Annotated in this window: 99 protein-coding genes and 1 other RNA gene (2 of these 100 running past the window's edge); 62 read left to right on the forward strand and 38 right to left on the reverse strand. The window is 70.0% G+C overall.

Going from position 1 to position 112708, the window contains the following annotated elements; translation table 11 throughout:
- From VZQ01_RS29650 to trmB, 3 genes are all read right to left on the reverse strand, one after another.
- Positions 1 to 102: the start of a hypothetical protein gene (locus tag VZQ01_RS29650; RefSeq protein WP_141329371.1), read on the reverse strand. The gene continues 315 nt to the left of window position 1, outside the view; 102 of the gene's 417 nt are visible here — the first part of the coding sequence; its start codon is at positions 100 to 102; the stop codon falls past the left edge of the window.
- Between the two features lie 55 nt (positions 103 to 157).
- On the reverse strand, positions 158 to 1201 hold the full coding sequence (locus VZQ01_RS29655; RefSeq protein WP_223781740.1) for a diguanylate cyclase: 1044 nt from the start codon (positions 1199 to 1201) through the stop codon (positions 158 to 160).
- A gap of 110 nt (positions 1202 to 1311) precedes the next feature.
- On the reverse strand, positions 1312 to 1932 hold the full coding sequence (gene trmB, locus VZQ01_RS29660; RefSeq protein ID WP_426745313.1) for a tRNA (guanine(46)-N(7))-methyltransferase TrmB: 621 nt from the start codon (positions 1930 to 1932) through the stop codon (positions 1312 to 1314).
- 67 nt (positions 1933 to 1999) lie between these two features.
- Between trmB and VZQ01_RS29665 the strand changes: the two genes are divergently transcribed.
- From VZQ01_RS29665 to VZQ01_RS29690, 6 genes are all read left to right on the forward strand, one after another.
- Positions 2000 to 2929, forward strand: a complete 930-nt coding sequence (locus VZQ01_RS29665) for a bifunctional riboflavin kinase/FAD synthetase (RefSeq protein ID WP_426745314.1) — start codon at positions 2000 to 2002, stop codon at positions 2927 to 2929.
- Positions 2930 to 3142: 213 nt separating this feature from the next.
- Complete coding sequence (pilB, locus tag VZQ01_RS29670) at positions 3143 to 4843, forward strand: type IV-A pilus assembly ATPase PilB (RefSeq protein ID WP_408889439.1); 1701 nt, start codon at positions 3143 to 3145, stop codon at positions 4841 to 4843.
- Between the two features lie 39 nt (positions 4844 to 4882).
- Positions 4883 to 5995: a type IV pilus twitching motility protein PilT gene (locus VZQ01_RS29675; RefSeq protein WP_141329361.1), complete on the forward strand. Its 1113-nt coding sequence runs from the start codon at positions 4883 to 4885 to the stop codon at positions 5993 to 5995.
- 58 nt (positions 5996 to 6053) lie between these two features.
- A complete protein-coding gene (pilC, locus tag VZQ01_RS29680; RefSeq protein ID WP_408889440.1) occupies positions 6054 to 7304 on the forward strand; it encodes a type IV pilus assembly protein PilC in 1251 nt (416 codons plus the stop codon).
- Positions 7305 to 7350: 46 nt separating this feature from the next.
- Positions 7351 to 8904 (forward strand): two-component system sensor histidine kinase NtrB, encoded by a 1554-nt coding sequence (locus tag VZQ01_RS29685; protein WP_223781743.1) that lies wholly within the window; start codon positions 7351 to 7353, stop codon positions 8902 to 8904.
- A gap of 65 nt (positions 8905 to 8969) precedes the next feature.
- Positions 8970 to 10334, forward strand: a complete 1365-nt coding sequence (locus VZQ01_RS29690; RefSeq protein ID WP_426749001.1) for a sigma-54-dependent transcriptional regulator — start codon at positions 8970 to 8972, stop codon at positions 10332 to 10334.
- A gap of 9 nt (positions 10335 to 10343) precedes the next feature.
- Here VZQ01_RS29690 and VZQ01_RS29695 read toward each other — a convergent pair whose 3' ends face one another.
- Entirely contained in the window at positions 10344 to 11087 is a 744-nt protein-coding gene (locus VZQ01_RS29695; RefSeq protein ID WP_426745315.1) for a class I SAM-dependent methyltransferase, read from the reverse strand.
- Between the two features lie 44 nt (positions 11088 to 11131).
- Positions 11132 to 12103: a glycosyltransferase gene (locus VZQ01_RS29700; protein WP_426745316.1), complete on the reverse strand. Its 972-nt coding sequence runs from the start codon at positions 12101 to 12103 to the stop codon at positions 11132 to 11134.
- 172 nt (positions 12104 to 12275) lie between these two features.
- Between VZQ01_RS29700 and VZQ01_RS29705 the strand changes: the two genes are divergently transcribed.
- Positions 12276 to 14108, forward strand: coding sequence for an ArnT family glycosyltransferase (locus VZQ01_RS29705; protein ID WP_426745317.1), 1833 nt, complete (start codon positions 12276 to 12278; stop codon positions 14106 to 14108).
- A 31-nt stretch (positions 14109 to 14139) separates the two neighbouring features.
- Positions 14140 to 14799, forward strand: coding sequence for a class I SAM-dependent methyltransferase (locus VZQ01_RS29710; RefSeq protein ID WP_426745318.1), 660 nt, complete (start codon positions 14140 to 14142; stop codon positions 14797 to 14799).
- Positions 14800 to 14819: 20 nt separating this feature from the next.
- On the opposite strand, the gene VZQ01_RS29715 is transcribed toward VZQ01_RS29710, so the two are convergent.
- Positions 14820 to 15929, reverse strand: coding sequence for a glycosyltransferase family 4 protein (locus VZQ01_RS29715; RefSeq protein WP_426745319.1), 1110 nt, complete (start codon positions 15927 to 15929; stop codon positions 14820 to 14822).
- A 249-nt stretch (positions 15930 to 16178) separates the two neighbouring features.
- Here VZQ01_RS29715 and VZQ01_RS29720 point away from each other — a divergent pair, with 249 nt between their 5' ends.
- The gene (locus VZQ01_RS29720; protein ID WP_426745320.1) at positions 16179 to 17891 is read left to right on the forward strand and encodes a tetratricopeptide repeat protein; all 1713 of its coding nucleotides are present in this window, start codon (positions 16179 to 16181) and stop codon (positions 17889 to 17891) included.
- A 45-nt stretch (positions 17892 to 17936) separates the two neighbouring features.
- On the opposite strand, the gene VZQ01_RS29725 is transcribed toward VZQ01_RS29720, so the two are convergent.
- From VZQ01_RS29725 to VZQ01_RS29740, 4 genes are all read right to left on the reverse strand, one after another.
- Positions 17937 to 18704, reverse strand: a complete 768-nt coding sequence (locus tag VZQ01_RS29725; RefSeq protein ID WP_408889449.1) for an ABC transporter permease — start codon at positions 18702 to 18704, stop codon at positions 17937 to 17939.
- Positions 18701 to 19681, reverse strand: a complete 981-nt coding sequence (locus VZQ01_RS29730) for an ABC transporter ATP-binding protein (protein ID WP_426745321.1) — start codon at positions 19679 to 19681, stop codon at positions 18701 to 18703. Before VZQ01_RS29730 ends, VZQ01_RS29725 begins: the two co-directional genes overlap by 4 nt.
- Entirely contained in the window at positions 19662 to 20582 is a 921-nt protein-coding gene (locus VZQ01_RS29735; RefSeq protein WP_408889451.1) for a tetratricopeptide repeat protein, read from the reverse strand. The genes VZQ01_RS29730 and VZQ01_RS29735 overlap by 20 nt, the downstream gene beginning before the upstream one ends.
- 91 nt (positions 20583 to 20673) lie before the next feature.
- Entirely contained in the window at positions 20674 to 21243 is a 570-nt protein-coding gene (locus VZQ01_RS29740) for a prepilin-type N-terminal cleavage/methylation domain-containing protein (RefSeq protein ID WP_426749002.1), read from the reverse strand.
- A 231-nt stretch (positions 21244 to 21474) separates the two neighbouring features.
- Here VZQ01_RS29740 and VZQ01_RS29745 point away from each other — a divergent pair, with 231 nt between their 5' ends.
- The 19 genes from VZQ01_RS29745 to VZQ01_RS29835 all read left to right on the forward strand — a co-directional run bounded on the left by VZQ01_RS29745 (position 21475) and on the right by VZQ01_RS29835 (position 48395).
- Positions 21475 to 22683, forward strand: coding sequence for a prepilin peptidase (locus tag VZQ01_RS29745; protein WP_408889452.1), 1209 nt, complete (start codon positions 21475 to 21477; stop codon positions 22681 to 22683).
- A gap of 16 nt (positions 22684 to 22699) precedes the next feature.
- The gene (locus tag VZQ01_RS29750; RefSeq protein ID WP_408889453.1) at positions 22700 to 23821 is read left to right on the forward strand and encodes a sensor histidine kinase; all 1122 of its coding nucleotides are present in this window, start codon (positions 22700 to 22702) and stop codon (positions 23819 to 23821) included.
- Between the two features lie 57 nt (positions 23822 to 23878).
- A complete protein-coding gene (locus VZQ01_RS29755; protein ID WP_141323733.1) occupies positions 23879 to 25297 on the forward strand; it encodes a sigma-54-dependent transcriptional regulator in 1419 nt (472 codons plus the stop codon).
- Between the two features lie 195 nt (positions 25298 to 25492).
- Complete coding sequence (pilM, locus tag VZQ01_RS29760; RefSeq protein ID WP_046715650.1) at positions 25493 to 26575, forward strand: type IV pilus assembly protein PilM; 1083 nt, start codon at positions 25493 to 25495, stop codon at positions 26573 to 26575.
- Positions 26576 to 26602: 27 nt separating this feature from the next.
- Positions 26603 to 27286, forward strand: coding sequence for a PilN domain-containing protein (locus VZQ01_RS29765; RefSeq protein ID WP_223748134.1), 684 nt, complete (start codon positions 26603 to 26605; stop codon positions 27284 to 27286).
- A 13-nt stretch (positions 27287 to 27299) separates the two neighbouring features.
- Positions 27300 to 27884, forward strand: coding sequence for a type IV pilus inner membrane component PilO (locus VZQ01_RS29770; protein WP_046715648.1), 585 nt, complete (start codon positions 27300 to 27302; stop codon positions 27882 to 27884).
- A gap of 43 nt (positions 27885 to 27927) precedes the next feature.
- On the forward strand, positions 27928 to 28500 hold the full coding sequence (locus VZQ01_RS29775) for a pilus assembly protein PilP (protein ID WP_223781758.1): 573 nt from the start codon (positions 27928 to 27930) through the stop codon (positions 28498 to 28500).
- Positions 28501 to 28556: 56 nt separating this feature from the next.
- Entirely contained in the window at positions 28557 to 31274 is a 2718-nt protein-coding gene (locus VZQ01_RS29780; RefSeq protein ID WP_426745323.1) for a type IV pilus secretin PilQ, read from the forward strand.
- A 36-nt stretch (positions 31275 to 31310) separates the two neighbouring features.
- Positions 31311 to 31949 carry a hypothetical protein gene (locus VZQ01_RS29785; protein ID WP_426745324.1) on the forward strand — a complete coding sequence of 213 codons (639 nt, stop codon included), beginning with the start codon at positions 31311 to 31313 and terminating at the stop codon, positions 31947 to 31949.
- Positions 31950 to 31983: 34 nt separating this feature from the next.
- On the forward strand, positions 31984 to 32346 hold the full coding sequence (locus VZQ01_RS29790; protein WP_141323739.1) for a roadblock/LC7 domain-containing protein: 363 nt from the start codon (positions 31984 to 31986) through the stop codon (positions 32344 to 32346).
- 135 nt (positions 32347 to 32481) lie between these two features.
- Entirely contained in the window at positions 32482 to 33063 is a 582-nt protein-coding gene (gene efp / locus VZQ01_RS29795; protein ID WP_223748138.1) for an elongation factor P, read from the forward strand.
- A gap of 30 nt (positions 33064 to 33093) precedes the next feature.
- Positions 33094 to 33690, forward strand: a complete 597-nt coding sequence (accB, locus tag VZQ01_RS29800) for an acetyl-CoA carboxylase biotin carboxyl carrier protein (RefSeq protein WP_223748139.1) — start codon at positions 33094 to 33096, stop codon at positions 33688 to 33690.
- A 70-nt stretch (positions 33691 to 33760) separates the two neighbouring features.
- Complete coding sequence (accC, locus tag VZQ01_RS29805) at positions 33761 to 35146, forward strand: acetyl-CoA carboxylase biotin carboxylase subunit (protein WP_141323742.1); 1386 nt, start codon at positions 33761 to 33763, stop codon at positions 35144 to 35146.
- Positions 35147 to 35334: 188 nt separating this feature from the next.
- Positions 35335 to 38514, forward strand: a complete 3180-nt coding sequence (gene sgmX / locus VZQ01_RS29810) for a type IV pili formation protein SgmX (RefSeq protein WP_426745325.1) — start codon at positions 35335 to 35337, stop codon at positions 38512 to 38514.
- 24 nt (positions 38515 to 38538) lie between these two features.
- Positions 38539 to 39483 carry an ExeA family protein gene (locus tag VZQ01_RS29815; protein WP_223748141.1) on the forward strand — a complete coding sequence of 315 codons (945 nt, stop codon included), beginning with the start codon at positions 38539 to 38541 and terminating at the stop codon, positions 39481 to 39483.
- Positions 39484 to 39488: 5 nt separating this feature from the next.
- Positions 39489 to 43421 carry a translocation/assembly module TamB domain-containing protein gene (locus VZQ01_RS29820; protein WP_426745326.1) on the forward strand — a complete coding sequence of 1311 codons (3933 nt, stop codon included), beginning with the start codon at positions 39489 to 39491 and terminating at the stop codon, positions 43419 to 43421.
- Positions 43422 to 43432: 11 nt separating this feature from the next.
- On the forward strand, positions 43433 to 46519 hold the full coding sequence (locus tag VZQ01_RS29825; protein WP_223748143.1) for a POTRA domain-containing protein: 3087 nt from the start codon (positions 43433 to 43435) through the stop codon (positions 46517 to 46519).
- Positions 46519 to 47040: a hypothetical protein gene (locus VZQ01_RS29830; RefSeq protein ID WP_046715636.1), complete on the forward strand. Its 522-nt coding sequence runs from the start codon at positions 46519 to 46521 to the stop codon at positions 47038 to 47040. The genes VZQ01_RS29825 and VZQ01_RS29830 overlap by 1 nt, the downstream gene beginning before the upstream one ends.
- Positions 47041 to 47075: 35 nt before the next feature.
- Complete coding sequence (locus VZQ01_RS29835; RefSeq protein ID WP_426745327.1) at positions 47076 to 48395, forward strand: lysophospholipid acyltransferase family protein; 1320 nt, start codon at positions 47076 to 47078, stop codon at positions 48393 to 48395.
- Here the strand turns inward: VZQ01_RS29835 and VZQ01_RS29840 are convergent.
- Genes VZQ01_RS29840 through VZQ01_RS29870 form a run of 7 tightly spaced genes read right to left on the reverse strand, consistent with a single transcriptional unit; the run spans position 48385 to position 55146 of the window.
- Positions 48385 to 49686 carry a spinster family MFS transporter gene (locus VZQ01_RS29840; protein WP_426745328.1) on the reverse strand — a complete coding sequence of 434 codons (1302 nt, stop codon included), beginning with the start codon at positions 49684 to 49686 and terminating at the stop codon, positions 48385 to 48387. The two genes, VZQ01_RS29835 and VZQ01_RS29840, sit on opposite strands and share 11 nt — an antisense overlap.
- Positions 49683 to 50618: a Ppx/GppA phosphatase family protein gene (locus tag VZQ01_RS29845; protein WP_426745329.1), complete on the reverse strand. Its 936-nt coding sequence runs from the start codon at positions 50616 to 50618 to the stop codon at positions 49683 to 49685. Before VZQ01_RS29845 ends, VZQ01_RS29840 begins: the two co-directional genes overlap by 4 nt.
- A gap of 17 nt (positions 50619 to 50635) precedes the next feature.
- On the reverse strand, positions 50636 to 51820 hold the full coding sequence (locus VZQ01_RS29850) for an aminotransferase class V-fold PLP-dependent enzyme (RefSeq protein ID WP_267699826.1): 1185 nt from the start codon (positions 51818 to 51820) through the stop codon (positions 50636 to 50638).
- 50 nt (positions 51821 to 51870) lie between these two features.
- A complete protein-coding gene (locus tag VZQ01_RS29855; RefSeq protein ID WP_248541910.1) occupies positions 51871 to 53166 on the reverse strand; it encodes an LpqB family beta-propeller domain-containing protein in 1296 nt (431 codons plus the stop codon).
- Positions 53163 to 53945 carry a TonB family protein gene (locus VZQ01_RS29860; protein WP_141323752.1) on the reverse strand — a complete coding sequence of 261 codons (783 nt, stop codon included), beginning with the start codon at positions 53943 to 53945 and terminating at the stop codon, positions 53163 to 53165. Before VZQ01_RS29860 ends, VZQ01_RS29855 begins: the two co-directional genes overlap by 4 nt.
- A 3-nt stretch (positions 53946 to 53948) precedes the next feature.
- Positions 53949 to 54422, reverse strand: coding sequence for a protein TolR (gene tolR, locus VZQ01_RS29865; protein ID WP_141323753.1), 474 nt, complete (start codon positions 54420 to 54422; stop codon positions 53949 to 53951).
- A 13-nt stretch (positions 54423 to 54435) separates the two neighbouring features.
- Positions 54436 to 55146 carry a MotA/TolQ/ExbB proton channel family protein gene (locus VZQ01_RS29870; protein WP_046715628.1) on the reverse strand — a complete coding sequence of 237 codons (711 nt, stop codon included), beginning with the start codon at positions 55144 to 55146 and terminating at the stop codon, positions 54436 to 54438.
- Positions 55147 to 55309: 163 nt separating this feature from the next.
- Here VZQ01_RS29870 and VZQ01_RS29875 point away from each other — a divergent pair, with 163 nt between their 5' ends.
- Together VZQ01_RS29875 and murI are read left to right on the forward strand one after the other, a co-directional pair.
- On the forward strand, positions 55310 to 56590 hold the full coding sequence (locus VZQ01_RS29875) for a hypothetical protein (RefSeq protein ID WP_223748150.1): 1281 nt from the start codon (positions 55310 to 55312) through the stop codon (positions 56588 to 56590).
- A 114-nt stretch (positions 56591 to 56704) separates the two neighbouring features.
- Positions 56705 to 57523 carry a glutamate racemase gene (gene murI, locus VZQ01_RS29880; RefSeq protein ID WP_426745330.1) on the forward strand — a complete coding sequence of 273 codons (819 nt, stop codon included), beginning with the start codon at positions 56705 to 56707 and terminating at the stop codon, positions 57521 to 57523.
- A gap of 30 nt (positions 57524 to 57553) precedes the next feature.
- On the opposite strand, the gene carF is transcribed toward murI, so the two are convergent.
- Complete coding sequence (gene carF, locus VZQ01_RS29885; RefSeq protein WP_408889463.1) at positions 57554 to 58420, reverse strand: plasmanylethanolamine desaturase; 867 nt, start codon at positions 58418 to 58420, stop codon at positions 57554 to 57556.
- 246 nt (positions 58421 to 58666) lie between these two features.
- Here carF and VZQ01_RS29890 point away from each other — a divergent pair, with 246 nt between their 5' ends.
- Complete coding sequence (locus VZQ01_RS29890) at positions 58667 to 59224, forward strand: RomY N-terminal domain-containing regulatory protein (RefSeq protein WP_046715624.1); 558 nt, start codon at positions 58667 to 58669, stop codon at positions 59222 to 59224.
- Positions 59225 to 59305: 81 nt separating this feature from the next.
- On the opposite strand, the gene VZQ01_RS29895 is transcribed toward VZQ01_RS29890, so the two are convergent.
- Positions 59306 to 60778, reverse strand: coding sequence for an SLC13 family permease (locus VZQ01_RS29895; RefSeq protein ID WP_426745331.1), 1473 nt, complete (start codon positions 60776 to 60778; stop codon positions 59306 to 59308).
- 122 nt (positions 60779 to 60900) lie between these two features.
- On the opposite strand from VZQ01_RS29895, the gene ftsE reads away from it, so the two are divergent.
- The 9 genes from ftsE (at position 60901) to VZQ01_RS29940 (ending at position 71302) form a co-directional block, all read left to right on the forward strand.
- Positions 60901 to 61593: a cell division ATP-binding protein FtsE gene (gene ftsE, locus VZQ01_RS29900; protein WP_223748153.1), complete on the forward strand. Its 693-nt coding sequence runs from the start codon at positions 60901 to 60903 to the stop codon at positions 61591 to 61593.
- Positions 61590 to 62492: a cell division protein FtsX gene (locus VZQ01_RS29905; RefSeq protein ID WP_223748154.1), complete on the forward strand. Its 903-nt coding sequence runs from the start codon at positions 61590 to 61592 to the stop codon at positions 62490 to 62492. Before ftsE ends, VZQ01_RS29905 begins: the two co-directional genes overlap by 4 nt.
- Positions 62489 to 63613 (forward strand): murein hydrolase activator EnvC family protein, encoded by a 1125-nt coding sequence (locus VZQ01_RS29910; RefSeq protein WP_267699829.1) that lies wholly within the window; start codon positions 62489 to 62491, stop codon positions 63611 to 63613. Before VZQ01_RS29905 ends, VZQ01_RS29910 begins: the two co-directional genes overlap by 4 nt.
- A 75-nt stretch (positions 63614 to 63688) precedes the next feature.
- Complete coding sequence (locus tag VZQ01_RS29915) at positions 63689 to 64549, forward strand: alpha/beta fold hydrolase (RefSeq protein WP_426745332.1); 861 nt, start codon at positions 63689 to 63691, stop codon at positions 64547 to 64549.
- A 61-nt stretch (positions 64550 to 64610) separates the two neighbouring features.
- A complete protein-coding gene (locus VZQ01_RS29920) occupies positions 64611 to 65984 on the forward strand; it encodes a S41 family peptidase (RefSeq protein WP_255665473.1) in 1374 nt (457 codons plus the stop codon).
- A 70-nt stretch (positions 65985 to 66054) separates the two neighbouring features.
- Positions 66055 to 67941 (forward strand): PEGA domain-containing protein, encoded by a 1887-nt coding sequence (locus tag VZQ01_RS29925; RefSeq protein WP_223748158.1) that lies wholly within the window; start codon positions 66055 to 66057, stop codon positions 67939 to 67941.
- A gap of 2 nt (positions 67942 to 67943) precedes the next feature.
- Entirely contained in the window at positions 67944 to 68252 is a 309-nt protein-coding gene (locus VZQ01_RS29930) for a hypothetical protein (RefSeq protein ID WP_223748159.1), read from the forward strand.
- Positions 68253 to 68470: 218 nt separating this feature from the next.
- Complete coding sequence (locus VZQ01_RS29935; protein ID WP_223781773.1) at positions 68471 to 69451, forward strand: D-alanine--D-alanine ligase; 981 nt, start codon at positions 68471 to 68473, stop codon at positions 69449 to 69451.
- A gap of 327 nt (positions 69452 to 69778) precedes the next feature.
- Complete coding sequence (locus tag VZQ01_RS29940; protein ID WP_223748161.1) at positions 69779 to 71302, forward strand: cellulose synthase family protein; 1524 nt, start codon at positions 69779 to 69781, stop codon at positions 71300 to 71302.
- Positions 71303 to 71367: 65 nt separating this feature from the next.
- Here VZQ01_RS29940 and VZQ01_RS29945 read toward each other — a convergent pair whose 3' ends face one another.
- The gene (locus VZQ01_RS29945) at positions 71368 to 71898 is read right to left on the reverse strand and encodes a hypothetical protein (protein WP_223748162.1); all 531 of its coding nucleotides are present in this window, start codon (positions 71896 to 71898) and stop codon (positions 71368 to 71370) included.
- Positions 71899 to 71981: 83 nt separating this feature from the next.
- Between VZQ01_RS29945 and VZQ01_RS29950 the strand changes: the two genes are divergently transcribed.
- Positions 71982 to 73070 carry a PEGA domain-containing protein gene (locus tag VZQ01_RS29950; RefSeq protein WP_223781774.1) on the forward strand — a complete coding sequence of 363 codons (1089 nt, stop codon included), beginning with the start codon at positions 71982 to 71984 and terminating at the stop codon, positions 73068 to 73070.
- A 55-nt stretch (positions 73071 to 73125) separates the two neighbouring features.
- Here VZQ01_RS29950 and VZQ01_RS29955 read toward each other — a convergent pair whose 3' ends face one another.
- The gene (locus tag VZQ01_RS29955; RefSeq protein WP_141323768.1) at positions 73126 to 73716 is read right to left on the reverse strand and encodes a hypothetical protein; all 591 of its coding nucleotides are present in this window, start codon (positions 73714 to 73716) and stop codon (positions 73126 to 73128) included.
- A 53-nt stretch (positions 73717 to 73769) separates the two neighbouring features.
- On the opposite strand from VZQ01_RS29955, the gene VZQ01_RS29960 reads away from it, so the two are divergent.
- Entirely contained in the window at positions 73770 to 75551 is a 1782-nt protein-coding gene (locus tag VZQ01_RS29960) for a M1 family aminopeptidase (RefSeq protein ID WP_223748165.1), read from the forward strand.
- A 12-nt stretch (positions 75552 to 75563) separates the two neighbouring features.
- Here VZQ01_RS29960 and ftsY read toward each other — a convergent pair whose 3' ends face one another.
- Positions 75564 to 77129 (reverse strand): signal recognition particle-docking protein FtsY, encoded by a 1566-nt coding sequence (gene ftsY, locus VZQ01_RS29965; RefSeq protein WP_426745333.1) that lies wholly within the window; start codon positions 77127 to 77129, stop codon positions 75564 to 75566.
- Positions 77130 to 77198: 69 nt separating this feature from the next.
- Here ftsY and VZQ01_RS29970 point away from each other — a divergent pair, with 69 nt between their 5' ends.
- Complete coding sequence (locus VZQ01_RS29970) at positions 77199 to 77756, forward strand: hypothetical protein (RefSeq protein WP_046715611.1); 558 nt, start codon at positions 77199 to 77201, stop codon at positions 77754 to 77756.
- 8 nt (positions 77757 to 77764) lie between these two features.
- On the opposite strand, the gene rnpB is transcribed toward VZQ01_RS29970, so the two are convergent.
- The 4 genes from rnpB to VZQ01_RS29990 all read right to left on the reverse strand — a co-directional run bounded on the left by rnpB (position 77765) and on the right by VZQ01_RS29990 (position 80061).
- An RNA gene (rnpB, locus tag VZQ01_RS29975) (RNase P RNA component class A) lies at positions 77765 to 78159 on the reverse strand.
- Positions 78160 to 78171: 12 nt separating this feature from the next.
- A complete protein-coding gene (locus VZQ01_RS29980) occupies positions 78172 to 78693 on the reverse strand; it encodes a WapI family immunity protein (RefSeq protein WP_426745334.1) in 522 nt (173 codons plus the stop codon).
- A 9-nt stretch (positions 78694 to 78702) separates the two neighbouring features.
- Positions 78703 to 79320 carry a ribonuclease HI family protein gene (locus tag VZQ01_RS29985; RefSeq protein WP_223748168.1) on the reverse strand — a complete coding sequence of 206 codons (618 nt, stop codon included), beginning with the start codon at positions 79318 to 79320 and terminating at the stop codon, positions 78703 to 78705.
- 9 nt (positions 79321 to 79329) lie between these two features.
- Positions 79330 to 80061, reverse strand: coding sequence for a zinc ribbon domain-containing protein (locus VZQ01_RS29990; protein ID WP_223748169.1), 732 nt, complete (start codon positions 80059 to 80061; stop codon positions 79330 to 79332).
- 163 nt (positions 80062 to 80224) lie between these two features.
- On the opposite strand from VZQ01_RS29990, the gene VZQ01_RS29995 reads away from it, so the two are divergent.
- Complete coding sequence (locus VZQ01_RS29995; RefSeq protein WP_426745335.1) at positions 80225 to 81013, forward strand: cupredoxin domain-containing protein; 789 nt, start codon at positions 80225 to 80227, stop codon at positions 81011 to 81013.
- A 153-nt stretch (positions 81014 to 81166) separates the two neighbouring features.
- Positions 81167 to 81331, forward strand: a complete 165-nt coding sequence (locus VZQ01_RS30000) for a hypothetical protein (protein ID WP_170300416.1) — start codon at positions 81167 to 81169, stop codon at positions 81329 to 81331.
- Positions 81332 to 81469: 138 nt separating this feature from the next.
- Here the strand turns inward: VZQ01_RS30000 and VZQ01_RS30005 are convergent, their stop codons facing one another.
- Entirely contained in the window at positions 81470 to 81760 is a 291-nt protein-coding gene (locus VZQ01_RS30005; RefSeq protein WP_141333389.1) for an FYDLN acid domain-containing protein, read from the reverse strand.
- A gap of 152 nt (positions 81761 to 81912) precedes the next feature.
- Here VZQ01_RS30005 and VZQ01_RS30010 point away from each other — a divergent pair, with 152 nt between their 5' ends.
- A complete protein-coding gene (locus tag VZQ01_RS30010) occupies positions 81913 to 83640 on the forward strand; it encodes an AgmX/PglI C-terminal domain-containing protein (protein ID WP_248541925.1) in 1728 nt (575 codons plus the stop codon).
- A gap of 324 nt (positions 83641 to 83964) precedes the next feature.
- A complete protein-coding gene (locus VZQ01_RS30015) occupies positions 83965 to 84717 on the forward strand; it encodes a transglutaminase-like domain-containing protein (protein WP_426745336.1) in 753 nt (250 codons plus the stop codon).
- Positions 84718 to 84902: 185 nt separating this feature from the next.
- On the opposite strand, the gene VZQ01_RS30020 is transcribed toward VZQ01_RS30015, so the two are convergent.
- From VZQ01_RS30020 to VZQ01_RS30030, 3 genes are read right to left on the reverse strand one after another with little or no spacing between them, the layout of a single operon-like run.
- A complete protein-coding gene (locus tag VZQ01_RS30020; RefSeq protein ID WP_223748173.1) occupies positions 84903 to 85160 on the reverse strand; it encodes a DUF3006 domain-containing protein in 258 nt (85 codons plus the stop codon).
- The gene (locus VZQ01_RS30025) at positions 85157 to 86425 is read right to left on the reverse strand and encodes a ComEC/Rec2 family competence protein (RefSeq protein WP_223748174.1); all 1269 of its coding nucleotides are present in this window, start codon (positions 86423 to 86425) and stop codon (positions 85157 to 85159) included. Before VZQ01_RS30025 ends, VZQ01_RS30020 begins: the two co-directional genes overlap by 4 nt.
- Complete coding sequence (locus VZQ01_RS30030) at positions 86422 to 87633, reverse strand: ComEC/Rec2 family competence protein (protein WP_426749003.1); 1212 nt, start codon at positions 87631 to 87633, stop codon at positions 86422 to 86424. Before VZQ01_RS30030 ends, VZQ01_RS30025 begins: the two co-directional genes overlap by 4 nt.
- A gap of 114 nt (positions 87634 to 87747) precedes the next feature.
- Here VZQ01_RS30030 and deoC point away from each other — a divergent pair, with 114 nt between their 5' ends.
- The 4 genes from deoC (at position 87748) to VZQ01_RS30050 (ending at position 91493) form a co-directional block, all read left to right on the forward strand.
- Positions 87748 to 88578: a deoxyribose-phosphate aldolase gene (gene deoC, locus VZQ01_RS30035; protein ID WP_426745337.1), complete on the forward strand. Its 831-nt coding sequence runs from the start codon at positions 87748 to 87750 to the stop codon at positions 88576 to 88578.
- Between the two features lie 15 nt (positions 88579 to 88593).
- A complete protein-coding gene (locus VZQ01_RS30040) occupies positions 88594 to 88986 on the forward strand; it encodes a TraR/DksA family transcriptional regulator (RefSeq protein WP_046715601.1) in 393 nt (130 codons plus the stop codon).
- A 67-nt stretch (positions 88987 to 89053) separates the two neighbouring features.
- The gene (locus VZQ01_RS30045) at positions 89054 to 90781 is read left to right on the forward strand and encodes a phospho-sugar mutase (protein WP_426745338.1); all 1728 of its coding nucleotides are present in this window, start codon (positions 89054 to 89056) and stop codon (positions 90779 to 90781) included.
- A gap of 73 nt (positions 90782 to 90854) precedes the next feature.
- Entirely contained in the window at positions 90855 to 91493 is a 639-nt protein-coding gene (locus tag VZQ01_RS30050; protein WP_426745339.1) for a hypothetical protein, read from the forward strand.
- A gap of 6 nt (positions 91494 to 91499) precedes the next feature.
- Here VZQ01_RS30050 and VZQ01_RS30055 read toward each other — a convergent pair whose 3' ends face one another.
- The 5 genes from VZQ01_RS30055 to VZQ01_RS30075 form a co-directional block, all read right to left on the reverse strand.
- Positions 91500 to 92654, reverse strand: a complete 1155-nt coding sequence (locus tag VZQ01_RS30055) for a sensor histidine kinase (protein ID WP_267699847.1) — start codon at positions 92652 to 92654, stop codon at positions 91500 to 91502.
- A 348-nt stretch (positions 92655 to 93002) separates the two neighbouring features.
- The gene (locus VZQ01_RS30060) at positions 93003 to 93932 is read right to left on the reverse strand and encodes an ABC transporter permease (RefSeq protein WP_046715597.1); all 930 of its coding nucleotides are present in this window, start codon (positions 93930 to 93932) and stop codon (positions 93003 to 93005) included.
- Positions 93925 to 95070, reverse strand: coding sequence for an ABC transporter permease (locus VZQ01_RS30065; protein WP_426745340.1), 1146 nt, complete (start codon positions 95068 to 95070; stop codon positions 93925 to 93927). The genes VZQ01_RS30060 and VZQ01_RS30065 overlap by 8 nt, the downstream gene beginning before the upstream one ends.
- Positions 95063 to 96532: an ABC transporter ATP-binding protein gene (locus VZQ01_RS30070; protein ID WP_426745341.1), complete on the reverse strand. Its 1470-nt coding sequence runs from the start codon at positions 96530 to 96532 to the stop codon at positions 95063 to 95065. The genes VZQ01_RS30065 and VZQ01_RS30070 overlap by 8 nt, the downstream gene beginning before the upstream one ends.
- 53 nt (positions 96533 to 96585) lie before the next feature.
- The gene (locus VZQ01_RS30075; protein ID WP_223748181.1) at positions 96586 to 97773 is read right to left on the reverse strand and encodes a BMP family lipoprotein; all 1188 of its coding nucleotides are present in this window, start codon (positions 97771 to 97773) and stop codon (positions 96586 to 96588) included.
- A 78-nt stretch (positions 97774 to 97851) separates the two neighbouring features.
- Here VZQ01_RS30075 and VZQ01_RS30080 point away from each other — a divergent pair, with 78 nt between their 5' ends.
- Positions 97852 to 99156, forward strand: coding sequence for a thymidine phosphorylase (locus VZQ01_RS30080; RefSeq protein ID WP_426745342.1), 1305 nt, complete (start codon positions 97852 to 97854; stop codon positions 99154 to 99156).
- 355 nt (positions 99157 to 99511) lie between these two features.
- On the opposite strand, the gene VZQ01_RS30085 is transcribed toward VZQ01_RS30080, so the two are convergent.
- A complete protein-coding gene (locus VZQ01_RS30085; protein WP_223748183.1) occupies positions 99512 to 100261 on the reverse strand; it encodes an SDR family NAD(P)-dependent oxidoreductase in 750 nt (249 codons plus the stop codon).
- Between the two features lie 165 nt (positions 100262 to 100426).
- On the opposite strand from VZQ01_RS30085, the gene VZQ01_RS30090 reads away from it, so the two are divergent.
- From VZQ01_RS30090 to VZQ01_RS30110, 5 genes are all read left to right on the forward strand, one after another.
- A complete protein-coding gene (locus VZQ01_RS30090) occupies positions 100427 to 101035 on the forward strand; it encodes a TetR/AcrR family transcriptional regulator (RefSeq protein WP_223748184.1) in 609 nt (202 codons plus the stop codon).
- Positions 101036 to 101102: 67 nt separating this feature from the next.
- Positions 101103 to 101513: an SET domain-containing protein-lysine N-methyltransferase gene (locus VZQ01_RS30095; protein WP_267699851.1), complete on the forward strand. Its 411-nt coding sequence runs from the start codon at positions 101103 to 101105 to the stop codon at positions 101511 to 101513.
- A gap of 439 nt (positions 101514 to 101952) precedes the next feature.
- Positions 101953 to 102318 carry a PilZ domain-containing protein gene (locus tag VZQ01_RS30100; protein WP_223748186.1) on the forward strand — a complete coding sequence of 122 codons (366 nt, stop codon included), beginning with the start codon at positions 101953 to 101955 and terminating at the stop codon, positions 102316 to 102318.
- A 34-nt stretch (positions 102319 to 102352) separates the two neighbouring features.
- Positions 102353 to 102757, forward strand: a complete 405-nt coding sequence (locus tag VZQ01_RS30105; protein WP_267699852.1) for a cytidine deaminase — start codon at positions 102353 to 102355, stop codon at positions 102755 to 102757.
- 17 nt (positions 102758 to 102774) lie between these two features.
- On the forward strand, positions 102775 to 104118 hold the full coding sequence (locus VZQ01_RS30110) for a 5'-deoxyadenosine deaminase (protein WP_267699853.1): 1344 nt from the start codon (positions 102775 to 102777) through the stop codon (positions 104116 to 104118).
- Between the two features lie 9 nt (positions 104119 to 104127).
- Here VZQ01_RS30110 and VZQ01_RS30115 read toward each other — a convergent pair whose 3' ends face one another.
- Positions 104128 to 105438: a sensor histidine kinase gene (locus VZQ01_RS30115; protein WP_426745343.1), complete on the reverse strand. Its 1311-nt coding sequence runs from the start codon at positions 105436 to 105438 to the stop codon at positions 104128 to 104130.
- A gap of 307 nt (positions 105439 to 105745) precedes the next feature.
- On the opposite strand from VZQ01_RS30115, the gene VZQ01_RS30120 reads away from it, so the two are divergent.
- The 3 genes from VZQ01_RS30120 (at position 105746) to VZQ01_RS30130 (ending at position 108560) form a co-directional block, all read left to right on the forward strand.
- Positions 105746 to 106483: a PspA/IM30 family protein gene (locus VZQ01_RS30120; RefSeq protein WP_141328147.1), complete on the forward strand. Its 738-nt coding sequence runs from the start codon at positions 105746 to 105748 to the stop codon at positions 106481 to 106483.
- A 43-nt stretch (positions 106484 to 106526) separates the two neighbouring features.
- Complete coding sequence (locus tag VZQ01_RS30125; RefSeq protein WP_223748190.1) at positions 106527 to 107714, forward strand: ABC transporter substrate-binding protein; 1188 nt, start codon at positions 106527 to 106529, stop codon at positions 107712 to 107714.
- A gap of 78 nt (positions 107715 to 107792) precedes the next feature.
- Positions 107793 to 108560 carry a hypothetical protein gene (locus tag VZQ01_RS30130; RefSeq protein WP_046718377.1) on the forward strand — a complete coding sequence of 256 codons (768 nt, stop codon included), beginning with the start codon at positions 107793 to 107795 and terminating at the stop codon, positions 108558 to 108560.
- Positions 108561 to 108584: 24 nt separating this feature from the next.
- Here VZQ01_RS30130 and VZQ01_RS30135 read toward each other — a convergent pair whose 3' ends face one another.
- The gene (locus VZQ01_RS30135) at positions 108585 to 108845 is read right to left on the reverse strand and encodes a hypothetical protein (protein ID WP_426745344.1); all 261 of its coding nucleotides are present in this window, start codon (positions 108843 to 108845) and stop codon (positions 108585 to 108587) included.
- A gap of 397 nt (positions 108846 to 109242) precedes the next feature.
- Here VZQ01_RS30135 and VZQ01_RS30140 point away from each other — a divergent pair, with 397 nt between their 5' ends.
- Both VZQ01_RS30140 and VZQ01_RS30145 read left to right on the forward strand, forming a co-directional pair.
- Positions 109243 to 111021, forward strand: coding sequence for a hypothetical protein (locus tag VZQ01_RS30140; RefSeq protein WP_426745345.1), 1779 nt, complete (start codon positions 109243 to 109245; stop codon positions 111019 to 111021).
- Positions 111022 to 111172: 151 nt separating this feature from the next.
- A protein-coding gene (locus tag VZQ01_RS30145; RefSeq protein WP_408889483.1) for a hypothetical protein crosses the window boundary here: on the forward strand, positions 111173 to 112708 show its 5' portion. Its footprint extends 123 nt past the window's final position; the window shows 1536 of its 1659 coding nt (coding positions 1-1536); the start codon lies at positions 111173 to 111175; the stop codon falls past the right edge of the window.

Consider the following 112708-nt stretch of genomic DNA (forward strand, 5'->3'; position numbering starts at 1 on the left):
GGTATAGGCGTCCTGCGGTGTGCCGAAGCGGGGCTGGTTGCAGCCGCCCATGCCCACCAGGAGCAGGGCCAGCAACCAGGGCGTCGTCGCGGTCAGGCGCATGGGAGTGGGGTTTAGGTCAAACCAGCGCCGGGGGAAAGCCTCTGGTGAGGCAGTGTCACGGAACGTGTTGCTGGACACGGTTTCGCCCCGCTCCCTTGGCCGCGTAGAGCCCCGCGTCCGCCGCGCGCAAGAGCGCCTCCGCCGTCTCCAAATCCGGGGAGGGCACCGTCGCCACGCCCAGCGACGCCGTCAGTCGCACCTGCTGTGTCCTTCCGTCCGCGCCCACGTGCTCCACGCCCAGCGCCGCGATGGCCTCGCGCACGCGCTCGCACACCTTGAGAGCGTCCTGGGGCGCCGTCTCCGGCAGGAGCGCGATGAACTCCTCGCCGCCATAGCGCGCCAGCATGTCCACCTCGCGCAGCCGGGCGCGCGTCGTCTGGGCCACCGCCTTGAGCACCTGGTCCCCGAAGACGTGGCCGAAGGTGTCGTTGATGCGCTTGAAGTGGTCGATGTCCAGCATCACCAGCGACAGGGGCGACTGGTAGCGCCTGGAGCGCGCGAACTCCTCGCTCAGCCGCTCCTCGAAGCAGCGCCGGTTGTACAGCCCCGTCAGCCCGTCCGTGCGCGACAGCGCGAGCAGCTCCTCGCGCTTCTTGGCCAGCTCCTTGTTGGCCCGGTCCAGCTCCCGGTTCTTCTCCACCAGCGCGTCCTGGAGCACCTTGAGCCGCAGCATCGACTTCACCCGCGCCGACAGCTCCAGCATGTCGAAGGGCTTCACCAGGTAGTCGTCCGCGCCCAGCTCCAGCCCCTCCACCTTCCCGGCCGCCTGGCGCGCCGTCATCAGAATCACCGGGATGAAGCCGAACCCGTCCTCCCCCGCGTTCGCCTTGATGATGCGGCACACCTCCACGCCGCCCAGCCCCGGCATCTCCACGTCCATCAGGATGAGGTCCGGCCGCGACTCGCGGATGGCCGACAGGGCCTGCGTCCCGTCGTGCGCCTCCTTGAACACGTAGCCCCGCGGCGCCAGCCCCTCGCGCACGTGCGCCACATGCGCCGGGTCGTCGTCGACGATGAGCACCGTCCGCCCACTCAGCTCCCCGCCTGTCCCCGCCCGACGCGCGACCTCCTGCGTCTTCTTCCTCTCGCCGTCCGCCATGCGGTTGCGCCCCCAGTGCAATCATCCCGCGCTGCCAGAATGGCTCTGATTCTCACCCGCCGTCCCCACCGAAGCCAAGGGGGACGGCAAGTGCCCGTCACTTCACGCGCTCAGAGCGGTTTGCGCAGCCGCGCCCGGTACACCGGCTCCCCCGACGACAGGTACCGCCGCTCCCGCGTGGAGGGCACCTCCTCCGGGTCATACGGATGGAAAACGCCGGAACCCAAGGGGTTGTGGAATCCCACGGATTCCAGGATGGAGAGCATGTTGACGGCGCGGTCCTGGACGTCGGTGCGCATGTCGAAGAGGCCGCCGGGGACGAGCTTGCCGAGCAGGAGCTTCGCGAAGTCGGGTTGGACGACGGCGCGCTTGGCGTGGGAGCGCTTCCACCAGGGGTCGGGGAACTGGAGGTGGATGGCGGACAGGGAGTTGTCCGCGAAGATGCGGGGCACGACGAAGCGGGCGTCGGACTCGACGACGCGCAGGTTCTTCATCTCGGCCTTGGCGGCGCGGTCCTGGGTGTCGCGGGCGTACTTCTTGCGCCACTCGAAGGCGACGAAGCGCACCTGGGGATTTCGGCGGCAGTACTCCAGGGCGTGGCCGCCGGCGCCGGAGCCGATTTCGAGCTCCAGGGGGCCCGCGAAGCCGAACTCGGCGTCCCAGTCGGGAGGGGTGGCCATTTCGACGAGGTGGAGTCCGACGGGGTCTGGCAGCAGGCGAGGGCGGGGCATGTTCCAGGCGCTCCAACCACGGCCAAGCGGGGTCTGGCCAGGGAAAAACACTGGTATAGGGGGGGGCATGAAGGTCTTCCACTCGGTGGCGGAGGCGGGCCGGGCGCTCGAGGGCCGGGCGCTGGCTCTGGGCAACTTCGACGGCGTGCACGTGGGCCACCAGGCCCTCTTCGCGGAGGCGCGCAAGCACGCGTCCCCGGCGGCGTTCACCTTCAACCCCCACCCGGGCAAGGTGCTCCAGCCGGACCTGGCGCCCAAGCTCATCACGCTCTTGCCCCGGCGCCTGGAGCTGCTCGCCGCCTGTGGGCTGGAGGCCTCCGTGGTGCAGGCCTTCTCGCGCGACTATGCCCGCACGGGGCCCGGGGTCTTCGAGGCCACGCTCTTCGACAGGCTGGGCGTCTCGCACGTGGTGGTGGGCAGCGACTTCACCTATGGCGCCGCGCGCGCGGGCACGGTGGACACGCTGCGCGAGGCCGCGGGCCGCCGGGGCGCCCGGGTGCACGTGGTGACGCCCGTCACGGTGGACGGCGTCGTCGCCTCGTCGTCGCGGGTGCGCGAGTACATCCTGGAGGGCCGGGTGTCCGCGGCGTGCCGCCTGCTCGGCCGCCCGTTCGATCTGGACGGCACCGTGGTGGCGGGGGCGGGTCGCGGGCGCACCATCGGCTTTCCCACCGCCAACGTGGACACGCAGAACGAGCTGCGGCCGGCGCCGGGCGTCTACGCCATCCGGGTGCGCTTCCTCAAGGAGGCGGGGGAGGGCGCGTGGCACGGGGGCGCGGCGAACATCGGCATCAAGCCCACCTTCGGCGGCACCGAGGTCACCATCGAGGCGCACCTCCTGGATTTCTCCGGGGACATCTACGGCCGCGAGCTGCGGGTGCAGTTCCTGGAGCGGCTGCGCCCCGAGCAGCGCTTCGGCTCCGTGGCGGAGCTGACGGGGCAGATCAAGCGGGATGTCGAGGCCGCTCGCACGGTGATTGCCAGGACCGGCGCCTGACCCCCGCATTTTTCCCGTGAGTGTTCAACGGGTTGGCGGATCAGGGCGCCCGAGGGGGCGCCTTGACGGATGTGAGCCGCTCCCCTCTAATTCGCTGTCAGGAACCGTGCCAAAGGTGCTGTGGGGCCCCGAGGCAACGCCCGCGTCTCCCCTGGAGCGAGGTGGGCCCCCGCCCGCTTCGTCCTTCTTTGCCACAAGGAAGAGGCTTCACGAATGTCCGGTCGATTGGGTGAACTGCTGGTCCGCGAGAACCTCATCTCCGTCCAGCAGCTTCGCAAGGCCCAGGAAGAGCAGCAGAAGAGCGGCACGCGCATCGGCACCGCGCTCATCAAGACGGGCGCCATCGAGGAGTCGAAGCTCACCGACTTCCTCTCCAAGCAGTACGGCGTGCCGGCCATCAACCTGAAGGACTTCGACATCGACCCGGACATCATCAAGCTCGTGCCCAAGGAAGTGGCCGAGAAGCACCTGGTGATTCCGGTCAACCGCGCGGGCCCGTCGCTGATCGTGGCCATGTGCGACCCGTCCAACATCTTCGCCGTGGACGACCTGAAGTTCCTCACCGGCTACAACATCGAGACGGTGGTGGCCTCGGAGGTCTCCATCCGCGAGGCGATTGAACGCTACTACGCGGAGAAGGGCCCCTCGATGGAGGAGATCGTCGGCGACGTCGGCGACGACATCGAGCTGGCGAAGGAGGAGACGGAGAACATCGACGAGATGGCGAAGGCCGCGGATGACGCGCCCGTCGTCAAGCTGGTGAACCTCATCCTCATGGACGCCATCAAGAAGCGCGCGTCCGACATCCACATCGAGCCGTACGAGAAGGACTTCCGGGTCCGCTTCCGCATCGACGGCGTGATGTACGAGGTGATGCGGCCGCCCATGAAGCTGCGCAACGCGATCACCTCGCGTCTGAAGATCATGGCCTCGCTGGACATCTCCGAGCGGCGCCTGCCGCAGGACGGCCGCATCAAGATCAAGATGGGCGGCGGCAAGGAGATGGACTTCCGCGTGAGCGTGTGTCCCACGCTCTTCGGCGAGAAGGTCGTGATGCGTCTGCTCGACAAGAGCAACCTCCAGCTGGACATGACCAAGCTGGGCTTCGACGCGCAGCCGCTCGCGTGGTTCAAGGAGGCCATCGACCGGCCCTACGGCATGGTGCTGGTGACGGGCCCCACGGGCTCGGGCAAGACGACGACGCTGTACTCGGCGCTCTCCAGCCTCAACGACGTGGGCACCAACATCTCCACCGCGGAAGACCCGGTCGAGTTCAACTTCGCCGGCATCAACCAGGTGCAGATGCACGACGACATCGGCCTGAACTTCGCGGCCGCGCTGCGCTCGTTCCTCCGCCAGGACCCGGACATCATCATGATTGGTGAGATCCGCGACTTCGAGACGGCGGAGATCGGCGTGAAGGCGGCCCTCACCGGCCACCTGGTGCTCTCCACGCTGCACACCAACGACGCCCCGGGCACGGTCAGCCGCCTGCTCAACATGGGCATCGAGCCGTTCCTGGTGACCGCCTCGCTCAACCTCATCCTCGCCCAGCGTCTGGCGCGCCGGCTGTGCCCGGCCTGCAAGAAGCCCGCGGACAAGGTGGACGAGCAGGCCCTCATCGACGCCGGCATCCCTCCGGACAAGATGGGCACCTTCACCCTGTACGAGAAGGTCGGCTGCCGCGACTGCAACGACCGCGGCTACCGGGGCCGCGTGGCCATCTACGAGGTCATGCCCTTCTGGGACGGCCTCAAGGAGCTGGTCATCAACGGCGCGTCCGCCTCCGAGCTCAAGCAGGAGGCCATCCGCCTGGGCATGAGCAGCCTGCGCATGAGCGGCCTCAAGAAGGTGATGGACGGCGCGACCACCCTGGAAGAAGTCGTGGGCAACACCGCCCCGGACCGCTTCTAGTCACTCCCTCCCCCAGCCTGACCGAAGGACACCCCCACCGTGGCCAACCTGCACCAGCTCCTCAAGGCGATGGTCGAGAAGGGCGCTTCCGACCTCCACATCACCACCGGCTCCCCGCCCCAGCTGCGCGTGGACGGCGAGCTCGTCCCCTTGAAGACGGCGCCGCTGACGCCCGTGGAGACCAAGCAGCTCTGCTACTCCATCCTCACCGACGCCCAGAAGCACAAGTTCGAGGAGGACAACGAGCTGGATCTGTCCTTCGGCGTGAAGGGGCTGTCGCGCTTTCGCGCCAACATCTTCATGCAGCGTGGCGCGGTGGCCGGCGCGTTCCGCACCATTCCGTTCAAGATTTTGACCTTCCAGGAGCTGGGCCTGCCGCCCATCGTCGCGGAGCTGGTGAAGAAGCCCCGCGGCCTCATCCTGGTGACGGGCCCCACGGGCTCGGGCAAGTCCACCACGCTGGCCTCGATGATCGACAAGATCAACACCGAGCGTCATGAGCACATCATGACCATCGAGGACCCCATCGAGTACCTGCACCCGCACAAGAACTGCCTGGTCAACCAGCGCGAGGTGGGCGCGGACACCCGCAACTTCAAGACGGCCCTCAAGTACATCCTCCGCCAGGACCCGGACGTGGTGCTGGTCGGTGAGCTCCGCGACCTGGAGACCATCGAGGCGGCGCTCACCATCGCGGAGACGGGTCACATCTGCTACGCGACGCTGCACACCAACAGCGCGGTGCAGACCATCAACCGCGTGCTGGACGTGTTCCCGCCGTACCAGCAGCCGCAGGTGCGCGCCCAGCTGTCCTTCGTGCTGGAGGGCGTGATGAGCCAGGCGCTGGTGTCCAAGGCGGGGGCCCCGGGCCGCGTGCTGGCGCTGGAGGTCATGGTGCCCAACCCCGCCATCCGGAACCTCATCCGCGAGGACAAGGTCCATCAGATCTACTCGTCCATGCAGGTGGGACAGGCCAAGTACGGCATGCAGACCTTCAACCAGGCCCTGGCGGCGCTGCTGCTCCGACGGGTCATCTCGCAGGACGAGGCCTTCGGGCGCTCCAGCGACCCGGAGGAGCTGCGCAACATCCTGGCCACGGGCGGCGTGGTACCGGGGGCCCAGCGGCCGGCCGGGGGAGCGGCGGGTCGTTAGTTCCTGGTTTTGAGATTCAGCGGTTAGACTCGCGCGCGCGTCCGCGGAGGTCGAGCTCATGGCAGCACAGGCAGTCCAGAAGTCAGCTTCCAAGAAGAACACCGCCCAGTTCCTCTGGGAGGCGAAGACCAAGAGCGGTGAGACCAAGAAGGGTGAGATGGAGGCCTCGGACACCGAGGCCGTCAACGCCCGTCTGAAGTCCCTGGGTCTCAACCCCGTCAAGGTGCGCAAGAAGAGCGCGCTCGACGGCGACATCACCCTGCCGGGCATGGGCGGTGTGACGGGTAAGGACATCCTCGTCTTCACCCGTCAGTTCGCGACGATGATCGACGCGGGTCTGCCGCTGGTGCAGTGCTTGGACATCCTCGCCAGCCAGATGGACAACCCGGCCTTCAAGAAGGTGCTGCTGGCCATCAAGGGCAAGGTGGAGCAGGGCAGCACCTTCGCCGACGCGCTCAAGGAGCACCCGAAGGTCTTCGACGAGCTCTACGTCCAGCTGTGCGCGGCCGGCGAGGTCGGCGGTATCCTCGACACCATCCTCAACCGGCTCGCGGCCTACCGCGAGAAGAGCGAGAAGCTCAAGCGCAAGGTCAAGGGCGCGATGACCTACCCGGCCATCGTCATCCTGGTGGCCGTCGGCGTGACGGCGCTCCTGCTCCTCAAGGTGACGCCGGTGTTCGCCGCCATGTTCGCGGACTTCGGCTCGGCGCTGCCGGCCCCCACCCAGTTCGTGGTGGATTTGTCCGCATGGGCGGAGGCGTACTGGTTCCACGTGGTCGCCTCCATCACCGTGGTGGTGGTGTCCTTCTCCTGGAGCTACAAGCAGCCCAAGGGCCGCAAGTTCTGGGACAAGGTGTTCCTGAAGATGCCGCTGTTCGGGCCCGTGCTGCGCAAGGTGGCCGTGGCGCGCTTCACGCGCACCCTGGGCACGATGATCTCCTCCGGCGTGCCCATCCTCGACGCGCTGGACGTGACGGCGAAGACGGCCGGCAACAAGACGGTGGAAGAGGCCATCTACTACGTGCGCGGGAAGATCGCCGAGGGCAAGAACATCGCCGGTCCGCTGCTCGAGACGAAGGTGTTCCCCTCCATGGTGGTGCAGATGATTGGCGTCGGTGAAGCGACGGGCGCCATGGACACCATGCTCAACAAGATCGCCGACTTCTACGACGACGAAGTCGACACCGCCGTCAGCGCGCTGACGGCGATGATTGAACCCATCCTGATGGTGTTCCTCGGCGGCGTGGTCGGCGGCTTCCTCATCGCCATGTACCTGCCCATCTTCTCCATTGCCGGTGCCATCAAGTAGCTCCGTCGTCTCCAGCGTGCGCGCGGACGAGGCCGAGAGGCTCCGCGTGCGCCTGGTCTGGCTGGTGTTGTTCCGCACGGTGGCGGCGAGCCTGTCGCTCGTCATCACCGTGGGGCGCCTGCTGATTCAGCCCCTCGAGGAGCCGAGCCGGGCGGACTCGCTGTCCCTGGGCGTCATCATCGCGGCCTATGCGTCCACGGTAGTGGTGGGCATCCGCCTGCGGCGCGAGAGGGCGGGGCGGCTGGACGCATGGGTGCAGGTGCTGGGCGACGTGGTCATTGCCACGGGCCTCGTCTACCTGAGTGGTGGCTCCGACTCGCCGCTCACGTTCCTCTACAGCCTGGCCGTCATCGGCGCCGCGGTGGTGCTGGACTGGCGCGGCGCGCTGTGGGTGGCGGCGGCGGGCGCGGTGTCCTTCTCCTCGCTGGTGGTGGTGCTGCGGCTGACGGACGCGGCGCCGCTGGGGCCGGTGTTGTCCAGCCGCGGCCTGTTCGTGCTGGGCAGCAACCTGCTGGCGCTGGGGCTCATCGCGGTGTTGGCGGGCTACCTGTCGCGGCAGCTGTCCGCCACGGGCGGAGCGCTGTCGGCGCGCGAGGCGGACCTGCGCCGGTTGGGTGGGCTGCAGCAGCAGATCCTCTCCTCCATGCCTTCGGGGCTCATCACCTGCGACTCGCAGCGCCGCGTCACCTTCGTCAACGCCGCCGCGCGCGCCATCCTCCAGGTGGAGGGCGTCGAAGGCGTGGGCCAGCCGTTGGAGGCGCTCCTGCCGGGGGTGGCGGTGCTGGCGCCGCGCTCGTCGCGAGGCGAGCTGGTGGTGGGCGCCGAGCATGGCCGCCGGCGCATCCTCGGGCTGTCGGTGACGCCGCTGGAGGGCGAGTCGGGCGCGCTGCTCATCGTGTTCCAGGACCTGACGGAGCTGCGCAGGATGGAGGAGGACCTGGAGCGCTCGGACCGGCTGGCGAGCCTGGGGACGCTCTCCGCGCAGCTGGCGCACGAGCTGCGCAATCCGCTGGCGGCGATGCGGGGCTCGGCGCAGCTGCTCGCGCAGGAGCGCTCGAGCGACGTGGTGGTGCAGAAGCTCACCAACATCCTGGTGCGCGAGTCGGACCGGCTGGGGCGGCTGGTGGAGGACTTCCTTCGCTTCGCGCGGCCTCCGGAGCCGGTGCGGCGGGAGGTGCCGCTGGATTCACTCCTGACGGAGACGGTGGACATGCTGCGCGCGGACCCGCTGGCCCGGGACGTGCGGGTGGAGGTGTCCGCGCGCGAGCCGTTGATGGCCGCGGTGGACCCGGACCAGCTGCGTCAGGTGCTCATCAACCTGGTGCGCAACGGCTTCCAGGCCGCGGGGCCCAGGGGTGAGGTGAAGGTGGGATTGGCCCGGAGCGAGAAGGAAGCGCAGATTCGGGTGTGGGATTCTGCGGGGAGCATCACGGAGGAGATGATGGGGCACCTGTTCGAGCCCTTCTTCACCACGCGGGACGGGGGCACGGGGCTGGGGCTGTCGACCGCGCATTCCATCGTCCGCGCGCATGGGGGCTCCATCCGCGTGCGCTCGGACCCGGCCGAGGGAACGGAGTTCGTCGTGGGGTTGCCGCTGTGACGACCATTCAAGCCCAAGAAGGCGCCTTCCGAGGCCATGTCCTCATCGTGGACGACGAGCTGTCCATGCGTGAGTACCTGGAGCTGCTCCTGCACCGCGAGGGCTATGTGGTGACGAGCGTGCCCGGGGTGAAGCCCGCGTGCGAGGTGCTCGCGCGGGATGGCGTGGACCTGGTCATCTCCGACATGAAGCTGGGGACGGGCAGCGGGCTGGACGTGCTGCGCACGGCGCGCGCGCGCAAGGAGCCGCCGGAGGTCGTCCTGATTACGGCCTTCGGTTCGCCCGCCGCCGCGGTGGAGGCGATGCGCGAGGGCGCGTACGACTACATCTGCAAGCCCTTCGACAACGACGAGCTGCGGCTGTTGGTGCAGAAGGCGCTGGAGAAGCGCCTCTTGCGGCAGGAGAACACCACCCTGCGCGCGCGGCTGTTGCCCGGGCTGGGCATGGCGGTGGGGCAGAGCGCCCGGATGCAGGCGGTATGGTCGCTGGTGGAGAAGGTGGCGCCGGGGCGCAGCACGGTGTTGGTGACGGGGGAGAGCGGCACGGGCAAGGAGTTGGTGGCGCGGGCCATCCACATGCGGGGCAGCCGGGCGGCGCAGCCGTTCCTGCCGTTCAACTGCGCGGCGCTCAACGAGGGCACGCTGGAGAGCGAGCTGTTCGGCCACGTGAAGGGCGCCTTCACGGGGGCGCTGCACGAGCGCTCGGGGCTGCTGGTGTCCGCGGGCGAGGGCACCGTGATGTTGGACGAGGTAGGGGAGATGCCACTGGCCACGCAGGTGAAGCTCCTGCGCGTGTTGCAGGAGCGCAAGGTGAAGCCGGTGGGCAGCGCGGCGGAGGTGCCCTTCCAGGCGCGCGTCATCGCGGCGACCAACCGGCGGCTGGAGGCAGAGGTGAAGGCGGGCCGCTTCCGCGAGGACCTCTTCTACCGGCTCAACGTGATTACGCTCGAGCTGCCGCCGCTGCGTGAGCGCGCGGGGGACATCTCGCTGCTCGCGAGCCACTTCCTGTCGAGGATGGCGGAGGAGCTGGGGCGTCCGGCGCTGCGCTTCGCGCAGGAGACGTTGGACCTGCTGGAGCGCTACGCGTTCCCCGGCAACGTGCGCCAGTTGCAGAACATGGTGGAGCGCGCGGCGACGCTGTCGGACTCGGACCTGCTGGGCCCGTCCACGCTGCCGCCTGCTGTGCGTGGCGAGTCGGAGCCGATGTCGCGTCCGGGCGAGCCGGGCGAGCCGTCGCTGGGCACGGGCTTCAACCTGGAGCGCCACCTGGACGACAGCGAGCGGCGCTACCTGCTGGCGGCCCTGAAGCAGGCGGGCGGTGTGAAGACGCGCGCCGCGGAGCTGCTCGGGCTGTCGTTCCGCTCGTTCCGCTACCGGCTGGCGAAGCACGGTCTCACGGATGAGCTGGAGGAGCCGACGGGACGCGGATGACGCGGGGCCTCAGTCCCGCGGCTCTTCGGGCCGCGAGGCGCGGAGGACGCGGGTCGTGGAGAAGCGGTTGAGCACGGGGACGCGCGCGAGCACCCGCTCCATCAACCCGTAGGCATTCTCCAGGGCCCCGGGGAAGCTGGGGAAGAACACCGGGAGGTTCTCCAGCCGCAACTGCTCGAGCCCCGCGTGCCGCGTCCACTCGCGTGCGTTGGCGGACGTGAGCTGGAAGAGCCCCTTCTCGATGGGATCCCTCAGGTACATGAGGTTCGCGGGGTGGAGCGGGTTGGGCTCCACGCAGATGACGTGCCCCCCGGCGCGAACGACCCGTCGCATCTCGGCCAGCATGGAAGGCTGGGAGGCCGCGTGATGGAGGACATCCACACAGAAGACGGCATCGAAGGCGCGGTCCTCGAAGGGCAGCCGCTCCCCCACCGCGGCCTGGAGCGTCACGCGGGATTGGAGATGGGGTGCCAGCCGCTCCCGGGCCTCGCGCAGGGGGGCTTCCGCGATGTCCACACCCGTGTACTGACAGTCCTCGGGCATGCGGTCCATGAAGTAGGTGAGCTGCAGGCCCTTTCCCACGCCGACCTCGAGCACCTTGCGACAGCCGGCGAGCTCGTGCGCGAGGAACGCGAACTTGCACTGCATCGTCCGCGGGAAGGAGGGATGCCCGAACACGCGTGTCGCGACGCGGGCGGGGTCCACTTCGAAGAAGGACTTTTGCTGTCCGTGATGCTCGTGGAATGAGCTCACCGAGAACCTCGTGTGATGGAAGAGGAGGGCGCGAGGTCGGGCATTCAGCTCGCCTGCGCGACGGAGGCCTGTTGCGATGCATCGGCCCCGGGGGAAGGCGGGATGGAGAGATAGCTCAGCCGCTTGGTCTCGAGGGCGAGCTGACTGGTGCTCTCCAGCACCAGCCCGAGGAAGGCCAGCAGCGAGCCGAACAACACCATGCCCATGGCCAGGATGGCCGTGGGGAAGCGCGGCACTTGACCCGTCTGAAGGAACGTCATGAACACGGGAACGGCCAGCAACACCGCGAGGAGAATGGTGCTCAAACCCAGCGTCCCGAAGAACTGGCGGGGGCGGTGCAATCGCTGAAGCCGGAGGATGTGAGAGAGGATCCGGAAGCCATCCCGCCAGGTGTTCAGCTTGCTGGCGGTTCCCTCCACCCGTTTCGAATAGCGGGTGGGCACCTCGCGCACGGGCATCCGGAGCTGGAGCGCGTGGATGCTCATCTCCGCTTCGATTTCGAAGCCTTCCGACATGCAGGGGAAGGACTTCACGAACCTGCGGGACAGGATGCGATAGCCCGAGAAGATGTCGGACTGGCCCTTCTCGAAGAGCCGGGCCACCACTTGATTGAAGAGCCAGTTGCCCGCCACGTGGCCCATGCGGTACGCCTCCTTCTCGTGGTGGATGCGCGTCCCGATGACCATGTCCAGACTCTCCTCGGAGAGCAGGCTCACGAGTCGTCCCGACATCGAGGCGTCATACGTTCCATCTCCATCCGCCACCACGTAGATGTCCGCATCCACGTCAGCGAAGGCGCGCCGGATGACGTTGCCCTTGCCGCGCCTGGACTCGCCGCGCACCAGCGCACCCGCGGCGCGGGCCACCTCGCCCGTGTTGTCCGTCGACGCGTTGTCGTAGACGAAGATGGCGGCGGACGGGAGCGCCTGGCGGAACGCGAGCACGGTCTCCCGGATGGCGGGCGCCTCGTTGTGGCAGGGAAGAATGACCGCGATGCGTGGAGCTGACTGGGACATGGGACTGGAACGTCCAGCAGGGGGGATTGACTGCCGCCTTTCGGCGTCGCTGGGACTCTAACGCAGGACCCCGCTATCGCGTCGTCTCGCGTAGGGAGGGGTGGCGTGGCTCTCCTGGCTACTCTCCCATGGACAAGTCGCGAGAGGGCGGACCATCCTCGATGACCCTCCGATGATTCCTCCCCGCTATCGTGCCTCGCTCGTCCCGCTCGCCGCCGCAGCCGTCTGTGTGCTCGCCTACTGGGCCTTCTGGGAGTCGCAATTCGATGGCTTCATCCTGAATCTGGGCACCATCAACTTTCCGACCAGCCGCTGGCTGACGTTGGCAGCCATCCTCGCTTTCCTGGGCCTGCCCCTGGTTGCCTTCGTGACGCTGGCGGGCGGGCGCATGGTGAGCGGCGAGCAGGTGGAGACCTGGCGCTCCGCGTGGCGCGGTTATCCCGACCGTCGAAGCGTGCTGCTGGCGGGCGTCCTGGGAGCGTTGGTGCCGCTGGCAATCCAGGCCTCGGTCCTCGGCTACACACCGGTGACGGACGACGAGGCCTCGTACCAGTTCGCCGCGGAGTTGCTCAGCTCGTTCCGGCTCTATGTCGCGTCGCCGCCGATGAAGCTGTTCTTCGACAACGGGTTCCTCATCAACGATGGGAAGATGTACAGCCAGTACTTCCTCGGCTGGCCATTCCTGTTGGCCTTCGGCGTGAAGGTCGGGTTGCCGTGGCTGGTGAATCCGTTGCTGTCGGGGGCGACCGCGGTGGGGTTGTTCCTCATTGCCAGGGATTGGTGGGGCAGCGCATGGGGCCGGGTGGCGGTGGTGCTGTACCTGGTCTCTCCCTTGACGATGATTGGCGCGGCCACACTGATGTCCCATACCGCAGCCATCTTCGCCCTGACCTGGATGCTCCATGCCGTCCAGCGCCTGGAGGCGAGGGCGGGTCTGGCCGCCAGCGCCTGGGTCTCACTGCTGTTCTGTCTGGCATTCTGGACGCGCCCCGCCGTGGCGGTGGGGCTGGGGACGCCATTCCTGCTGATGTGGGCCCTGCGTGTCTGGCGACAAGGAGGAAGCGCGCGTTGGGGACACGTCGGTGTCTTCGCTCTCATCTCGCTCCCCCTGGCGGGGTTGTTCCTGCTGGCGAATCAGGAGATGACGGGCTCGCCGTGGATGACCGGCTACCACGCCGGGGTTCGATATGCGCAGCAGAATGCCTATCGCTTCGTGTCCTTCGGGCCATCCCAGGTGAAGAGTGACAGCTTCCTGTATTTCCTCACCGATACTTCCGCGACGCTGGCCGCGGGGCGGATGGTCCTTGCCCTGTTCCGTTTGAATCTGGATTCCTTCGGCTGGCCCCTGGGGTTCATCCTCGTCTTCCTGGCGAGGGGCGTCCCCGCGCGCTGGCTGGCCGCCGCCGTGCTCAGCTTCTGCGTCGCGCATCTGCCGGTGGCGGACCCGGGTGTGGATACCTTCGGCCCCGTTCACTACTCGGAGCTGATGTTGCCCCTCGTGTTGTTGTCCACGGTGGGGCTGCGCACGCTCTGGCGGTGGGCGGAGGAGTTTGGCTTCATCCGGTTCGTTCCCTTCGTGCTCGTGGGGTTGGTGATGGCCAGCGCGACGATGTACCTGCCTCCGCGCATCCACACCCTGCGCCGGTTGACGACGGATGTTCGCCGCCCTCGCCTCGCGGTGGAGCGGCGGGTGCCCGACAACTCGGTCGTCTTCGTTCGTCCCGGCTTCGCTCCGCCGTGTACGTCGGCTCCCGCCAATCACTTCGTGTTCTTCAGGCCGAACAACGGGCCCGACCTGGATGCGCCGGTGCTCTGGGTGAATCACATCAACGTGGAACGGGACCGGCAGTTCATGCGGACCGTGTTCCCGCAGCGCTCGGGCTTCATGTTGGTGGTCAATCGCCAGTGCCAGCCTCAAATCATCCCCCTGGAAGAGGCGACCGCCACGGCCTTCCCTCCGTCGGTGCCCGAGCGTCCCGGTGACTTCCCCGAGGACGCGCCATGACCTCCGTGTTTGTGTGGACCAGGAGCCATGAATGCTGAAACAGGAAGCTCGATGGCTGGGGCGCGCGCTGACCGCCGCGCCCTTGAGCCAGGTGTCTCCCTTGCTCAACATCGGTAGCTCCACGCGCTACTTCCGAGTGGTCCAACAGCCGTGGATAGATCAGGAACTGTTCGCGCCGCTGCGGCGGCGAGGGGGCGTGGTCATCCACCAGGACATGAAGGCGGCGGAGGGCGTGGATGTTGTCGGTGCGTTGGAGGACCCAGGCTGTCGTGCGCGGCTCGACGCGCTGGGGGTGCGCTCAGTGTGTTGCACGAACGTGCTCGAGCACGTGGAAGACCGTCGCGAGTTCGCCCACCAGCTGATGGAGCAGGTGGCCCCGGGCGGATTGTTGTTCCTCTCGGTGCCTCGCGCGTTCCCATGGCATCCGGACCCCATCGACACACTGTTCCGACCGACAGTCCCCGAGTTGGTGGCGCTTTTTCCCGGACTCCGGCTGGTTTCGTCCGCGATTGTTCCCTGCGGTCGCCTGGGCAGCTTGATTGCCAATGACGTGCCCGGGGCCGTCCGACGTTTGCTGAAGCCTGGTGCAGGCGCCGCGACGGATGCCCCCCGCGCGTCGATGGCGCACTGGCTCTGGCCCTGGATGGTGCGGCCCTTCGAGGTGACGTGCGCGGTGTTGGAGCGCGTCTGAGTCCCTGGTCGGCCGCGCGGTCAGCTGCCGGATACGAGATGGGCGAGGGTGCGCTCGTACTCCGTCACGAAGCGCTCCAGCCCCCAGCGCGCCTTGGCCCAGTCCGCGATGTCGCTCCGCGGTGGAGGATTCGACAGGACCTCTCGCAACGCCTCCGCCTGGGCGCTCAGCCCTTCCTCCAGCCTGACGCCGGGCGCATCGGAGACATTGGCGACGAAGGACGGGTCTCGTGAGACGACGGCGGGGAGCCCCGTCGACATGCCTTCCTGGAGGGTGAGCGGCAGACCTTCTCCGACGGAGGGCAGGAGCAGGGCGTCCGCGCAGCCATAGAGCAGGTGCATGCGCGCATGGTCCACCTGTCGCAAGTGCACCGTGTTCGGGAGGTCCGAGACCTCGCTCGCCAGCGGGCCGTCTCCGGCCACCACGAGCGTCACGCCCTCGGAGGCCAGCAGGCGTTGAAGCTCGGCGACCCGGTGCACGCCCTTCTTGGGAACGAGCCGCGCGGCGAAGAGGACGAGCGCGCCCTTCCCCGGGAGCCCGAACTCCCGTCGCGCCTCCATCCGCTCCTGCTCGGACAGGGGCTTGAAGCGCGGGTCGAAGCCCAGGGGGATGATGCGCAGGGGCTTCTTCACCCCGACGCGCTGGAAGTAGTCCACGACGTGGGGGCTGTAGGTCACCACCTCGCTGGCGGCGCTCAGCAGGGTCCGCCCGAGCGTGCGGTAGGCGGCCGCCTGCACCCAGTCCAGCACTCCGCCGTAGGGCACCTCACCCACGTGCTGGGTGACGAGCAGCGGCTTCTTGCGGCCCTTCGAGAGCGCGGTGGTCAGCGAGGACGAGAAGTAGAGGCAGTCGTGGACGTGGATGACGTCAGCCCAGCGCACCTGCTCGTCGAGCTCCTTCCAGCCGGAGGGGGCCCACAGCGGCATGGGGACGTGCAGGTTCTTCTCGAGCCAGTTCCACGCGGAGACCCGGACGAAGGGGCCCGTCGTTCCCGGCTCCAGGGGCGTGGAGGCGGCAATCCACCGCACGTCGTGGCCGCGGCGCTGGAGCCCCTGGAACAGCGTGTCGATCATGATTTCGATGCCGCCGGGGTGGGGCGGCATGAAGTTGGAGACCTCGAGGATTCGCATGGAACGGGGACCCTGTCGGCGCCCGGTCCATGGGCGCGCGGACGAGTATAGGCGCGGACCTCGGGCTGTCCCGGACGGACTTGGGCTCCATCCCCCAGGCCTGGCGTGGAACCGCCCGTCAGGTGCCTTGCCTCCGTCGCGAGCGGTGCTGAGGCCCTTCCGACAGGCAGAAGTCGGTAGACTGGGCCCTCCGTGACGCTGATGGATTCCGCCGACTCCCGACCGTTTCGCCTCTCCCCTCGAACCCAGGTGCTGTTCGTTGTTTCCGTGGCGGCGCTCGTCTATGCCGGAGCGTTGTTCAACGGGTTCGTCTACGACGATGTGCAATTGGTGGTGGAGAATCCCTGGCTGCGCTCCTGGAGCGGGCTTGCGAACGCGTTCAAGCATCCATTGTTCCCCAGCGACGATGGACCGACTCCTGTCACCGCGCGAGGCCCCGCGGCGAGCTACTTCCGGCCGCTCGCGCACGTGCTCTTCTTCTCACTGCAGGCCGTCTTCGGGCTCGAGGCCTGGGGCTTCCACCTGGTGCTGCTGCTCCTGCACGCGGCGGTCTGTGCGCTCGTCCTCTGGCTGTTGCGTGCGTGCTTGAAAGCGCGAGAGGCAGGCGCCTCCTCCTCGGCAGAGTGGGGCGCCCTGGTGGGTGCGCTCCTGTTCGCCGTGCATCCCGTGCACACCGAGTCGGTGGCCTGGGTGAGTGGTTGCATGGACGTGGCCGCGACGCTCCTGGTGATGCTTGCGGTGCGGCTCATGGTGAGCGGGCCTTCTTCTTGGGGGAGGGGGATGGGGGCCGGCCTCCTGTGGGGCGCCGGCTTGCTCTTCAAGGAAGTGGCGGTGGTGTTCCCCTGGGTGCTGTGGGCCACCGACAGGGCGGTGGGGGGACTCGTGTCACCACCGGGGCTCAAGGGCTGGGTACGTCGCTACGCGCCGCTCGGCGTGGGCGCCCTGGCGTACGCGGCGCTCCGATTGAATGCCGTGGGTCTCTCCGTGCCGCTCGAGGGCAGTGAAGGGCGCGCGGGCTTGTATCCGGTCCACCTGCTGGCGTTGATGGGAAAGCTGGGTGGGAAGCTCTTCTGGCCTCATCCGCTGGTGGTGACGATTCCCACGCAGGTGCCCCCCCTGGCCTCGGAGGTGGTGGTGGGGAGCGTCCTGCTCTTGCTGCTGGCGGGGGTGCTATGGCGCGCATGGCGCGTGTCTCCGGCCCTGTTCGCCGGAGGAGTCTGGCTGTTGGCGCCGCTGCTGCCCGTCTTCCTCATGCAACTGCGTGGCGTGGAAGCCTACGCGGAGCGATTCCTCTACCTGCCCTCCGTGGGCTTCTGCCTCCTGCTGGCGGTGGGGGTGAAGTGGCTGCTCGAGCGTTGGCCTGGACACCAAAGAGCGCTGGGGCTCGCCGCGGGAGGTGTGGTGGTGGTCTTCTCCGCGTTGACGATGGCCCGAGTGCCCGATTGGCGCGATGACATCTCGTTGTGGGAGGACACCCTCGCGAAGACGCCGGATGAGCCGAGCATCTACGCCTATCTGGGGGCGTCCTACCTCAAGGCACGTCGAGTGGAGGAGGCGGTTGCGCCGCTCCAGGTCGCGGCCGAGGCGCTGCCCCACCTCTACCAGCCGCAGAGTGATTTGGCCGTCGCATATGCCCTTCTAGGCCGCATGGACCTGGCCATCCCCCAACTCGAGCGGGTCCACTCACTGCGCCCCAAAGAGCCCGTCGTCCTCCACAATCTGGGGCTCGCATTGCGCAAGTCGGGGCGACTGGAGGAGGCGGTGGAGCGCTTCCGGGCAGTGTTGAAGCTGGCGCCTCGGCGCGCGGACTCGCACCTGGAACTGGGGCGTACGTTGTTGCAGTTGGGACGCCCGGCCGAGGCCGTTGCGCCATTGGAGGAGGCGTTGCGATTGCGGCCGGACTCGGCTCCCGCGCGGGATGGACTCCAGAAGGCGAGGCTCGCGGCGGGGGCCGCGCCATGAGGCGCACGGGGCCCTGGTGGACGGGCCCTCGTTTCGCGGGGGGCTTCAGCGGAAGTCGCGTCGCTCGAAGATGAAGATGGCGGCGGCGGTGAACAGCGCGGCCCAGCCCAGGCCGTACCCGATGCCGGAGAAGAACGTGGAGGCGTCCACGGGCAGGGCATAGGTGGCCTGGGGACGGAAGTTCATCTTCTCCAGGTTCGGCAGCAGGTAGTAGAGCGCGGTGGCCCCGGTCTTCACGGGACCGTCGTCCAGCCGCTGCGCGATGTCGAAGAGGTCATTGGCCAGGTGGCCCGCGAAGTAGATGCCCGTGGTGGCGATGGCCGACACGGCGGGGCCCGCGAAGCTGGAGAAGAGGATGCCCGCGCTGGTGAGCACGAGCAGCTCGAACCAGAGCCCCACCACCGCCAGCGCCTGGGTGGCGTTGACGTTGACCTGGAAGATGACCAGCTGGCTCAGGAAGATGAGCATCATCGCCGCCATCAGCACGGCGAGCGTCAGCATGTTGCCCGCCAGCCGCGCCAGCAGGAACTGCGAGCGGGACACCGGCTTGCTCACCACCAGGAAGATGGTGCGCCGCTCGATTTCCCGGCTCAGGAGGCCGCTCGACAGGAAGATGGTGAGGAAGACGAGGATGAGGCTCATCATCCCCAGGCCGAAGTCGGTGAGCACCCGGTCGAACGTGGCGACCGTCACCTCCGTCACCAGCGTCGACGACAGCAGCACCACCGCGGCGAAGGCGCCCACCACCACCGTGACGCGGTTGCGGCGCGCCTCTCGGAATCCGTTCCAGACCATCGCGCCGAACGCGCTCATGTGTTGATCTCCCCGCCGACGCTCGTCGCCCGTCCGGAGTCCTTCAGGGCATCCATGAAGAGCTGCTCCAGCGAGAACTTCGCCGCCTGGAGGCTGTTGACCCTTCCACCCGCCGCGAGCACCTGACCCAGCAGGCGCTGGCTGTCCGAGTCGGCGACCTGCAGCAGCACGCGCCCATCCAGGGCCTGGGTGGACTCCAGCGCCACGCCCAGGTTCTTCACCTGGTCCATCTTCAGGCCCTCGACCACGACTTCGACGGAGGGCACCTGCGCGGAGAGCAACTGCTGGACGCTGCCCTCACGCACGCGGCGGCCCCCCACGAGCACCGCGAGCCTGTCGCAGAGCGCTTCGACGTCCGGGATGATGTGGCTGCAGAACAAGACAGTGGTGCCCCGGTCTCGCTCGGCGAGGATGAGGTCGCGCATCTGCCGGCGGCCCACCGGGTCGAGGCCACTCGTCGGCTCGTCGAGGATGAGCATCTTCGGCTTCGACACCAGCGCCTGCGCGAGCGCCACGCGCTGGACCATGCCCTTCGAGTACCGGCGGATCTGCAGCTTCTCCGCGTGGCTCATCTCCACCGCGCCGAGCACCTCTTTCACTCGCACGTCCAGCTCGTGGCCACCCATGCCGCACAGCTGTCCAGCGAGCGTCACGAACTCGCGCCCCGTCAGGTACTCGTAGGGCGAGGGGTTCTCCGGAAGGAAGCCCACCATCCGCCGCGTCGCCGCCTGGTCCACGGGCTGTCCGTACAACAGCGCCGTTCCGCCACTGGGGCGCACCAGGTTCATGAGGATTTTGATGGTCGTGGACTTGCCGGCACCGTTGGGGCCGAGCAGGCCGTAGATCTGCCCGGCGCCCACCTCGAGATCCAACCCTTGGAGGGCTCGAACCGTCTTGTTGAACCAGAAGCCTACCTTGTAGGTCTTCGAGAGTCCTCGAACCTGGATGGGAGGCGCGTCAGTGGGGTTGGGCGTCATGGTTCTTCGAATCCAGGGGCTTGGGAACGAGGCGGTCGCCGTCCTCGGTCTTCTCGTCGTAGATGAGCTCCAGCCGGAACCGCGCGGCCGTGGAATAGCTGCGGCCGTCCTCACCCAGGAAGAGCTTTCCGCCCAGGGGGTCGGCGGGCAGCTCCCTCAGGTCACCCGAGGACACGAGCGCCTCCAATGAGGCGGGCAGTCGGCCTTCTCGCTGCTGGTGGCGCTGGATGGCGGCGTCGAGCTGCTGGAGCAGCCGTTCCTGGAGGATTTCATTCACACGGCGCTCGTAATAGGCGCGCGTCTCGTCGTCCTCCGCGCTGTCGCGCAGGGCCTGCGCCAATCCGAGGCTCGTGTCGAAGTCACCCGACTGCGCATACAACCGGGTGGCCAGGCCCGAGTACCACTCCGGCGCGCCCGGCTCCTTGGCCAGCTCCTCGATGATGGAGGCGGCCTCACGGTACTTCCGCTCGAAGAACATCAGGTTGTAGGCGAGCTGGAAGTGGATGCGCTTGTCCTCGGGTGTGTTGACCATGCCCTTGCGGAGGATGCGCGAGGACTCCTCGACGTTGGCGTACTCCTCGCGGCCCAGGTGGATGGGGATGGTGATTCCCGCGAAGGTGTAGACCTTGGCGAACCTGGGGTCGAGGTCGGTGGTGAGGTCCGCGTAGTAGTAGATGTCCCGGTACTCGGTGAGCTTCCGTGCGGTGCCGACGCGGTTGATGGTCAGGATCCAGAAGTAGTCGGCGACGAGCCCGATCTGCGCCTTGAACAGCGCCTTGAGGAACCCGGCGCGTGGCAGCACGGGGCGGTCACCCAGGTAGAGCGGGGCGAGAGGGGGGCCAGAGAGGAGGACCACCAGGAGCAGGCCGGCGGTCATGAGCACGGGAGTCAGCTTGCGCATCATTCCTTGAAACGGAGACGGGGCACCCGGTCTGCTCGGGCGCCCCGTTCGTACCGCATGAGGCCCTGGTCAAGCCAGGGCGGCCCCGTGATTAGCAGCTCACGTCGTTGTACGCGTTGCCGGGCTCGCCGCCACCGATCTTGTTGCTGTCGATGCCGCAGGTGCCCTGCAGGGTGGTGGGCGTGGAGGCCAGGGACGTGATGCCCCACGTGTCGGCGTTCTTGTCGTTATCGACGTTGCCCACCGCGATGGCGGAGAAGTCGCAGTTCGGGCAGGTGCCCGCCACGCCAGCGGTCAGCGGCGCGGTGCCCACCGTCGGAACCTCCGTGAAGCGGGCCTTGTCCTGGCCGATGCAGCCGCCGCTGTAGTTACGCCCGGTCGTCTCGACGGACTCGTTGCAGACGCCGTTGATGCCGTAGCTGAAGCGGTTGCCCGGCTCCGGGTCGAAGCCGACGACCTTGAAGTCGGAAACGTACTTGTCCTTCTCGCCGAAGTACGCCTTCTGGGCCGTGAAGATGGCCTTCAGGTTGGTCTTCGCCTCGGACTGCTTGGACTTGGCCTGGAAGCGGATGAAGTTCGGGATGGCGATGGCGGCCAGGATGCCGATGATGGCGACGACGATCATCAGCTCGATGAGGGTGAAGCCACCCTTCTTCTTCATGAGGCGATTCAGCATGTCGGGAGTGCTCCGCAGGTGCAGAGGGGGGTTGAACGACAGCCCGGATTCTTAGCACGAAGGGTGCCATGGCCAACAGTCACCCCAACCTGAGGATTTCCCACGAGGTCGGGCCGCGCACCCGGTCAGGCAGGGCGCCTGGTTGCCAAATTTTGTCACTGCTTCTGACGGAAATCGTCGATCCAGGGGGCTGACCTCTCCGGGCGCGACGCTAGGATGCCGGGCTCCGTGACGGACTTCTCCCTCGTGCCGGGCTGGGCCGGGCCTCTCTTCACCGCCTTCCTCCTGGTCCTCGGCCTGTGTATCGGCAGCTTCCTCAATGTCGTCATCGCGCGCGTCCCCGAAGGACTGAGCATCGTCCGGCCCGGCTCGCGCTGTCCCCGGTGCGGGCACGTGCTCTCCTGGTACGAGAACATCCCCGTGCTCTCGTGGCTCGCGCTGAGGGGACGGTGTCGTTCGTGTCACGCGCCCATCTCGCCGCGCTACGTGCTCGTGGAGCTGCTCACGGGGCTCCTGTTCCTCGCGTGCCTGCGCCGCTTCGGGTGGACCTACGAGCTGTTCCCCGCGCTGGTACTGGTGTCGCTGTTGATACCGCTCACCTTCATCGACCTGGCGCACTGGATACTGCCGTTCTCGCTGACGGTGCCGGGCATCGCCGCGGGGCTGTTGCTGGCGGTGCCGCGCGGCGCGGACGCGGTGGTGGACGCGACGGTGGGCGCGGTGCTCGGCTTCCTCGTCTTCCGCATGATGGAGTACATCGGTTGGAAGGTCTTCAAGAAGGAGGCGCTGGGCGGCGGCGACAAGTTCCTCGTCGCGCTGCTGGGGGCGTTCCTCTCCTGGCGAGCGCTGCTCGGCATCCTCTTCCTGTCCTCGCTCCAGGGCGCGGTGGTGGGGATTGCGCTGCTCGCCCTCACGGGACGCGCGGGGCCTGCGGCGCAACCGCCGGCTCCGGATGCGCAACCGTCTCCGACGGGGCCAGGGCCCACGCCGGCCGAGGACGTGTCTGCGGCCAGTGATGGGGCATCGGGGGTCGCGACGACGTCGACCTCGAGCGGCGTCACGCTGCCGTCGCCCGATGATGTGTCACTGCCCGGGATGGCCGCGCACCCGTCGGGTGGCGCGCCCGTGGCCGAGGCGGGACCAGAAGAGGAGCCCGAGCCCACCATGACGTGGGAGTTCACCCGGCCCGGCATTCCGCTGTGGAAGCGGCTGCTCCTGGTGCCCTGGTGCCTGCTCGTCCAGCCGATTCCCGACGCACCCGTGGACGAGGAGACGGGCGAGGAGGAGGAGTGGGTGCCGGGCCCCACCAACATCCCGTTCGGTCCGTGGCTCGCGCTCGCGGGGCTGGAGGTGATGCTGCTCGGTCCGTGGCTGGCGCGGGTGCTGCCCATGGACATCGCGCTGCTCCTGGGGGGCGCGCCGTGAGCCGCGCGGGCACTCGATGAAGTGGCGCATCGCCAGCGTGGCGTTCCTGCTGGCCTCGCTCTGCACGGGCCTGTCCTGGCTGTCGCTCCAGCCCGTGCTCATCCGGCTCCTGGAGCTGGGGCGGCGGCTGGCTCGGCCGGGCACGCCGGACGCGGAGGTGCTGTCGCAGGTGCGGGGCTTCCTGCCGCTGGCGCTCGGACTGGACTTGGTGGCGCTCACGCTGCTGGCCTATGGAATTCTGTACCTGACGGTGGGGCGTCCGCTGCGCTCGGCCGAGGAGATGGTGGAGCAGCTCGGCCGCCTGGAGCCCGACCCGCACCTGTCGCCCACGCAGGGCGGCCCGCTGCTGTCACGCATGCAGCGCGCGCTGCAGCGGCTGGCGGATGCGCTGCGCCAGGAGCAGTCCCTCACGCGCTCCCAGATGGAGTCCCTGCGCGAGGCGAACACGCGGCTGACCCGCGCGCAGACGGAGCTGGTGACCTCCGAGCGACTCGCCACCGTGGGACGACTGGCGGCGGGTGTGGCGCACGAGGTGGGCAACCCGCTCGCGGGCATCCTGGGCTACCTGTCCCTGGCGCGGATGAAGGCGCCCTCGGCGGAGCTGAATGACTACCTGGAGCGCATCGACCACGAGGTGCAGCGCATCGACCGCATCGTCCGGGGGCTGCTCGACCTGGGGCGGCCGGAGACGGCGTCGCCGGGGCCGGTGGACGTCGGCTCGGTGGTGGAGACGTGCGTGCGACTGGTGCGGGCCGCGCCGGAGCTTGAGGGCGTCTCGGTGGAGCTGGCGCTCGAGCCCGGGGTGCTGGCGCGCGCGGAGCCGGGGCCCTTGTCGCAGATCCTCATCAACCTGCTGCTCAACGCCGCGCAGGCCATGGGAGGGCAGGGGAGCGTCAGCGTCGCCACGCGGCTGGAGGCGGGCGAGGTGCGGGTGATGGTGAGGGACCATGGGCCGGGAATCCCGCCCGAGGTGATGCCCCGCCTGTTCGAGCCCTTCTTCACGACCAAGGGGCGTCAGGGCACGGGCCTGGGACTCGCGGTGTCGCTGCGACTCGCGCAGGTGATGGGCGGGCGACTGGGCGCGGAGAACCTCCCCGAGGGCGGCGCGCGCTTCACCCTGGCCCTCCCCGCCGTGTGAGCGGGCCAGAAGCTATCTCCTCCCGCGACTCTGGGGGATGATGGAGGCAAGGCCGCCATGTCCCTGTTCCGCTCCATCCTCGTCGCCGACGACGAGCCCTCCATCCGCCACATCCTCACGTTGGTGCTCACCGACCGGAAGTACGAGGTGCGCGCCGTCGCGGATGGAGAGGAGGCCCTGAGGGAGCTGGCCGCGCGCGACTACGACGTCCTGCTGTGTGACGTGCGCATGCCCCGCAAGGACGGCCTCACGCTCCTGCGCGAGGCCCAGGCCGCGCACCCGGGGCTCACCGTCGTGGTGATGAGCGCCTATGGCTCGCAGGAGCAGGCGCTGGAGGCCGTGTCCGCGGGCGCCTACGACTACGTCCAGAAGCCCTTCAAGCCCGAGGAGATCGTCTTCGTCCTGCGCAAGGCCGAGGAGCGCGAGCGGCTGCTGCGCGAGAACAAGCGCCTGAAGCAGTCGGGCCTGCCGTCACTGCCCCAGGGCCACATCCTCGGCTCGAGCGCTCCGTTGCAGGCGGTGCTCCGGCAGGTGGCGAGGCTGGCGCCCGTGGACACCACGGTGCTCATCAGTGGCGAGAGCGGCACGGGCAAGGAGCTCATCGCCCGGGAGCTGCACGCGAAGAGCCCCCGCGCGCCGCTGCCCTTCGTCGCCGTCAACTGTGGCGCCATCCCCGGCGGGCTCCTGGAGAGCGAGCTGTTCGGCCACGCGAAGGGCGCCTTCACCGACGCGCGCACCGCCAAGCGCGGCCTGTTCGCGGAGGCCGACGGCGGCACGCTCTTCCTGGACGAGGTGGGCGAGCTGCCGCTGCCCGCGCAGGTGAAGCTCTTGCGCGTGTTGCAGGAGGGGGAGATTCGCCCTGTCGGCGAGAGCCGGGTGGAGAAGGTGGACGTGCGGGTGGTGGCGGCCACGCTGCGCGACCTGGGCAAGCTGGTGGAGAAGGGGGAGTTCCGCGAGGACCTCTACTACCGGCTCAACGTGGTGAACGTGCGGATACCGCCCCTGCGCGAGCGCCGCGAGGACGTGCCGCTCCTGGCGAGCGCGTTCCTCCATCGCTTCAACCGCGAGCTCAACCGGGAGCCCCCCGTGGAGGGGCTGTCCCCGGAGGCCGAGGCGCTGATGTCCGCCTACGCGTGGCCGGGCAACGTGCGCGAGCTGGAGAACGCCATGGAGCGCGCGGTGCTCCTGGCGGATGGCCCGCACATCCTCCCGACCAACCTGCCCGAACGGCTGTGGGCCGCGCCCGCACCCGGACCGGCCACGGCGGGGGATGGCGGAGTGCAACAGGTCGGTAGTGACCTGTCGCTCAAGCGGGCCATCCGGGACCTCGAGGAGTCCTACATCCGGGCGGCGCTCCGTCGGACGAAGGGCAACCGCACCCGGGCGGCCGAGGTGCTGGACATCAGCCACCGGGCGTTGCTGTACAAGATCAAGGAGTACGGCATCGACCCGGACGCCGAGGCGGAGCGGGGATGACCGGGTGGGGTGTGCCGTCCCCATTTGACCAAATGCGTCCGAGGCCGGAAAATCGGGCCTCCGCGACCGTGGTGGGGGCCTGGCGCAGCATGAACGCAGGGGTCCCGGCCGAACGGAGAGCAGGCGGGCTCCGGGCACTTTTTAGGTGGGGTTGACGGCCAGTGCTACGCTGGCCGCCTCTCGACGGAGTCAAGAATGGCGAAGGGCAAACTGGCACTCGGTCTGGACATCGGATCGACCTCCATCAAGATGATCCTGCTCAAGGAGCAGCGCAAGCGCGGCGAGGTCGGCTTCGCGTTGCAGAGCTTCGGCATGAAGCCGCTGCCTCCGGAGGCCATCGTCGATGGAGCGCTGATGAACTCCACCGCCATCGTGCAGGCGGTGCAGGAGCTGATGTCCGAGCTGAAGGTGAAGGGCAAGGACGTCGCCATCGGCGTGTCCGGCCACTCGGTCATCATCAAGAAGATTCAGATGCCGCGCATGTCCCAGGAGGAGCTCGAGGAGAGCATCCAGTGGGAGGCCGAGCAGTACATCCCGTTCGATGTGAAGGACGTGAACATCGACACGCAGATCCTCGACGGCGGCGGCAACGACGCCACCGGGCAGATGGACGTGCTGCTGGTGGCCGCCAAGAAGGACATGATCAACGACTACACCACCGTGGTCTCCGAGGCGGGCCTCGCGCCGGTGGTGGTGGACGTGGACGCCTTCGCCGTCCAGAACATGTTCTCCGTCAACTACGACCTCCCGGAGAAGGAGACCGTGGTCCTCATCAACGCGGGCGCCTCGGTGGTGAACATCAACATCATCGCCAACGGCGTGACGGTCTTCACCCGTGACGTCACCATCGGTGGCAACCAGTTCACCGAAGAAATCCAGAAGCAGCTCAACGTCTCCTACGAGGAGGCCGAGGCGCTGAAGATCGGCGGCAATCGCGCGGACGCGGACGCCGTGGTGCCCCAGGACGTCGAGCGCGTGCTCTCCAGCGTGGCCGAGCAGGTGGCCGGTGAAATCCAGCGCTCGCTGGACTTCTACGCGGGCACGGCGGCGGACTCGAACTTCACCAAGGTCTACCTGTCGGGTGGCACGGCGAAGATTCCGGCCCTGTTCAAGACGATTGAAGCGCGCACCGGCGTGCCGGTGGAGATCCTCAACCCGTTCCGCAAGATCGAAGTGGACAACCGCAAGTTCGACCCCGCGTTCATCATGGACGTGGCGCCCATGGCCGCGGTGGCCGTGGGACTGGCGCTCCGGCGTCCGGGCGACAAGCTGGCCTGACCTGTCCACCTCCTGGAGACGACGCACATGATGATTCGCATCAACCTGCTTCCCGTCCGGAAGGTCCAGACCCAGCAGAAGGGCCGCCAAGTCCTGGTCCTCTTCGCGCTGGCGCTCCTCGGCGCCGCCGTGGGCAACTACTTCTGGTACGACGACCGTGATTCCGAATACCAGCGCAACGCCCAGGGCATCGCCCAGACGCGCGCGAAGATCGCCGAGTTGGAGAAGGTCATCGGCGAGGTGAAGAACATCAACGCTCGCAAGGCGGAGGTCGAGAAGAAGCTCGCGGTGCTCGACTCGCTGCGCAAGGGGCGCAACGGCCCGGTCCGGATGATGGACGCGCTCGCGTCCGCGACGCCCAAGAAGGTCTGGGTGAAGGGCTTCGTCGAGTCCGCCAGCGCGGTGTCCATCGACGGCTCGGCCGTCAGCCACGACGAGGTCGCCGAGTTCATGCGCGGCCTGAACGGCGTGGTGTGGACGCCCAAGGGCATGGGGCGCCTGGTGGACCAGCGCCGTGACGCGAAGACGTCCCGCGTGGAGCTGCTCACGGCGGAGGCCACCATCGAGGAGTTCCCGGCCGGGCAGATCACCCCGTTCTTCACCAATATCGACCTGACGAGCGCGGTGCAGACCAAGGCGTCCGCGGGTGTCACGGGCATGCCCCCCCTGGTCGACTTCAAGATCACCCTCAGCGCGAACTACGCCATCTGACCGAGGCCCCACCATGGACAAGTACCTGGACCAATTCGTCAAGGCGTCCCCGGGCGTCAAGTTCGGTGGCCTCGCCGCGGTCATCATCCTGATGACCGCCGCCAACTACTTCCTGCTCATCGAGCCGACCGAAACGCAAATCGAGGCTCAGCTGGGCGAGCGGCGCACGCTGGACCTGGAGCTGGCCGAGAAGAGCGAGATCGCCCAGAACCTCAACGAGCGCCGGCGCGAGATGGACGTGCTGGAGCAGAAGCTCGCCGAGGCCCTCACGGAGCTGCCGGAGAAGAAGGACGTCGAGGAGCTGCTCGCGCAGATCAACGACATCGGCAAGAAGAGCGGCCTGGAGATCTCCCTGGTGCAGCCCGACCGCGAGTACGTGGGTGGCGGCGAGTTCTTCGCCCGCATCCCCATCCGCATGACGGTGAGCGGCAACTACCACGAGATCGCCATGTTCCTGCAGGAGATGGCGAACATGCGCCGCATCGTGAACGTCAACAACATCAACCTGGGGCAGCCGACGCTGAAGAACGAGAAGGTCGTCCTTCAGAGCAGCTTCCTGGCGACGACCTTCCGGTTCGTCGAGACCCAGAAGAACTAGAAACTTGATCCGTCCCGGAAGTAGGGCGACAAGGGGATTGAGGATGAAGATGTTCAAGGCCACCATGACGACCGCCGCGCTCGCGCTGACGCTCGCCGCCTGCGAGGACGCGCCCCCGCCTCCTCCGCCGGTGGCGGCGGCTCCCGCGCCGGCCGCCCCCGCCGCGCCGGCGGAGACGGCCCCCGCCGCGGTCGAGGCCGCGGCGGCTGCGCCGTACGTCTACTCGTACAACCCGGTGGGCAAGCGCGACCCGTTCCGCAGCCCGCTGGAAGAGCTGGGGCCGGTGAACCCCAACATCGCGGCGCCCACCTGCACGGAGCCGCTGTGCGCCTTCGACCTGGACCAGCTGAAGCTGGTCGCGGTCGTCACGGGCGACGCCAATCCACTTGCCATGGTCGAAGACCCGCTGGGTCGAGGCCACATCGTGCGCCGCAACACCCGCGTGGGGCGCCAGGGCGGCAAGGTCACGCAGATCCTCCGTGATTCGCTGACGGTGACCGAGGTGTTCTCGGGCAACGGAGAGATCATCAAGAATCCGGTGACCCTGCAGCTCAAGCCCGATGATCGGCAGGACCCGAGCTACAATTTAATGACGGGCAAAAACTACGGGGAGTAGCGCCCCCGTGGCGCGCCCGCGGGCGGCAGCCCGCTTCCAACTTGGTGAGGGGACGCATGCTCGAGAGGAGCGCTGTGACGAGGGGCAAGTGGATGTTGGCGACTGCATTCGCGGTCGTCCTTGCGGGCGCCAGCAGTAGCGGCGCCGAACTGAATACGCTTCGGGACCTGGATGTGTCCCGTACCGGCTCGGGCGCCCAGGTGGTGGTGACCGGAACCCGGCCCCCCACCTTCACCGTCTTCCGGCTCAGTGGGCCGGAGCGGTTGGTGGTGGACCTCTCGTCGGCGGATGCGACGGGTATCAAGGGCCACCATGACGGCTCCGGACCGGTGTCCGGCGTCGTGGCGTCGCAGTTCTCGGACGAGCGCGCGAGCGTCGGCCGGGTGCTGCTGGCGCTCGACAAGGCGTCCCAGTACGACGTGCGCGCGGACGGCAACCGCGTGGTCATCTCCGTGGATGGAGCGGCCTCCGCCCCCGAGGCGAAGCCCGCCGCGCCCGCGACCGTCGCGACGGCCCCCGCCGCCCCGACGACGCCCGCGCCCGCCGCCGAGGTGAAGCCGGCCGTCGTCGCGGAGGCCCCCGTGAAGCAGGAGGCGGCCGCGAAGCCCGCGCTGCCCGAGAACGTCGTCGCCGCCGAGGCCGACGAGCGCGAGGTGGCGCAGCCCGCCCAGCGCATCACCCAGCTCGCCTACGCCGATGAAACCCTGCGCATCCGCGCGGACGGCGACATCGCGCGCTACGAGGTGCTGGAGCTGGCGGACCCGCCCCGGCTCGCGGTGGACCTGTATGGGGTGGGCCTGGCGGCCCGCGCGCCCCGCGTCAACGGCGCGACCCTGAAGGAAGTGCGCGTGGGCGCCCACTCGGACAAGGTCCGGCTGGTGCTCGACGTGCGCGGCAAGATGCCCGCCTACCGCGTGGACCGCGCGGACAAGGGCCTCGAGGTGGTGCTCGGTGGCGCGGTGGCCCGCAAGGCCGCGCCGTCGCCCGCGCCGCAAGAGGTCATCGCCTCGGTCGCCGAGGTGGAGCCCCTGCGTCCGGCCCCCGTGGTCGTGGAGGCTCCGGCCACCGCGTCCGTGGTCGAGGTCAAGGACCTGTCGTTCCAGGAGGGTGGGGCGGGTGGCCGCGTGGTGCTGAAGCTGTCCGGCACCGCGGGCTGGAAGGTGGACCGTCCGGACCCGCGCAGCGCGGTGCTGACGCTGGACAACGCCCGGCTGCCCAAGAAGCTCGAGCGCAGCCTGGACACCAGCGCGCTGGAGACGCCGGTGAAGATGATCAGCGCCTTCAGCGTCCCCGGTGAGGGCCGCAAGGTGCGCGTGGTGGTCGCCGCCGACGGCGCCATCGAGGAGAAGGTCAGCCAGAGCGGCAACACCCTGTCGTGGCGCCTGGACGTCAAGGGCGTGAAGACGGACGAGGTGTCGGTCGCGCAGCGCACCGCCGGCTTCACCGCCGAGGCGCCCGCCTACGCCGCCGAGGGCGCGCCGCAGCAGGCCCGCTACCGTGGCAAGCGCGTGTCCTTCGAGTTCAAGGACATCGACATCCAGAACCTCCTGCGCGTCATCGCGGAGATTTCGAAGAAGAACGTGGTCGTCGCGGACGACGTGAGCGGCCGGGTCACCATCCGCCTGCGCAACGTGCCCTGGGACCAGGCGCTGGACCTCATCCTGCGCACCAAGCAGCTGGGCAAGGAGGAGTTCGGCAACATCATCCGCATCGCCCCGCTCAAGACGCTGGAGGAGGAGGCCCGGCTGCGCCAGGAGCGCAAGAAGTCGCTCCAGCAGCAGGAGGACCTGCTGGTCAACCTCATCCCGGTGAACTACGCGGTGGCCGCTGACATGTCCGCCCGCGTGAAGGACGTCCTGAGCGAGCGCGGCACGGTGACGGTGGACACGCGCACCAACGTGCTCATCGTCAAGGACGTGCGCTCCAACACGGAGAAGGCCCGCTCGCTGGTGCGCAGCCTGGACACGCAGACGCCGCAGGTCCTCATCGAGAGCCGCATCGTCGAGGCGAGCACGACCTTCAGCCGTCAGCTCGGCGTGCAGTGGGGTGGTCAGGCTCGCGCCGCCGCCGCCACGGGCAACTCGACGGGCCTCATCTTCCCGAACAACGTCGCCGTGACGGGCGGTTCGCCGAGCATCGGCGCCGCGGGTCTGCCGGCCGTGCCGAACTTCGCGGTGAACCTGCCGGCGCCGGTGGGCGAGAACGCCGGTGGCGCGCTGGGCTTCGTCTTCGGCTCTGCCGGTGGCGCGCTGCAGCTCAACCTGCGCCTGTCCGCCGCGGAGACCGAGGGTACCATCAAGACCATCTCCGCGCCCCGCGTGACGACGCTGGACAACAACACCGCTCGCATCAGCCAGGGTGTGTCCATCCCGTTCAGCCAGACGTCCGCGGCCGGTGTGAACACGACCTTCGTGGAAGCGCGTCTGTCGCTGGAGGTGACGCCGCACATCACCCAGGACGGCAGCATCCTGATGGCCATCAACGCCTCCAACAACCAGCCGGACCCGGCCAACACGGGCGCCAACGGTCAGCCCTCCATCCAGCGCAAGGAGGCCGTCACCCAGGTGCTGGTGAAGGATGGGGACACCACGGTCATCGGCGGCATCTACGTGCGCCGTGGCTCCACGCGGACCAACTCGGTGCCGTTCCTCTCGAAGATTCCGGTCCTCGGGTTCTTCTTCCGGCAGACGAACGACACGGATGAGCGTCAGGAACTGCTCATCTTCATCACGCCCCGCATCCTCAACCGGCAGACCATTGCGCAGAGCCTGTAAGGCATCGCGCCTCTTCTCCGAGGAGAGAGTACGCTCATGAAGCCCATCTATCTCGCCGCGCTGATGGCGTTCGGCTCGGTGTCTTGCGTCGACAACACTCCGAAGTTGCAGGTCATCCATGCGGCCCTTCCAGAGCCGGATTGCTCGATTCCGGAGGACGAGGCGATTCTGCGGGGCTCCCTGAACCTGGGGCTCGCGGGAGACTTCCTCCTGGGGCTGGTCATCACCTCCAACCTCGTGGACAGCCCCATCATCGTGGGGGAGGGTGGTGAGGTCAGCGATCCCGACAGCCTGGCCATCTACGTCACGTCCGTGGACGTGTCGTATCGGACCGAGCCGGACCTGGGCATCGAGGATGCGAACATCCCTCTTTTCGGAGGGTTCCGCCCGAATCAGGACAGCAGCCTGCTGCTGGGGGTGCTCACGCGGGACGCCCAGGCGGCGCTCTTCGCGGCGACGGCGGGTGGCGGCTTCGTCGACACGCTCGTCACCATGCGCTTCCGGGGCAAGACCGCTACCGGTAGCAAGGTGGAAGCGAACGAGTTCACCTTCCCGCTCACCGTCACCAACGTGGGGTTCGTCTGCCCCAAGCCGGGCGACGTCCCCGCGCAACCCACGGAGGCCTGCGACCTGCGTGGTCTGAATGGCGTCGTGCCGGAGTGCGAGACTCCCTGACCTTCGTCAGCCCCCCAGGAACCCCCCCGAGCCCATGTCCTTTCGCACGCACCTCGAGTCAGTCGTCAACCAGGTGGACGGAGCCCTCGCCTGCAGCGTGATGGGCTTCGACGGCATCTCCGTGGACACCTACCAGCGCGAGGAGGCGGGCGAACTGGACCTGGGCGGGGCCTGGGTGGAGTACGCCAACCTCCTCACGCAGCTGCGCCACGCCGCGGAGACGCTCAAGACGGGCGCGGTGAGCGAGGTCAGCGTCAACAGCGACAAGGTCCTCACGCTGATGCGGTTGGTGTCCCCGGAGTACTTCCTCGTGCTCGCCCTGCGCGCGGATGGCAACTACGGCAAGGGCCGCTATGTGCTTCGCGTGACGGCCCCCAAGGTGAGCGCGGAGCTCTAGCCGCGCCCTCTGTAAAGCAGTCGTCCGGACGACGCGGCGCTCCGCAGCTTTCCCCTTCCCATGGGAGGGGGCATGGGCTAGACACCCCCGACTTTTCAAGCTTCCGTATTTTCGAGTCTGAAGGAGTCGGTCCCCATGGCCGGTGTCATCGATACGTCCGAGTTTCACAACGGTATGAAGATCGAAATCGACGGTGAGCCGTTCGTCATCGTCGAGTTCCAGCACGTGAAGCCCGGCAAGGGTTCCGCCTTCGTCCGCACCAAGATCCGCAGCCTCACCACGGGCCGCGTCCTGCAGCCGACGCTGAAGTCCGGTGAGAAGGTGGGCCGCCCCGACATCGAAGAGAAGGACATGCAGTACCTGTATGTCCAGGGCGAGGACTACTACTTCATGGACAAGCGCGACTTCGAGCAGACCTTCATCAGCGAGAAGGCGCTCGGCGACGCGAAGAACTTCCTGAAGGAGAACACCGACGCGACCATCCTGTTCTGGAACGGGAAGGCCATCAGCGTCACGCTGCCGAACTCGGTGGACCTGAAGGTCATCAAGTGCGACCCGGGCGTGCGCGGCGACACGGTGTCCGGCGCGCTGAAGCCCGCCACGCTGGAGACCGGCTTCGAGGTCAACGTCCCCCTGTTCATCAACGAGGGTGACGTCCTCAAGATCGACACGCGCGACGGTGGCAAGTACCTGACCCGCGTGGCCACCGCGGGCTAGCCCAGGACGCCCGAGGGAGGGGACGCGAGCATGGCAACCAAGCGCAAGTCGACCCGGGCCTCCGCGCCCGCCAGCGCGTCCGCTCCGGCGAACGCGGCCAACGCGGGCAACACGTCGCTGGACGTGGAGGCCCTGCGGGAAATCGTCAACATCCTGGAGGCCTCGGACGTGACGAGGCTGGTGTGGAAGCGCGGGGAGGAGAAGCTCTTCATCCGCCGCGGCCACGCCCCGGAGACGACCATCGTCCACCACGCGGCCCCGTCGGCCGTCCCGGTGGGCCCGGCGGTGGAGTACGCGGCGCCCGCGCCCCGCCCCGTGTCGTCCGCCCCTGCCGCCGCGCCCTCCGCGGCCCCGGCCCCCGCGGCCGAGAAGGCCCCGGAGAAGCCCGGCCACGTGGTGACCAGCCCGTTCGTCGGCACGTTCTATCGGACGCCGGCGCCGGACCAGCCGGCCTTCGTCGACGTGGGCACCGTGGTGAAGAAGGGCCAGGTGCTCTGCATCATCGAGGCGATGAAGTTGATGAACGAAATCGAGTCCGAGGTCTCCGGCCGCGTGGTGGAGATCCTCGTGGAGAACGGGCGGCCGGTGGAGTTCGGCCAGTCCCTGTTCCGCATCGAGCCGGCCTGACGCTGGCGGGCGCGCCCCTCGCCCCATGATGGGCGCGCTCCCCACGCTGCTCGTTCCAGGAGACATCCCCGTGTTCAAGAAGGTGCTGATCGCCAACCGCGGGGAGATTGCCCTGCGGGTCATCCGCGCCTGTCGGGAGCTGGGCATCGCCACCGTGGCGGTGCACTCCACGGCGGACGCCAACGCCCTCCACGTGCGCTTCGCGGACGAGGCCGTCTGCATCGGCCCTCCGTCGTCCAAGGAGAGCTACCTCAACGTCCCGCAGCTCTTGTCCGCCGCCGAAATCACCCGCGCGGACGCCATCCACCCCGGCTACGGCTTCCTGTCGGAGAACGCCGAGTTCGCGGAGGTCTGCGAGAACTGCAAGATTCGCTTCATCGGTCCGCGCCCTGAGATGCTGCGGATGATGGGCAACAAGGTGCGGGCCCGGCAGGCGGCGCGGGAGGCGGGCATGCCGCTGCTGCCCGGCAGCCCCGGCACCGTGAAGGACCCGCGCGAGGCGGAGGAGTTCGCCCGCCAGATTGGCTTCCCCGTCATCCTCAAGGCGGCCGCGGGTGGCGGTGGCAAGGGGATGAAGATCGTCCGCGAGCCGAGCGCGCTGGCGCAGGCGTTCTCCACCGCGCAGGCGGAGGCGGTGGCGTCCTTCAACAACGGCGACCTCTACATCGAGCGGTACGTGGAGAAGCCGCGCCACATCGAAATCCAGATCGTCGCGGACGAGCACGGCAACATCATCCACCTCAACGAGCGCGAGTGCTCGGTGCAGCGGCGGCACCAGAAGCTCATCGAGGAGGCCCCGTCCCCGGCGCTCACGCCGGAGCTGCGCGAGCGGATGGGCCGGGTGTCCGTCGAGGCGATGCGCAAGCTGCGCTACAACAACGTCGGCACCATCGAGTACCTGCTCGACGAGCGCGGCGAGTTCTACTTCATGGAGATGAACACGCGCATCCAGGTGGAGCACCCGGTGACGGAGCTCGTCACGGGCGTGGACCTGGTCCGTGAGCAGATCCGCATGGCCTACGGCCACCCCCTGCGCTTCAAGCAGGAGGACATCCAGATCCGCGGGCACGCCATCGAGTGCCGCGTCAACGCCGAGGACCCCATCACCTTCGCGCCGTGGCCCGGGAAGATCACCGGCTACAGCGTCCCGGGTGGCTACGGGGTGCGCGTGGACTCGGGGGCCTACGAGAACTACACGGTGCTGCCGTACTACGACAGCCTGCTGGCCAAGCTCATCGTGCACGCGGAGGACCGCGAGACGGCCATCCGCCGCATGCAGCGCGCGCTCGGCGAGTACGTGGTGGAGGGCATCCGCACCAACATCCCGTTCCACCGCGCGGCGCTCGGCGAGGAGTCCTTCCAGGAGGGCAACTACGACACGCGCTTCGTGGAGCGGCTGCTCGCGAGTGAGACGGGTTCCCGTCGACTCAAGAAAGCCGTGGAAGAGACGCCGTAGCGCACGTCCGCCTACGTGGCGCGTCCGTCTAATGGGCGGGTGTGCAAGCAGGTGAGCTGGCCCTGGGGGGAGCCGGGCTGTTTCTTGACCCGCGTCGGAGGATTCCGTTAGCCTCCGACTCTCCCCCTTTTGAAGATAGAAACCCGCGAAGTTCCAAGGGGTTTCGGCTCGCCGGAAGCCCACGCTCGATGGACAAGAACAAGATCATCGAAGCCGCCGCGAAGCTGGTCGCGAAGGGCGCGTACGACAAGGCCATCAAGGAGTATCAGAAGGTCCTGGAGGTCGACCCGAAGGACATCCGGGTGCTCCAGAAGATGGGGGAGCTGTACCAGAAGAAGAACGACAACGCCCAGGCGGCGCACTTCTTCACCAAGGTCGCGGAGAGCTACTCCTCGGACGGCTTCTTCCTCAAGGCCGTCGCCCTCTACAAGCAGGTCCTCAAGCTCAACCCGAACCTGCTCGAGGTGAACCTCAAGCTGGCGGAGTTGCACCAGCAGCTCGGGCTGATGTCGGAGGCGATGGCCTACTTCCAGATCGTGGCGAACCACTACGACAAGGCGGGCGACACCAAGTCGTCGCTCGACACCTTGAAGAAGATGGTGGACCTCGACCCGGAGAACGTGGCGTCGAAGATCAAGCTCGCGGAGCTGTACGCGCGCGAGAACATGTCGCGCGAGGCGGTGCAGGAGTTCAAGCGCGCCGCCGAGTACCTCAAGCGCAACGGCCGCGGCGACGACTGGGCCCGCGTGGCCGAGCGCCTGTCCACGCTCGAGCCGGACAACCTGCCGCTCGCCAAGGAGCTGGCGTCCTCGTACCTGCAGCGCGGTGACCAGAAGCGCGCGCTCGCGAAGCTGCAGGTGTGCTTCAAGGCGGACGGCCGCGACGTGGAGACGCTGTCGCTGCTGGCCCAGGCGTTCCAGGGGCTGGGGCAGACCTCCAAGACGGTGTCCGTCTACAAGGAGCTGGCGAAGATCCACCAGGAGCGCGGCCGCCTCACCGAGGCCGAGGCCGTCTGGACGCAGATCGAGGTGCTGGACCCGCAGGACCCGGAGCTGCTCGCGCGCCGCGCGCCCGCGCCGGCCCCCGCGCAGCCGCAGCCCGTGGCCGCGCCGCAGCCCCAGCAGCCCTCCGCGCCCCAGCCGGCCGCCCGCGCCGCGCCTCAGCCCGCGGCCCAGCCGCAGCCCGCGCCCGTCGCGGCGCCGCCCCCTTCGCAGGCGGGGATGGCGCGCGAGCAGCTGGCGAAGCTGCTCACGGAGACGGACGTCTACGTGAAGTACGGGCTCCACGACAAAGCGCTGGAGCACCTGCGCAAGGTCTTCTCCGTCGACCCGGAGAACCTGGACGCGCACGAGAAGGCGTATCAAATCTACGTCGCGTCGGGGAACACGGCGCAGGCGGGCGAGCAGCTGTTGAACGTGCTGCGGCTGTGCACGCGCGCCGCGGACTCGACGCGCGCGCAGCCGTACCTGGCGACCATCCTCCAGCAGAACCCCGCGCACCCGGAGGTGCCGGCGTTCCTGTCGGTGCTGCGCGTGGAGGGCCCGGTGACGGCCTCTCCATCCGCGACGGTGGTGGAGTCGGTGGGCGAGGACGCCATCCTGGTGGACTCCAGCGACGACGAGGTGCTCGTCGCGCCGCCGCCCGAGGACGCGCTGCTGCATCCGCCGGGGGACGAGCTCGCGCTGGCCACGCTGCCCTCGAGCGACTCCGACGAGGTCATCGACGACGAGCACGACGCCACCGTCGTCAGCGAGGAGGCGCTCGTCGGCGAGGCCATCACCTCGGGCGAGCACGACGTCTACGACTCCCCCGCGCCGGAGGACCTGGCGGCGGCGGCCGAGGACGAGCTCCTGGTGTCGGGCGACGACGGGATGGTGCTCACGGACGAGCCCGGCCTCGCGTCCACGGACGACGAGCCGCTCGTCGAGTCGGCCGACCTGGATGGCCCGCTCTCCGACGACGGGAGCTACTCGCTGGGCGACTCGGATGACGAGGCCACGTCCACGATGGCGGCCATGTCGCTGGGCGACGATGACGACGCGCCGCCGCCGACGATGGTGCGCGCGCCCACGCGTCAGCTCCTCCAGGACGCCGCGCCCGACACGCGCAAGCAGCCGACGCTCGTCGAGGAGGCCTCGCTCGACGTGGACGAGGTCCCCACGCGGGTGGGCATCGCGCCGCTGGACGCGTCGATGCTCGACGACCTCGAGGAGCCCGCGGGCTCCGACATGCCGTCGCTGGGCGACTTCGAGGAGGAGGAGCCCACCGCCTCGCACGCCATCGTGGCGATGGACGACGCGCCCTTCGCCGAGTCCGAGCCCGAGTCCCTGCCGGAGACCGACTTCGGTTCGGTGGAGGAGGAGCCCCAGGACTTCGGCTCGCCCGTGGAGGAGCCTCAGGAGGAGGCCGCCGCCGAGCTCGCCGACGACAGCGTCAGCGAGCCGGAGGAGGAGCCCGCCGCGGAGGAGTGCGACGAGGCCGCGTTCTTCCTGGACCAGGGCCTGCTGGAAGAGGCGCGTGAAATCCTCGAGACGGTGAGCATCGCCTTCCCGGGCCACGCGCGCGCCACGGAGCTGATGGAGCGCCTGGAGGCGCTCGAGGCCAGCGGCGGCGTGCCGCCGGAAGAGGAGCCGCCCGAGCCCGTGTCGGTGCCCACCGTGCTTCCGATGACGGAGCCGGCGGGGGAGCGCGACGCGTTCGACCTGGCGGCGGAGCTGGCCGGCGAAATCGACAACCTGGGCGACGACACGGCGGCGGCGCCCGCGGCGGAAGAGGACTTCCAGTACTCGGTGGAGGAGGTGTTCTCCGAGTTCAAGAAGGGCCTGGCCAAGGTGGTGAAGCCCGAGGACGTGGACACGCACTACGACCTGGGCATCGCCTACAAGGAGATGGGCCTGCTGGACGACGCGCTCCACGAGTTCGAGGTGGCGCGTCAGGGCTCCATGGGCTCCAAGCGCGAGCTCGACTGCCTCACGATGATGGGCATGCTGCACCTGCTGCGCGGTGACGGCGCGTCCGCGGTGGCCACCTTCCGCGAGGGGCTCGCCAGTCCCCACGCCACGGGCGAGGCCGCCAAGGCGCTGGGCTTCGAGCTGGCCCAGGCCTGGGAGGCGAGCGGCGAGCCGGGCAAGGCGCTGCACCACTACCAGCGCGTGGCGGCGATGGACGCGAAGTACCGCGACGTGAGCTCGCAGGTGTCCCGACTGTCCGCCAGCACGTCACCGGAAGACGACCCCCTCCCCATGCCCGCGCCCGTCGCCACCACCAACGGCACGAAGAGCCCTGGCGGCGGTGCAGCCGCGGCCGTGGCCAATCCCCCCGTGCCGGCCGCCGGCGCGCCCAAGGCGCGCAAGGTCGGTTACGTGTAGTTGCCCCCGAGGTCCGGCGAGCCCATGACGACCTACCTCGATTTCTTCGACCTCACCCAGGAGCCCTTCTCCAACGCTCCGGTGAGCCGCTTCTATTACAACTCGGCTCAGCACTCGCAGGCGCTCACCCGGCTGATGCATGCCGTCAGCTACATGAAGGGCCTGTCCATCCTCGTCGGCGACATCGGCGCGGGGAAGACGACGCTGGCGCGCCGCATGCTCGACTCGCTTCCCGAGTCCGAGTACGAGGCCGCGCTGCTCGTCATCATCCACTCGGGCATCACCGCCAACTGGCTGTTGCGCCGAATCGCGCTGCAGCTGGGCGTGGAGAACCCCGCGCAGGAGAAGCTCGCGCTCCTGTCGCAGCTCTACCAGCGGCTCCTGCAGATCTACGAGTCCGGCAAGAAGGCCGTCGTCCTCATCGACGAGGCGCAGATGCTGGAGACGCGGGAGCTGATGGAGGAGTTCCGCGGGCTGCTCAACCTGGAAGTGCCGGAGCGCAAGCTCATCTCCTTCGTGTTCTTCGGCCTGCCGGAGATCGAGAAGAACCTGAAGCTGGACCCGCCGCTCGCGCAGCGCGTGGCCATGCGCTACAAGCTCGAGCCCTTCACGGCGGAGTCCACCGAGGCGTACATCAAGCACCGCCTGCGGCTCGCCGGCTGCCCGCGCATGCCGTTCTCGCCCGAGGCGCTGCTGGCCGTGCACGAGCACTCGTCCGGCTCGCCGCGTGTCATCAACACGCTGTGCGACAACGCGCTCTTCGAGGCCTTCCTGGCCCGGGCGGACACCGTGTCCGCGGACCTGGTGAACCGCATCGGGAAGAACCTGGGCCTGCAGGGCATCAACTCGGCCGCTCCTGGAGCAGCCGAGCGGGCGAGCGTGCCCGCCACGAACCTGCCCCGAGCGGCCAACAACAAGCTCGACCTCGCGGAGATAGACCGCTACCTCGAAGGGCTGGGTAAGCTCTAGGGGCTTTGGCCACACAGAGCCGCAACGGTGCGCTTCGAGCGCTGCTGCTCGTGCTCCTCGTCATCTCGGGGAGTGTCCTCGCGTTGCGCATGCCCGCCACGTGGGAGGTGGCCTGCACGGTGGCGCGGCGACACCTGCCGGACGTGCTCGGCCTGGACGTGGGCATCGGCCGCTGTGAGTTGGACCCGCTCGGCTCGCGCGTGCTGGTGCACGGCTTCTCGCTCTTCCAGCCGGGTGCGGACACGCCGCTGTTGGCGGCGGACCTGGCGGAGGTGCAGTTCGGCTTCCTGCGTCCCCTCTCTGGAAGGCTGACGTTCGCCTCGGTGCGCGCGGTGCGTCCGCGGCTGTCGCTGGACGTGTCCCAGCCCCGCGAGCGTCCCGAGACGAAGTCGGAGGGCTGCTTCCTGGACCCGCTGGAGCGGGTGCGGGTGGCGCGGCTGGACATCGTCGGCGCCGAGGTGCGCGTGGCGCTGCCGGAGGGACGCCGCGTGGAGGTGGCCGACCTGGATGTCCGCTGGGCGGAGCGCTGGGGCGTCATCGAGCTGGACGTGGAGGCGCGTCGGGGGCTCGTGCGGCTGGGGCCCGGAGGCCAGGAGCTGGCGCTGCAGCGGCTGGCCATCGCCGGCGCGGTGGACCCGGACGAGGCGCTGCTGGAGCTGGAGCGCGCGGAGGTGTCACTGGATGACATCAGCACCACGGTATCAGGACGGGTGGACTCGCTCTGCCAGCCGCACCTGGCGCTGGACGCGCAGATCTTCCTGCCGCTGCGCACGCTGTCGCAGGCGAAGCTGTTGCCGAAGCCGGCGACGGGCCACCTGTGGAGCCGCGTGTCCATCGCCGGCAGGCCCGAGTCTCCCGCGGTGTCGCTGGAGCTGTCCGGCAACGGGCTGGGCTACGAGCGCTTCGGTCCCGCGAACATCTCCGCGCGGCTGTCCTACGCGGGCGACGAGGTGCGGTTGGAGGAGGTGGTGGTTCCGGTGGGCATGGGGCGGGTGCGCGCCACGGGCAAGCTGCTGCTGACGCCGCTGCTCCCGCTGGAGGTGAGCCTGAAGACGGAGGACGCGTCGCTGGCGCGCATCCTGGACAAGGCGGGCGTGAAGGGCTCGTGGGTGGACTTCCCCGCGTCGCTCGAGGCGCAGCTCTCCGGCAACCTGTTGCCGCGCTTCTCGCTGTCCGGGCCGCTCGACTTGCGCACCGGCCGCTTCCGGCTGGCCACGCGCGCCTATGACGCCCCCGCCAGCGAGGGCATCCACATCCTGGAGTTCGACAAGGGGCGGGCGCAGGCGCAGGTGCGGCTGCAGACGGACCGCGTGTCCTTCAACCATGTCCAGGCGGAGGTGGGCCGCTCGCGCGTGCAGGCCGAGGTGGGGCTGCTCATCGGCAATGGCCTGGGGCTGGACATCCACGGGCAGGGCGATGTGGACCTGTCGGACTTCGGCCACATCGCCGGGCTGAAGTGGGCGGGGCGCGGCAACGCGACGTACTCGATCACGGGGCCCGTGTCCGAGGTGAAGGTGGAGTCGGGCCTGTCGTTCCGCGACTTCGTCTTCTGGGGCTTCAACCTGGGCGTGCTGCAGGGGAAGCTGGGCTACTCGGATGGGGTGCTGGCCTTCCCCTCGTTCACGGGACAGAAGGGGCGCACGCAGTACTACGGCAAGGCGGCGGTGGGCTTCGGTCGGCTGCTCAACCTGAAGCTCGAGGTGAACGTCCCGCAGGGGCGCACCGAGGACCTGGTCGACGTGGTGGCGGGCCTCACGCCGTCGCTGGCGGTGATGCAGGGCACGCTGGGCGGCACGGCGTCCGGACGCGTGGAGGTGGACAGCCCCATCGAGAAGCTGGAGGGGCTGGTGGCCTTCGACGTGAAGGACACCACGTACTACGGGCGGCGCATGGGGGACGGCTCGGCGCGGCTGCGCTTCGTGGACGGCAAGGCCATGGTGCTCGAGCGCACGGAGCTGAAGGGCCCGCTGGGCCGCACCTGGGCGGAGGGCACGCTGCTGTTCGCGGGCGGGCTGGACTACCGCTTCGGCGGGGACGGGCTGTCGCTCGGGGAGACGGTGGGGCCGGAGCTGGCCGAGCGCATGGGGCTCACGGGGACGATGGTGATGGACGGCGTCGTCTCCGGCACGTCCGACGTCCCCGTGGTGGACGTCACGCTGAAGTCGCCGCACATCGCCCTGGATGGCCGCAACCTGGGCGCCATGGACCTCACCGGGCGGCTGGTGGGCAAGGACTTCGAGGTCTGGGGCCGGCCCTTCCAGGACGCCAACGGCCGCGTGAAGATGAAGGTGCAGGACACGTGGCCCTACGACGCGTCGCTCACGCTGGCGCTGCCGGAGATTCGCACGCTGCTGCCGGAGGAGCCGCTGTGGGCGGGCGTGTCCGGCCAGGTGTCCGGCTCGCTCACTGCGAAGGGGCCGCTGATGGAGCCCCAGGCCGCGCAGGTGCGCGCGACGGTGGACCGGCTGGTGCTGTCGCGTGACGACGTGCGCGCGGAGAACACGGCGCCCATCTCGCTCGCCTTCGAGAAGGGGCGGCTGGAGGTGCAGCCGTTCCGCTTCCTCGGGCCGTACGTGGACCTGAACATGGGCGGCTGGATGACCACGCGCGGCGGCATCGGCGTGACGCTGCGCGGAGGTGGGGACCTGCGCCTCCTGGAGTCCCTGCTGCCGTCGATGGTGGAGCGCTCCACGGGGCGGCTCACCGTGGACGCGGAGGCGACGGGGACGCTGGAGGCGCCCTCGGTGGTGGGGAGCGCGGAGCTGTTGGACCTGCGCGTGGCGATGCGGGACCTGCCCATCAACGTCCGCAACATGTCCGGGCGCGTGGAGCTGACGGGCCAGCGCGTGTTGGTGGAGCACCTGCGGGGCCTGGTCAACGAGGGCAAGGTGTCCGCGCGCGGCGACGTGCGGCTGTCGCGCTTCCTGCCCCAGCGGCTGGGGCTCACGGTGCAGCTGGACGAGGTGCCCTACCGGCTCACCGAGGACCTGCCGGCGACGTTCTCCGGCCTGCTCCAGGTGGTGGGGCCGCCCAAGGGCTTCACCGTCACCGGCGGCATCGACATCGTCAAGATGCGCTACCAGAAGGCGCTGGACGTGGAGGCGCTGCTGAAGTCCATGCAGAAGCGCGCGCCGGTGCAGGCGCCCTCGCCGTCCGCGGCCCTGGGCGAGGCGCTGAAGCCGTGGGTCATCTGGGATGTGAACGTCCACTTCGGGGACGTGCGCGTGGACAACAACCTGGCCAAGGCGCGAATGCTCGGGGACGTGCGGCTGACGGGGACGGACCTGCGGCCGGGCCTCTTGGGGCGGGTGGAACTGGCCGAGGGCAGCCAGGCGTTCTTCCGCAACAACCCGTTCACCATCAGCCAGGGGCAGCTGGAGTTCCAGGACGCCACCAGCCTGGAGCCCGTCTTCGAGGTCCAGGCCCAGACGCAGGTGCGTGAGTTCCTGGTGAAGCTGCACGCCTTCGGCAAGCCCACGGACCCGCAGATCCTCCTCTCGTCGGAGCCCGCGCTGGTGGAAGGGGACATCGTCTCCCTGCTCACCCTGGGGTTCACCTCGTCGGACCGGGACACCGCGGCGTCGGCCGGAGCCGGGCTGGCGGCCGAGGCCCTCTTCAACGCGTCGGGTCTGGACCGGCAGGTCCAGCGGTTTCTCCCCAGCAATCCGGTGCTGAGGGATTTGTCCCTCCAGATATCCACCACCTACAATGACGCCACCCGACAAGCGGAGCCCACCGCGCAACTGGAGTCGAAGTTCCTCAGCGAGCAGCTTAAAATCGGGATGACTCAACCGGTGAGTGGGCGCGGAACGCGGGCGCGTGCCGAGTACCGCTTCGACGACAGACTTTCCGCGCAGGCCCAGTGGGACAACGAGAACAGCGAAGCCTCGTTTGGCAACCTCGGGCTCGAGCTGAAGCTCAGCTGGGAGGTCGAGTAACCCGCGCCGCGGTGGCGCTGGGGCTCTGGCTGTGCGTCCTGGCCTCGGCCTCCGCGCGCGCCCAGGCGCCCGAGGCCCGCGCCGCCGGTCAGAACGTGGTGGCCGTGGAGCTGCACCTGCCCGGAGGCGAGGACGCCGAGGGGCTCAGCGGCCTGGTGGCGGTGCGCAAGGGCCAGGCGCTGATGCCTTCGTTGGTGCGCCGCTCGGTGGAGCGACTGTGGGCCACGGGGCGGTTCTCGGACGTGGTGGCGCGCGCGGAGGAGGTGCGCGGCGGGGTGCGACTGGTGTTCCAGCTCACGCCCGTGTCGCGGTTGGCGCGGCTTCGCTTCGACGGGAACCAGGTGCTGACGGACGGGGAGCTGCTCGACGCCAGCGGCCTGCTGGAGGGCGGCCCGCTGGACCAGGAGGAACTGGAGGGCGCCGTGTCCGGTGTGCTCCAGGCATATCAGCGCAAGGGCTACGACTCCGTGCGCGTGACGGCCACGCAGGAGCCGCTGCCCCTGGGCATCCAGGTGTCGCTGCACGTCACCGAGGGGCAGCCGACGCTGGTTCGACAGGTGAACTTCTCCGGCAGCCCGGGCCTGCCGCTGCCCCGCTTGCTGGCGGCGCTCGCGATGCGCCCCGGTGAGGTGTTCGACCGTGTGCGGCTGGACGCGGGGTTGGACCAGCTGCGCACGGTGTTGCGCGAGGCGGGGCACTGGCGCGCGCAGGTGGGCGCGCCCGCGGTGCTGGTGGAGGGGAGCGCCGCGTCGGTGTCGGTGCCGCTGTCGGCGGGGCCTCGCTACAGCGTGCGCTTCCATGGCAACCACCGCTTCACGGCCGAGGTGCTGGAGCGGGTGCTGGCGTACGACGTGGCCGAGCCGCTCGACGAGGTGGTGGCCGGACGGCTGGCGCGGCGGGTGGAGTCGTTCTACCGGCACCGGGGGTTCCACGACGCGCGCGTGCGTCCGCGCGAGGTGCTGCGGCCGGATGGTGAGGTGGCGGTGCTGGCCTTCGACGTGGACGAGGGCCAGCCCCTGCGCGTCAGCGAGGTCCGCTTCCATGGCAACGCGTCGCTGGGCTCGGGCACTCTGAGAGAGGTGCTGGCGGAGCGCATCCGCGCCGGGGAGCTCCAGCCGGAGCTGGACCTGCGGCTCCAGGACGACCCGCTGGACGTCGAGGGTCGTCACGGCCGCGGGCCTGGCGCCACGGAGCCGGTGCCGGACCCGGCCACGGTGTACGTCGAGGACGCGTGGCTGGAGGCCACGGAGTCGATGATGGAGCAGTACCGTGAGCGGGGCTTCTTGTCGGTGGTGGTGACGCTCCGGGGGCTGACGGTGGATGCTCGCACGCGCACGGCGGCGGCGGACTTCGACGTGGTGGAGGGGCCCCAGACGCGCGTGAAGCAGGTCGTCCCCGACGGGTTCCCGGACACAAAGGCCGCGCGCGCGACGGCCTCGGGCATGGGGGTGCACGAGGGCCTACCGCTGAGCTTCGAGGCGGTGGAGGCGGCGCGCGTGGCGCTGGAGCGCGGGCTGGGCACGCAGGGCTACCTCTTCGCCCGCGTCACGACGAAGTCCTCGCTGGAGGAGGGCGACCAGGTCGCGACGGTGGTGTTCAACGCGGACACGGGGCCGCAGGTGAAGGTGGGCAAGGTGCTGGTGCAGGGCCTGACGCGCACGGACCCGGACCTCATCATGGCCAACCTGAACCTGGAGGAGGGGCAGCCGCTGGCCATGGACTCGCTCACCGAGGGTCAGCGCAGGCTCGCGCGGCTGGGCTTGTTCCGTCAGGTGGACGTGACGCTCGCGGACCCCACGCGGCGCGAGGCGTCCAAGGACGTGGTGGTGACGGTGCACGAGCGCCCTCGCCTCGATGGCCAGGTGTCCGGCGGCTACTTCCTGGTCGACGGTCCTCGAATCACCCTGGATACGGCGTACCGCAACCTGGATGGACTGGGCCTGAGCCTGCTGGCGCGCGGCAAGGTGAACTACGCGGGCTGGAGCGCGGAAGCATTGTCGGCGGACCGGCGGATTGCGTGTGAGCAGTCGGGCGGCGCGGCCTCGGCGGGCTGTGACGTGGAGCTCCAGGGACTGAGCGGACTGGGTGGCCGTGGCAACCTCGCGCTCTCGCAGCCTCGGCTGTACTTCCTGCTGCCGTTCGAGGTGGGCGCGCGACTGGACCTGATCGCCGAGCGTGTGCACCGGCCCTCGTACGTGTCCTCGCGGCTCGCGGCGGCGGCGGCGTTGGACTGGGCGGTGGCGTCCTGGTTCAACGTCTCGCTGTCGTACGAAGTGGAGAACAACCGGCTGCGCTCGCGCGCCGGCGTGCTGGAGCTGCTCAACCGCGCGGACCAGGAGCGGCTGCGCTATCCGTTCGGCGACTTCGTGCTGCACTCGCTGCGGCCCGCAATCACGCTCGACTTCCGTGACGACGCGACGAACCCCCGGCGTGGGCTGGTGCTCATCAGCAGCGCGGAGCTCACGCGTGGCATCAGCGTGAGCCCCACGGATGTCGCGGGCAACGCCGTGCCTGCGTTCCCCATCAACGGTCTGAAGCTGGCGAGCAGCTTGAGTGGCTACATCCCGCTCGGGCGTCGAGCGAGCCTCGCGCTGTCGGCGCGCGCGGGCACCATCGTCCCGATGGAGATGGGCGCACAGCCCATCGGCTCGAAGCTGTTCTACCTGGGCGGCTCGTCGAGCCTGCGCGGCTTCCGCGAGGACGGCGTTCTGCCCGAGGACGTGCGTGAGGCGCTGCATCAGCGGCTGCGCGACTGTCGCTCGCTCATCAGCCCGACGGGGTGCTCGGGCGAGCTGAAGGCGGTGCTCGCGGGGCAGGTGCCGGCGAGCCAGGGCGGTGAGCTCTTCACCTTGGGCAAGGCGGAGCTGCGGCTGCCTGCGCTGACGTCGTTGGACCTGGGCCTGTTCTTCGAGGCGGGCAACCTGTGGCTGGACAGGACTCGGCTGGATTTGGAGCGGCTGCGCTACGCGGCGGGCATGGGCCTGCGGTACATGACGCCGGTGGGCCCCCTCGCGTTCGACGTGGGCTTCAACCTGGACCCGGACGAGGAAGTGAACGAGGCGCGCACGCAGTTCCACTTCAGCATCGGGACGTTCTGATGAGGCTCGGGTCCACGGGGTGGATGGCGCTGCTGCTGACGGGCCTCTGGGGCGCGGGGTGCCGCCACACGCAGGACGTCACCGACGCGCCGGAGCGCCCCAAGTGGATGCCGCCGGAGGGGACGTGTCCGAAGGGCGCGCTGGTGCAGATGGAGCGGCTGGGGCTCAAGCCTGGCGACAAGCTCCCCGTCATCGTGGATGCCATCCAGGACCACCCGGGACCGGCGCGTTACAACTACAGCTTCGTCATCGCGCTGCCCCGGGACGAAGGGGAGAAGGTGCTTCCCGGCGCTCGCATTGGCGGGCGGCTCTATGTGACGAAGCACCGCGTGTTCGGCCGCTATGACCGCGTCTTCCTGCCGGAGAGCGGCGCCATGTCCGTGCCGTTCTGCGGAATCCTGCTCGACGCGAGGTGGGACCGCGATGGCGAGGGGTTGATTGCCTACCCGAGCCCTATGAAGGGGTTCTCCGTGGTGCAGGACAACACGGGCGTCATCCTGGTGGTGGACAAGTACCCGTGAGCGCCGTCCGCGCCGCGTGAGGTACAGTCCCCGGCGTGTTCTACGCCTGTGTCCGTGCCGTGGTGGCGGTGTGTCTGCGCCTGTTCTACCGGGTGAGGGTGAATGCCTCCGGCGCCGAGCCCGAGGGGCCCGTGCTCTTCGTGGGCAACCACCCCAATGGACTCATCGACCCCGGGCTCGTCTTCATCCTCACGCGCCGCAAGGTGACGTTCCTCGCGAAGGCGCCGCTTTTCCGCATGCCCGTCATCGGCTGGCTGCTGAAGGGGCTCGATGCGCTGCCGGTGTATCGCAAGCAGGATGACCCGACGAAGATGGGCGGCAACGAGGGCACGCTCGAGGCCGCCAAGGGCGCGCTCGTGCAGGGCCGCGCCATCACCATCTTCCCCGAGGGCAAGAGCCACTCGGAGCCCGGGCTCGCGGAGCTGAAGACGGGCGCGTCGCGCATCGCCCTGAGCGCGGTGCGAGAGGGCGCGCCCGTGCGCATCGTCCCCGTGGGCCTCACCTACGCGGAGAAGCACGTGTTCCGCAGCGAGGTCCTCATCGACGTGGGGCCCGCCATCGACGCCACCGCGTTCCAGCCCGTGGACGCCGCCTCGGAGCAGGACTCGGTGCGCGCGCTGACCGAGCGCATCGCCGAGGGGCTGCGCGCGGTGACGCTCAACCTGGAGCAGTGGGCGGACCTGCCGTTGATTCAGCTCGCCGAGCAGCTCTTCGCCTTCAAGCAGGGAGGGGCGCTGGACGCGGAGCGACTGCGCTTGTGGGCTCGTGGCGTGCAGCTCTTCCGCACCCAGGAGCCGGAGCGCTTCGAGGACCTGCGCGCCCAGCTCACGTCCTTCAAGCGTCGGTTGGACCTGGTGCACGCGACGGGACCGTCGGACCTGGCGCTCGTCTACCGCCCGGGCAATGTCGCGTCGTTCATCGTGAAGAACCTGCTCGCGCTGGTGTTCGGGCTGCCGCTGTTCGTGCTGGGGCTCGTGCTGTTCTGGCTGCCGTACCAGGTGCCTCGGGCCGCCAGCCGCAAGGCGGAACTCGACGTGCAGGCGACGGTGAAGTTCCTCACGGGCTTCGTCGTGATGCTCGTCTGGTGGGCGGCGCTCACCGTGACGGCGGGTGTGCTGGGGGGCGCGCTCCTCGCGCTCTTCACCTTCATCGCGGTGCCGCCGCTGGCCCTCTTCACGCTCTACTTCTCGGAGCGCTCGGATGTGCTGCGGCGGGACGTGGACGTGTTCTTCATGCTGGGCAACCGCGCGCGCCTCAAGGCGCTGCTGCTCGCGGATGGCGAGCGGCTGGCGACCGAGGTGGAGCGACTGGCGGACGAATACCGGCCGAAGGTGGACGCCGCCGTCAGGCGGTAGCGCGCTCCCGGGGAACGGCGTCCCGGAACAACCTCGCGCCGACGAGCAGCGCCAGTCCGCCGAGCAGCACGGGCAGGGCATTCACCGCGATGGCGGTGCGCAGGTTGGACGCGTCGGCGATGTTTCCGATGAGCGTGGGCGAAATCGCATCCCCGAGCAGGTGGATGCACAGCACGTTGAGCCCCATGGCGAAGGCGCGGAACGCGGGCGGCACGCAGTTGACGATGGCCGCGTTGATGGGACCGCTGTTGAGGAAGATGAGGAACTGCGCGGCGCCGATGGCCGCGAACGTGGGCCCCACGTCCTTCAGGTGCACGGCCAGGTACATGCACGGCGCCGCGAGCAGGAGGCCGATGCCCGACATCCACAGGCCACCGCCCTCGCGCTTGCGGTCCAGCTTGTCGCCCAGCCACCCGCCGGCCACGGTGCCCAACAGGCCCGCCACCGCCGTAATCGCGCCGAAGAGGAACCCGGAGCTGTCCGCCGACATCGCGCGCTCACGCACCAGGTATGTCGGCATCCAGAATCCCAGGCCGCCGATGGAGAACGTCATCAGCGTGTAGCCCGCCGTCACCGCCCAGAAGGCCGCGTTGCGTCCCAGGCCTCGCAGGCCGACCATGAAGGGCAGCTTCACCTGCGCGTCCGGGCCGTCCATGGCGCCACGCTGGGGCTCCGGCATGAAGAACGCCATCGCGCCCAGAATCAGGCCCGGCACGCCTCCGGCGAAGAAGGCCACGTGCCACGAGTACTTCTGCGTCAGCCAGCCGCCCAGGCCGTAGCCCGCGGCCGCGCCCACGGGGATGGCGATGTAGAAGAGCGCCAGCATCCGCGTGCGCCGGTCGCGAGGGTACAGGTCCGAGATGATGCTCGGCGCCACCGCGCCATAGCCCGCCTCGCCGATGCCAATCACCGCCCGCGCGACGAGCAGCGCGATGAACGACGTCGCGAGCCCGCTGGCCCCCGTGGCGAGGCTCCACAACAACACGCCACCTGCCACCAGGAACTTGCGGGGATACCGGTCACCGAGGAAGCCGCCCAGCGGCGAGGCCAGCATGAACACCACGATGAACATGGTGCCGAGCAGGCCCGACTGGGTGTCGTTGATGCCGAACTCCTGCTGGATGCCCGGCAGCGCCACCGCGACGATGTATCGGTCGAGGTAGTTGACCAGGTTGATGAGCGTGAGGATGAGCAGCGCGTAGCCGGCGTTCGTCGCCGGAGCCACGGGCGTGCTGGTGGGCGAGGGTGACGGAGACGGAGGAGGAGAGACGCTCACGGAGGGCGCGCTCATGAACGGGAGGCCCCCGCGCCGAAGCGGTGCGCGAGCAGTCCCCACCTCAAGCCCCGGTCACTCACCCGGCAGCCATCCAGCCCCAGCGCCTTCACCGCCTCCAGCAGGATGAGCGCACCCGCGGGGATGACGTCCGCGCGCTTGGGCTGCATGCCCGGCAGCGTGCGCCGCTCCTCGAGAGGCTGCCGGCACAGCTGGTCCACCAGCGCGCTCAATTCGCCCACCGACAGCGTGCCGCCGTGCACCCGCGCCGCGTCGTATGGGTCGATGGCGTGCTTCACCGCGTACACCGTGGTCACCGTGCCCGCCACGCCCACCAGCACCGAGGCGGGAGGCGGAGGCGGCAGCGCCTTGAACGTGTCGCGCAGGTGCGCCTGGATGCGCGCGCGGTCCTCGGCGGACATCGGGTCCGAACGCACGAAGCGCTCGGTGAGCCGCACCGCGCCCACGTCGAAGCTGTGACGGAAGTCCACGTGGCCCGCGGGGTTGCCGTAGATGAACTCGGTGGAGCCTCCGCCGATGTCCAACACCAGCAAGGGCCCAGCCGCCTCGCCCGAGAAGTCCGAGCTCACCGCGGCGAACGACAGCTCCGCTTCGAGCTGCCCTGAGATGATCTCCACCGTGACGCCCGCGCGCGTCTTCGCGGCCTCGAGGAACTCCGCGCCGTTCACCGCGTCGCGCGCGGCGCTGGTGGCCGACACCGCGATGTCCTGCGCGCCCTGCTCACGCGCCTCGCGCGCGAAGGCCTCGAGCACCGACAGCGTGGCCTCCATGCCCTCGGCAGACAGGCGGCGGGTGGCGTCCACGCCGCGTCCCAGGCGGGTGATTTCAGCGCGCTCGAGGACGGCTTCGAAGCGGCCGTCCCCGGTGCGCTCCGCGACCAGCAACAGCACGGAGTTGGTACCGATGTCGATGGTGGCGAATCGCGGCATATGTGTATCCAGCCTACTCAACGGAGCAGCGCTTCCAAAGCGTCTGCCAGCGCGGCGTACTCGTCCGGGGTGTTGTAGAGCTGCGCGGACAGTCGCACGTGCCGCTCGGGCGGCCGGGGCCACGCGACGATGGGCACCTCGATGCGGTGCTCGTCGAACAGGCGCAGGTGGAGCGGGTCCAGGTAGAGCGGAGCTTCGGGCTCCAACGGGTAGCCCGGTGGCAGCGTCACCACCGCCATGCTGCCCACCATGTCCTCGGGGCAGGCGGGGGAGACCTTCAGCCGCTCGCACAGGAGGGCCCGCGCGGCCAGGGCCTTGCTCCGGTTGGCCGCCATCACCTCGGGCCAGCCGCCGGGTAGCAGGCCACCCACCACGCGCAGTGCCTCCGGGACGCAGAGCACGGCGGATGGGTCATGCGTCCCCGTCCAGTCGAACAACAGCCGGTAGCGGGAGCGGTCCGTGCGGGGCGAGTTGCGCCCATGGCTCACCGCCAGCGGCGTCAGGCCCTGCTGCAAATCCCTGCGCACGTGCAGGAACGCGGCGCCCTTGGGCGCGCACAGCCACTTGTGGCAGTTGCCCGTGTAGTAGCCGGCGCCGAGCGAGCGCAGCGACAGCGGCACCTGGCCCGGCCCATGCGCGCCGTCGACCAGCGTCTCCACGCCGCGCGCGCGCAGCTCCGAGACGAGCTTCGCCAGCGGCATCACCAGCGCCGTCTGGCTGGAGACATGGTCCACGAGGAACAGCCGCGTGCGTGGCGTCACGTGCGCGAGCACCGTGTCCACGATGGACCGAGCGGACGTCACCGGCCACGGCAGCTTCGCGACCACCACCTTGGCGCCGCCGTGCTCGGCGACGAAGTCCAGCGCGTTGCGGCTCGCGTTGTATTCGTGGTCCGTGGTGAGCAGCTCGTCGCCGGGCTGGAAGCGCAGCGAGCGCAGCACCGTGGTGACACCGCTGGTGGCGTTGGTGACGAAGGACACGTCCTCGGTGTCCGCGTCGAGGAAGTCCGCGAGCACGCCGCGGGCCTCGTCCAGCAGGGGCTCGATTTCACGGTGCAGGAAGCGGACGGGCTCCGCCTCCATCCGCGCGCGCAGCTCCGACTGCTTCTGGAGCACGGCGGTGGGGCACGCACCGTAGGAACCGTGATTGAGGAAGCGGACCTGGGGATCCAATCCCCAGTGGGAACGGAGGGAGGCGCTCATGCGCGGGGACTGCACCCGAGCACGCGCCCCCTGTCAACGCTCCGCGAGTCCTACGGCTGGCTGTCCGCGAGCGGCGCCCAGTCGGGCGTCAACAGCGTGCCCTTCTCCGCCCGCAGGGGCAGCTGGTTGTTGCCGTCCGCCGTCATCACGAACAGCTGCGTGCCGCCCGCGCGCGTGGAGGAGAACAGCACCAGCCGGCCGTTGGGGGAGAACGCGGGCTCCTCGTTGTTGCCCTGGTCCTGCGTCAGGCGCGTGACCTTGCCCGTCTCGACGTGGATGGTGAACAGGTCGAACGCGTTGCGCTCGTCGCGCGCGGTGAAGACGATGAGGTCGCCGCGAGGAGACCAGTCCGGCGTCTGGTTGTAGTTGCCCTGGAAGGTGAGCCGCCGCACGCCCGAGCCGTCCGCGCCCATGATGTAGATCTGCGGACTGCCACCGCGGTTGGACACGAAGGCGATGCGCTTGCCGTCGGGAGACCAGGTGGGGCTGGTGTTCAGGCCGTAGGGCGTGTCGGTGACGGCCTTGGCGCCGGAGCCGTCCGCGTTGGCCACGTAGATTTGAGCGCTCTCACCCTCGGCCTGCGAGTACGCCAGGCGCTTGCCGTCCGGGGAGAACGCGCCGCCGGTGATCATCTGCCCGTCGGAGACCACCATGCGCGCATCGCCACCCGGGCGCTGCACCCAGAGGTCCGGCCGGTTCTTGCGGTACGACGTATAGGCCACCTGCGCGCCGTCCTGGCTCAGCGAGGGCAGGATGTTGATGCCGCCCTTGGTGAGCGTCACGGCGTTGCCGCCGTCCCAGTCCGCCACGGCGATGTCGCGGTTGTTGCCCGCCTTCTTCACGTAGGTGATGCGCGACAGGAAGGGGCTGGGCTCGCGGGTGAAGTGCCGGTAGAGCGCGTCCGCCAGCCGGTGGGCCAAGAGCGACGGGTTCTTCACCGGCGCGTCCTTGGTCACCTTGAGGTCTTCGCGGCCGGTGCCCACGTTGTACAGGCGCAGCTCTCCGCGCAGCGTGCCGGCGTCGTCCGCCAGCGAGACCTTCACCAGCGCCTCGGCGCCCACGTCCGCCCAGCGGCTGAAGGTGATGGTGCCCGCGGCCATGCCCTCCTTGGGGTCGGCCGTGAAGCTCTTGCGGTCCAGCACCTGGAGGATGCCGGACGCGGTGAGGTCGAAGGTGAAGGCGGTGTCGAAGGCGTTCGCCGCGCCCTTGGCACCCTCGTTCTGGGTGAGGGGCGTGGCCACCGCCACCGGCAGCGGGCGGAAGTTGGCGCCGGAGATTTCGATGGTCGGCGTCTGGGCGAAGGCCGCCAGCGGGACGAGGAGGAGGGAGAGGAGCAGGGCTTTCATAGGGCGTTGAACATCAGGTTGACGCCGTTCTTCTGCAGCGCGTCTCGGAGGTGGTCGGGAGGAGGCGAGAAGGGTGAGGCCTTGCGCACGGCGGCGACGACCGCCGAGTCGAACAAATCATTGCCGCTGGGCTTGGTGAGGCTCACGTCCAGCACCTCGCCCGCGCGCCCCAGCCGCAGCGCCACGAGGGCCTTGAGGTGCAGTCGCTCGGACTCCGGAATCGTGTCCGCGACGCTGTAGTTGCGGCGCACCTGCGCCTGCAGGAGGCCGAAGTAGCGCTCGCCCTCGGCGGTGGCCGAGTCGCCGTCCGGGTCGCCGTCCTCGGCGCCCTCGGGCTCCTCCTCGGACGCCTTGGCCGTCTTGTCGAACGCGCCGAACAGCCGCTTGCGCCGGTCCTCGCCGTCCTTCTCACCCTTCACCGGCGTGGGCTTCGGCGCGGACGAGGGCTCCGGCTTGACGCCGGGGATGGGCACCGCGACGGCGGCGGAGGAGGGCGCGGGCGGCGCCTCGGGCGCGGGCTTGGGCGCGTCCACCTGCTTGGGCGGCGGTGGCAGCGCTTCCTTGCGCGGCAGCAGCTTCGAGTCGCGCGGCTTGCCCTGGCGCACCAGCGTGGCGCGGATGGGCTGCGCGGTGAGGTCCACCTTGGGCCCGGCGTTGAGGTGGGCGTACAGCATCCCCGCCAGCAGCAGGGCCACGTGCCCCACCACCGACGCGATGATGAACGGCGACACCCGTGAGCTCTTGCTGAGGAGCAGGCTGTGGCTCACCGCGGAGTGCATGGGCTAGCGCTTCGCCTCCTTGGGCTTCTTCGAGGTCGACTGCGTGTTGGACGTCTTGGAGCCCGTGGAAGGGTCCGTGATCATCCCCACGTTGTTGATGCCCGCGCGCTGGGCGGCCGCCATCACCTCCACGACGGTGCCGTAGGGCACGTCCCGGTCGGCGTGGAGGAAGACCTCCTTGTCGGCCTGCACCTTGGCGTTGGCGGCAAGCTTCGCCTCCAGCTCCTCGAGCGCCACCTCCGCGTCGCCGATGTAGACCTTCTTGCCCGCGTCGATGGAGAGCACGACCTTCTTCTCGGTCGCCTCCACCGGGGCCGCCTTGGTCTCCGGCAGGTTCACCTTCACGCCCTGCTGGATGAGGGGCGCGGTCACCATGAAGATGATGAGCAGCACCAGCATCACGTCCACCATGGGCGTGACGTTGATCTCGCTCATCGTGGTGCGGCCACCGCCGCGATTGCCTCCGCCCATGCCCATGGTCGAGGTCCGCCTACCGGAAGAAGTGACGCTTGATGATGTTGAGGAAGTCCGCGGAGAAGTTGGACATCTCCGTGTCGAACACCTTGATGCGGCTGACGAACGAGTTGTAGGCGACCACGGCCGGAATCGCCGCGAACAGGCCCGCCGCCGTGGCGAACAGCGCGTTGCCCACCGGCGCCGCCACCGTGGCCAACGTCGCATTGCCCTGCTCGGCGATCTGGTTGAACGCGCTCAGGATGCCGATGACCGTGCCGAACAGGCCGACGAAGGGCGACGCGGCGCCCACCGTGCCCAGGAACGACACGCGGGCCTCCAGCTCGGTGATTTGCGACGTGGACGCCCGCATCAGCGCGCGCTCCACGTTCTCGATTCCGCCCAGCCGCTCCGCCATGGCGCCCTCGGCGCCGCCTTCCTTGGCCTGCGCCAGCTTGGTCAGCTCCTCGTACCCCGCACAGAAGACCTTGGAGAGCGGCGAGGCGTCCAGCTTCTGGGCTGTCTGGTAGATGGCCTCCAGCCGGGAGGCCTTCCAGAAGGTGTCGAGGAAGGTGAGAGACTGTGCGCGAGCCTTGGCGAGCTGGGTGGCCTTCATCGCGATGAGGGCCCAGGAGGCCACGGAGACGCCCATCAGGAGCAGCAGCACGGCCAGCTCGATGAAGGACGCGTCGCGGATGATCTCCACGTAGTTCATGGCGCCGAGCGCCAGGGGCAGGTGGGGCGTCATGGGGTGGAGCGCGTAACACTCCGCTACAACTGGGTCAAACAAACGGGGCAAGCCCGGCTGCTTGAAGTGGATTGGCCGTGCCGGTGAATAATTCCCGGGAGGGGTCGTCCGAGGTGACTGAAACGGGCCGAACACCTCATCACCCCAAGACAGGTTGCCCCCCATGAACTCCCGACTGCTGGTTGCATTCCTCTGCCTGGCGGCGGTCTCCTCCGGCTGTATCATCCACGACGAGCCCGCCTACGAAGGTGACGTGACGTTCCGTTGGACCCTCGCGGGGCTGCGCTGCGACGAGGACCCGGACGTCCGGGGCGTGAACATCTACATCCCGGGCGAGCGCCTGGAGAACGATGGCCGCTACCCGTGCCGCGCCAATGGCTTCGACGGCATCGTCCTGCACCGCTTCCAGCCGGGCACCTACAGCTTCCAGTTGGAGGCGGTCAGCTACGTCAACGAGGTGCTGTACGAGGGCAGCGGCACCTTCCGCATCAACGGCGACCAGACGGTGGAGATCGACCTGCTGCCGCCGGGCGTCCCGCCGTCCTACGCGTACCTCGAGTGGCAGTTCCCGGGGAACGCGAGCTGCAACTCGGCCGGCGTGCGCTACGTGGACGTGCGCATCGACAACAGCGAGTGGGGCCGCTTCGACTGTGAGGCCGGCAGCAACGGCAACGCCATCAAGTCGCTGTACGTGGACCCGGGGGAGCACAACGTCATCATGGTCGCGCTCGACTCCCGGCTGCGCGCCGTCTACGAGCACAACGGCCGGCTGACCACGCACTATGGCGCGCCGACCTCGTACATCGGCTCGATGCGCTCCACCGCCACCGGCGTGACGCTGGGCTGGGAGTTCCAGGACGGGCCGAGCCGCTTCAACTGCAGCCAGGCGGGGGTGACGCACGTGGAGATCCGCATCGACGGCGGGCCGTGGGAGCGCTTCTCCTGCTCGGCGGGCAGCGCGGGGGCCACCATCACCAACACCAACCTGGGCGCGGGCAACCACGACCTGCAGCTGGTGGCGGTCGATGCCCAGAACAACCCCTGGTACTACTACACGGGGTCGTTCTCGGTGCCGTCGGGTGGCTCGGCGAACGTGCTGGCCTCGCTGTGGGTGATTGGCGGCGCGTCCATCAAGTGGGAGCTGCGCGCCGGTGGCTCCGCGCTGAGCTGCTCGCAGGCGGGCATCAACGACGTGGCCATCAACTTCCGCGACGTCTTCACCGGAGAGCTGGTGTACGGCATCGTCGGTGACGTGCACGGCTGCAACGACGCGCCGGTGGTCTTCGAGTTCCTGCGTCCGGGCCGCTACCAGGTGGAGATGTTCGCCCGGGCCAACAACGGCGTCGAGTACCGCTCGGTCGCCAACAGCGTCACCGTGGACGTCGTGGGCCACTCGTTCCCGGGCCCGAACAATGCCCTGCTGGTGTCGCTGTTCCCCAACTAGTCGGACCCACCCGTTCGTGGGGTGAACAGAAGGGCCGGGGCCAGGTGCCTCGGCCCTTCGTGCTTGCGGGGGTGGGCCCTGGCGCTGGCATCAAACGTGATAGGGACACGGGACATGCGGCAAGGCAGCCACAATCCCATCGGCGTATTCGACTCCGGCATCGGCGGGCTCACGGTCCTCAAGGCCCTGATGGCCCGCCTCCCCCACGAGAGCACGGTGTACCTGGGCGACACCGCGCGCGTGCCCTACGGCACCAAGTCCGGCGAGGTGGTGACGCGCTACTCGCTGAAGAACGCGGAGTTCCTGCTGGAGCGCGGCATCAAGCTGCTGGTGGTGGCCTGCAACACGGCCTCCGCCGCCGCGCTGCCCGCGCTGGAGGCCTCGCTGCCGGTGCCGGTGGTGGGCGTCATCCAGCCGGGCGCCTCCACGGCCCTGGCGCGCACGCGGGGCGGCGGGGTGGGCGTCATCGGCACGCCCGGCACCATCCGCTCCGGCGCCTACCAGCGGGCCCTGGAGGCCGGTGGGCCGCGGGTGCGGGTGAAGGCCCGCGCCTGTCCGCTGTTCGTGCCGCTGGCGGAGGAGGGCTGGACCACCGGGGACGTGCCGCTCCTGACGGCGCGCGAGTATCTGGGGGACTTCGCCCGCGACGGCGTGGACACGCTGGTGCTGGGCTGCACGCACTATCCGCTGCTCAAGGGCGTCATCGCGGAGGTGGTAGGCCCGGACGTCGCGCTGGTGGACTCGGCGGAGGCCACCGCGCAGGCTGTCGCTGCGCTGCTGGAGGCGAAGGGGCTGCTGGCACCCGCGACGGGGGAGAGGCCGCCTTCTCACGACTACTTCGTCACCGACGTGCCCGAGCGCTTCATGGAGGTGGGGGCGCGCTTCCTGGGCCGCCCCATCACCCACGCCGAGCAGGTGGACCTGAAGTTCTGACGGCCCGGGTCGGCCCCGGGCCCGAGTCGCTCAGGCGGAGGGCCGGGTGGTGACGGTGGCGGGCGCGGCCTCCTCCGTCGTGGTGGCCTTGGTGAGCAGCTCCTTGGCGGCCTGGACGACGGGGGGCTCGGCGGCGCCCTCGGCCTCCACGAGCGCGCGGGCGGCCTCGTCGCCGATGTCGTCCTCGCGCGGCACCAGCCCGGTGACGCGGGTGATGAGCCGCTCCATCAGCGGGAAGAAGGACACCAGGTTGAGCGGCCAGTTCAGCCAGCCCACGGTGATGCAGTAGTACTTGTTGAAGGGCGCCGTGTGGTGGATCTGGTGGTGGGCCGGCGGCAGGATGAGGTGGATGCGCTGCAGGAAGCCGATGAGGGCCGGCGGCGCGTCCATGTGCGACCACTTGTGGAACTGGTTGGTCGCCATCACCCAGAAGATCATCGCGCCCAGGAAGCTGGACACGAACACCCAGCCGGAGCTGGACAGCGGCATGCTCACCGCGGCCACGGCCACCGGCAGCGAGATGAGGCAGTTGTTGCCGTTGGTCTCCACGAAGTCGTGGCGGGTGATGGCCTTCTCGTCGACGTGGTGCTCGCGGAAGGGGCGGATGAGCGCCTTGCCGAGGATGGGCATCTCCGTGGAGCCCCACGTGTCCCCCATCCAGTGCACGAAGCCGGAGACGAAGTCCGCGGCCAGGTAGCCCAGCAGCACCGCGCCGAGCAGCAGCCACGGTCCACCGTGCGGGTTGTTGTAGAGCCGGTAGACGAGGATGAGCTCCAGCGCCACGAAGCTGACGATGGCGCCAATCTCCATGGCGCGGATGGCGGGGGAGTAGCCCTCGGCCAGGACCTGGGCGTCCTGCAGGCGGACCTTGTTCTTGATCTCGTTCGTCTTCTTCATCCGTGGCGTCCCTGGGCCGGGGGTGTCGTGGAGCACCACACCCATAGCCTGTACGTACCCCAGCCGCTTTTGGCTTTTCAACGGACCGGAGTCTCGGGCGCACTCGAAGGCCGGGTCGCAAGGCAGGCGGGCTCCCGCCGCAGCTTTTGCGTCATGCCCGGCGGGCAGGCGCGCGGGACGGACATGCGGGGGCGAGGCTTACCTTGCGACGTGGGGAAGCGGCTGGTACGGTCCGCCCACTCGGCAATGACGAAAACCTTCGAGAAGGCCGTCACCGGCTTCAACCACAACATCAAGCACAAGGGGAAGGTCTACCACGTCCAGACCGAGGACTCGGGCGTCAACAATCCCCACATCATCACCCACCTGTTCGTGGGCGGGAACATCCTCGCGTCGAAGAAGACGTCCTACTCGGACATCCTCAACGCGGAGAGCCTGGCGGAGGTCGTCCGCGAGTTGATGGAGGAGCAGCACAAGGAGATGCTGCGAAACCTCATCAACGGCGTGTACGACAACTACGAGTCCGCCGTCCGGTCGTACCAGCCCGGTCAGCTCGCCTCCGAGGCCGACCAGGCCCAGGCGAAGCTGCAGACCGGCCAGCCGATGGCCCCCAAGCCGGTGGTGGTGCCCGTCGCGCCTGTCGCACCCGTGTTGCCTCCGGAGGTCGCCGCCGCTCGGGCCCTCAAGGAGAAGCCGAAGATCAACGAGGTCGGCGTGGAGACCCTCTTCGGCGAGGACCTCATCTCCGAGAAGAGCCTCGACGAGGTCATCCTCAGCTACCTGGCGGGAGAGGGCGAGCAGTAGCCCCCCGCCGTTCGTCGCCCCGGTGGCCTCGTGGCCCCGGGCGCGTCGACTGTCCTCCAGTCGACACCTCCTCCCGCATCGCTAGGGCAACACCCACCGGACCCAGGTGGCGCCGTAGACCGTGAGCAGCAGCGCGGCGAGGACGTCCAGCAGGATGCCCGTGCGCATCATCACCGGCAGGCGCACCACGCCGCTGCCGAAGACGATGGCGTTGGGCGGCGTGCCCGCAGGCAGGGCGAAGTCGCACGAGGCCGCGAAGGTGCTCACCGCCAACAAGGGCCGCGAGGCGGGCAGCACGTTCAGCATGACGTTCGTCGTGGCGGTGTTGGAGGCGATGGCCGACAGCAGGATGGTGGCGCTGGCCACCGTGCCGTATTGGACCAGCCCCGGCAGTGACTCCAGCTCCGACAGGCGCGAGGTCATCCACGAGGCAAGCCCGCTGGCCTCGATGCCCGCCGCCAGCGCGAAGCCTCCGCCGAGCAGGAGCAGCGTGTCCCAGGGCACCCGGCGCAGCGCGGCCACCGACAGCCGGCCCAGCACCACCAGCGTCAAGGCGCCCACGATGGCCACCGCGGCCTCGTAGTGCTTGCCGCCCAGCTTGAAGCCGTCGAAGGCGCGGGCCACCCCCGGCGCGAGCAGCGCGCGCAGCGGGTCGCCGAAAATCCACAGCACCGCGGCCACGAGGAAGACGACGCCCACGGTGCGCTCCCCGCGGGACATGGGGCCCAGCTGCTCGAGCTCCCGGGCGATGACGTCTCCGCCCTGGCCCGGGCCCATCCGGTCCTGCCGGGCCCATCTCCACAAGACCGCCCACGCCACGGGCAGGAAGAGGAGGACGAAGGGGAGGGCGGCGACCATGTACTCGACGAAGCCCACGTCCGTGCCCATCCGCCGCGACACCACGCCGGCGAAGACGGAGTTGGTGGGGCTGCCAATCTTGGTGCCGATGCCGCCGAGGTTGGAGCCGTAGGCCACCGCGAGCATCAGCGCCGCGCCGAAGTGCTCCAGCGGGCGGCCCTCCGACGCGCGCAGCTGGGCGAGCAGCGCCATGCCGATGGGCACCATCATCACCGCGGTGGCGGTGTTGGAAATCCAGAGCGACACGGCGGCGGTGGCCGCGAGCATGCCGAACAAGAGCCGCTGGGGGCCGGTGCCCACCGCGCGCATGATGAGCAGGGCGATTCTGCGGTGCAGGCCCCACTGCTCCATGCCGGCGCCCAGCGCCATGCCGCCCATGAAGAGGAAGATGTACGGGTCCAGGAAGGGCAGCACGGAGCGGCCCGCGGCCACCGCGACGCTGTCCGTGTCGAACACGCCGAGCACCGGGAAGAGCACCACCGGGAGCACGGCCGTCCAGGCCATGGGGACGGCCTCGGTGAACCACCAGAGGGCCATCCACGCGGCCACGGCGGCGGCGGCGGCGGGGCGGTGGTCCAGGCCGGGCAGGGTGTGCAGACCGGAGGGAACCCCGTAGATGAGGCCAGCGGCCAGGGGGCCCGCGACACGTCCCACCCACTGTCCCGTCGTCGCGCCGCGCGCGGCCTGCTCACCCATATGGCGTGGGACCGTCGCACAGGTGGTGCCGGGGGTGGGAGGGGAAAGCCGGTCCTCCCGCCGGGCGTGCGTGGGTCGCCCGCGCCCGGCCGTGGTAGGTTGGCGTCCTCCCGCGCCGCGCCATGATTCAATTCTTCCACGTCTACAAGGCGTATCCCGGCGATCCGCCGGTGCTCTCGGACATCAACCTCAGCGTGGAGAAGGGCGAGTTCCTCTTCCTCACGGGCCCCTCGGGCGCGGGCAAGACGACGCTGCTCAAGCTCATCTTCTGCGCGGAGAAGGCCACCAAGGGGCAGATTCTGGTGGGCGGCCGCAACATCGCCCGCATCCGCGAGTCCGCCGTCCCCTACCTGCGCCGCAACATCGGCGTGGTGTTCCAGGACTTCAAGCTGCTGCCGCACCGCACCGTGGAGGACAACGTGTCCTTCACGCTGGACGTGCTGGGCGTGCCGCGCGCGCAGGCGCGCGACAAGGTGCGGCGGATGCTCAAGCTGGTGGGGCTGGAGCACAAGGCGGACTCGTTCCCCCTGCGCCTGTCGGGTGGAGAGCAGCAGCGCGTGGTCATCGCGCGCGCGCTCGTGAACGACCCGACCATCCTCCTGGCGGACGAGCCCACCGGCAACCTGGACCCGGCGCTCACCGTCGAAATCATGGACCTGCTCACGCAGGTGAACATCCGGGGCACCACGGTGGTGGTGGCCACGCACGACGCCACGCTGCTCGCGCGCTACCAGAAGCGCACCGTGCGCCTGGAGCGCGGGCAGATTGTCTCCGACGAGGACGGCGTCAAGGCGGCGCGGCGGATGGTGGTATGAGCGCGCTGGCGAAGACGCGGTACTTCTGGCGCTCGGCGGCGGTGGGGCTCAAGCACTCGCCCTTCGTGCACTTCATCGCCGTGACGACCATCGCGATTGCCCTGTTCTCCGCGGGGCTGGCGCGCGGCGGCGCCCGGGTGCTCGACAACCTCCTGGCGTCCCTGGGCGGCGAGGTGGAGGTGACGGTGTACCTGGCGCCGGAGCTGGGCCAGGACGAGGCGCACGGCGTGCGCGCCCGCGTGGAGGCGCTCAGCCAGGGGCAGGTGACGCTGGTGCCGCCGGACGCGGCGCTGGCGAGGCTGCGCACCGAGCTGGGTGATTTGGGCGAGGCCTTGTCGGAGCTGCCGGAGAACCCGCTGCCCGCGGCGCTGGAGCTGCGTGTGCCGCCCGCGCAGCGCACGCCCGAGGCGCTCCAGGCCCTGGCGAAGGAGCTGCGACAGCTGCCCGGCGTGTCCGGCGTGGACTACGGTGAGCAGGCCGTGGAGCGGCTCACGGCGATTGCTCGCGCGCTGAGCTTCGGGGCGATGGTGGCCTTCGTGGTGGTGCTGGGCGCCACCGTCGTCATCGTCGCGGCCACGCTCCAGCTCGCCATCTATTCGCGGCGCGAGGAGATTGAAATCCAGAAGCTGGTCGGCGCCACGGACCGCTTCGTCAAGGCGCCCTTCCTGCTGGAGGGGCTGCTGCAGGGGCTGCTCGGCGCGGGCGTGGCGCTGTTGGGGCTGTGGGCCTTCGGCAAGCTGGTGGGGCCCACGCTGGGCTCGCTGTTCGCCTTCCTCCTGGGGCCGGGCGTGGCGGCGCCGTGGGTGGAGCCGCGCCTGGTGCTGGAGCTGGTGGGCGCGGGCTGTGGCCTGGGGCTGGGCGGCAGCTTCGTGGCGGTGGGCCGCTTCCTGCGCGTATGAGCCGCGTCCTCGTCCTCGCGCTCGGCCTGGCGCTCCTCGGCCTCCCCGCGCGCGCACAGAAGCTGGAGGAGGCGGAGCAGTCCGCGCTGCGCGAGAGGCTGGCCGCGCAGCGCGCGACGCTGGCGCTGGTGGAGGCCAAGAAGCTCACCGTGCTCGAGGGCCTGGAGCTGATGGAGGAGATGGTCGCCTTCTCGCGGCGCCGCGTGCGCGCGCTGGAGGCGGACCTGGCCGTGTTCCGCAAGCGCGTCATCCTGGCTGAGCGTGAAGAGGTGCTGCTGCGCGAGGCCCTGCGCGTGCAACTGCGCCGGCTGTCCCCGCGGCTGCGCACCCTCTACCGCGTCATGCGCCGCCGCCCGCTGGAGGTGCTGCTGTCCGCCGAGGACTTCTCCGCGCTGGTGTGGCGCGCCCGCGCGTTGGAGGCGAGCATGGCCGGAGACCTGGACCTGCTGCGCGGCGTGCAGCGCGTGGCTCACCTGCAGCGCCAGTCCACGCTGGAGCTCAAGCGGCTGCAGACCTCGCTCGCCGCGCGCGTGGCCTTCCTCCAGGAGCAGGAGCGGCTGGCGCGCGCGCAGCACGAGGCGCTCGAGGAGGTGGTGGGCTCTCTCGCGGGTGAGGCGGAGCTGGCGCGCCGCGCGGTGAAGGAGCTGGAGCAGGCGGACGCGGAGCTCTCCCAGGTGGTGCGCGAGCTGAAGGAGGCGCCCGCCACGCACGGCTTCGGCGCGCTCAAGGGCAAGCTGCCCTCGCCCACGCGAGGCATCGTCGAGGTGGGCTTCGGCAAGGTCGTCAACCCGCGCTTCAACACCGTCACCGTGCAGAAGGGGCTCGACATCCGCGCCGCCTCCGGCACGCCCGTCATCGCCGTGGCCGATGGCACCGTCGTCTATGCCGGCTCGCTGCGCGGCTACGGCAACCTGCTCATCCTCGACCACGGGGACGGCTACCACACCCTCATGGCCCACCTGTCGTCGGTCACCCCGGAGGTGGGCGCCCCCGTCGTCGCCGGTGAGCCGGTGGGCGAGGTGGGGGACACCGGCTCGCTCAAGGGCTCGTACCTCTACTTCGAGGTCCGCAAGGCCGGGCAGGCCGTCGACCCCGCACCCTGGCTGGCCCCGACGCCCTGACGCATTGCGGCACGCTTGAGGCGGGCTTGTTATCCTGGGTGAAGGGATTTCGGCACGAGAGGAGCGAGCAGGCGCATGGACCTCATGGGCGGAATGCAGAAGGCGGTGCGACGGGTGCTGGTGGCCCGGGGTGTCCAGTCCTCGACAGTCGACGTCGGTGGACAGTCGGTGCACTTCTACTCGCTGAAGGGGCAGGGGAAGGGGCCGCCGGTGGTGCTGGTGCACGGGCTGGGCGGCTCGGCGAACGGCTTCGGGCGCACGTTCTTCGGCCTGTCGAAGCGCTTCTCGCGCGTGGTGGCGCCGGACCTGCCGGGCCATGGCTTCTCCGTGCAGTACTGCGGCGGCCAGGTGTGCGTGCGCAACCAGTTCGAGGTGCTGCGCGCCTTCGTCGAGCAGGAGGTGAAGGAGCCCTCGTACGTGGTGGGCAACTCGCTGGGCGGCGCCATGTCGGTGAACCTGGCGGCCGAGTCTCCCCAGTGGGTGCGCGCGCTGGCGCTGGTGGCCCCGGCGGGCGCGGAGCTGCCGCTGGAGGAGAGCACCGCGCTGCTCAACGCGTTCAAGGTGGGCACGCCCGCCGAGGCCCGCGCCTTCACCCGGCGCCTGTTCCATCAGGCCCCGCTGCCGGCGCTGCTCCTGGCCACCGAGCTGCGGCGCTTCTATGACACGCCCACGGTAAAGGCCCTCACCGCCGAGGCGCTCGAGTCGCGGCTGAGCCTCTCGCCGGAGGCGGTGGGCAAGCTGGCCATGCCGGTGCTGTTCCTGTGGGGCGGCAGCGAGCGGCTGTTGCCCTCCCGCTCGCTGGACTGGTTCCGCTCCCACCTGCCGGCGCACGCGCAGGTGAAGGTGGTGCAGGGCTTCGGCCACGTGCCGCAGATGGAGCGTCCGGACGAGCTGGTGTCGCACCTGGTGCGCTTCGCGGATGCGTCGGGCCTCTGAGGGCCGGGTATAGACTGGGACGCCCTTCGAGCTGTCTTCCGCGAAAGGACGTACCGTCGTGATGCGTCTCTCCCAGCCATGGCGCGCGGCGCTGGCCGCGCTCCTCCTCGTGTCCGAGCCCTCGGCCGCACAGGAGAAGAAGGACGCGGGCGGGAGCAGACCTCCGGGGAAGGCGGAGCGGGCGGAGAAGGACGACGCCACCTATCGCCAACTGGAGACCTTCGCGCGCGTGCTCTCCTACGTGGAGAACAACTACGTGGAGCCGCCCGACCGCGAGCGGCTGGTCTACGGCGCCATCCAGGGGATGCTCGACACGCTGGACCCGCACACCGTCTTCATGCCGCCCGACGTGTTCCGGGAGATGAAGATCGACACCTCGGGCGAGTGGGGCGGACTGGGCATCGAAATCGCGCGCAAGAACGACCGCATCATCGTCGTGGCGCCCATCGACGACACGCCGGCGGCGCGCGCGGGCCTCAAGGCGGGCGACGAGCTGGTGGGCATCGATGGTGAGAGCACGCGGGGCATGGACGTGGGCCGCGCGATGCAGAAGATGCGAGGGCCCGCCGGTGGCCGCGTCCTGCTCACCATCCAGCGTCAGGGTTTCACCGCGCCGCGAGAGATCGCCATCATCCGGGACCACATCCGCATCGTGTCGGTGGAGGGCGCGCTCTACGGAGGCATCGGCCACGTCAAGGTGAAGAACTTCCAGGAGCGCACGGACCAGTACCTGCGCAAGGAGCTGGACCGGCTGCGCGGCCTCAACGGCGGCAAGGAGCTGCGCGGGCTGGTGCTGGACCTGCGCAACAACCCCGGGGGCCTGTTGGACCAGGCGGTGGCGGTGAGCGACCGCTTCCTGCCGGGCAACCTGCCCATCGTCTCCACCCGGGGGCGCGACGGGCGCAACTCCACCGAGGAGCGCAGCAAGGACCGCGACACGGAGAAGAACTACCCCGTCGTCGTGCTGGTCAACGCGGGCAGCGCCTCCGCGTCGGAAATCGTCGCCGGCGCGCTCCAGGACCATGGCCGCGCCACGCTCATCGGCACGCCGACGTTCGGCAAGGGCAGCGTGCAGACGGTCATCGAGCTGGAGGACGGCTCCGGCCTGAAGCTGACGATTGCCCGCTACTACACACCCAAGGGCCGCAGCATCCAGGAGCGCGGCATCACCCCCGACTACGTCGTCCCGGACGAGGCGGGTGGAAAGCCCGGACGCGAGGCGCCGCGCGAGAAGGACCTGCAGCGTCACTTCCGCGCGGAGGGCTCGGAGGAGGCCTCGTCCCAGCCGTCCACGCTCAAGGGCCCTCCGGAGAACCTGGTGCCCTGGGACGTCGCCGCGCCGCTGAAGGACCCGCCGCTGAAGGTCGCGCTCGAGTACCTCAACGGGCTTGCGGCCCCTGGTGGACGGCCTCCGGCGCGCGCCGAGGGTCGCTGAAGACACTGCTTCCCCCTTGCTTTTCGCCGCGACCTCCGTTTGATGGCGGGCGGACAAAGGTGAACGAGTGATGCGACCTTCGAGCAATCGCGCGATGCACGCGGCCCTCAGCGGGTGGTTGGTGGGCATGCTGGCCGTGGGCCCCGCCGCCGCGCAGTCGAGCCTCCCCCTCAGGCTGACGCCCCGAGCAGTCCCCTCCGCCTCTCCGTCCTCGGTGACGGTGGTGGCCATCCCGCTCGATGCCACGGCGCGCACGGAGGCGGCGCGGCTGGCGTACTGGGCCGAGCAGTCCGTGGCGCGCTCGGGCCGGCTGGAGCTGGTGCGTCTGTCGGAGGCGCTGGACGCGCAGGGCAGGGCCGAGCGCGAGGCGAAGGCCGCCGAGGGCACCCAGGCCATGAAGGACGGCCAGGCGGCGTACGACGAGCTGGACACACAGAAGGCGCTCGAGCGCTTCGACGTGGCCGCCAAGGCGTTCGAGGCGGGAGACCTGTCGCGCGGCTTCGGCGACTTCGTCCGCGCCCGGGTGATGAAGGCTGCCTCGCAGGTGGCCAACGGCGAGAACGCCGCCGCGCAGCTGGAGATTCGCGCGGTGCTCGCGGTGGACCCGCGGGCGCAGTTCTCGTCCAACTTCTTCCCGCCCGACGAGATGGCCTTCGTGGACAAGGAGCGCAAGGCGGCGCTCGCCGGCTCCACCGTCGCGCTGACGGTGCGCACCGAGCCCGTGCCCGCGCAGGTGTACGTGGACGGCCAGTTCCGGGGCGTGTCGCCCGTGTCGCTCCAGGGCCTGACGGCGGCGGACCACTTCGTGACGGTGATGGCGCCGGGCTACGAGCTCGAGCAGCGCCGCGCCCGCGAAGGGGAGACGTCGCTCACGCTGCGGCCCTCGGCTTCGCAGCGCGCGCTGCAGGCCATCACCGAGCGCGTCGTGCGCAAGCCCGACGGTGTCGAGCGGGACATGGCCCTGCGCGAGCTGGGCGCGCTGGCCGGTGTGTCCCAGGTGCTGGCGCTGCTGGTCCAGGGCGGCACGGGCACGGCGCCCGTGCAGGTGACGGGCCTGCGGCTGGACGTCACGGACGGCCACAACCTGGGCTACGCCGTGGGCTCGGTGCCCGTGGGCGAGGCCATGGCGACGGGCTCCGACACGTTCCTGTCCTCGCTGGTGGGCGCGGACACGGCGAGGCTCGCGGGCAACAAGCCGGTGACGCACTTCTCGAGCGGCGGCAGCAGCAACCGCAAGACGATGGGCTACGTGCTGATGGCCACGGGTGTCGCGCTGCTGGCGGGCGGCATCTACTTCGGCATGGAGGCCTCCTCGAAGGAGGATGACTTCCGCCGCGCGCCCCAGACGAGCCCCCGCGCCAAGGACTTCAAGGACACGGGCAAGACGTACGCCCTGGTGGCCGACATCGGCCTGGTGACGGGTCTGGTCTCCGCGGGTCTGGGCAGCTACTTCGCCTTCGCCGGTGGTGGAAGCAGCTCTTCGTCCTCCTCCTCCTCCTCCAAGGCCGCGGCCACGCCCTCCCGTTCGCGCGCCACGCCTCCGCCGTCCAAGGCCGCGCCCTCCAAGAGCGAGTCCCTGGACATGCCGCCTCCGCCCAAGGGCACCCGGCCCGTGAGCGAGCCGCTCCCCATGCCTCCGCCCCCGTCGAAGACGACGACGCCCGCGCCGGCCAAGACGACGCCCGCGCCCCAGGCCACCGAGCCGGCTCCGGCGCCGCCCCCCGCGCGCGACACGAAGCGCTCGCGCGACGAGGACGCCGCCCAGCGCGAGGAGGAGCTCAAGAAGCGCCGCGAGGAGGTCGAGCGCCAGCGCCGTGAGCTGGAGGAACGCCGCAAGCAGGAGGAGGCCGACGCGGAGGCCAAGCGCAAGCGCGACGAAGAGGAGAAGCGCAAGCGCGAGGAAGAAGAGAAGAAGAAGCGGCCGTCCATCGACGAAGACGATCTCCGGAATTACTAGCCATGCGACGTCCCCTTCGTTTGCTCATCCCCATGGCGGCCCTCTCCCTGGGCCTGTCCGCGTGCAGCCTCCTGGTCGACTTCGACGAGGAGGGTCAGCCCTGCGATGACCGCAACCAGTGCCTGGAGAACTACGTCTGCAAGGACGGCAGTTGCACCGCGGACGACACCCCTCGGCCCTCCGATGGTGGCACCGACGCGGGCACCACGGATGCCGGCACCGACTCTGGCACCCCGGACGCGGGTGGTGACGCCGGCCCTGTCCCGGGCCCCGGCCCCGTGGACGCGGGAACCGGTGACGGCGGCTTGTAGTCGCGGGCGCGAGGGGCGGTAGTTCCTACAGCCCCTGGCGCCCCGTGGCCGGGCTGCCGCGCCGCGTCCCCGCGGACACGCCCGCCTGGCCGCCCGCTGGTCCTCGCAACCCCGCGTCTCCACTCGGGACGCGTGGCCTGGCCGCCTGTGTCCCACCCCTCGGGGTGGGGTTGGCATCCGCCGTGCTCTGTCGTGAACCCACGGAGGGTTTCATCGACATGGGCAAGCGCGTCGGAGTGCTGATGGGCGGGTGGGGTGAGGAGCGGGAGATTTCGCTCAAGAGCGGGGAGGCCGTGGTGGCGGCGCTCGAGTCCCGCGGCCACCACGTCACCCGGATATTCGCGGGGCCGGGCCTGGACCGCGCGCTGCGGGCCGCCGAGCTGGACGTGGCCTTCATCGCGCTGCACGGGCGCATGGGCGAGGACGGCCGCGTGCAGGGCCTGCTGGAGCTGCTGGAGCTGCCGTACACGGGCTCGGGCGTCCTGGCGTCCGCGCTGGCGATGAACAAGCCCTTCGCCAAGAAGCTCTTCCGGCTGCACAACCTCCCCACGCCCCAGGGGTACCGCGTGGGCCGCGACGACGCTGCGCGCGCCCCGGAGCTGCATGGGGACCTGGGCTTCCCCTGCGTGGTGAAGCCCGCCTGTGGCGGCTCCTCGGTGGGCCTGGGCGTGGTGCGCGAGCCTCAGGAGCTCGCCCAGGCGGTGGCGCAGGCGTGCCGCTTCGGGGGCGAGGCGCTGGTGGAGCGCTTCGTGTCCGGGCGCGAGGTGACGGTGGGCATCCTCGGTGACGCGGTGCTGGGCAGCTGCGAGGTGGCCACGCCGCGCGAGGGCTTCGACTTCGAGGCCAAGTACAAGGGGGGCGCCCGCTACTTCCTGCCGCCCCGGCTGTCCGCCACGCGGGTGGCCAACGTGGAGGCGCTGGCGCTCGCCGCGTACCGCGCCCTGGGCTGCCGGGGCTACGCGCGGGTGGACCTGCTGTGCTCGGACACCGACAACGACGTGGTGCTGGAGGTCAACACGCTGCCCGGCTTCACCCCCACCAGCCTCCTGTCCAAGATTGCCGGCCACGCGGGCCTGGACTTCCCGGAGCTCGTCGAGCGCATCCTGGCGCTCGCGACGCGCGACGAGGCGGGTATCCTGGATGCGCCCGAAGTCACCCCCGCTCCCGTCGTCGACGAGCCCCGCCGCGCCGTCAGCTGAAGCGACGCCCCGACAGCCCCAGGCCGCCTGCCCGGCTCCCCAGGGCGTTCCTCCAGGCCCTCGTGACCCGCTCCGACGCGGTGGGTCACGATGGACCTGAACGGAACGTTCAAATTCGGGGAATAATTTGACACGTCCTTGACGCCTCCCTATTGTCCGGCGCGATCAGTCCCGGAAGGTCAAACCCTTGTCTTTTCGGGCACATACGGGGCGGGGGCTCAGCGGACCCAGGAGGCGGCGGTCGGCGTGAGGACGGGATTCCGGAGCCGCCGCGTATGGAAGGACCGCGGGCCACGGGGGCCGTGCGGGAGGGGCTGAGCGTCACCGATGACCACCGTCGAGATCATCTTCCTGGGCGTCTATTTCAGCGTCCTGTGCGTGCTGGCGGTCTACGGCTCGCACAGGTACCGGATGGCGTTCCTGTACTACCGGCACAAGTTCAAGCTGCCGACGCCCAAGGGCTCCTTGAAGGAGCTGCCTCGCGTCACCATCCAGCTGCCCATCTTCAACGAGATGTACGTGGTGGAGCGCCTGGTGGAGTCGGTGTGCCGCATCGACTACCCGCGCGACCTCCTGGAGATCCAGGTCCTCGACGACTCGACGGACGAGACGTGTGGCATCGCCCGGGCGTGCGTGGAGCGTCACCGCCAGAAGGGCCATGACATCGTCTACATCCACCGCGTCAACCGCGAGGGCTTCAAGGCGGGCGCGCTGGAGAACGGCCTGAAGTCCGCGCGCGGCGAGTTCGTCGCCGTGTTCGACGCCGACTTCGTGCCGAGCCCCGACTTCCTGCTGCGCACGGTGCCGTTCTTCTCCGACGCGAAGGTGGGCATGGTGCAGGTGCGCTGGGGCCACCTCAACCGTGAGTTCTCCATCCTCACGCAGGCCCAGAGCATCTTCCTGGACGGCCACTTCATCATCGAGCACACGGCGCGCAACCGCTCCGGCTGCTTCTTCAACTTCAACGGCACCGCCGGCATCTGGCGCCGGGGCACCATCGCGGACGCGGGCGGCTGGCAGCACGACACGCTGACCGAGGACCTGGACCTGAGCTACCGCGCCCAGCTCAAGGGCTGGCAGTTCGTGTTCCTCCCGGAGGTCATCTCCCCGGCCGAGGTGCCGGTGGACATGAACGCCTTCAAGAGCCAGCAGCACCGCTGGGCCAAGGGCTCCATCCAGACGGCGAAGAAGCTCCTGCCCACCATCCTCAAGAGCGACCTGCCGCTGGTGGTCAAGCGCGAGGCGTTCTTCCACCTCACCAACAACATGGCTTATCTGTTGATGGTGCTGCTGTCGGTGCTGATGCCCATCAGCATGGTGGTGCGCTTCCAGCACGGCCTGTACGGCACGCTGTTCCTGGACCTGCCCTTCTTCGTGTCCGCCACGGCGAGCGTGTGCTTCTTCTACGTGGCCGCGCAGCGCGAGCGGGGCGTGAAGGGCTGGGAGCGGGTGAAGTACCTGCCGTTCCTGATGAGCCTGGGCATCGGCCTGGCCATCAACAACGCCAAGGCCGTGGCGGAGGCGCTGCTCAACCAGCAGTCGGGCTTCGCCCGCACGCCGAAGACGGGCGCCGAGGGCAAGAAGGTCGTCGCGGTGAAGAAGGCGTACCGCGGCAGCAAGACGCTGATGCCGGTGGTGGAGCTGCTCTTCGCGGCGTACTTCACCGGGGCGCTGTGGTTCGCCATCGACGCGCGCATCTACACGTCGCTGCCCTTCATCATCCTGTTCCAGGCGGGCTTCCTGTACGTGGGCGTCTCCAGCCTGATGCAGGGGTTCGCGGGCCGCGTGAAGCTCAGCGACGCCGCTCCCGCCGTCAACGCGGCCGAGGAGCAGGCGCGCCGCGCCGCCTGAGGTCAAGCCGTGCGCGCCCCGGGAGGTCTTCCGGGGCGTGACGCGAAGCCGGGCGCCGGGGACCTTCAGGGACCCGCGTCCGGCGTCTCCCGCAGCAGCACCTGCTTGAGGCGCACCGGCGGAGGTCCGGTGCGGGAGGGCTGGCAGCCCTCGTCGATGGACGTGCTGGCCACCGCGCGCAGCGTGAGGCCCGCGTCGTCGCATGCCACCAGCTCCGTGGGGAACACGACGGGGCAGGGAGCGCCCGAGCCCGTGAAGCCCGTGGCGCGCGTCTCCCCGACGAAGCCGCCCGGTGTGCGCTGCAGGACGATGGTCGCCCCGCTCGAGTCGGCGCCCGGGGTGCCCGCATCCGTGTCCGCGAGCGCGCGCACCACGGCCAGCGTCAGCGTGCCCGCGTCCTCCTCGCCCCGGTAGCGGAACGCGGGGTTCTCCTCGTGGCGGTACTCGCCCGCCTGGCTGCTCTCACAGCCGGGCGGCACACGGATGGGCGGTGGAGGTGGGGAGCGCGTCTCCAGGGTGGGAGGCGCCTTGGCGGGGCACGCCGTGAGGCAGAGGACACTGAAGCCGAGGGCCAGCGATGGCAGGGCGCGGTGCATGGGGCGCGGATATTGGCTGAATGGACGTGCGAGCGGGACTTCGTTTGATTCCCCTTGGACGACTCTCTAACCTTCGGACCGTCATGAGCATTCGACGCCTCGTCCTCTTTTCGCTGGTGGCCGTCCTGGCGGCACCGTCCTCCGCGCTCGCTCAGGCCGACGACCTGCTCGCTCCACTCACGCCGTCGAAGTCGGCGACGAAGAAGCCGGCCAAGCCGAAGGTGGTGAAGAAGAAGAAGGCGGAGAAGGCGACGGCGAAGAAGCCGCCGAAGGCCGCCAGGCCCGCCGCCACCGCGAAGGGCTCGAAGAAGAAGAACCTCCCGCCACCGGATGACAGCCTGCTGGCGCCCCTGGCGCCGGTGAAGACGGAGCTCGCCGTCGTCATCGCCGGGGGTGTCCGGGGCGCGCGGCTGACGCTGGATGGCCGCGACGCGGGCGCGCTGTCGGCCACGCCCATGACGGTGCCCGTGGCGCCCGGCGACCACCTGCTCGTGGTGCGCAAGGCCGGCTACGAGGACTACTCGCGCCGGTTCACCGTCAAGGAGGGCTCGACGCAGGACGTGAAGGTCGCGCTGGTGGCCACCATGGGCTTCGCGCGGGCCATCTCCGATGTGGCCGGCACCAAGGTCCTGGTGGACGACGTCGAGGTGGGCACGGTGCCTCTGAGCGACATCCTGCTCAAGCCCGGCTCGCGCGAAATCGAGTTCCGCGCGGAGGGCTTCCGCCCCGACATCCAGCGCATCAACGTGCTGGCCGGCACCAACTACGAGCTGGTGGGCAAGATGCGGCCCCTGGTGGACACCGCGGTGGCGAGCAACACGCCGCGCGAGGACGTGCCCGCCAACCCCGTGCTGGACCCGTCCTCCACGTCGCAGGGGGATGACTACAACCCGGCCCTGGCCTTCAACGAGAAGTCGCCGGACGCCGAGCTGGAGGGCTCCAGCAAGCCCTGGTACGGCCGTTGGTACGTCTGGGCCGGCGTGGGCGCCGTCGTGGCCGCGGGCACCGTGGGCGCGGTGATGGCGACGAAGGAGCCGGGCATCAAGCCCCCCAACCTCGGGACGGCCTGCAACAACGGCCCCTGCGACATCGTGCTGGGGGGCGGCATCCGCCCGGTGCGCGGCAACGGTGGCGCGCAGAAGCTGGCGCCCGTGGGCGGGCTGCGCTTCTAGCATCCCGAAAGGCCGCGTCCCCTCGGATGGGTGGCGCGGCCCCGGAGGTTCCGTCTCACTCCCCGCGCAGGTCGTCCTCGACGGCGCGGGGCTCGGGCGCGGAGAGGACCAGGTACACGTCCGACACGCGTCCCACGCCCCAGGTGTCCAGCACGGTGGTGCGCACCTTGAAGGGCTCGGACTCCGGCAGGAACTCCGTGAGGTCCACCTCTCCCGGCTCGAAGGTGAAGGCCCGGCGCCCCACGTTGTCCACCTGCTCGTTGCCCAGGTGGACGCTCTCGGTGAAGCCCACGACGGCGCGGCGCTTCACCTGTCCCTTGGCGTCGGTCACCTCGAACAGCAGGAAGTTGTCCACGCTGATGCCGAGCGTGCCCTTCGCGTCCCCGTAGAGCCGCGCGCGCATGCCGTCGCGCTGGAGCACGGGCGTCTCGCCGAAGGTGACGACGCGGGGCGTGCGCTCGCCCTCGTCCGTGTCCACCTCCACGTCCTCGCGCACCTTGTCCAGGGTCTCCGTCTCCTGGGGCGGCGTGTCCACGACCAGGCGGACGGAGCGGGGAGTCGTCGGGGCGGCGGTGGGCGCGGGGACGTTGCGCGCGCACGCCATCCACCCCAGGGTGGCGGCCAGCAGGAGCGTTCGAGAGTGCATGTCCCGCAAGGCTAGACGAGCCGTGGTGGCCCGGGTCAATTAGCATGCGCTTCATGCGCCCAGCCCTGCTCAGCCTGCTGTCGTGGTGCCTGCTCCTCGGACAGCCGGCCCGGGCGGACATCCCTCCGGAGGTGGCGCTGAGCCTCCAGCACCTCAAGCCCGCCGAGCGCGAGCGCGCCGCGAAGGCACTGGGCCCCCTGGAGGAACTGCCGCGCTACCGGGTGCAACTCGACGTGAACCCCGAGACGCGCGAAGCCACCGGGCGGGTGCAGGTGGAGGTGCTGGCGCGTGAGCAGCCCCTCAAGGAGCTCTACCTGCGGCTGACGCCCAACGCCCTGGGTGGCAAGCGGGTGGTGTTGTCCGACGCGCGGATGAACACCGCGCCCATCGTCCTGGAGCAGCCGGAGCCCACGTTGTATCGCCACCGCCTCGCGGAGCCCATGCCCGTGGGCATGGCGGTGGTGCTGGACGTCGCCGTGCGCGCGGTGGTGCCTCGGGGGGAGAAGGGCGGGGGCGGGCTGCTGGCCGGCGCCGGTGGCGGGAAGAAGGGCCCTGGAGACCATGGCGCCTTCTCCATCACGGAGGACTTCGTCAGCCTGGTGGGTGTGGTGCCCCAGGTGCCGCCGCTGGACGACAAGGGGCAGCCGTGGGCGGGGCCGCAGGGCATTGGAGATCTGGCGCTGTACGCGCCGGCGCATGTGCTCGCGTCCATCACCGTGCCGTCGGGCTGGGTGGTGCACGCCACCGGCGCGGCCATGGGCGAGGTGCCGGAGCGTGACGGCCGGGTGCGCTACGCCTTCGCCGCGGGCGCGGTGCGCGACTTCCCCATCCTCGTGTCGAAGGGCTACGCGGTGTCCACGGCCACGGTGAACGGCGTCACGGTGGAGAGCCACTACGCCGCGCGCAACCAGGACGTGGGCGAGCGCGTGCTCAAGTACGCCACGTCCGCGCTGGCGGAGTTCGAGAAGCGCCTGGGGCCCTTGCCGTACACGCACTTCCGGGTGGTGGAGGCGCCGTTGTCCGGAGGGGCGGGCGGGATGGAGTTCCCCGGCCTCATCACCGTGGCGACGTCGCTGTACCGCGGCGTGGTGGACCCGCTCGAGATGGTGGCGGGCCACGTGGATCTGGAGCAGCTGAAGGAAGTGATGGAGGCGCTGGGCCCGTTGGGCGCGGGGGCACCGATGGCGCAGATGGGCGAGACGCTGGAGCGCACGCTGGAGTTCACCGTCGCGCACGAGGTGGCGCACCAGTACTTCGCGGGGCTGGTGGGCTCGGACCCCATCAACGCGCCCGTGGTGGACGAGTCCCTGGCGCAGTACGCGGCGCTGCTCTACATCGAGTGGAAGCACGGCAAGAAGGCCGCCGAGTCGATGCGCAAGGAAGCGCTGGTGGCGCCGTACCACATGTACCGGATGTCGGGCGGCGAGGACGCGCGGGCGGACCGGCCCACGGGCGCGTTCGATGGGGAGATGGAGTACGGCGCGCTGGTGTACGGCAAGGCACCGCTGCTGCACCACGCGTCGCGCAAGCTGGTGGGCGACGCGGCCTTCTTCCAGGGCCTGCGCTCCTACGTGGACACGTACCGCTTCAAGTGGACGTGCAAGGAGTGCTTCACCAAGGAACTCGCCAAGGCGAGCCCCGGCAACGGCAAGGCGCTCGAGCGGCTGCGCGTGCGCTGGTGGCAGGAGGCTCGCGGTGACGATGATTTGGGTCTGCCCAACCTGGACTCGGTGATGGACACGCTGGGGGCGGGCAGCGGCCTGGACGCGGATGCGCTGGACGCCCAGGCCAAGGAGCTGCTTGAGCAACTGCTGCCCTCACTGTTGGGACAGTGAGGGCAGGACGCTTCAGTCGAAGAGCGCCTGGACGAACTCGCGCGGCTCGAAGCGGCGCAGGTCGGCGACCTTCTCGCCCACGCCCACCCAGACCACGGGCAGCTTGAGCTCGTCGCAGATGCCGATGATGACGCCGCCCTTGGCGGTGCCGTCCAGCTTCGTCAGGGCGATGGCTGTGACGCCCACGGCCTCGTGGAACTGCTTGGCCTGCTGGATGGCGTTCTGGCCGTTGGTGGAGTCGAGCACCAGCAGCACCTCGTGCGGCGTGCCGGGCATGGCCTTGTCCATCACGCGCTTGACCTTCTTGAGCTCCTCCATGAGCGGCGCCTTGGTGTGGAGCCGGCCCGCCGTGTCGGCGATGACGACGTCGGCGCCCTCGGCCTGGGCCTTCTTGATGGCGTCGAAGATGACCGAGCCCGGGTCTCCGCCCTCGGCGCCCTTCACCAGCTGCGCCTTGGCGCGCTCGGCCCACACGTCGAGCTGCTCGGTGGCCGCCGCGCGGAACGTGTCGCCCGCGGCCAGCACCACCTTCTTGCCCTCGCCGGTGAGCTTCGCGGCCAGCTTGCCGATGGTCGTCGTCTTCCCCGCGCCGTTGACGCCCACCACCATGACGACGTGAGGCGGACCGCCGCCCTCCAGCGAGCGCGGCACCGGCAGGTCGACGATGCGCGCCACCTCCGTGCGGATGAGGTCCTTGATGCGCTCGGAGTCCTTCAGCTCGCTGCGCTTGAGCTTCTCGCGCGCCACGTCCACCAGCGTGCTCGCGGTGCGCACGCCGATGTCCGCGGTGAAGAGAATCTCCTCCAGCTCCGCCAGCACGGACTCGTCCACCTGGCGCTGCGAGCCGAACAGCCCGTTGAGGCGGGCCATGAAGCCCTGGCTCTTGGTCTTGTCCAGGCCCTGGGCCAGCGTGCGGCCGGCCTCCGCGTCCACCTTGGCGCGGGCGGCGGCCTCCTCGGCGCGGCGGGCCTCCTCGACGGCGGCGGCCTCGCGGGCCCGCTCCTCCTCCAGGAGTCGCTGGGCCTCGGCCTGCTCACGCTTGCGCCGCTCGCGGGCCTCGTCGTCGGCGGCCTTCTTCGCGCGGTACTCGACGCGCTTCTCCTCCTCCTCTCGCTCCTTGAGGGCGCGGGCCTGCTCCTCCAGGCGGGCGCGCTCGCCGGCGTCCGTGGTGGTCCGGGCCGCGCGGGTGAGCTCCTCGCGCTGGCGGGCCAGCTCCTGGGCGCGGGCGTGGGCCTCGTCCACCTCGCGCAGCCGGGCGGCCTCCTTCTCCGAGGGGGGCAGCTCGACGCGCAGCTCCGGCCGCTCGGCGGGCAGCGCGGGCTTCTCCGGGACGGGGACGCCGGGCTTCTTGCCCGGCTCGGGCGCGCGCTTCTTGAAGAAGAGCTTGCGGGCCGCCAGCACCATCAGCAGGGCGAAGAGGGCCGCCCCGCTGATGCCCACCACGTCGCCCGTGGTGAGGCCGTCCGAGGGGGGCACGCCCGTCCCGGGCTGGGTGGTTTCCCCGCCCGGGGTGGGGGCGGGGGAGGGGGCGGGCGGCACCTGCGCGGTCAGGGCGTCGAGGGCATTGGGGGTCTTCATGGGCGCGGCTCCGCATACACCAACACGCCGGTGGATGCAGCGCCCCCGGCCGAGTAGAAACAGCGGGCCATGCGCCTCAAGCTCCCCACTGTCGTGCTCCCGTCGGTTCTCCTGCTGGCCAGCGCCTGCATCGTCGAGGCTCCCGGTGGCGCCAGCGCCGAGCAGCGCAAGGCCGCCACGGTGACGCAGGTTCCGGCGCTCTCCGTGCGCAACGGCGCGAACCTGGGAGGCAAGGTGGAGCTGGTGGCGGCCACCGTGCAACCCGGGCGGCTGACGCCCGGCGAGCGCGCCCAGGTCACCCTCTACTTCAAGGTGCTCCAGGCCATCGATGAGGACTACCTCATCTTCGTCCACGTCGAGGACGCGGGCGGCCGCATGGAGCGGATGAACCTGGACCACAAGCCGGCCAACGGCATGCTGCCCACGTCCCAGTGGAAGCCGGGCGAGACGGTGAAGGACGAGTTCTCCATCTACCTCCCCGCGGACGCCAACCCGAAGGCGCTCAACATCTGGCTGGGGCTGTGGGACCCCCGCACGGACACGCGCCTGACGCTGACCAACCCGGACGCGGTGCGCAACGACGGGAAGAACCGCCTGCTGGTCGCGCAGGTGCCCGTGGCGCGGTGAGGGAAAAGCGTCGGAGTGGGCCGTAAGCCGGGTTCTGTTCCCGCCCCTTTCGGGACGGGCGATGAACATTCATCTAGGGCCCTGGTTGCCCAGGGGCCTCATCAGCGAGCAACCCGAACGCATGGGGCGGGCAACCCCTGTCCCCCGGACAGCGGGGACGCGCTCCTATTGGCTCTTGCTCCAGGTGGGGTTTACCGAGCCGTCCGAGTCACCCCGGACGCGGTGCGCTCTTACCGCACCGTTTCACCCTTACCCGCCCCTCGCGGAGCGGGCGGTCTGTTTTCTGTGGCACTTTCCTGCGAGTCGCCTCGACTGGCCGTTAGCCAGCACCCTGCCCTCTGGAGCCCGGACTTTCCTCCCGCCACCCAGGATTGCAGTGGCCGGCGTTCATCTGGACCACTCCGACTCCTGCCCCTTACAACAGGCCCGGGAGGGCGGTCCACTCCGGGCCGCGAGGCTCAATCCCAGGGGGCTCCCGGGCAGGGAAGCGGGCGTGCTCCTCGTGGGCCCACCGTGCCATGGCCTTCGGGTCCACCTCCTCAAGGGGGAACTCGACCCAGGCCGAGCTGTGGGCGCCCTGGCCACGTGGGGGCGCCCAGGGCGGCCGTGACTCGGCATCGAAGTGGACGCGCAGCCGCCGCTTCCCGCCCTTCACCGGCACGAGGGAGAAGGAGAGGTTGGGCTCGAGGAAGTGATAGGCGGGCCGAGGGCCCCGCATGTCGACGGTGCCCATGTTCTCGAACCAGCGCGCCAGTGAGAGCAGTTCCCCTGTCTCCAGACTGGGGTCCACCTTGGTCCAGGGCTCCTGTCCTGGCACCTGGACGGTGAAGCGGATGAGCAGCCAGTTCAGGCTGTCGACGGTTCCATCCGGGAACTGGTAGCCGACGATGTCCAGCCGAAGCGAGTGGCAGTGGGAGGCCCGTAGCTCGAGCGCCATCCGAAGAGTCTACATCCGCTCGTCGATGGCCCGGTTGCTCATGGCGTCCGCGTCCGCGTTCTTCGCGCGCGGGATGTGGTGCAGCTTCACGCGGGTGAAGCCCGACAGGAGCTTCTTCGCCTCGTCGAACAGCGGCCGCAGCGTGGCGCTCTTCACCTGGTACTGCCCGCCCAACTGCCGGATGAGCAGCTCGCTGTCCGCGTAGACGTCCACCTCGCGCGCGCCCAGCGCCTTCGCGTGCTTCAGGCCCAGCAGCAGCCCCATGTACTCGGCGTGGTTGTTCGTCTGCGTGCCGAGGAACCGGCCCAGCCGGGCGACCACGTGTCCCTCGGCGTCCGTCACCACCGCCCCCGCGCCCGCGGGCCCCGGGTTGCCCCTGGCGGCGCCGTCCGAATAGACGCGCACGCGGGGCAAGGGCTCGGAGGGTGGGGGAGGGGACAGCGCCTCGGCGGGCGCCCGCGCCACCTCGTCCCCGAGCGGCGGGGACGGGTCCAGGCGGGTGGCGGCCTCGTCGAGGAGCTGCCCCAGGTGCTCCCGCGTGAGGCCGCGGAAGGCGCGCACCGTCGACGAGAGCGGCTCCTCGCGCGCGATGTGGCGGAGGATGTCGACCAGCGACGGCGCGGGCATCCGTGCGGCCTACTTCGCCGCCGCGGGCGTTTCCTGGAGCGCTTCCACCGCGTAGATGATGCGGTTGCAGGACGGGCAGATGTCCGTGCCGAGCGAGGTGCGCAGCTGGTTGTAGAGCTGCGGGGGCACGTTCATGTTGCAGCCCTGGCAGGTGCCGGCCACCACGCCGACCAGCGCGGGCAGCTTCTTCTTGCGCACCACCTCGTAGCGCCGCAGCAGCGTCGAGTCGACGCCCTCCGCGACACCCGCGCGGCGGCCCTCGAGCGCCTTCACCTGCGCCTCGGACTCGCCCAGCTTGCCGCGCAGCTCACCCATCCTCGCGGACAGGCCCTGCTGCTTCGTGGCGAACTCCGCCTCCTTGCCCTTGAGCGCCTCGCGAGCCTGGCCGAGCTGCTTCGTCAGCTCCACCTGCTCCTCGGCCATCGTCAGATTGGCCTTCTTGGCGATGTCGATTTCACGGGCCAGGGCGGAGTACTCGCGGGTGGAGCGCTGTTCTGCCAGGCGCGCCTCCCACTTCTTCACCTTGTCCTTCTCGTCCGTGATGTTCTGCTCGACCTGGGTCTTCTGCCGCTCCATGTCGGCGACCCGTGCGCGCTCGGCCTCGATGGCGCTGCGAGCCACCCCCAGCTCCCGCTCCAACTCGGCAATCTGACGGGGGTGGATGTCCGCGGCCTTCCGGAGCGATGCGACCTCCAGGTCCACATTCTGAAGCTCCGCCAGCGCCTTCAATTTCTCCCGCAAAGTTGCTGCCTCCCACAGAGCCGCACCGTGTACGGCCGCGCGCTCTTGTACCAACAAGGATGATGGGGGTCCAACGCCCAAATCGACCCAGAGTCATCCCCCGGGCGCTCGGGGCGCCATCCACCATTTGAAAGAGCTTCACGCACCCGTTAGACGGGAACACGTGCTCCGCGCCACCTTTCTCCGCTCTCTGCCCCTGTTCGCGCTCGCCTTCGCCTGCCGCGAGTCCTCCTCGCCGCCCCCGTCCGTGCCCGCGGCCCCTCAGGCGCAGGCCCCCGCGCCCGCGCGCCCCGAGGCCGACGTGAAGTGGGGCGTCATCGAGGGGCGCGTCCGGCTCACCGGCACCCCGCCGCCTCCCACCTCGTCGCCCACCAGCGGCACCGTGGTGTCCGTGTGCGGCGAGCAGACGGAGGACCGCTCCCTCGTCGTGGGGAGCGAGGGAGCGCTGGCCTACACGGTGGTGTCCCTGAAGTCGGCGAGCGCTTTGCCCGCACCGGCCCAGCCGCCCGCCGAGCCCGTGCTGGACCAGAAGAAGTGCATCTATGAGCCACCCGTCCTCGCCGCGCGCGCTGGCGGCCAGCTCACCCTGCGCAACTCGGATCCGCTCGTCCACAACGTGCGCGCGTCCTCCAGCACCAAGCGCTCCTTCTTCAACGTGGCCATGCCCCTGGAGGGGATGAGCACGCGCAAGCCGCTGCCCGAGGAGCCCGGCGTCGTCCCCATCCGCTGCGACATCCACCCGTGGATGCGGGCCGTGGTGCGGACGTTCGACCACCCGTACTTCGCCACCACCTCCCCGGACGGCCGCTTCCGGCTGGAGGTCCCCGAGGGCGCCCACACCCTCGTCTTCTGGCACGAGCGGCTGCCCCAGGCCGAGAAGACCGTGAATGTCCGCGCGGGCGAGCGCGTCCAGGTGGAGCAAGACTGGGCCGTCACGGACCTCCAGCAGTAGCCCGCGCCGGCCGTTTCCAACTTTCTTGGCGAAAGGGCGGAAGGTTTTCGCCCCAGCACGTACTAGGAGGTGCGGCGTGTGCGTCCGGATTTCATTTCCGCTGCGACGGGAAAATTGCTACGCTGCTGCTGGGTTTCAACACGAGAGGGGGGCATGACGATGCAGCCCAAGAAGCGGACCACACTGACGAGCCCGATGCAGACCCTGGAAGCGCCCCGCAAGGAGCCGCGGCCGGTGGGGATGCAGGAGATGGGACCCGGCCTCTACGAGCAGATCCGCCGCGCGCTCACGGAGCTGGCGCTGGCATCGGGGACCTGAGCGGAAGCACGTCGGTCGTGAAGCAGGCCCGGCACGCGCCCCGCGAAGGGCGCACCGGGTGGACACAAGCCGCCTCGTGAGGACGTCCGAGGCTCGCAGGCCTCCTGGCGCTCGCCAGGAAGCCCGCACACCCCTGAATCAGGTGTCGTCGTCGTCGGGCTCGGCGGCCGCGCTCTCGTCGTCGTCGAACGAGTCGAGATCCTCCTCCTCTTCCTCGCTCGCGGCTGCTGGCTCCTCGGGCTCGGGCTCGATGACCTTGGGAGCGGCGGCCAGGCGGCCACGGCGTCCCTCGGGCTGAGGCTTCAGTGCGGGGCTTTCCCGTTGGTCCGCGCCGCACTTCGGGCACAGCGGGTCAGGCTTCTTCATGTCGTAGAACTTCGTCTGACACTTGAAGCAAACGAACTTTGAACCGAGGTCCTTCGCCGGCATTCGCCACCTTCTGAATAAGGCGAGAGAAGACAGGGGCAGAGGCGGGCTCCATAGTTGGGCCGCACGGCGGAGTCAACCGATTGGTTTGCGCGGGAGATTTCTAGCGGTAGCATCCGGGACCTCGTTTCCCCCCCGCGAGCCGGACGCTCCCCTTGAACTTCACCTGCGACAATTGCCAGAAGCGGTACTCCATTGCGGACGAAAAAGTCCGCGGCAAGACGGTCAAGGTCCGTTGCAAGAACTGCCAGAACGTCATCACCGTCGAAGGACCCGCCGAAGAAGAGAGCACCCGCGTGGTGTCGCTCGCGGACGTGGAGCGGCTCAGGGCGCAAGAGCGCTCCCTGGCCGACCCGTCCGTCAGCGTCCCCGCGCCGGTGGCCTCCGCGCCACCGGTGGCCAAGGCGCCGCCCGCGGCGCTCCAGACGCCCTGGGACGATGAGCCCACCAGGGCCGCGCCCTTGCGCGCCACGGGCTCGCCCTGGTTCGTGATGGTGAAGAACAAGCAGGAGGGCCCGCTGGACGAGGGTGCCCTGCGCGAGCTCATCGCCACGGGCACCATCAGCGGCCGGAGCTTCTTCTGGCAGCAGGGCATGGCGGACTGGAAGCGCGGCGCGGACGTGCCGGAGCTCGCCGGTCTGTTCGTTCCCCCGCCCGCGCCGGAGCCTCCTCCGCCGCCCCCGCCGCCTCCCGTGGCGGAGCCGCCCGCGCGCGCCGCCGCGAAGCCCGCGCCCGCTCGCCGCGAGCCGGAGCCGCAGCATCCGGTCTTCTCCGAGCCGGAGCCCCAGTTCCCTCAGGAGCCGGAGCCGCAGGCCTTCCAGCAGCCCGAGCCGGAGGAGCCTCAGTCGGCGCGCCAGTGGGTGCCGGAGGAGGATCCGGACACGACGTACTTCGGCGAGCCGGACCCCCGGAACCAGCCGCAGCCCGCGGGTCGCAAGGGCGCCGCGCCGGCCGCGACCGCCGCGCCGCTCAACGAGCTGTTCTCCGACCTGGATCTGCCCGAGAAGGGTGGAGAGCAGGACGAGGCGCAGGGCGGCAATCCGTACGACGACTCGCAGGGCGAGGAAGGCGGCGAGGAGACCCAGGCGCCCGCGAAGCGTGATCCTCGCGAGAACACGCGCCAGGTGGCCAAGAAGGCAGGGGTGACGCGGCGCAACTCGCCGATGAAGTACGTCGCCGTCGTGCTGCTGGTGCTCCTGCTGCCGCTGGTCGTCGCCTACGTGTTGTCGGAGGCGCTCGGGGTGATGCCGCTGAAGGTCACCACGGTGGATGCGCAGGGGCAGGCGGTGGAGCAGTCCGTCTTCACCGGCGCGGGTGTGGGCGCGCTGCGCGACAAGCTCCTGGGCAACACGCCGCCTCCGGTCGCTCCGATTCCGAAGGCGCCGCCTCAGGCCGCGCCGGTCCCCACCGAGCCCAAGGCGGTGGAGCCGAAGGCCGCCGAGCCCACGCCGGGCGCGGAAGGAGCGGCTGCGGCTCCGACGCAGGAGCAGGTGCAGGCCGTCTACAACGACGCGGAGAAGAAGGACGTCGCCCCGGAGGTTCGCGAGGGCGCGGAGGTCGCTGCGGCGGACTCGGAGGACGTCGGTGGGCCGTCGGACGAGGAGGTGGAGCGCGTGGTGGAGCAGGCGCAGACCTCGTTCCGCGACTGCGTGGAGCAGGAGCTCAAGCGCAACCCGTCCTACAAGGGCGGCAAGGCGACGCTCACGGCGACGGTGGGCACGTCCGGCGCGGTGAAGGAGGCGAAGTTCGACCGCAAGGAGCTCAACGGCAACGCGAACGCGGTGGGCTCGTGCATCCGTGAGCGCGCCCGGCGCATGACGTTCTCCAGCTTCTCCGGCGAGGACATCGAGCTGGAGATTCCGCTGGTCCTCTCCGGTCGGTAGCGCGTCTGGCTCGGCCTGGGTGGCCTCCTCGTGTCGGAGGAGGCCACGGGCCTCGAGCCGCGGTCGTCGAACGGGAGCACGGGCGTCCTCGCCCCTCCGGTGCGAGCGCTCCCGGCCAAGGCCCGTGACGCGCGCGTGGGGTGATGCCTCCGCACATCACCCCGCCAACGGCTGTCACCAGCGACGCGGGCCTTCGCGGAGGAGGACCTGTCCACGGGCCCAGGAAGTACGGGAGCTTGGCGCCCATCCCAGGTCGCATCAGGACTGGCACGCGCGGTGCTTTGGGGATGAGCCTCCCCTTTTGGCTCCGAGAGGCCCTGTCCCATGGCGATCTCCTCCCTGTCGCGTCCGACCTCCTCCTCCTGTGCGAAGCGCCTGCCCGAAGCCGCCCAGGCTCCGCGAGGTGTCGTGGTGAAGGTCGTCAACCCGGATGGCTCGGCGGTGAAGACGGTGGACTCCGCGAAGCAGCCCCAGGAGTTCGCCGCGCTGCTGAAGAAGCTGGGCCTGACGAATGAGTCCCTGCTGAAGGGCGACGGTGGGAAGGGGACGTGCCCGAAGCCCACCGAGTCGCGGAGCTTCCAACAGAACTGGAGCCGCGACAGCTTCGAGCCGGCCAAGGCCAGGCCGCCCCAGCCCGCGCCGGCTCCGGCTCCGGCTCCCACGCAGGCTCAGGACGCGAAGCGTCCATCCCCGGGCAAGAGCGCGGACGCGGTGGCTCAGGACATCGCGAAGGAGGCCACGTCCTGGAAGTACGACTACTCGGGCGGCAAGACGTGGGACGCCGCCATGAAGAACGCCAGCAACTTCGACGCGAGCAAGTCCGGGGTCTGCGTGGACATGGCCATCGAGGCCGAGCAGCGCTTCGAGAAGGCCGGCGTGGATGCGCGCGTCGTCTTCGGCAAGACGGCCCAGGGCGACCATGCGTGGGTGGAGTTCAAGGACGACAAGGGGCAGTACCAGGCCTTCGACCCCACCGCCGCGGCTTGCACCAAGAAGGCCGACGACGCCGTCACTCCGTATGACGGCGGCGCCTATCAGTACCAGGGGGTCACCGAGCGGCACGAAGCCGTCACCTGAGGTCTCCGCCGGGCCCGTCGCCCTCCAATGCGACCCTGGAGAGGGATGCTCGGCGGCGGCGCGGGGGAGTCCACCTGCGAGCCTCGCGTCGCCCCGCGTGCGAGGCTCAGGCGCTCGCTGGAGGGTGGACCTCGGTGATGCCGAGGCCCAGCGCGCCGCGGGCGCTGAGGCGCGCCACGCCCCGCTCAGAGGTCGAAGTCGCCCGGTGGCGGCGTCTTGCCCTTCTTCGCCCGCTCGCGCGCCGCGCGCACCTCCTCGCGCAGCGCCTCGGTGGCCTCCGGGTCCACCGTCATTGTCTCCAGGTGGATGACGTCGCCTTCACGCGCGCCCTCGGGGAGCGAGGCGAGGGGCCTGGTCACCTCTTGCCCGTCCACGATGAGCACTGCGACCTCATCTTCGATGCGGTCCAGGGTGGCCCGCGACTGGGTGGGTTTCTTCTTCACGGGTTGCAGTCCTGCGCGGGCCGCCGCTCACGAATGGCCTCCTCGCGCGTCTTGTAGATGATGAGGTTCTCGGCGTGGATCTTCCGCGCGCCGTCGCAGTCGGGGATGTGGAATTTGTCGCGCTTGCGGCTCGCGTGGTACGGCCCCTTGTACTTCTTGTTGTTGCGCTCCTCCTTGGGCGGAGCCGCTGGAGCCTCGGTCGTCTTCACCGGCTCGACGGGCACCTCCTCGACGACGGGCTTCTTCTCGACCAGGGGCTTGCCGGCCCAGAAGTCCGGGAGCGGCGTGGGGCCCTGGCCCACCAGCGTGTAGCGCATGTCGCTGGGCGTGCCCTGCTTGAGCCGCTGCGGAGAGATGACCAACGACTTGCCGTCGCTGACCACCTGCACCTCGCCGTGCTCGTCGGTGCGGAACACCTCCAGGTGCGCGGCCTTGAGGCGCTCCAGTGTGGCGGGCGCCGGCGCCTTGAACGCATTGCCCGCGCCCACGGAGATGACGGCGGCGCGAGCCCCCACGCGCGTGAGGAACGCCGCCGTGGTGGCGGTATCGAGCCCGTGCGCCCCCACCTTGAGCAGGGTGGACTGCACTGGCACTTCACGCGCGAGCAGGTACGCCTCCGTCTGCGCCAGCGCATCACCGGTGAACAGCACCGACGTCTCGCCGTACGACAGGCGCATGACGATGGAGTTGACCTCCAGCGCGGCCGAGGGCGCGTCCAGCAGCGGCTCGCTGGGCGCACGGGGCCACAGGATGGTCAGCGACACGCCGTCCCCCAGGTTGATGCGCTGGGGCGCGTTGGGCGTGGACGTGGGCGGCGCGGGGGAGACGACCTGCACCCGGCGCTCACCGAGCTTCGTGAGCAGCGCGTCGTAGTCCGGCGGCGCCGTGGGCAACTGCGGCTCCATCAGCTGGCGGGCCCCCACCCGACGCAGCACCGCGTCCAGCGCGCCGTGGTGGTCCACGTGGGGATGCGTGAGGACCACCAGGTCCAGGGGCTTGGTGAGCAGCTCCGGCAGGCGGTTCACCAGGTGCCGGGAAGCGCTCTCCGGGCCCGAGTCCACCAGCACCGTGGTGCCGTTGGGCGCCACGATGAGCGCCGCGTCCCCCTGGCCCACGTCGAAGAAGTAGACGCGCAGCTTCCCATCCGGGGCCGCGCCGAAGTAGCGCCGGGCCTCCGGGGCTCGGGCGGCGGGGTCCGGCGCGGGCTCCTTGCAGGCCCCCAGGACGAGCAGGGTGCCCAGCAGGGCGAGTAGGCGCGAACTCATGGATGACAATCCTCGGAGGGGCGACGCTCGCGCAGGGCGGCTTCGCGGTTCGGGTACACGGTGCGTTCCGACTTGGAACGCTTCAGGGTGGAGCACGTCTCGCGGTGGAATACCTTGCTGCCCTTGAGGCCGATGTAGCGCTCCTGGCCCTCGGAGCCGCCTCGGGACGAGGCTCCACCCGTGTCGTCGCGGGATTGTCGCGCACCGGCCCCCGGACGTTTCGTCTCGGGCGCAGTGGGGGGCATCAGGACGGGGACGGAGGGAGCGAGCCCCTGGCCGCCCGACACCACCACCATGGCCCCGTCGCCGCCGTGGGTGCGCAGCGTGACGGTGTGGCCGTTGCTGGCGGCCACCACCTCTCCGTCCCGGTCCGTGCGCAGCACGTGCGCGCCCACCGCGCCCAGGCGCTCCAGCGTCTCCTGTGCGGGGTGGCCGTAGTCGTTCTTCGCCCCGCAGGAGATGACGGCGGCCTGGGGCTTCGCGGCGTCGAGGAACGCGGCGGTGGAGGAGTGACGGCCTCCGTGGTGCGCCACCTTCAGCACGGTGGTGCTCAGGTCCAGCCCCTTCCTGAGCAGCATGCCCTCCGTGTCCGGCTCCGCGTCACCGACGAGCAGGAAGGCCGTCTTCCCATACGTCAGCTTCGCGACGATGGAGTTGGAGTTCGCATCCGAGCGCGTGCCGACGAGGAAGGGCTCCTTGGGCGCGCGCGGCCAGAGCACGCTGAGCGAGACGCCCTCGCCCAGGCCGATGGTGAGCAGCCCGTTGGGGGACGAGGGGCTCGGCTCGGGGTTCATCACCTGGCCCACCGTGTCCCCGACGACCTCCAGCAGGTCGCGGTACGCCTCGCTGGGGTGGTCGAAGCCGGGGTCCATGAACCGCCGGGCGCCAATCGTGCGCAAGGTCTGCGCGAGCCCACCCAGGTGGTCCAGGTGCGGGTGCGTGAGGATGACCAGGTCCAGCGGCCCGTTCACCAGCTCGCGCAGGCGCTTGTTGAGCCGCTCGCGCGCCTCGGGCGGGCCGCCGTCGATGAGCACCGTCTTGCCCGTGGGCGAGATGACGAGGGCCGCGTCGCCCTGGCCCACGTCGAGGAAGTGGACCGTCAGCGGCTTGTCGGACGTCGCGGTGAGAGGGGAGGGCAGGCCCGCGGCGAGACCCGGCAGCGTGGCGAGCAGGAGGGCGAGGAGAGGGAACCAGCGGAGACGGGACATCACGAAGGGGACTCTACCGCCACGTTCCCACCCTCGGCACGTCAGGTGTGAGCGGGAAACGAACGACTCTCCCGAGCGCTTCCCGAGGACCGCGAAGTGGGCTAAGGGGCCGCCATGTCCGACTCCAAGGACCTCTCCAAGTTCGTCGAGGAGCTCGCCGACCAGGTCCGCCGCCACGTGTCCTCGTGGACGGCCACCCGGGAGGACTCGCCCGGCGAGTTCCCTGTCGACCTCGCTCCGCCCGCCACGGCCCGCGTGGACCCGGCCTCCATCCGCTCGGCCGCGGACCTGGCGCCGTACATCGACCACACGCTGCTCAAGCCCGAGGCCCGCGCCGAGGACGTGGCGAAGGTGGCCCGCGAGGCGCGTGAGCATGGCTTCGCCACCGTGTGCGTGAACAGCGCGCAGGTGGCCACCGCGGCGAAGGTGCTCGCCGGCTCCAGGACGGTGCCCATCGCCGTGGTGGGCTTCCCCCTGGGCGCCAGCCTCTCCTCGGCCAAGGCCTTCGAGGCGCGCGAAGCCATCCGCGCCGGCGCGCGTGAAATCGACATGGTGCTCAACGTCGGCGCGCTCAAGGCGCGCGACCATGCGCTCGTGTTCCAGGACATCCGCGCGGTGGTGGACGCGTGCCGTCCGGTGCCGGTGAAGGTCATCCTCGAGACGTCGCTGCTCACGGACGAGGAGAAGGTCTTCGGCTGCCTGCTGTCGAAGTCCGCGGGCGCCGCCTTCGTGAAGACCTCCACGGGCTTCGGCTCGGGCGGGGCGACGGTGGAGGACGTGGCGCTGATGCGGCTGACGGTGGGCGACGACGTGGGCGTGAAGGCCTCCGGCGGCATCCGCTCCTCCGAGGACGCGCTGAAGATGCTGCGCGCGGGCGCAAACCGACTGGGTGCATCCGCGTCGGTGGCCATCGTCAACGGGCAGGTCTCCACCGCGAAGTACTGAACCGGCGGGCCCTCGATGAACGCGAAACAGCGAGACGAACTCAAGGCCCTGCTGCTGGCGCTGCACTCCGAGCTGACGGAGAAGGTGCCGGCGAAGATAGAGCCCAACCGCACCGACGATGCGCGCATCGGCGGCGACGAGGACGAGCAGCCCCTCAACGAGATGATGCAGGCCATCGCCTCCAACCGGAACCGGAACATGGACGGCGTGCTGGCCCGCGTGCTCAAGGCGCTGGGCAAGCTGCGCGACGAGCCGGACTCCTTCGGGGACTGCGAGGAGTGCGGCGACGAGATTCCGCTCGGTCGCCTCAGGGCCATGCCCTACGCCGAGCTGTGCGTCACGTGCCAGGGCGGCAAGGACGGCCCCAAGGGCCGCGCCACCCGCCGCAAGCTCACCGACTACTCCTGAAACCCCACAGGCGCCCGGGCACGACGTCGCGTGCGCCCTCTTTCGAGACACGAGGCAACGAGGCTCCATGAGCGACAGCGGATTGAGAGAGCGGGCAGAGGCGTGGCGCCTGGCGGACCCGGACCCCACCACCGCCGAGGAGCTGGCGCGGCTGCTCGCCGCCAATGACGAGGCGGAGCTGGCGGACCGCTTCGTGGGGGACCTGGAGTTCGGCACCGCGGGCCTGCGCGGCGTGCTGGGCGCCGGCCCCAACCGGATGAACCGCGCCGTGGTTCGGCGCACCACCGCGGGCTTGGCGCGCTACCTCAAGGCGCAGGTGCCGGACGTCGCCACCCGGGGCGTGGTGGTGGGACGGGACGCGCGCCGGCTGAGCGCGGAGCTGGCCGAGGACACCGCCGCCGTGCTCGCCGCCGAGGGCATCCCCGCGCACGTCTTCCTCGAGCCCGTGCCCACGCCGCTCACCGCGTACGCGTGCCTGAACCTCAACGCCGCGGCCGCCATCATGGTGACGGCCAGCCACAATCCACCCGAGTACAACGGTTACAAGGTGTACTGGGGCAACGGCGCTCAAATCATCCCCCCGCACGACACGGGCATCGCCGCGGCCATCGCGAAGGTGGAGCCCGCCAACCGGGTGCCGCTGCTCGCGCCGGACGCCGCGCGCAAGCAGGGCCTGTGGCGCGACCTGCCAGACTCGATGGGGGATGAGTACCTGCGTGCCATCCTGGGCCTGCGCGTGCACAAGAAGGGCTCGTCGACGCTGTCCATCGTCTACACGGCGATGCACGGCGTGGGCGGCGTCTGGGCGGAGCGAGCCCTTCGCGACGCGGGCTTCCCGCGCTTCACCCCGGTGGCCGAGCAGCAGCAGCCGGACGGGCGCTTCCCCACGGTGCGCTTCCCCAACCCGGAGGAGCCCGGCGCCATGGACCTGTCGCGCGCCACCGCCGAGCGCGTGAAGGCGGACCTGGTGCTCGCCAATGACCCGGACGCGGACCGGCTGGCCGTCATGGCGCGCGAGTCCACGGGCGGCCTGCGCATGCTCACCGGCAACGAGGTGGGCGTGCTGCTGGGGCATTATCTCCTGACCCAGGGGACCAAGCGCGCCCGGCCGCATGTCGTCACCACCATCGTCTCCTCCACGCAGCTGGGCGACATCGCCCGCTCGCTGGACGCGGCCTATGACGAGGTGCTCACGGGCTTCAAGTGGATCGCCAACCGCGCGCTGGAGCGCGAGCAGGCCGAGGGCACGCAGTTCGTCTTCGGCTACGAGGAGGCGCTCGGCTACACCGCCGGCACCGTGACGCGCGACAAGGACGGTGTCGGCGCGGCGCTCGTCATGGCGGACCTGGCCGCGTGGTGCGAGGCCCGGGGCACCACGGTGCTCGGGTACCTGGAGGAGATTCAGCGCAAGCACGGCCTCTACGTCGGCGCCCAGCGCAACGTCACGCTGCCGGGTGCGGCCGGCGCGCAGGCCATCCGCGGCATCATGGACGCGTTCCGGGCCCGGCCTCCCTCGCACATCGGTGGCGAGGCGGTGCGCGCGGTGCTCGACTACCAGCGCGGCGTCAACGGCCTGCCTCCGTCCAATGTGCTCGCGCTGGAGCTGGAGGGCGGCGGCCGCGTCACCCTGCGTCCGTCCGGCACCGAGCCCAAAATCAAATACTACTTCGAGCGCAAGGAGACGCCCGCCGCGGGCGAGCCCCTGGCCCAGGCCCGCGCGCGCGCCGAGTCCCGGCTGACCGCCTTCATCGATGCCTTCGTGGCCCTGGCCCGTGAGCGGGGCCAACCCACCTGAGTCCTGAATCACTCCTCAACTCCACACCCCTGGCCGCGCGCAGTCGCTGCGGCCCCTCACCGAAAGGCATCGTGTGAAGCGCCTCGTCCCTGGACTCCTCCTCGCTTGTCTCCTGGCCCTCCCCGGCACCGCGCTGGCGCGTGGGCAGGGCTGGTCCATCCTCGCCGCCGACACCCTGGGGCGGGGCAACACGGCCTTCTCGGGGCAGATTGGCTGGCCGGGCCTCACCCTGGGCGTGCTCCACGGCACGTCGGAGAAGGTCGATATCGGCGGCAAGTTCAGCTTCAACTGGGGCCGTGAGGGCTGGGTGCGCCACACCTCTCCCGGCATCAAGCTGCAGGGCTGGCTGCGCGTGGAGCTGGCGAAGACGAACAACGTGTCCTTCGCGCTCACCTTCCAGCCCGGGCCGCTGTTCTACTTCGATGACGGCGACACGGACGTGGGCCTGGCGCTGCCGGTGGCCTTCGTGGTGGGCATCCCCGTCAGCAGCGCGCTGATGGTGAACGTGGGCCTGGACATGCCCTTCCACGTGTACTTCGGCCGGAGCATCGGCCCCGTCATCCCCATCCTGGTGGGCGGCGGCCTGGAGTACTTCATCGACAGCAAGCTGGCCGCCTCCTTCAACCTGCGCATGGGGCCCGCCCTCATCCCCGACTGGGACGAGAGCGAGTTCGCCATGGAGGCCCTCTTCGGCATCGCCTACCGCTTCTAGGCGCGGCTACCAGGAGGACGTCTGCTCGGGCAGCTCCACCGTGAAGGTGCTGCCCAGGTTGACCCGGCTCTGCACCGTGAGCTTGCCGCCCATGGACTCCACCAGGGCGCGCGCCACGGTGAGGCCCAGGCCGGCGCCCTTCTCCGGCGGCTTCGTCGTGTAGTAGGGCTCGAAGACGGCCTGCAGCTCGTCCTCGAAGATGCCGATGCCCGTGTCCTTCACGAAGAGGCGCGGGCCGAAGTCGCCGAACATGTCCGGCATCTCCACGCCCACGTGGATGCGGCGCGGGCGGTCCATCACGCACTCCACCGCCTCGGCCGCGTTGGCGAGCAGCTCCACCAGCACCTGCTCCAGCTGACGGCGGTTGAACACCACCGCGATGGGGTCCTCGGGCAGCACCACCGTCACCTCGGCGGTGAGCAGCCGGCCGTTGTCCCGCAGGCGCTCCACCACCGCGGGGACCAGCTCCCGCAGGTCGAAGCGCTGGATGTCCTTGGGGTTGGTGGGGCCCAGCGACAGCAGGTGCTGGCCGTACAGCCGCATCTGCTCGCCCGCCACGCCCAGCTTCTTGAGCTCCTCGGCGTCCGGCGGCAGGCCCTGCACCGCGCGCTCGCGCACGTGCCCCAGCGCCCGCTGCAGGCCCTCGCCGATGTGGCCCAGGTTCTGCGCCACGTCCGCCGCCAGCGTGCCCACGCGCGCCAGCCGCTCCATCTCCACCCAGCGGGTGCGCGGATCCAACAGCTCCTCGGCCCGCTGGCCACCGCGCTCGCGGTGCGCCTTGAGCTCCAGGAGCGTGTGCACGCGGACCTTCAGCTCCAGCGGGTCCAGCGGCTCGGTGGTGAGCAGATCATCCACCCCGGCCTCCAGCACCTGACGCCGCGTCTGGCGGTCCGCCCGCCGCGTCAGCATCAGCACCGGCACCGGAGGCCCGCCCAGCTCCGCCTGGAGCCGGCGATAGGCCGCGAGCCCGTCCGTCCCCGGCCGCTCCACGTCCAGGAGCACCAGGTCCGCGGGCTGATGGGCCTGTGCCCCGCCCGCCGGCAGCACGTCATAGCCCGCCGGGGCCAGGATGGAGCACAGCCGCTCCATGCCCTCTGACTCCACGTCCACCGCCAACACGCGGGGGCGATACGCCTCGGTCGTTCCCGTCGTCTCCAGCATCACCCACCCCCGCCGTGTTGACCGGGCCGACCGGGCCCGGGGTTCACAAGGAGTCCCTACGAACCTTGCGTCTGAATGGATGAAACCTCCCCCCGGTGGCCTCCTCCATCCCGGCGCGGCCCGACACTTGGGCTACATGCCAGTCGCGTGCCGGACCGTGCGTCGACGCTCTGTGTCTCAATCCCGGAGAAACCCGGAGATCACCCCAATAACGGCAGGGGGTTGGAGTGTCGGCTTCCTCCATTGCCCGAAGGAGCCGACGTTGGCCACCCGACACCTGGGTGTCACCCATGACCAAGAATCATTTCATACCCGGGTGTGGAAGGACACCGCCTGGGTATTCGAGGCTCAGCGGGACTCCTGCTCGTATGGGACGCCGAGTGCGGCGGGGGTGCTGTTTCGCTGTCCCTGGAGCGTGAGGACCACGAGGGTGAGGACGTAGGGCAGGGCGAGCAGGACGCCCTGGGGCACGACGTCCAGGAGGCCCGGGGCGCTGGAGGCGAGGCCGATCCGGAGCGCGTTGCCGAAAGCGAAGAAGGCGGCGGCGAGGAAGGCGCCCAGCGGCGTCCAGCGTCCGAAGACCATGGCGGCCAGGGCCATGAAGCCCAGGCCCGCGGGGGTGTGCTGCTCGAAGCGGTCCAACACGGTGGTGGAGAGCACCGCGCCGCCCAGGCCCGCGAGCAGTCCGCCGCCCAGCACCGCGCCCCACCTGAGCGCGGGGACGGACAGGCCCAGCGTGGCGACCGCGTGGGGCTTGTCGCCCACGGCGCGCAGGCGCAGGCCCAGCGGCGTGCGCGTCAGGACGAGCTGCAGGAGCACGGGGAGCAGCAGCGCCAGGTACGTGGGCGCGGCGTGGCCGGAGAGCGCGCCCAATACGGGCACGGACGACAGCCCCGGCAGCTCCCACGTGGAGAGCTGCTGGATGGAGGGCGTGCCGTTGGGGCCGAAGTGCGTCTCCAGGAGGAAGGTGCCGCCGGCCAGGGCCACCAGGTTGAGGGCGATGCCGGACACCACCTGGTCCGAGCGCCAGCGGATGCACAAGAAGCCGTGCACCGCCGCGAGCCCCGCGCCCGCGAGCATGCCCATGACGACGGCCAGGGGCGTGGGCATGACGAGCGCGGCCACGGCGGCGCAGAAGGCGCCCACGCGCATCATGCCCTCGACGCCGACGGCCACCACGCCCGCGCGCTCGGAGAGCACCGCGCCCAGCGCGGCGAAGACGAGCGCCGGGGCGGCGTCCAGCGTGGCGAACAGCAGCCGATGGAGGACCTCAAGCATGGGGCACCTGCGCGGTGGGCGCGGCGGGCGAGGCGACGGGGGCGGGCGCGGCGCGCCGGCGCAGCACGGCCAGCCAGATGAGGCGGCCTGCGACGAAGAGCAGCGCGAGGCCCTGGATGAGCTCGGGGAAGCTCTTGTGCACGTCGAGCAACTGCATGCGCGTGCCGCCCGCGCGCAGCACGCCGAAGAACAGCGCCGCGGCGCCCACGCCCAGCGGATGGTTGTTTCCGATGAGCGCGATGGCGATGCCGTCGAAGCCGTAGGGCGCGCCGAGCGTGCCCGGGTAGCGGCCCTCGGTGCCCAGCACCAGCACCGCGCCGGCCAGGCCCGACAGCGCGCCGGCCAGCGCCATGGCGAGTCCCGCCCGTTGCGCCACGGGGATGCCGGCGGCGCGCGCGGCCTCGTCGCCCAGTCCCACCGCGCGCGTCTCGAAGCCCGAGCGCGTGCGCGTCAGCCACGCCCACACCGCCACCGCGGCGAGGGTGGCCAGCACGAAGCCCAGGTTCAGTCGCGAGGCGTCACCCAGCAGGCGCGGCAGCGCCGCGGTGGGGTGGATTTCGGCGGTGCCGGTGATGGAGGCGCCGGCCTCCGCTGTGCCGCGCAGTGGGCCCACGACGAGCCAGTTGTCGACCAGCCGCAGCGCCACCCAGTTGAGCATGATGGTGGAGATGACCTCGTGCACGCCCCGGTAGAGCCGCAGCAGGGCGGCGATGCCCGCCCACGCGGCTCCGGCCAGCGCCGCGCCCACGAGCGCCGCGGGGATGTGCAGCACGCTGGGCAGCGCCACGTGCGCGCCCACCACCGCGGCCGCGAGCGCGCCCAGCAGCATCTGCCCCTGCGCGCCGATGTTGAACAGGCCCACCTTGAAGGCCACCGCCACCGACAGCCCGGTGAAGGTGAGCAGCGCGGCCTTCATGGCCGCCTCGCCCAGCGGACGCGTGAGCACGGTGGCCGGCGCGTCCTCGATGAGGAACCGGGGCCAGTCGCCCACGCCGCCCCAGAGCATCTGGAGGTACGCCGCGGTGGCCGTGGCGAGGCCGCCCTCGTCGCGCGTGAAGGCGATGAGCAGCCAGCACACCCCCAGCGACAACAACACCGACAGCACCGACGGCAGGGCCTGCCGCGTGCGCTCACCCATGGCCCGGCTCCGCTCCCAGCATGCGACGTCCCAGCTCCTGCTCGTCGTACTCGGGCCGGGTGAACTGGCCCGTCACGCGCCCCTCGAAGAGCACGTAGACGCGGTCCGCCAGCGCCAGCACCTCTTCCAGGTCCAACGACACCAGCACCACGCCGGTGCCCTGGGCCCGGGCCTCGCGAAGCCTCGCGTGCACCTGGGCCACCGCGCCGATGTCCAGGCCTCGCGTGGGCTGCACCACCACCAGCAAGCGGGGCCGCGCGTCCAGCTCGCGCGCCACCACCACCTTCTGCTGGTTGCCTCCGGACAGGGCCTGCAGCGGCAGCGTCGGCTCCGGCGGGCGCACGTCGTAGGCGGCGAGCAGCTCCGTGGCCCGAGCGCGGCGTCCGTCGAAGTCGATCCACGGCCCCTTGGCGAAGGGCGGCCGGTTGTGCCGACCCAGCGCGATGTTCTCCTCCACGCTGAGCGCCTTCACCACCGCGCGGCGCAGCCGGTCCTCGGGCACGTGGCCCACGCCTCGCTCGCGCGCCTGGGCGGGCGTCAGGTGCGCCAGCTTCCCTCCGAGCAGCGTCCCGGTGCCCGACGTCAAGGGACGCAGGCCCGTGAGCACCTCCGCCAGCTCGCGCTGGCCGTTGCCGTCCACGCCCGCGATGCCGACGATTTCGCCCGCGCGCACCGTGAGGTCCACGCCCTGGAGCGCGGGCCGGCCGTTGTCGCCCTGGGCCTGCAGCCCCGACACCTCGAGCAGCACCTCGCCCGTGGAGGGCGTCTCGGGGGCCTGCGTGGCGGTGTCCGTCGGAGCGGCGCGCGCGGTGTCGCCCACCATGAGGGCGGCGAGCGCGCTCGCGGAGGTGTCCGCCGGGCGCACCTCGGAGACCAGCCGGCCCCGGCGCATCACGGCGATGCGGTCCGCCACGCCGAGCACTTCCTTGAGCTTGTGGCTGATGAGCACCACGGAGCGCCCCTGCTCGACGAGGCCGCGCATCACGCGCGCCAGCTCCTCGGCCTCCTGGGGCGTGAGCACGGCGGTGGGCTCGTCGAGGATGAGCACCCGCGCGCCCCGGTGCAGCGCCTTGACGATCTCCACCTTCTGCTGCGAGCCGACGGTGAGCGTGTCCACCCGGGCCCGGGCGTCCAGCGCGAAGCCGAAGCGGGCGCACGTCTCGGACACCTCCGCGACGGCGCGCTCGTAATCGAACAGGCCCCGGCGCGTGGGCTCGCGGCCGAGCACCACGTTCTCCGCCACCGTCAGCGTGGGCACGAGCATGAAGTGCTGGTGCACCATGCCGATGCCCCGGTCAATGGCGTCGCGCGGGCTCTTGAGGCGCACGGGCGCGCCCTCCACGGACACCTCACCCGAGTCCGGGTGATAGAGCCCGTAGAGGACGTTCATCAGGCTGGACTTGCCCGCGCCGTTCTCGCCCACGACGGCGAGCAGCTCCTTCTCGCGGATGTCGAGCGACACGTCGTCCAGCGCCGTGACGGCGCCGAACCGCTTCTGGATGTGCCGGAGGGAGATCAGGGCGCGGCGGCCTGGAAGGAGGCGAGGTCCGCCGGGACGGAAGGCACCTGGATGTCGCCGGAGATGATGCGCTGGCGCAAGGCCTCCACCTTCTGGAGCGCCTCCGCCTTGCCCGGGAAGTCCACCCGCACCTCGGCCATGGCCACGCCGTTCTCCTTGATGCCCAGCACCTGCTCGCTGGCGGTGAACTTGTCGTCCACCAGGTCCTTGGCCGTCTGGTACACGACCAGGTCCGTGTGCTTCAGCATGGAGGTGAGGATGGCCTCCGGCGCCACGTGTGACTGGTCCGAGTCCACGCCGATGGCATAGACGCTCTTGCCCGCGGCTCGCGCCTCCTTCACCGCCTGGATGACGCCGATGCCGTCCGAGCCGGCCGCGTGGAAGATGACGTCCGCGCCCTTGGCGATGAGGTCCTGGGCCACCTGCTTGCCGGCGGCCATGTCGTTGAAGCTGCCGGTGTAGACGGACATCAGGGCCTGGGCGGCCTCGGGCTTCGTCGTCTTCACGCCCGCGCGGTAGCCCACCTCGAAGCGCTGGATGAGGGGCACCTCGATGCCGCCCACGAAGCCCACCTTGTTCGTCTTCGTCACCAGGCCCGCCAGCGCGCCCACGAGGAAGCTGCCCTCGTGCTCCTTGAAGAGGACGGTGCGCACGTTGGGCAGCTTCAGCGCCTTGCCCTGCGAGTCGAGCACCTGGCTGTCGATGAGCAGGAAGCGCGCCTTCGGGTTCTCCTGGGCGGAGGTGCGCACGGCGTTGGCCAGCAGGTAGCCGTTGCCGATGGTCAGCTGCGAGCCCCGGTCCACGAGCAACTGGAGGTTGGGGATGTAGTCCTCCTGGGCCTTGCTCTGGAGGACCACGGGCTGGATGGGCAGCGGCTTCAGGGTGGCGGCGATGGAGGACAGGTGGGCGGGGAGCGACTTGCTCACCTCGTCGGGGGCCGCGTCCACGTACTTGCCGCCCTCATAGCGCTTGCCGGCGGCCCACAGCTCCAGGCCGCGCAGGGCGGCGTCGTTGAAGGAATGGTCACCCCGGCCGCCCACGTCGATGACGAGGCCGACGGGGAGGGGCTTCTTCGCCGCCTGCTGGGAGGTGGCGGGAGCGCCCGCGGGGGGCGACTCCTCCTTGGACTTGGTACAGGCGCACAGGAGGGCCGTGAGGGCGAGGACCTGGAGGCGAAGCATCATGGCTGGCTATCTACCAGATGCGGCGGCGCCTTTCGCGGAAGTGCATGGGGGGCCTCGTTCCTGGTATGGGCAGTCCCCGTGCAACCCTACGAGCTCATCAAGGCAAAGCGGGATGGAGGCCGGCTGGAGCCGGCGGACATCGCCGCGTTCATCCAGGCGTATACGGCGGGAACGGTGGCGGACTACCAGATGGCGGCCATGTGCATGGCCGTCTTCTTCCGGGGGCTGGACTCCCGGGAGCTGGGGGCCTGGGCTCGGGCCATGCTCAATTCGGGCGAGGTGCTGGACCTGTCCGACACCCCGGCCGTGAAGGTGGACAAGCACTCGACGGGCGGCGTGGGGGACAAGGTGTCGCTCAGCCTGGCGCCCCTGGCGGCCGCGTGCGGGGTGCCGGTGCCGATGATTTCGGGCCGGGGCCTGGGCCACACGGGCGGGACGCTGGACAAGCTGGAGTCCATCCCGGGCTTCAACGTGAACCTGTCCACGGCCGAGTACCGCCGGCTGGTGCGCGAGGTGGGCTGCTGCCTGATTGGCCAGACGGCGCAGGTGGCGCCCGCGGACAAGAAGCTCTACGCGCTGCGTGACGTGACGGCGACGGTGGACTGCATCCCGCTGATTGCCTCGTCCATCATGAGCAAGAAGCTGGCGGAGGGCATCGACGCGCTGGTGCTGGACGTGAAGGTGGGCAGCGGCGCGTTCATGAAGCGCGACGAGGATGCCCGCACGCTGGCGAAGACGATGATTGGCCTGGGCGCGGAGATGGGGCGCAAGGTGGTGGCGCTCCTGACGGACATGGACCAGCCCCTGGGCCGCAAGGTGGGCAACGCGCTGGAGGTGATGGAGGCGGTGGACATGCTCCGCGGCGAGGCGCCGGAGGACTACACCGAAATCACCTACGCGCTGACGGCGGAGATGCTGGTGCTGGGCAAGAAGGCCGCCACCGTGGACGAGGCGCGCGCGAAGCTGCGCAAGTCGGTGGAGGACGGCAGTGCCATCCGGAAGTTGAAGGAGATCGTCCAGTCGCAGGGCGGAGACCCGCGCTCCATCGATGACTACTCGCTCCTGCCGCAGGCGCGCGCCACGGTGGACGTGGTGGCGCCCCGGGATGGCTTCGTGACGGGCATCGACACGGAGGGCGTGGGCCTGGCGGGCGTGGCGCTCGGCGCGGGCCGGCAGCGGGTGGACAGCAAGATCGACCCGGCCGTGGGCTTCACGCTGCTGAAGAAGACGGGCGAGGCGGTGAAGAAGGGCGAGCCCGTGGTGCGCGTGCACTTCAACGACGAGGCGCCCGTCGAGGGCGTCAAGGCGCGGCTGCTCGCGGCCTATCGCTTCGGCGATGCCGCGCCCGCGCCGCGCCCGCTGGTTCGCGAGCGCGTGGAGTAGGTGAGAAGGGGGGGCGCGCCTCGGTGGTGCGCCCCTCTCGGTTGCACGGAGGCGCCGCGCGAGTGCGGGGCAGGGCGCTCTGCGTGGGGCGCCCCTTTGCGCGACGCGGTGAAGTGCCCCGCGTCCGCGCTCCCTCAAGTGTACAAGGCGGAGCGTCCGGAGTGGCACGCCCCTTCCGCGATGGTGAAGCGCTCCGCGTTTGCGGCCTCATGAGTGCGCGAGGCACGCGCTCGGAGCGCGCAGTCATCGTCTACGGCTTGCTGATGCTCTCCGCGGTCGCAGGTAGGGCGCCTGGGCCGAGCAGTGGTCCCTTCTCGGTCCGCTCGCACCCAGGAATCTCCTCACCCCACGGTGCTCACGCGCCCTGGCCTCCGTCCACGTCGAGCACGGCGCCGGTGATGTAGGAAGCGCCCGGTCCGGCGAGGAATACGATGCTCTCGGCGACCTCCTCGGGACGGCCGAAGCGCCCCAGGGGGATGGTCGCGTTGATGGCGGGCTTGTGCGGCTCCAGCCCCGCGGACATGTCCGTGTCCGTGAAGCCCGGCTGCACCACGTTGACCGTGATGCCGCGCGCGCCCAGGTCTCTCGCCACGCCCTTGGTGTAGCCCACCACCGCCGCCTTCGTCGCCGTGTAGTCCGCCATGCCCGGCATGCCGACGCGGCCCGTGATGCTCGAGCCCACGGTGATGATGCGCCCACCCTCGCCCATCACCTTCGCCGCCTCGCGGATGGCCGCGATGACGCCGGTGACGTTGACCCGGTGCTGCCGGTCCAGCACCGCCACGTCCTGCTGCGCGTTGTCGATGGGACTCTGCGTCGCCACGCCCGCGTTGTTCACCAGGATGTCCAGCCGCCCGAAGCGCTCGGCGACGGCCGGGATGAGCTTCGCCGCCTCCTCCGCCACCGCCTGGTCCGCCTGGAAGGCCGCCGCCCGCACCCCCTCGGACTCCAGCTCCCGCACCAGCGCCTGCGCCTTCTCCGCCGACGCCACGTAGCTGATGGCCACGTCCGCTCCCTCCCGCGCGAGCGCCCGCGCCGCCGCCGCGCCGATGCCCCGCGAACCCCCCGTCACCAGCGCCACCTTGCCTGCGAGCTTCTTCGACATGTTCGTCATCCCTTCAATGAGGTTGTGTACCAATTGGTACTGAATTGGGCGCACGCCGGGCGCGCTCCGCGCGGGACACGCGAGCCGCACGCATTGGATTCGTACCGGCCGGTACAGATATGCGGCGCTGGCCGGCCCGGGTCAAGGGGATTAGTATCGAACGGTATGAAACCAAAGACGGCAGCCGCCCCGGTGGGGCGTCCCCGGGGTTTCGACGTGGATGAGGCGTTGGACCGTGCGCTGCGGCTGTTCTGGCGGCAGGGCTACGAGGGCACCTCGCTGTCGGACCTGACGGAGGCGCTCGGCATCAACCGGCCCAGCCTCTACGCGGCGTTCGGCAACAAGGAGTCCCTGTTCCGCAAGGCGCTGGACCGCTACGTCGAGCGCCACCTGTGCCTCTACCGCGACGCCTTCGCGAAGCCCACGGCCAGGGAGGCCGTGGAGCACCTGCTCCTGGGGCTGGCGGACGCGCAGACGCTGCCCCGCGAGCCCAAGGGCTGCATCACGGTGCAGGGCGCGCTGGTGAGCGGGGCGGACGCGGCGCCCATCCAGGGGGAGCTGGCCGCCCGGCGCGCGGCGGGGGAGCAGGCCCTGCGCGAGCGGCTGGAGCAGGGCCAACGCGAGGGTGACGTCCCCGCGCACGTCGACTGCGCGGACCTGGCGCGCTACTTCACCACCGTCACGCAGGGGATGGCCGTGCAGGCCGCCACCGGCGCCAGCCGCGAGTCGCTGCGGCGCGTGGCCCGGACGTCGCTTCTGGCGTGGCCGACCTGAGCCTCGCTCCGGTCTTCACCTCGGCCCTGGAAAGAGGCATCTTCGCGCGCGCCAACGGCAGGGGCGCATGAACACGGGCGAAGCGCTGTATCTGCATCCGGGTGTGAAGGTCCGGCCCTGCGAGTGGGGCTACGGCGTCTTCACCGACGAATTCATCAAGGCCGGCGAGCTCATCGAGGAGTGTCGCTATCTCAAGGTGCTGCAGAAGCACACCCGGCACCCGCCGCTCGACGACTACGTCTTCCAGATTCGCTGGGGCGAGCGCGAGCAGCAGCCCGCGGGGGACTGGGTCGCGCTCGTGCTGGGCTACGGCATGCTCTACAACCACGCCAAGGAGCCCAGCGCCGCCTACTACCGCGCGGTGGACCGGGACCTCTTCACCTTCTACGCCCTCCGGGACATCCACCCCGGCGAGCAGATCTGCATCAGCTACGGCGAGGAGTGGTGGGACTCCCGGGGCCAGGGGGTCCCTCCCTGAGCGGGCCCGTGGCTTCGACGCGGGGCGCAAGGCGCCTCACTCCCGGTACAAGACATTCTTGGGGCAAACCCGCGTCACCCATGAAAATCCGCGCCTCCCCGGCGGGTGGGCAAGCGTATGATGGGCGGCAGATGGTGCATCAGGAACACGTGACGGACGCGCTGAAGGCCGTTCGCCGGGGGGCCTGGGAGAGGAAGCCACACCCGGGCTTCGACCTCCCCACGGGGCTTTCCCTGGCGCGGCCGGGCGGGCCCGTGACGTGTCCTCGAGCGCGCCGCGTGCCGGGGGCTGCCCCGGCGGGACTTCAACGGATGCCAGCAGTCATGCGAGCGGAGCGGGTGTGGATGCGCACCTTCCGGAGAGGGTGTCTCCGGAGGCGGGCCGTCCCGCGGGCGCTCCCGACGGTGACGCGGGCATGAGTGGCAGGACTGGAACGGCGATGGCCGAGAGGAACGACTCGATGAGCGACAAGGCCGAGGACCGGCGCGACTCCCCCCGGATTCCCATGCGCCTGAAGGTGCGCCGGGCGGGAAGCTCGACGGAGTTCGAGACACGTGAGGGCGACCTGTCCATTGGCGGCTGCGCCTGGAACGGGCCGGGGCTGGAGGCGGGGGCCCAGGTGGAGGTGCGCTTCCAGCTCCCCATCCTCCCCGACGAGGTCGAGGCCCGCGGCGAGGTGCTGCACGTGACGAACGGCCCGCAGGGGCCCGCCGCGCACGTGCGCTTCGTGGACCTGCCGGTGGAGGCGGAGCTGGCCATCGCCCGCCACCTGGATGACCGGCGGCTGGCCGGCGAGCCGGGCTGAGTCCACCCGCGGCACCTTGTTGGAGGAGGGCGACATGGCGGACGAGATTGCCTGGGAGCGGCTGTACGAGGAGGCCACCCGGGTGCGCGAGCGGGCGCACGTGCCGTACTCCCGCTTCCCCGTGGGGGCGGCGGTGCTCTACGCGGACGGCTCCGTGGTGGCGGGCTGCAACGTGGAGAACGCGACCTACGGCCTCACGGTGTGCGCCGAGCGCAACGCCCTGGCCGCGGGCGTGGCCCAGGGGCGCAAGCAGCCGGTGGCGGTGGCCGTGGTGGCCAACCCCGCGGCGCCGGTGCCCCCGTGCGGCATGTGCCGACAGGTGATGGCGGAGTTCGCGGGGCCGAACCTGCCCGTGCGCAGCCGCTCCCCGAACGGGGTCGAGGCGCGCTACACCCTGGGCGAGCTGCTGCCGCACGCCTTCACCAAGGACTTCCTCTAGAGAGAGCGCGAGTACCCGTGGATTTGCTTCTGACCGGCGGTACCGTGGTGACGATGAACCGCGAGCGCGAGGTGCTCGTGGGCGCGGACGTGCTCGTGCAGGACGGGCGCATCGCGAAGGTGGGCCGGGGCCTGAAGGCCCGGGGCACGCGGCGCGTGGTGGACGTGACGGGCAAGGTGGTCCTGCCCGGCCTCATCCATGGCCACCTGCATGCCTGCCAGACGCTGTTCCGCGGCCGCGCGGACGGGCTGGAACTGCTCGACTGGCTCCGCGAGCGCATCTGGCCGTACGAGGCGTCGCATGACGCGGCCTCCATGCGCGCGTCGGCGGACCTGACGTTCGCGGAGCTCATCCGCTCGGGCTCCACGGCGGCGCTCGACATGGGCAGCGTGCACCACTACGACTCGGTCTTCGAGTCCGCGCGGGACTCGGGGTTCCGGCTGGTGGGCGGCAAGGCGATGATGGACGCGGGCGCCAGCGTGCCCGCGGGCCTGCGCGAGTCCACCGCCGACTCGCTCTCCGAGAGCCTGGCGCTCTTGGAGAAGTGGCACGGCACGCACGAGGGACGCCTGCGCTACGCCTTCGCGCCGCGCTTCGTGTTGTCGTGCACGCCGGAGCTGCTGCGCGAGGTGGCCCGGCTGTCGCGCGAGAAGGGCGTGCGCATCCACACGCACGCGAGCGAGAACGCGAAGGAGACGGAGGCGGTGCGCCAGTACACGGGCGGCCGCGACAACGTCGACTTCTTCCACACGGTGGGGCTCACGGGGCGGCACGTGACGCTGGCCCACTGCGTGTGGCTGTCCGCCGAGGAGCAGGAGATCCTCCGCGAGACGCAGACGGTGGTGTGCCACTGCCCCGGCTCCAACCTGAAGCTGGCGTCGGGCATCGCCAAGGTGCCGGAGCTGCTCGAGGCCGGGGTGTCGGTGGCGCTGGGCGCGGACGGCGCGCCCTGCAACAACACGCTCGACCTGTTCCACGAGATGCGGCTCGCGGCGGTGATGCACAACCCGCGCGTGGGCCCGCTGGCGATGACGCCCATGCGCGTGCTGGAGATGGCCACGCTGCACGGCGCCAGGGCGCTGGGGCTGGAGGACGAGGTGGGCTCGCTCGAGTCCGGCAAGCGCGCGGACATCACCGTCGTGGACCTGGGCGGCCTGCACGCGGGGCCCACGCCGGAGGACGTGCTGGTGCCGCTGGTGCACTCGGCGCGCTCCAGCGACGTCACCCACGTGTTCATCGACGGGCGGCCGGTGCTCAAGGACGGCGTGCTGACCACGCTGGACGCGGCGTCGGTGCTCTCCAGCGCGAAGTCCAACGTGGAGCGCATCCTCAAGCGCAAGAAGCAGCGCGCCCGGGGCTGACGGGCGACGTCAGGCGGGCAGGCGCACCACGAAGGAGGTGGGCCAGCCCGGCGTGTCCTCCACGGCCACCCTGCCGCCGTGGGCCTCGGTGGCCAGCCGCGCGAAGTACAGGCCCAGGCCGTAGCCCCGGCGGCTGTCGCGCTCCGGGGCGCCCTGCACGTACTTGTCGAACAGCTTGTCGCGCAGGTCCGCGGGGATGGGCGGGCCGTCGTTGCGCACCGCCAGCCAGGGGCCGCGCGCGTCCGCTCCACCCTCCAGGCGCACCTTGCCGCCGGTGGGCGCGTAGCGCAGGGCATTGGTGGCCAGGTTCTCCACGACGCGCGTGAGCAGGTCCGCGTCGCCCTGGAGGGCCAGCCCCTCGGGCAGGGTGATGTCCAGGGTGAGCCGGCGCGCGCGGGCCACGCTCTCCAGCGAGCGCCGCACGTCCTCCAGGAGCCGGCGCGCGTCGAGCGGCACCTTGCGCGGCGCCAGCCGCCCCTGCTCCAGCCGGGACACGTCCATCAAGTCGGTGATCATGCGGTCCAGGCGCGCGGTGACGGCCAGTCCCGTGTTCGCGGACTCGTTGAGGGGCCCCTGGGGCAGCTCCTGCTGCATCCACGACAGCGTCATCGTCAGGGCCGACAGCGGCGAGCGCAGGTCATGGACGAGGAACTGCGTGAGCAGCTCCTTGTCTCGCTGGAGCGCGCGCAGCTCGTCGTTCTTCTCGTGCTCCTCGTCGAGCAGCCGGGCGATGAGGGTCCGCGCCTCCTCCACCTCCTGGAAGCGTCGGGCCTCCAGCGCCCGGTCCACCTCCACGCGGGTGAGGGCGCCGGCGAGCACGCGCAGCCGCCCGGTGCCGTAGTGCTTCACCGCGGCCACCATCAGCAGCGTGACGGCGGCGATGAGCACCGCGCCCCAGCCCACGCCCGCCTCGCGCATCAGCGCGGCCTGGGCCACGGACGACAGCGCGGCGGTGCCGTAGACGACGGTGGGGCGCAGGGTGAGGCCGCTGAGCGTCACCACCAGCGCGAAGAGGCCCAGGCTGAAGCCCGCCACGCCCGCGGGGAACGGGGAGATGGGCAGCGCCAGGTGTTGGAGGCCGTACACCAGCGCGATGTCCACCGGGGCCTGCAGCACCCCCAGCCAGCTCGCCTCCGGGCGGTGCCTCACGGCGAAGAGCACGGCGGCCACGCCCACGTAGGGCGCGAGCAGCAGCGGGTAGGGCGTCCAGTCCTCTCCACCCGTCAGCCAGAGCGTCGTGGTGACGAGCAGGAAGAGCGACGCGCCCACCAGCCGCACCGCCGCCCCCGTGCCCAGGATGCTCCGGCGTTGGGCATCCACCGCCCTCGCCAGCGATTCGTCATAGGAGGAATGGGGCCAACCCGGGGCGATGTCCACGCGGGGGGAGGTTTTCCCGCTTCGCGTCCGTGGAGCAAGCCCCCCAACCGGGGGAGCCCACCGGATGGCGGCTCGAGGGGCCTCACGCGGGGCTTGCGAGCGGGAAGGCGCGGGTGGACTTGTGGGTGGTCGGCAATCGCCTTAGGTGAGTTCGCGTAGCACTGATCAGAGGGGTGATGTGGCTGCTTGCACGCCCCGGAGTTCGTGTAAGGTGGCTGCAAGTAGGTCTGGACGGAGGTAGACCAGCGATATGTGGGACAGACTCAAGAGGGCGTTGCGCAGCTTCGCGGGCTTCTTCGTCTCCTCCATCGAGGATCCGGAGCTCATCCTCGAGCAGAACATCCGTGACCTGAACGACCAGGTCCCGAAGATGAACGAGTCCATCGCCATGGTTCGGGCGAACGTGACGCTGCTGGAGAAGGAGAACGCCAAGTACAAGGACGACGTGCGCGGGCTGACGGCCAAGGTGAAGGCCGCCATCCAGGCCGGTCGCGACGACCTGGCGGCGCAGTACGCGACGAAGCTCCAGGTGGAGAAGGAAGCGCTGGAGCGCAACGAGGCGCAGCTGAACACCGCGCGCCTGGCGTACGAGAAGGCGCTGAACGTCAAGAAGGCGTTCATGCGGGAGAAGGACCGCAAGACGGCGGAGGCCATGACGGCCATCCGTGACGCGCGGCGCGCCAAGTGGCAGGCCAAGGTGGCCGACACGATGGAGTCCTTCACCGTCGCCGGCATCGACTCGACGCACGACGAGATGCTGCGCAAGGTGGAGGAGCGCACCGCCGTGAACGAGGCGCGCATGCAGATGGCGCTCGAGTCGGTGGACCACCAGTCCGCGCAGATTGAGGAAGAGGCCGAGAAGATCCAGGCCAACGAGCTGGTGAAGCAGTTCAAGATGGAGATGGGGTTGATGGACAGCCCCGCCCCAGTGTCCGACGTGAGCGGGCAGACGGGGAAGACCATCGGCAAGAAGGTCGGCGTCGAGTAGCGTGTCGGCGCATGGAGAAGGGAAGAGCCCCGGACACTGACGGATGAAGCTCCACCGCGGACCAGGTCTCTTCCTCTTCTTGTTCCTGTGTGTGCTGGGCGCGGCCTGGGTGGTCGCGTCCCGCATGGGATATCTGGACACCCTCCAGGCCCGCTTCTTCCCCTCGGTGCGCGAGGCGGTGCGGCTGTCGCCCGGCGACTTCCCCGCGGGCGTGTCCGCGCCGGTGGCGGACGTGGCCTCGGTGCCGCTTCGGCCCGTGCTCATCGGCTTCACGGCGCGCGGCTCGGCGGCGAGCCTGCTGGTGGCGGCCGGCGGGGCGACGACGCTGGACAACCCGGCGGCGCCTCCGGGCGCGGCGCAGGGCGTGCTGAAGACGGCCTATGCGCTGGATGCGCGCGCGGTGCTCTTCGCCCGGGAGGAGGAGCTGCGGCAGGCCCTGGCCATCGGCGCGGAGAACGGCGGCGTGGACATGGGCTTCCTGTCGGTGGACCGGCTGGCGTCCTGGGCGCCGGGCCTGCGGGACGCCGCGCCGCGCACGTTGCTGCTGGTGGGGCGAAGCCGGGGGCAGGAGGCGCTCGCGGCGGTGGGCGTCACGGACCTGGCGAGCCTTCGAGGCAAGCGCGTGGGCGTCTACCCGTTCAGCTCCACGCACTACTTCGCGCTGTGGGTGCTGGCTCGGGCGGGGCTGAGGACGACGGACGTGAAGTGGGTGGACCTGCCGTCCACGCTGGACGCGGGGCGGGCGCTACGCGAGGGCCGCGCGGACGCGGTGGTGGGGCTGTGGGGCGACGTGGAGCTGGCGGCGCGGGACAGGGGTGGGGCGGTGCTGGCGACGACGGCGGACGCGCCGCACCTGGTGGCCACGGTGCTGGTGGCGCGGGGGGACTTCGCGGCGCGCTACCCGGACGCCGTGCGGCGGGTGCTCAGAGGGATGCTGGACGCGGGGCAGGCGGTGCTGAAGGACCCGGCGGCGGGGGCGAGGATGTTGGGGGAGGTGGCGCCGTACCTGGGAGACCCGACGGAGGCCATCCGCAGCGCGCCGCCGGCGACGCTGGCGGACAATCGAGCGTTCTTCGGTCTTTCCGGCGAGGCGCCGGTCACCTATGACGAGCTGTACCAGAGCGCCGCCGCGCTCTTCCAGAAGCTCAAGCAGGGACCACCGGTGCCACTCGCGGAGGATACGAGGGACCTGGGGGCGTTGAAGTACGTGTCGGAGGCGCGCGGTCCCTGAAGCAGCGGCGACCGAGCGACCGGGCAGGGGAGGTCGGACGTGGCGAAGAAGTCTCCGAACTACATCAAGGCCGCATTCATGATGCCCGCCAACCTGATGGGGCTGGGCACGGCGGCGGCGTCCGCGGCGGTGACGGGCGAGCCGTTGCCCGCGCTCATCGCGCTGGGGTTGGAGGGGCTCTACCTGGCGCTCTTCTCGTCGATGCCGCGCTTCCAGCGGGCCATCCGCTCGCGGGAGCCCACGGACCCGGAGGCGGCGCGCAAGGCGGTGGACTCGCTGCTGGCGGACCTGGCGCCGTCGCAGCGTGAGCACTACCAGCAGCTCGTCGGGCTCAAGGAGAAGATCCTCGCCAACTACCGCAAGCTGCCGGGCGGCAAGGTGCTGGAGTCCGACAGCGAGCCCCGGCTGGATGCGCTCCTGACGTCGTTCCTGCGGCTCATCTCCACGCTGAACCAGTACCGCTCGTACCTGAACAGCTCCGACCGGGGAAACCTGGAGAAGGACGTGCGCGAGCTGGAGGAGGACGTGGCGCGCGAGACGAACCCCCGGCTGAAGGACGTGAAGCAGAACCGGGTGGACATCCTGCGCAAGCGGCTGGCGCGCTTCGAGCAGGCGAGCGAGAGCCGCGAGGTGGTGAGCCACCAGCTGGCCGGCATCGAGGACATGATGCGGCTGACGCACGAGCAGTCCATCGCCATCCGGGACCCGGAGGTGGTCAACCGCCAGCTCACCATGCTGAGCGCGGAGGCCGAGGCCACCGAGGAGTCCGTGCGGCAGATGGAGCAGTTCCTGGAGTTCACCGAGGAGACGCGCGGGCCGCTGCCGCATGGCTCGCGGGTGCGTTGAGCCCGGGCGTCCAGGGGCCTGGCCTCAGTCCCGGTCAGGTCGGGTGCGCCGGCGCGATGACCGCAGTGCCCGGGTTCGTGTGAGGAGCCACCGTGGGGCCTCCTCCAGGAACGTGAAGACGGCGACGAAGACGAAGCCGAGAAGGGGCAACGCGTAGGCGCCCAGCCAGCCTCCCAGCGCGAGCCCGACGAGGCCGAGCAGGGGATGAAGGACCCAGCCCTGCACGGCGCCGATTCCGGCGACGGCGAAGATGCCGAGGATCACCAACAGCTCGATGAGGGGCATGGGCGGGACGCTCCTGGGAGAGGAGTGCGCTCGCCTGTTCAATCCCCGTGCCCTGGGGGCCGTCGAGGAGGCTCGACCGCGAGCAGGTGCCTGCTCGCGTCAATCTGTCCCGTGCGGGCCCGTGCGGGCTGACGTGAAGGAGCCCCAAACCGCGCCTTCCTCAGGGGCGTCAGGGCCAGGCCCTCTCCAAGATGGGAGGGATTGACCTGTCATTGAGGGTGGATGTGGCCGTTCGCGAGTGAATGGGGTCTGGCAATGAATTGGGTCCCCGTCCGCGGGGATGCGCGGTTCGTCCCAGGGCGTGAAGTGAAGAATTGCGTCTTGGAATGATGGGGTGGTGTCTGTTCTGTGGCAGGATTGAGCGCTGAAGAGTACGGGGCCGGCGAAATGGACTGACATGGATGGCGTTCGTTTGGGCGTCACGCTGGAGGACTCGCGTGTGCGCCGAGGCGTCGAGCCCGGGGTGCTCATCACCTTGGGGAGTGTCGCGCTCGTCATGGCCCTGGCGTTGCCGCGAATCCTCGCGCGCGTCAGGGATAGCGATTTCCTGGAGCTGGCGGCATCCATCCAGGACGACAGCTTCTACTACCTGCTGCCCGCGTATCACTTCAAGACGAAGCTCTTCTTCACCTTCGATGGGCACTCGCCGAGCTATGGCTTCCAGCCGATGTACGAGCTGCTTCTGGCCGGGCTCGCCTTCTTCCACGATGACTTCGAGTCCTTCTTCCGTGGCGCGATGGCGATGGGCGTGTGGCTGCACGTGCTCACCAGCTTCCTCATCGTGTTGCTGGTGATGCGAGTCGCCGACGCGAAGGCTCCATGGCTGAGGGCCCTGCAGCTCGCGCTGGCGGGCGTGGCGGGGCTCTTCTATTTCACGCGCGGCACCGTGCTGCTCAGCGCGATGACGTGCAAGGAGAACGCGCTGACGGCCCTGGTGTTCGTGGGGTTGCTGCTCGCTGCCACGACGGATGCGCGGACCCCCGAGGAGCGCCGCCGGATGTCCTGGGTGGTGGGGCTGGGGCTCTCCGCGCTGCTGCTGTGCCGGATGTTGCCCACGTCGTTGGTCATCGTGGGGCTGGTGGGGCTCGGGGCACTGCTGCGCTGGCGGCGGCCCTTGGCGTTGCTGGGCGCGTTCACGGTGCCGCTCGTGCTGTGGTTCGGTTATGCCACCCTTGCGTTCGGTCACCCGCTGCCGACCTCGGCGCGCGTGAAGGCCCTCGCTTCCAGCTCCCTGCCCATCACCTGGGACGTGGTGTCCACGGAGGGCTGGGGCTACTTGCAGAGCGCGTTGACCTTCGCGATGGGGATGCCGGGGCGGCTCTACCTGCCTCAGCAAGATGTGGGGCGGATGGTGTTCGGTTCGACTCGGGGCGCGCTCTGGATGACCCTCGCCGTGGCGACGCTCGTGGCGCTCATCGTCGCGGGTCTCTGGCGGAGCCGTCGGGAGCAGAAAGACTTGCAGGACGGTTCGGGCGTCATCGGACTGGTGGCCGCGCTCCTGGTGGGCCTGCTCTTCGCCTACGTGGCGCAGGGCTCGCTCATCGCGACGCGTCGGCCCGGCGAGCTCACGTACTATGTCTGGTATGTCTTCGATGCACCGGTGCTCTTCGCCGTGGCGCTCGGCGTCGCGTGTGTCCGAGGGCTGTCGATGCTGGAAGACGCGCGTGAGTCCTGGCGCGAGAAGGCCCTTCCAGGAAGGCCCGCGACGCTCGCCCTCGGCGTGGTGATGGTGGCGGGGGCCCTGTCCGTGTTCATCGCGCGGGTGCCCCGGGAGTACGGCAAGCTGTCGCGGCTCCAGCCCTTCACGTCCTTCGACCCGGTGTCGCAGTCCTGGCCGCACACGATGATTCGCGCGGGGCTGTGGCTGAAGCAGAACGTCCCGCTCCAGCCTGGAGAGCGGGTGGCCTGCTACAGCTGCGGCTCACTCGGGATGTTGCTGCCCGAGCACGTGATGAACCTGGATGGCCTCGCGAATGATGACTCGGCGCGCTACCTGCTCGGCGGCTCCACCACCACGCCGTACGTGACGAAGATGCGCCCTCGCTTCTACATCGACGTCCACCCGGTGGACTTCGACGCGGCGGGCATCCAGGTGAAGCCGCTTCACATCCTGCCGTTCGGCTTCAAGCGCAAGCCGGGCTACCTCATCGCGGAGCTGAGCTACCCGTCGCCCTGAGAGGGGCAGGCGACCGGGACCTCGCGGGACAGGGGGCGGCCAGACGTGGGACGTTGGCTGGCCGTCATACGGCCTCCTCGGCCGGGAGCCGGACGTCCGCCCCGCACAGGATTCCATTGACTCTCCGGCCCAGCCGTCCTGTCCTGCCGTCATGTTCCGCCGAGCCTGGTTTCCGACCCTCCTCCTCCTGCTCGCCGTCGCGGGCTGCTCGCGCTGTGGCAAGGACCAGGGCCCCGTCGCCCCGAGTGCCTCCGGCCCGGCGCGCTACCTGCCACGCGACGCGCAGGCGTCCGTCGTCATCCACGACCTCGGCGCGCTCGGAGAGAAGCTCGCGCGCTTCCAGCACCTGAAGGTCGCCTCCTTCGCCGCGCAGTTGCAGAGCTTCTCCTCCGCGGAGGGCTACGTGAACGCGGTGATGCGCCAGATGGGTGTGGACCTGCGCAGCCGCCAGGCCCTGGAGGCCGCCGGGCTCGCCCCGGAGAAGGGCGCCGGCGCCGCGTTCCTCGGTGAGAGCCGCGCCGTCTCCGTCGTCGGCGTCAAGGACGCGCAGAAGCTCGAGGAGACCTTCGCCGGCTTCGCGCGCACCCGCCTGGGCGCCTCCGAGCGGAAGGAGGAAGGCGGCGCGGGCGGCAAGCTCGTCACCTTCAGTCGCCCCGGCTCCGCCACCGCCGCGCTGGGACTCTTCTTCATCGACGGCGGCCAGTTCGCCCTCCTGGGCGTGGGCCCGTCCGTCGCGTCGCTGCGGCCCCTGGCCACGCAGCCCGAGGACAAGTCGCTCACGAAGGAGCCCGTCCTCACCGCGTCCCTCGCGCGGCTGCCCTCCAAGCGCGACTTCCACGTGTACCTCCCCGGCGGCGCGGGCCTGCTGGTGCCCGCCGGCACGGTGCAGGGCCTCACGCTCACCGGCCTCGTCGAGGAGCGCGCCCTCACCCTGCACGCCGACGCGCCGTGGCCCGACACCAAGCCGTCGCTCGCGGCGCTGGACCCGGTGAAGGACGCCGTGGACCTGCGCGGCTTCCTGCCCCAGGACAGCTTCCTCGTCGCGCGCTTCCAGGGAGACCCGTCGCACCTGGACGGCGTGTGGCCCTACCTCGTCGGCGACTACCTGACGCGCGCGGTGCAGAAGAGCGGGCTCGACGTGAAGGCGGAGGTGCTCGACAACTTCAAGCCGGGCACGGTGCTGGGCATCTCCCTGTCGCCCAAGGTGCAGCTGGGCTCGGGCATGCCCGCGCTGGACCTGCGCCGCACCAACCCGTTCCGCTTCGTGAACCTCGTCGCCCTGTCGGACCTGGAGAACCCGGAGCGTACGAAGGGCTTGCTGGAGAAGCTGCCCCAGCTCGCCACCGACTTCGGCGCCAAGGTGGAGGCCGCGGACCTCAAGGGCCAGCGCGTCTACCTCACGTCCTACCGAGCGGGGGAGGGCGCCCACTTCGCGCTCGCGCCCAACGGCAAGCTCCTGGTGGCCTCGCCCCAGTCTCAGCTGGAGGCCTCGCTCGCCGCGCTCACCCAGAAGGCCGCGGAGGGCCAGGTGGCCGCGGACCTGAAGGACGTGGGCAAGGACGCCGCCTTCAGCGCGGTGCTCGACTTGCGGCGCCTGTCGGACTCGGTGAAGAATCTTCCCTCGGAGGCGTGGGGCATCGGCGGCTTCGCCATCAAGGCCACCACCGTGCGCTGGCTGGAGGCCACC

This window comes from Myxococcus faecalis, assembly GCF_050039385.1.
Lineage (GTDB): Bacteria > Myxococcota > Myxococcia > Myxococcales > Myxococcaceae > Myxococcus > Myxococcus fulvus.

Excerpts from the sequence above, each read along its gene's own strand:
- VZQ01_RS30005 (WP_141333389.1), bottom strand. The coding sequence starts at position 81,760 with ATGCCGGCGAAGGACCTCGGTTCAAAGTTCGTTTGCTTCAAGTGTCAG.
- VZQ01_RS29985 (WP_223748168.1), bottom strand. The coding sequence starts at position 79,320 with ATGCCCGCGCCGTCGCTGGTCGACATCCTCCGCCACATCGCGCGCGAG.
- VZQ01_RS30055 (WP_267699847.1), bottom strand. The coding sequence starts at position 92,654 with ATGCTGGAGACGACGGGAACGACCGAGGCGTATCGCCCCCGCGTGTTG.
- VZQ01_RS30140 (WP_426745345.1), top strand. The coding sequence starts at position 109,243 with ATGGATGGCGTTCGTTTGGGCGTCACGCTGGAGGACTCGCGTGTGCGC.
- VZQ01_RS29775 (WP_223781758.1), top strand. The coding sequence starts at position 27,928 with ATGAAGATGTTCAAGGCCACCATGACGACCGCCGCGCTCGCGCTGACG.
- VZQ01_RS29730 (WP_426745321.1), bottom strand. The coding sequence starts at position 19,681 with ATGACGCCCAACCCCACTGACGCGCCTCCCATCCAGGTTCGAGGACTC.
- VZQ01_RS29700 (WP_426745316.1), bottom strand. The coding sequence starts at position 12,103 with ATGTCCCAGTCAGCTCCACGCATCGCGGTCATTCTTCCCTGCCACAAC.
- VZQ01_RS29970 (WP_046715611.1), top strand. The coding sequence starts at position 77,199 with ATGCGCCTCAAGCTCCCCACTGTCGTGCTCCCGTCGGTTCTCCTGCTG.
- VZQ01_RS29915 (WP_426745332.1), top strand. The coding sequence starts at position 63,689 with ATGGACCTCATGGGCGGAATGCAGAAGGCGGTGCGACGGGTGCTGGTG.
- VZQ01_RS29705 (WP_426745317.1), top strand. The coding sequence starts at position 12,276 with ATGATTCCTCCCCGCTATCGTGCCTCGCTCGTCCCGCTCGCCGCCGCA.
- tolR (WP_141323753.1), bottom strand. The coding sequence starts at position 54,422 with ATGGGCATGGGCGGAGGCAATCGCGGCGGTGGCCGCACCACGATGAGC.
- VZQ01_RS29665 (WP_426745314.1), top strand. The coding sequence starts at position 2,000 with ATGAAGGTCTTCCACTCGGTGGCGGAGGCGGGCCGGGCGCTCGAGGGC.
- VZQ01_RS30125 (WP_223748190.1), top strand. The coding sequence starts at position 106,527 with ATGAAGCTCCACCGCGGACCAGGTCTCTTCCTCTTCTTGTTCCTGTGT.
- VZQ01_RS29745 (WP_408889452.1), top strand. The coding sequence starts at position 21,475 with ATGCCGGGCTCCGTGACGGACTTCTCCCTCGTGCCGGGCTGGGCCGGG.
- VZQ01_RS29930 (WP_223748159.1), top strand. The coding sequence starts at position 67,944 with ATGCGACGTCCCCTTCGTTTGCTCATCCCCATGGCGGCCCTCTCCCTG.
- VZQ01_RS30030 (WP_426749003.1), bottom strand. The coding sequence starts at position 87,633 with ATGTCCCGTCTCCGCTGGTTCCCTCTCCTCGCCCTCCTGCTCGCCACG.
- efp (WP_223748138.1), top strand. The coding sequence starts at position 32,482 with ATGGCCGGTGTCATCGATACGTCCGAGTTTCACAACGGTATGAAGATC.
- VZQ01_RS29850 (WP_267699826.1), bottom strand. The coding sequence starts at position 51,820 with ATGAGCGCCTCCCTCCGTTCCCACTGGGGATTGGATCCCCAGGTCCGC.
- VZQ01_RS29750 (WP_408889453.1), top strand. The coding sequence starts at position 22,700 with ATGAAGTGGCGCATCGCCAGCGTGGCGTTCCTGCTGGCCTCGCTCTGC.
- VZQ01_RS29875 (WP_223748150.1), top strand. The coding sequence starts at position 55,310 with ATGAACTCCCGACTGCTGGTTGCATTCCTCTGCCTGGCGGCGGTCTCC.
- VZQ01_RS29770 (WP_046715648.1), top strand. The coding sequence starts at position 27,300 with ATGGACAAGTACCTGGACCAATTCGTCAAGGCGTCCCCGGGCGTCAAG.
- VZQ01_RS29860 (WP_141323752.1), bottom strand. The coding sequence starts at position 53,945 with ATGCACTCCGCGGTGAGCCACAGCCTGCTCCTCAGCAAGAGCTCACGG.
- accB (WP_223748139.1), top strand. The coding sequence starts at position 33,094 with ATGGCAACCAAGCGCAAGTCGACCCGGGCCTCCGCGCCCGCCAGCGCG.
- VZQ01_RS29955 (WP_141323768.1), bottom strand. The coding sequence starts at position 73,716 with ATGCACTCTCGAACGCTCCTGCTGGCCGCCACCCTGGGGTGGATGGCG.
- VZQ01_RS29940 (WP_223748161.1), top strand. The coding sequence starts at position 69,779 with ATGACCACCGTCGAGATCATCTTCCTGGGCGTCTATTTCAGCGTCCTG.
- VZQ01_RS29870 (WP_046715628.1), bottom strand. The coding sequence starts at position 55,146 with ATGACGCCCCACCTGCCCCTGGCGCTCGGCGCCATGAACTACGTGGAG.
- VZQ01_RS30120 (WP_141328147.1), top strand. The coding sequence starts at position 105,746 with ATGTGGGACAGACTCAAGAGGGCGTTGCGCAGCTTCGCGGGCTTCTTC.
- VZQ01_RS30040 (WP_046715601.1), top strand. The coding sequence starts at position 88,594 with ATGAACGCGAAACAGCGAGACGAACTCAAGGCCCTGCTGCTGGCGCTG.
- VZQ01_RS29765 (WP_223748134.1), top strand. The coding sequence starts at position 26,603 with ATGATGATTCGCATCAACCTGCTTCCCGTCCGGAAGGTCCAGACCCAG.
- VZQ01_RS29855 (WP_248541910.1), bottom strand. The coding sequence starts at position 53,166 with ATGAAAGCCCTGCTCCTCTCCCTCCTCCTCGTCCCGCTGGCGGCCTTC.
- VZQ01_RS29895 (WP_426745331.1), bottom strand. The coding sequence starts at position 60,778 with ATGGGTGAGCAGGCCGCGCGCGGCGCGACGACGGGACAGTGGGTGGGA.
- VZQ01_RS30095 (WP_267699851.1), top strand. The coding sequence starts at position 101,103 with ATGAACACGGGCGAAGCGCTGTATCTGCATCCGGGTGTGAAGGTCCGG.
- VZQ01_RS29735 (WP_408889451.1), bottom strand. The coding sequence starts at position 20,582 with ATGCGCAAGCTGACTCCCGTGCTCATGACCGCCGGCCTGCTCCTGGTG.
- VZQ01_RS29960 (WP_223748165.1), top strand. The coding sequence starts at position 73,770 with ATGCGCCCAGCCCTGCTCAGCCTGCTGTCGTGGTGCCTGCTCCTCGGA.
- sgmX (WP_426745325.1), top strand. The coding sequence starts at position 35,335 with ATGGACAAGAACAAGATCATCGAAGCCGCCGCGAAGCTGGTCGCGAAG.
- VZQ01_RS30085 (WP_223748183.1), bottom strand. The coding sequence starts at position 100,261 with ATGTCGAAGAAGCTCGCAGGCAAGGTGGCGCTGGTGACGGGGGGTTCG.
- VZQ01_RS30015 (WP_426745336.1), top strand. The coding sequence starts at position 83,965 with ATGGCGATCTCCTCCCTGTCGCGTCCGACCTCCTCCTCCTGTGCGAAG.
- carF (WP_408889463.1), bottom strand. The coding sequence starts at position 58,420 with ATGAAGAAGACGAACGAGATCAAGAACAAGGTCCGCCTGCAGGACGCC.
- VZQ01_RS30065 (WP_426745340.1), bottom strand. The coding sequence starts at position 95,070 with ATGGGTGAGCGCACGCGGCAGGCCCTGCCGTCGGTGCTGTCGGTGTTG.
- VZQ01_RS30025 (WP_223748174.1), bottom strand. The coding sequence starts at position 86,425 with ATGAGTTCGCGCCTACTCGCCCTGCTGGGCACCCTGCTCGTCCTGGGG.
- VZQ01_RS30045 (WP_426745338.1), top strand. The coding sequence starts at position 89,054 with ATGAGCGACAGCGGATTGAGAGAGCGGGCAGAGGCGTGGCGCCTGGCG.
- VZQ01_RS29790 (WP_141323739.1), top strand. The coding sequence starts at position 31,984 with ATGTCCTTTCGCACGCACCTCGAGTCAGTCGTCAACCAGGTGGACGGA.
- VZQ01_RS29830 (WP_046715636.1), top strand. The coding sequence starts at position 46,519 with ATGAGGCTCGGGTCCACGGGGTGGATGGCGCTGCTGCTGACGGGCCTC.
- VZQ01_RS30100 (WP_223748186.1), top strand. The coding sequence starts at position 101,953 with ATGGCCGAGAGGAACGACTCGATGAGCGACAAGGCCGAGGACCGGCGC.
- VZQ01_RS29890 (WP_046715624.1), top strand. The coding sequence starts at position 58,667 with ATGACGAAAACCTTCGAGAAGGCCGTCACCGGCTTCAACCACAACATC.
- VZQ01_RS29655 (WP_223781740.1), bottom strand. The coding sequence starts at position 1,201 with ATGGCGGACGGCGAGAGGAAGAAGACGCAGGAGGTCGCGCGTCGGGCG.
- VZQ01_RS29785 (WP_426745324.1), top strand. The coding sequence starts at position 31,311 with ATGAAGCCCATCTATCTCGCCGCGCTGATGGCGTTCGGCTCGGTGTCT.
- ftsE (WP_223748153.1), top strand. The coding sequence starts at position 60,901 with ATGATTCAATTCTTCCACGTCTACAAGGCGTATCCCGGCGATCCGCCG.
- VZQ01_RS30135 (WP_426745344.1), bottom strand. The coding sequence starts at position 108,845 with ATGCCCCTCATCGAGCTGTTGGTGATCCTCGGCATCTTCGCCGTCGCC.
- VZQ01_RS29780 (WP_426745323.1), top strand. The coding sequence starts at position 28,557 with ATGCTCGAGAGGAGCGCTGTGACGAGGGGCAAGTGGATGTTGGCGACT.
- VZQ01_RS29905 (WP_223748154.1), top strand. The coding sequence starts at position 61,590 with ATGAGCGCGCTGGCGAAGACGCGGTACTTCTGGCGCTCGGCGGCGGTG.
- VZQ01_RS29755 (WP_141323733.1), top strand. The coding sequence starts at position 23,879 with ATGTCCCTGTTCCGCTCCATCCTCGTCGCCGACGACGAGCCCTCCATC.
- VZQ01_RS30060 (WP_046715597.1), bottom strand. The coding sequence starts at position 93,932 with ATGCTTGAGGTCCTCCATCGGCTGCTGTTCGCCACGCTGGACGCCGCC.
- VZQ01_RS29980 (WP_426745334.1), bottom strand. The coding sequence starts at position 78,693 with ATGGCGCTCGAGCTACGGGCCTCCCACTGCCACTCGCTTCGGCTGGAC.
- pilM (WP_046715650.1), top strand. The coding sequence starts at position 25,493 with ATGGCGAAGGGCAAACTGGCACTCGGTCTGGACATCGGATCGACCTCC.
- VZQ01_RS30000 (WP_170300416.1), top strand. The coding sequence starts at position 81,167 with ATGACGATGCAGCCCAAGAAGCGGACCACACTGACGAGCCCGATGCAG.
- VZQ01_RS29945 (WP_223748162.1), bottom strand. The coding sequence starts at position 71,898 with ATGCACCGCGCCCTGCCATCGCTGGCCCTCGGCTTCAGTGTCCTCTGC.
- VZQ01_RS29725 (WP_408889449.1), bottom strand. The coding sequence starts at position 18,704 with ATGAGCGCGTTCGGCGCGATGGTCTGGAACGGATTCCGAGAGGCGCGC.
- VZQ01_RS30090 (WP_223748184.1), top strand. The coding sequence starts at position 100,427 with ATGAAACCAAAGACGGCAGCCGCCCCGGTGGGGCGTCCCCGGGGTTTC.
- VZQ01_RS29815 (WP_223748141.1), top strand. The coding sequence starts at position 38,539 with ATGACGACCTACCTCGATTTCTTCGACCTCACCCAGGAGCCCTTCTCC.
- pilC (WP_408889440.1), top strand. The coding sequence starts at position 6,054 with ATGGCAGCACAGGCAGTCCAGAAGTCAGCTTCCAAGAAGAACACCGCC.
- VZQ01_RS30075 (WP_223748181.1), bottom strand. The coding sequence starts at position 97,773 with ATGATGCTTCGCCTCCAGGTCCTCGCCCTCACGGCCCTCCTGTGCGCC.
- VZQ01_RS29935 (WP_223781773.1), top strand. The coding sequence starts at position 68,471 with ATGGGCAAGCGCGTCGGAGTGCTGATGGGCGGGTGGGGTGAGGAGCGG.
- VZQ01_RS29710 (WP_426745318.1), top strand. The coding sequence starts at position 14,140 with ATGCTGAAACAGGAAGCTCGATGGCTGGGGCGCGCGCTGACCGCCGCG.
- trmB (WP_426745313.1), bottom strand. The coding sequence starts at position 1,932 with ATGCCCCGCCCTCGCCTGCTGCCAGACCCCGTCGGACTCCACCTCGTC.
- pilB (WP_408889439.1), top strand. The coding sequence starts at position 3,143 with ATGTCCGGTCGATTGGGTGAACTGCTGGTCCGCGAGAACCTCATCTCC.
- VZQ01_RS29920 (WP_255665473.1), top strand. The coding sequence starts at position 64,611 with ATGCGTCTCTCCCAGCCATGGCGCGCGGCGCTGGCCGCGCTCCTCCTC.
- VZQ01_RS29845 (WP_426745329.1), bottom strand. The coding sequence starts at position 50,618 with ATGCCGCGATTCGCCACCATCGACATCGGTACCAACTCCGTGCTGTTG.
- VZQ01_RS29715 (WP_426745319.1), bottom strand. The coding sequence starts at position 15,929 with ATGCGAATCCTCGAGGTCTCCAACTTCATGCCGCCCCACCCCGGCGGC.
- VZQ01_RS29950 (WP_223781774.1), top strand. The coding sequence starts at position 71,982 with ATGAGCATTCGACGCCTCGTCCTCTTTTCGCTGGTGGCCGTCCTGGCG.
- ftsY (WP_426745333.1), bottom strand. The coding sequence starts at position 77,129 with ATGAAGACCCCCAATGCCCTCGACGCCCTGACCGCGCAGGTGCCGCCC.
- murI (WP_426745330.1), top strand. The coding sequence starts at position 56,705 with ATGCGGCAAGGCAGCCACAATCCCATCGGCGTATTCGACTCCGGCATC.
- VZQ01_RS29910 (WP_267699829.1), top strand. The coding sequence starts at position 62,489 with ATGAGCCGCGTCCTCGTCCTCGCGCTCGGCCTGGCGCTCCTCGGCCTC.
- VZQ01_RS29690 (WP_426749001.1), top strand. The coding sequence starts at position 8,970 with ATGCGTGAGTACCTGGAGCTGCTCCTGCACCGCGAGGGCTATGTGGTG.
- VZQ01_RS29925 (WP_223748158.1), top strand. The coding sequence starts at position 66,055 with ATGCGACCTTCGAGCAATCGCGCGATGCACGCGGCCCTCAGCGGGTGG.
- VZQ01_RS30105 (WP_267699852.1), top strand. The coding sequence starts at position 102,353 with ATGGCGGACGAGATTGCCTGGGAGCGGCTGTACGAGGAGGCCACCCGG.
- VZQ01_RS29740 (WP_426749002.1), bottom strand. The coding sequence starts at position 21,243 with ATGAAGAAGAAGGGTGGCTTCACCCTCATCGAGCTGATGATCGTCGTC.
- deoC (WP_426745337.1), top strand. The coding sequence starts at position 87,748 with ATGTCCGACTCCAAGGACCTCTCCAAGTTCGTCGAGGAGCTCGCCGAC.
- VZQ01_RS30130 (WP_046718377.1), top strand. The coding sequence starts at position 107,793 with ATGATGCCCGCCAACCTGATGGGGCTGGGCACGGCGGCGGCGTCCGCG.
- VZQ01_RS29840 (WP_426745328.1), bottom strand. The coding sequence starts at position 49,686 with ATGAGCGCGCCCTCCGTGAGCGTCTCTCCTCCTCCGTCTCCGTCACCC.